104 protein-coding genes and 2 pseudogenes are annotated in these 112,567 nt (G+C 72.7%); 53 read left to right on the top strand and 53 right to left on the bottom strand.

Annotated elements, in window-relative coordinates; translation table 11 throughout:
- Positions 1–417 precede the first annotated feature (417 nt).
- The 9 genes and pseudogenes from ABZY12_RS19025 to ABZY12_RS18985 all read left to right on the top strand — a co-directional run bounded on the left by ABZY12_RS19025 (position 418) and on the right by ABZY12_RS18985 (position 8,655).
- Positions 418–1,482: a hypothetical protein gene (locus tag ABZY12_RS19025; RefSeq protein WP_356891685.1), complete on the top strand. Its 1,065-nt coding sequence runs from the start codon at positions 418–420 to the stop codon at positions 1,480–1,482.
- Between the two features lie 304 nt (positions 1,483–1,786).
- A complete protein-coding gene (locus ABZY12_RS19020) occupies positions 1,787–2,233 on the top strand; it encodes a subtilase-type protease inhibitor (RefSeq protein WP_356891683.1) in 447 nt (148 codons plus the stop codon).
- Between the two features lie 264 nt (positions 2,234–2,497).
- The gene (locus tag ABZY12_RS19015) at positions 2,498–4,381 is read left to right on the top strand and encodes a protein kinase (RefSeq protein ID WP_356891681.1); all 1,884 of its coding nucleotides are present in this window, start codon (positions 2,498–2,500) and stop codon (positions 4,379–4,381) included.
- Between the two features lie 2 nt (positions 4,382–4,383).
- A pseudogene (locus tag ABZY12_RS19010) lies at positions 4,384–4,557 on the top strand (MarR family transcriptional regulator); the annotation flags it as partial.
- A 201-nt stretch (positions 4,558–4,758) separates the two neighbouring features.
- The gene (locus ABZY12_RS19005) at positions 4,759–5,610 is read left to right on the top strand and encodes an MBL fold metallo-hydrolase (RefSeq protein ID WP_356891679.1); all 852 of its coding nucleotides are present in this window, start codon (positions 4,759–4,761) and stop codon (positions 5,608–5,610) included.
- Between the two features lie 162 nt (positions 5,611–5,772).
- Complete coding sequence (locus ABZY12_RS19000; RefSeq protein ID WP_356891677.1) at positions 5,773–6,342, top strand: DinB family protein; 570 nt, start codon at positions 5,773–5,775, stop codon at positions 6,340–6,342.
- Positions 6,343–6,611: 269 nt separating this feature from the next.
- Positions 6,612–7,193, top strand: coding sequence for a DUF5753 domain-containing protein (locus ABZY12_RS18995; protein WP_356891675.1), 582 nt, complete (start codon positions 6,612–6,614; stop codon positions 7,191–7,193).
- Positions 7,190–7,387 carry a DUF397 domain-containing protein gene (locus tag ABZY12_RS18990; protein ID WP_356891673.1) on the top strand — a complete coding sequence of 66 codons (198 nt, stop codon included), beginning with the start codon at positions 7,190–7,192 and terminating at the stop codon, positions 7,385–7,387. The genes ABZY12_RS18995 and ABZY12_RS18990 overlap by 4 nt, the downstream gene beginning before the upstream one ends.
- A gap of 71 nt (positions 7,388–7,458) precedes the next feature.
- The gene (locus ABZY12_RS18985) at positions 7,459–8,655 is read left to right on the top strand and encodes a hypothetical protein (RefSeq protein ID WP_356891671.1); all 1,197 of its coding nucleotides are present in this window, start codon (positions 7,459–7,461) and stop codon (positions 8,653–8,655) included.
- Here ABZY12_RS18985 and ABZY12_RS18980 read toward each other — a convergent pair.
- The 3 genes from ABZY12_RS18980 to ABZY12_RS18970 form a co-directional block, all read right to left on the bottom strand.
- A complete protein-coding gene (locus ABZY12_RS18980; protein WP_356891669.1) occupies positions 8,652–9,566 on the bottom strand; it encodes a N,N-dimethylformamidase beta subunit family domain-containing protein in 915 nt (304 codons plus the stop codon). The genes ABZY12_RS18985 and ABZY12_RS18980 overlap by 4 nt on opposite strands.
- A 76-nt stretch (positions 9,567–9,642) precedes the next feature.
- Complete coding sequence (locus tag ABZY12_RS18975) at positions 9,643–10,521, bottom strand: alpha/beta hydrolase (RefSeq protein ID WP_356891667.1); 879 nt, start codon at positions 10,519–10,521, stop codon at positions 9,643–9,645.
- Between the two features lie 501 nt (positions 10,522–11,022).
- Positions 11,023–11,715 (bottom strand): metal-dependent transcriptional regulator, encoded by a 693-nt coding sequence (locus ABZY12_RS18970; RefSeq protein WP_356891665.1) that lies wholly within the window; start codon positions 11,713–11,715, stop codon positions 11,023–11,025.
- Positions 11,716–11,864: 149 nt separating this feature from the next.
- Here ABZY12_RS18970 and ABZY12_RS18965 point away from each other — a divergent pair, with 149 nt between their 5' ends.
- On the top strand, positions 11,865–12,632 hold the full coding sequence (locus ABZY12_RS18965) for an SIS domain-containing protein (RefSeq protein ID WP_356891663.1): 768 nt from the start codon (positions 11,865–11,867) through the stop codon (positions 12,630–12,632).
- Positions 12,633–12,648: 16 nt separating this feature from the next.
- Here ABZY12_RS18965 and ABZY12_RS18960 read toward each other — a convergent pair whose 3' ends face one another.
- Together ABZY12_RS18960 and ABZY12_RS18955 are read right to left on the bottom strand one after the other, a co-directional pair.
- Positions 12,649–13,833, bottom strand: a complete 1,185-nt coding sequence (locus ABZY12_RS18960) for an ATP-binding protein (RefSeq protein WP_356891719.1) — start codon at positions 13,831–13,833, stop codon at positions 12,649–12,651.
- A gap of 5 nt (positions 13,834–13,838) precedes the next feature.
- Complete coding sequence (locus ABZY12_RS18955) at positions 13,839–14,498, bottom strand: response regulator transcription factor (RefSeq protein WP_356891661.1); 660 nt, start codon at positions 14,496–14,498, stop codon at positions 13,839–13,841.
- 87 nt (positions 14,499–14,585) lie between these two features.
- On the opposite strand from ABZY12_RS18955, the gene ABZY12_RS18950 reads away from it, so the two are divergent.
- The 4 genes from ABZY12_RS18950 (at position 14,586) to ABZY12_RS18935 (ending at position 18,089) form a co-directional block, all read left to right on the top strand.
- Positions 14,586–15,074 (top strand): hypothetical protein, encoded by a 489-nt coding sequence (locus tag ABZY12_RS18950; RefSeq protein WP_356891659.1) that lies wholly within the window; start codon positions 14,586–14,588, stop codon positions 15,072–15,074.
- Positions 15,071–16,138, top strand: coding sequence for a peptidoglycan-binding protein (locus ABZY12_RS18945; RefSeq protein ID WP_356891657.1), 1,068 nt, complete (start codon positions 15,071–15,073; stop codon positions 16,136–16,138). The genes ABZY12_RS18950 and ABZY12_RS18945 overlap by 4 nt, the downstream gene beginning before the upstream one ends.
- On the top strand, positions 16,135–16,824 hold the full coding sequence (locus tag ABZY12_RS18940) for an ABC transporter ATP-binding protein (RefSeq protein ID WP_356891655.1): 690 nt from the start codon (positions 16,135–16,137) through the stop codon (positions 16,822–16,824). The genes ABZY12_RS18945 and ABZY12_RS18940 overlap by 4 nt, the downstream gene beginning before the upstream one ends.
- Positions 16,825–16,907: 83 nt before the next feature.
- Complete coding sequence (locus tag ABZY12_RS18935) at positions 16,908–18,089, top strand: ABC transporter permease (protein ID WP_356891653.1); 1,182 nt, start codon at positions 16,908–16,910, stop codon at positions 18,087–18,089.
- An 80-nt stretch (positions 18,090–18,169) separates the two neighbouring features.
- Here the strand turns inward: ABZY12_RS18935 and ABZY12_RS18930 are convergent, their stop codons facing one another.
- The 3 genes from ABZY12_RS18930 to pdxH form a co-directional block, all read right to left on the bottom strand.
- A complete protein-coding gene (locus tag ABZY12_RS18930) occupies positions 18,170–22,066 on the bottom strand; it encodes a hypothetical protein (protein ID WP_356891651.1) in 3,897 nt (1,298 codons plus the stop codon).
- 167 nt (positions 22,067–22,233) lie between these two features.
- The gene (locus ABZY12_RS18925) at positions 22,234–23,583 is read right to left on the bottom strand and encodes a PAS domain-containing protein (RefSeq protein WP_356891649.1); all 1,350 of its coding nucleotides are present in this window, start codon (positions 23,581–23,583) and stop codon (positions 22,234–22,236) included.
- A 404-nt stretch (positions 23,584–23,987) separates the two neighbouring features.
- Positions 23,988–24,614, bottom strand: a complete 627-nt coding sequence (gene pdxH, locus ABZY12_RS18920; RefSeq protein ID WP_356891717.1) for a pyridoxamine 5'-phosphate oxidase — start codon at positions 24,612–24,614, stop codon at positions 23,988–23,990.
- A 222-nt stretch (positions 24,615–24,836) separates the two neighbouring features.
- Here pdxH and ABZY12_RS18915 point away from each other — a divergent pair, with 222 nt between their 5' ends.
- On the top strand, positions 24,837–25,937 hold the full coding sequence (locus ABZY12_RS18915; protein ID WP_356891647.1) for a citrate synthase 2: 1,101 nt from the start codon (positions 24,837–24,839) through the stop codon (positions 25,935–25,937).
- On the opposite strand, the gene ABZY12_RS18910 is transcribed toward ABZY12_RS18915, so the two are convergent.
- The 10 genes from ABZY12_RS18910 to ABZY12_RS18865 all read right to left on the bottom strand — a co-directional run bounded on the left by ABZY12_RS18910 (position 25,916) and on the right by ABZY12_RS18865 (position 38,457).
- Positions 25,916–26,956, bottom strand: a complete 1,041-nt coding sequence (locus ABZY12_RS18910) for a 2-oxoglutarate and iron-dependent oxygenase domain-containing protein (RefSeq protein WP_356891645.1) — start codon at positions 26,954–26,956, stop codon at positions 25,916–25,918. The genes ABZY12_RS18915 and ABZY12_RS18910 overlap by 22 nt on opposite strands.
- A gap of 212 nt (positions 26,957–27,168) precedes the next feature.
- Positions 27,169–27,747 carry a TetR/AcrR family transcriptional regulator gene (locus tag ABZY12_RS18905; RefSeq protein WP_356891643.1) on the bottom strand — a complete coding sequence of 193 codons (579 nt, stop codon included), beginning with the start codon at positions 27,745–27,747 and terminating at the stop codon, positions 27,169–27,171.
- Positions 27,735–28,457: an enoyl-CoA hydratase family protein gene (locus ABZY12_RS18900; protein WP_356891640.1), complete on the bottom strand. Its 723-nt coding sequence runs from the start codon at positions 28,455–28,457 to the stop codon at positions 27,735–27,737. Before ABZY12_RS18900 ends, ABZY12_RS18905 begins: the two co-directional genes overlap by 13 nt.
- Positions 28,454–30,031: a 4-coumarate--CoA ligase family protein gene (locus ABZY12_RS18895; RefSeq protein ID WP_356891638.1), complete on the bottom strand. Its 1,578-nt coding sequence runs from the start codon at positions 30,029–30,031 to the stop codon at positions 28,454–28,456. Before ABZY12_RS18895 ends, ABZY12_RS18900 begins: the two co-directional genes overlap by 4 nt.
- 46 nt (positions 30,032–30,077) lie before the next feature.
- On the bottom strand, positions 30,078–31,211 hold the full coding sequence (locus ABZY12_RS18890; protein ID WP_356891636.1) for an acyl-CoA dehydrogenase: 1,134 nt from the start codon (positions 31,209–31,211) through the stop codon (positions 30,078–30,080).
- A complete protein-coding gene (locus ABZY12_RS18885) occupies positions 31,208–33,175 on the bottom strand; it encodes a biotin carboxylase N-terminal domain-containing protein (RefSeq protein WP_356891634.1) in 1,968 nt (655 codons plus the stop codon). Before ABZY12_RS18885 ends, ABZY12_RS18890 begins: the two co-directional genes overlap by 4 nt.
- A 10-nt stretch (positions 33,176–33,185) precedes the next feature.
- Positions 33,186–34,787 (bottom strand): carboxyl transferase domain-containing protein, encoded by a 1,602-nt coding sequence (locus tag ABZY12_RS18880; RefSeq protein ID WP_356891632.1) that lies wholly within the window; start codon positions 34,785–34,787, stop codon positions 33,186–33,188.
- Positions 34,784–36,463, bottom strand: coding sequence for an acyclic terpene utilization AtuA family protein (locus ABZY12_RS18875; protein ID WP_356891630.1), 1,680 nt, complete (start codon positions 36,461–36,463; stop codon positions 34,784–34,786). The genes ABZY12_RS18880 and ABZY12_RS18875 overlap by 4 nt, the downstream gene beginning before the upstream one ends.
- Positions 36,463–37,335, bottom strand: a complete 873-nt coding sequence (locus tag ABZY12_RS18870; protein WP_356891628.1) for a TIGR03084 family metal-binding protein — start codon at positions 37,333–37,335, stop codon at positions 36,463–36,465. Before ABZY12_RS18870 ends, ABZY12_RS18875 begins: the two co-directional genes overlap by 1 nt.
- A 174-nt stretch (positions 37,336–37,509) precedes the next feature.
- Positions 37,510–38,457 carry an EamA family transporter gene (locus ABZY12_RS18865; protein WP_356891715.1) on the bottom strand — a complete coding sequence of 316 codons (948 nt, stop codon included), beginning with the start codon at positions 38,455–38,457 and terminating at the stop codon, positions 37,510–37,512.
- 166 nt (positions 38,458–38,623) lie between these two features.
- Here ABZY12_RS18865 and ABZY12_RS18860 point away from each other — a divergent pair, with 166 nt between their 5' ends.
- Positions 38,624–39,505, top strand: a complete 882-nt coding sequence (locus tag ABZY12_RS18860) for a LysR family transcriptional regulator (RefSeq protein WP_356891626.1) — start codon at positions 38,624–38,626, stop codon at positions 39,503–39,505.
- A 204-nt stretch (positions 39,506–39,709) separates the two neighbouring features.
- Here ABZY12_RS18860 and ABZY12_RS18855 read toward each other — a convergent pair whose 3' ends face one another.
- The gene (locus ABZY12_RS18855) at positions 39,710–42,523 is read right to left on the bottom strand and encodes an FAD-binding and (Fe-S)-binding domain-containing protein (RefSeq protein WP_356891624.1); all 2,814 of its coding nucleotides are present in this window, start codon (positions 42,521–42,523) and stop codon (positions 39,710–39,712) included.
- A 50-nt stretch (positions 42,524–42,573) separates the two neighbouring features.
- On the opposite strand from ABZY12_RS18855, the gene serC reads away from it, so the two are divergent.
- The gene (gene serC, locus ABZY12_RS18850) at positions 42,574–43,692 is read left to right on the top strand and encodes a phosphoserine transaminase (protein ID WP_356891622.1); all 1,119 of its coding nucleotides are present in this window, start codon (positions 42,574–42,576) and stop codon (positions 43,690–43,692) included.
- A gap of 95 nt (positions 43,693–43,787) precedes the next feature.
- On the opposite strand, the gene ABZY12_RS18845 is transcribed toward serC, so the two are convergent.
- Complete coding sequence (locus ABZY12_RS18845; RefSeq protein ID WP_356891620.1) at positions 43,788–44,153, bottom strand: hypothetical protein; 366 nt, start codon at positions 44,151–44,153, stop codon at positions 43,788–43,790.
- Positions 44,154–44,384: 231 nt separating this feature from the next.
- A complete protein-coding gene (locus ABZY12_RS18840) occupies positions 44,385–45,368 on the bottom strand; it encodes a WD40 repeat domain-containing protein (protein ID WP_356891618.1) in 984 nt (327 codons plus the stop codon).
- Between the two features lie 159 nt (positions 45,369–45,527).
- Here ABZY12_RS18840 and ABZY12_RS18835 point away from each other — a divergent pair, with 159 nt between their 5' ends.
- A complete protein-coding gene (locus ABZY12_RS18835) occupies positions 45,528–46,226 on the top strand; it encodes a GDSL-type esterase/lipase family protein (RefSeq protein WP_356891616.1) in 699 nt (232 codons plus the stop codon).
- Between the two features lie 73 nt (positions 46,227–46,299).
- Here the strand turns inward: ABZY12_RS18835 and ABZY12_RS18830 are convergent, their stop codons facing one another.
- The gene (locus ABZY12_RS18830; protein ID WP_356891614.1) at positions 46,300–46,800 is read right to left on the bottom strand and encodes a carboxymuconolactone decarboxylase; all 501 of its coding nucleotides are present in this window, start codon (positions 46,798–46,800) and stop codon (positions 46,300–46,302) included.
- On the opposite strand from ABZY12_RS18830, the gene ABZY12_RS18825 reads away from it, so the two are divergent.
- Positions 46,799–47,308, top strand: coding sequence for a MarR family winged helix-turn-helix transcriptional regulator (locus tag ABZY12_RS18825; protein WP_356891612.1), 510 nt, complete (start codon positions 46,799–46,801; stop codon positions 47,306–47,308). The two genes, ABZY12_RS18830 and ABZY12_RS18825, sit on opposite strands and share 2 nt — an antisense overlap.
- A gap of 38 nt (positions 47,309–47,346) precedes the next feature.
- On the opposite strand, the gene ABZY12_RS18820 is transcribed toward ABZY12_RS18825, so the two are convergent.
- On the bottom strand, positions 47,347–48,399 hold the full coding sequence (locus ABZY12_RS18820; RefSeq protein WP_356891610.1) for an SGNH/GDSL hydrolase family protein: 1,053 nt from the start codon (positions 48,397–48,399) through the stop codon (positions 47,347–47,349).
- Between the two features lie 124 nt (positions 48,400–48,523).
- On the opposite strand from ABZY12_RS18820, the gene ABZY12_RS18815 reads away from it, so the two are divergent.
- On the top strand, positions 48,524–49,516 hold the full coding sequence (locus tag ABZY12_RS18815; protein ID WP_356891608.1) for an aldo/keto reductase: 993 nt from the start codon (positions 48,524–48,526) through the stop codon (positions 49,514–49,516).
- A gap of 114 nt (positions 49,517–49,630) precedes the next feature.
- On the opposite strand, the gene thpR is transcribed toward ABZY12_RS18815, so the two are convergent.
- Complete coding sequence (gene thpR / locus ABZY12_RS18810) at positions 49,631–50,200, bottom strand: RNA 2',3'-cyclic phosphodiesterase (protein ID WP_356891606.1); 570 nt, start codon at positions 50,198–50,200, stop codon at positions 49,631–49,633.
- Between the two features lie 33 nt (positions 50,201–50,233).
- On the opposite strand from thpR, the gene ABZY12_RS18805 reads away from it, so the two are divergent.
- Entirely contained in the window at positions 50,234–50,776 is a 543-nt protein-coding gene (locus tag ABZY12_RS18805) for a GNAT family N-acetyltransferase (protein ID WP_356891604.1), read from the top strand.
- Positions 50,777–50,993: 217 nt separating this feature from the next.
- Here the strand turns inward: ABZY12_RS18805 and ABZY12_RS18800 are convergent, their stop codons facing one another.
- Entirely contained in the window at positions 50,994–52,340 is a 1,347-nt protein-coding gene (locus tag ABZY12_RS18800; RefSeq protein WP_356891602.1) for an MFS transporter, read from the bottom strand.
- A 29-nt stretch (positions 52,341–52,369) separates the two neighbouring features.
- Entirely contained in the window at positions 52,370–52,813 is a 444-nt protein-coding gene (locus tag ABZY12_RS18795) for a MarR family transcriptional regulator (protein WP_356891600.1), read from the bottom strand.
- A 130-nt stretch (positions 52,814–52,943) separates the two neighbouring features.
- Between ABZY12_RS18795 and ABZY12_RS18790 the strand changes: the two genes are divergently transcribed.
- Positions 52,944–53,135, top strand: coding sequence for a ribbon-helix-helix protein, CopG family (locus ABZY12_RS18790; RefSeq protein ID WP_356891598.1), 192 nt, complete (start codon positions 52,944–52,946; stop codon positions 53,133–53,135).
- Here ABZY12_RS18790 and ABZY12_RS18785 read toward each other — a convergent pair.
- Positions 53,128–54,579, bottom strand: coding sequence for an NCS2 family permease (locus ABZY12_RS18785; protein WP_356891596.1), 1,452 nt, complete (start codon positions 54,577–54,579; stop codon positions 53,128–53,130). The two genes, ABZY12_RS18790 and ABZY12_RS18785, sit on opposite strands and share 8 nt — an antisense overlap.
- A gap of 146 nt (positions 54,580–54,725) precedes the next feature.
- Here ABZY12_RS18785 and ABZY12_RS18780 point away from each other — a divergent pair, with 146 nt between their 5' ends.
- The gene (locus ABZY12_RS18780) at positions 54,726–55,001 is read left to right on the top strand and encodes a DUF2530 domain-containing protein (protein WP_356891594.1); all 276 of its coding nucleotides are present in this window, start codon (positions 54,726–54,728) and stop codon (positions 54,999–55,001) included.
- Between the two features lie 173 nt (positions 55,002–55,174).
- Positions 55,175–57,589, top strand: a complete 2,415-nt coding sequence (locus ABZY12_RS18775; protein ID WP_356891592.1) for an HAD-IC family P-type ATPase — start codon at positions 55,175–55,177, stop codon at positions 57,587–57,589.
- A gap of 81 nt (positions 57,590–57,670) precedes the next feature.
- Here ABZY12_RS18775 and ABZY12_RS18770 read toward each other — a convergent pair whose 3' ends face one another.
- Entirely contained in the window at positions 57,671–60,877 is a 3,207-nt protein-coding gene (locus ABZY12_RS18770; protein ID WP_356891590.1) for a molecular chaperone Hsp90, read from the bottom strand.
- A gap of 267 nt (positions 60,878–61,144) precedes the next feature.
- Positions 61,145–62,056, bottom strand: a complete 912-nt coding sequence (locus ABZY12_RS18765) for a DUF3027 domain-containing protein (RefSeq protein WP_356891588.1) — start codon at positions 62,054–62,056, stop codon at positions 61,145–61,147.
- A gap of 356 nt (positions 62,057–62,412) precedes the next feature.
- On the opposite strand from ABZY12_RS18765, the gene ABZY12_RS18760 reads away from it, so the two are divergent.
- The 4 genes from ABZY12_RS18760 (at position 62,413) to ABZY12_RS18745 (ending at position 66,656) form a co-directional block, all read left to right on the top strand.
- Positions 62,413–63,777, top strand: coding sequence for an MFS transporter (locus ABZY12_RS18760; protein WP_356891586.1), 1,365 nt, complete (start codon positions 62,413–62,415; stop codon positions 63,775–63,777).
- A 122-nt stretch (positions 63,778–63,899) separates the two neighbouring features.
- Positions 63,900–64,379, top strand: a complete 480-nt coding sequence (locus ABZY12_RS18755; protein WP_356891584.1) for a DUF2771 domain-containing protein — start codon at positions 63,900–63,902, stop codon at positions 64,377–64,379.
- Between the two features lie 685 nt (positions 64,380–65,064).
- On the top strand, positions 65,065–65,808 hold the full coding sequence (locus tag ABZY12_RS18750; RefSeq protein WP_356891713.1) for a futalosine hydrolase: 744 nt from the start codon (positions 65,065–65,067) through the stop codon (positions 65,806–65,808).
- Positions 65,805–66,656: a 1,4-dihydroxy-6-naphthoate synthase gene (locus tag ABZY12_RS18745; RefSeq protein ID WP_356891582.1), complete on the top strand. Its 852-nt coding sequence runs from the start codon at positions 65,805–65,807 to the stop codon at positions 66,654–66,656. Before ABZY12_RS18750 ends, ABZY12_RS18745 begins: the two co-directional genes overlap by 4 nt.
- 85 nt (positions 66,657–66,741) lie before the next feature.
- On the opposite strand, the gene ABZY12_RS18740 is transcribed toward ABZY12_RS18745, so the two are convergent.
- On the bottom strand, positions 66,742–67,125 hold the full coding sequence (locus tag ABZY12_RS18740; protein ID WP_356891580.1) for a cold-shock protein: 384 nt from the start codon (positions 67,123–67,125) through the stop codon (positions 66,742–66,744).
- A gap of 160 nt (positions 67,126–67,285) precedes the next feature.
- Here ABZY12_RS18740 and ABZY12_RS18735 point away from each other — a divergent pair, with 160 nt between their 5' ends.
- Complete coding sequence (locus tag ABZY12_RS18735) at positions 67,286–67,555, top strand: hypothetical protein (RefSeq protein WP_356891578.1); 270 nt, start codon at positions 67,286–67,288, stop codon at positions 67,553–67,555.
- On the opposite strand, the gene ABZY12_RS18730 is transcribed toward ABZY12_RS18735, so the two are convergent.
- Entirely contained in the window at positions 67,543–68,187 is a 645-nt protein-coding gene (locus ABZY12_RS18730) for a haloacid dehalogenase-like hydrolase (RefSeq protein ID WP_356891576.1), read from the bottom strand. The genes ABZY12_RS18735 and ABZY12_RS18730 overlap by 13 nt on opposite strands.
- A 94-nt stretch (positions 68,188–68,281) precedes the next feature.
- Between ABZY12_RS18730 and ABZY12_RS18725 the strand changes: the two genes are divergently transcribed.
- The 3 genes from ABZY12_RS18725 to ABZY12_RS18715 are packed head-to-tail and all read left to right on the top strand — an operon-like array spanning position 68,282 to position 71,141.
- A complete protein-coding gene (locus ABZY12_RS18725; RefSeq protein WP_356891574.1) occupies positions 68,282–69,286 on the top strand; it encodes an iron ABC transporter permease in 1,005 nt (334 codons plus the stop codon).
- Positions 69,283–70,338, top strand: coding sequence for an iron chelate uptake ABC transporter family permease subunit (locus ABZY12_RS18720; protein WP_356891572.1), 1,056 nt, complete (start codon positions 69,283–69,285; stop codon positions 70,336–70,338). The genes ABZY12_RS18725 and ABZY12_RS18720 overlap by 4 nt, the downstream gene beginning before the upstream one ends.
- Positions 70,335–71,141: an ABC transporter ATP-binding protein gene (locus tag ABZY12_RS18715; RefSeq protein WP_356891570.1), complete on the top strand. Its 807-nt coding sequence runs from the start codon at positions 70,335–70,337 to the stop codon at positions 71,139–71,141. Before ABZY12_RS18720 ends, ABZY12_RS18715 begins: the two co-directional genes overlap by 4 nt.
- A gap of 232 nt (positions 71,142–71,373) precedes the next feature.
- Here ABZY12_RS18715 and ABZY12_RS18710 read toward each other — a convergent pair whose 3' ends face one another.
- Entirely contained in the window at positions 71,374–72,342 is a 969-nt protein-coding gene (locus ABZY12_RS18710; RefSeq protein ID WP_356891568.1) for a hypothetical protein, read from the bottom strand.
- A 63-nt stretch (positions 72,343–72,405) separates the two neighbouring features.
- Between ABZY12_RS18710 and ABZY12_RS18705 the strand changes: the two genes are divergently transcribed.
- Positions 72,406–75,012, top strand: a complete 2,607-nt coding sequence (locus ABZY12_RS18705; protein ID WP_356891566.1) for a helicase C-terminal domain-containing protein — start codon at positions 72,406–72,408, stop codon at positions 75,010–75,012.
- Positions 75,013–75,123: 111 nt separating this feature from the next.
- On the top strand, positions 75,124–76,779 hold the full coding sequence (locus ABZY12_RS18700) for a DNA repair helicase XPB (protein WP_356891564.1): 1,656 nt from the start codon (positions 75,124–75,126) through the stop codon (positions 76,777–76,779).
- Positions 76,780–76,794: 15 nt separating this feature from the next.
- On the opposite strand, the gene ABZY12_RS18695 is transcribed toward ABZY12_RS18700, so the two are convergent.
- Positions 76,795–77,115, bottom strand: a complete 321-nt coding sequence (locus tag ABZY12_RS18695; RefSeq protein ID WP_356891562.1) for a hypothetical protein — start codon at positions 77,113–77,115, stop codon at positions 76,795–76,797.
- A 47-nt stretch (positions 77,116–77,162) separates the two neighbouring features.
- Positions 77,163–77,348, bottom strand: a complete 186-nt coding sequence (locus ABZY12_RS18690; protein ID WP_356891560.1) for a hypothetical protein — start codon at positions 77,346–77,348, stop codon at positions 77,163–77,165.
- 245 nt (positions 77,349–77,593) lie between these two features.
- Between ABZY12_RS18690 and ABZY12_RS18685 the strand changes: the two genes are divergently transcribed.
- The 4 genes from ABZY12_RS18685 to ABZY12_RS18670 all read left to right on the top strand — a co-directional run bounded on the left by ABZY12_RS18685 (position 77,594) and on the right by ABZY12_RS18670 (position 81,911).
- Complete coding sequence (locus tag ABZY12_RS18685) at positions 77,594–79,627, top strand: UvrD-helicase domain-containing protein (RefSeq protein ID WP_356891558.1); 2,034 nt, start codon at positions 77,594–77,596, stop codon at positions 79,625–79,627.
- A gap of 102 nt (positions 79,628–79,729) precedes the next feature.
- The gene (locus ABZY12_RS18680; RefSeq protein ID WP_356891556.1) at positions 79,730–80,206 is read left to right on the top strand and encodes a hypothetical protein; all 477 of its coding nucleotides are present in this window, start codon (positions 79,730–79,732) and stop codon (positions 80,204–80,206) included.
- Between the two features lie 2 nt (positions 80,207–80,208).
- On the top strand, positions 80,209–80,952 hold the full coding sequence (locus ABZY12_RS18675; protein WP_356891554.1) for a hypothetical protein: 744 nt from the start codon (positions 80,209–80,211) through the stop codon (positions 80,950–80,952).
- 44 nt (positions 80,953–80,996) lie between these two features.
- On the top strand, positions 80,997–81,911 hold the full coding sequence (locus tag ABZY12_RS18670; RefSeq protein WP_356891552.1) for a transporter substrate-binding domain-containing protein: 915 nt from the start codon (positions 80,997–80,999) through the stop codon (positions 81,909–81,911).
- 35 nt (positions 81,912–81,946) lie between these two features.
- On the opposite strand, the gene ABZY12_RS18665 is transcribed toward ABZY12_RS18670, so the two are convergent.
- Positions 81,947–82,843, bottom strand: a complete 897-nt coding sequence (locus ABZY12_RS18665; RefSeq protein ID WP_356891550.1) for an aminoglycoside phosphotransferase family protein — start codon at positions 82,841–82,843, stop codon at positions 81,947–81,949.
- An 82-nt stretch (positions 82,844–82,925) separates the two neighbouring features.
- Here ABZY12_RS18665 and ABZY12_RS18660 point away from each other — a divergent pair, with 82 nt between their 5' ends.
- Positions 82,926–83,681 (top strand): SDR family oxidoreductase, encoded by a 756-nt coding sequence (locus ABZY12_RS18660; protein ID WP_356891548.1) that lies wholly within the window; start codon positions 82,926–82,928, stop codon positions 83,679–83,681.
- 61 nt (positions 83,682–83,742) lie between these two features.
- Here ABZY12_RS18660 and ABZY12_RS18655 read toward each other — a convergent pair whose 3' ends face one another.
- Positions 83,743–84,441, bottom strand: coding sequence for a copper homeostasis protein CutC (locus tag ABZY12_RS18655; RefSeq protein WP_356891546.1), 699 nt, complete (start codon positions 84,439–84,441; stop codon positions 83,743–83,745).
- Between the two features lie 51 nt (positions 84,442–84,492).
- Positions 84,493–85,461 carry a hypothetical protein gene (locus ABZY12_RS18650; protein ID WP_356891544.1) on the bottom strand — a complete coding sequence of 323 codons (969 nt, stop codon included), beginning with the start codon at positions 85,459–85,461 and terminating at the stop codon, positions 84,493–84,495.
- A 182-nt stretch (positions 85,462–85,643) separates the two neighbouring features.
- Here ABZY12_RS18650 and ABZY12_RS18645 point away from each other — a divergent pair, with 182 nt between their 5' ends.
- The 3 genes from ABZY12_RS18645 (at position 85,644) to ABZY12_RS18635 (ending at position 88,789) form a co-directional block, all read left to right on the top strand.
- A complete protein-coding gene (locus ABZY12_RS18645; RefSeq protein WP_356891542.1) occupies positions 85,644–85,934 on the top strand; it encodes a cation transporter in 291 nt (96 codons plus the stop codon).
- Positions 85,935–86,176: 242 nt separating this feature from the next.
- Positions 86,177–88,447: a heavy metal translocating P-type ATPase gene (locus ABZY12_RS18640; protein ID WP_356891540.1), complete on the top strand. Its 2,271-nt coding sequence runs from the start codon at positions 86,177–86,179 to the stop codon at positions 88,445–88,447.
- 60 nt (positions 88,448–88,507) lie between these two features.
- Positions 88,508–88,789, top strand: coding sequence for a metal-sensitive transcriptional regulator (locus ABZY12_RS18635; protein WP_356891538.1), 282 nt, complete (start codon positions 88,508–88,510; stop codon positions 88,787–88,789).
- A 21-nt stretch (positions 88,790–88,810) separates the two neighbouring features.
- On the opposite strand, the gene ABZY12_RS18630 is transcribed toward ABZY12_RS18635, so the two are convergent.
- Complete coding sequence (locus ABZY12_RS18630; protein WP_356891536.1) at positions 88,811–88,966, bottom strand: hypothetical protein; 156 nt, start codon at positions 88,964–88,966, stop codon at positions 88,811–88,813.
- 82 nt (positions 88,967–89,048) lie between these two features.
- On the opposite strand from ABZY12_RS18630, the gene ABZY12_RS18625 reads away from it, so the two are divergent.
- The 7 genes from ABZY12_RS18625 to ABZY12_RS18595 all read left to right on the top strand — a co-directional run bounded on the left by ABZY12_RS18625 (position 89,049) and on the right by ABZY12_RS18595 (position 95,135).
- Complete coding sequence (locus tag ABZY12_RS18625; RefSeq protein WP_356891711.1) at positions 89,049–89,429, top strand: BlaI/MecI/CopY family transcriptional regulator; 381 nt, start codon at positions 89,049–89,051, stop codon at positions 89,427–89,429.
- Entirely contained in the window at positions 89,426–90,337 is a 912-nt protein-coding gene (locus ABZY12_RS18620) for a M56 family metallopeptidase (RefSeq protein ID WP_356891534.1), read from the top strand. Before ABZY12_RS18625 ends, ABZY12_RS18620 begins: the two co-directional genes overlap by 4 nt.
- A 125-nt stretch (positions 90,338–90,462) precedes the next feature.
- A complete protein-coding gene (locus tag ABZY12_RS18615; protein ID WP_356891532.1) occupies positions 90,463–90,942 on the top strand; it encodes a GNAT family N-acetyltransferase in 480 nt (159 codons plus the stop codon).
- 317 nt (positions 90,943–91,259) lie between these two features.
- On the top strand, positions 91,260–92,156 hold the full coding sequence (locus tag ABZY12_RS18610) for a class I SAM-dependent methyltransferase (RefSeq protein WP_356891530.1): 897 nt from the start codon (positions 91,260–91,262) through the stop codon (positions 92,154–92,156).
- Positions 92,157–92,328: 172 nt separating this feature from the next.
- Positions 92,329–92,760 (top strand): transcriptional repressor, encoded by a 432-nt coding sequence (locus tag ABZY12_RS18605; RefSeq protein WP_356891528.1) that lies wholly within the window; start codon positions 92,329–92,331, stop codon positions 92,758–92,760.
- A gap of 175 nt (positions 92,761–92,935) precedes the next feature.
- Entirely contained in the window at positions 92,936–93,970 is a 1,035-nt protein-coding gene (locus ABZY12_RS18600; protein ID WP_356891526.1) for a helix-turn-helix domain-containing protein, read from the top strand.
- A gap of 112 nt (positions 93,971–94,082) precedes the next feature.
- Entirely contained in the window at positions 94,083–95,135 is a 1,053-nt protein-coding gene (locus ABZY12_RS18595) for a LuxR C-terminal-related transcriptional regulator (protein ID WP_356891524.1), read from the top strand.
- Positions 95,136–95,252: 117 nt separating this feature from the next.
- On the opposite strand, the gene ABZY12_RS18590 is transcribed toward ABZY12_RS18595, so the two are convergent.
- The 6 genes from ABZY12_RS18590 to asnB form a co-directional block, all read right to left on the bottom strand.
- Positions 95,253–95,453 (bottom strand): hypothetical protein, encoded by a 201-nt coding sequence (locus ABZY12_RS18590; protein WP_356891522.1) that lies wholly within the window; start codon positions 95,451–95,453, stop codon positions 95,253–95,255.
- Between the two features lie 227 nt (positions 95,454–95,680).
- A complete protein-coding gene (mshA, locus tag ABZY12_RS18585; RefSeq protein WP_356891709.1) occupies positions 95,681–96,967 on the bottom strand; it encodes a D-inositol-3-phosphate glycosyltransferase in 1,287 nt (428 codons plus the stop codon).
- Between the two features lie 132 nt (positions 96,968–97,099).
- Positions 97,100–98,665, bottom strand: coding sequence for a class I tRNA ligase family protein (locus ABZY12_RS18580; protein ID WP_356891520.1), 1,566 nt, complete (start codon positions 98,663–98,665; stop codon positions 97,100–97,102).
- Between the two features lie 16 nt (positions 98,666–98,681).
- Positions 98,682–99,428: an SDR family oxidoreductase gene (locus tag ABZY12_RS18575; RefSeq protein ID WP_356891518.1), complete on the bottom strand. Its 747-nt coding sequence runs from the start codon at positions 99,426–99,428 to the stop codon at positions 98,682–98,684.
- A 93-nt stretch (positions 99,429–99,521) separates the two neighbouring features.
- A complete protein-coding gene (locus ABZY12_RS18570) occupies positions 99,522–100,487 on the bottom strand; it encodes a PrpF domain-containing protein (protein ID WP_356891516.1) in 966 nt (321 codons plus the stop codon).
- Entirely contained in the window at positions 100,477–102,291 is a 1,815-nt protein-coding gene (gene asnB / locus ABZY12_RS18565) for an asparagine synthase (glutamine-hydrolyzing) (protein WP_356891514.1), read from the bottom strand. Before asnB ends, ABZY12_RS18570 begins: the two co-directional genes overlap by 11 nt.
- Before the next feature lie 173 nt (positions 102,292–102,464).
- Here asnB and ABZY12_RS18560 point away from each other — a divergent pair, with 173 nt between their 5' ends.
- Positions 102,465–103,205, top strand: a complete 741-nt coding sequence (locus tag ABZY12_RS18560; protein ID WP_356891512.1) for a PIG-L deacetylase family protein — start codon at positions 102,465–102,467, stop codon at positions 103,203–103,205.
- An 81-nt stretch (positions 103,206–103,286) separates the two neighbouring features.
- The gene (locus tag ABZY12_RS18555) at positions 103,287–103,943 is read left to right on the top strand and encodes a GNAT family N-acetyltransferase (RefSeq protein WP_356891510.1); all 657 of its coding nucleotides are present in this window, start codon (positions 103,287–103,289) and stop codon (positions 103,941–103,943) included.
- Positions 103,944–103,984: 41 nt separating this feature from the next.
- On the opposite strand, the gene ABZY12_RS18550 is transcribed toward ABZY12_RS18555, so the two are convergent.
- Both ABZY12_RS18550 and ABZY12_RS18545 read right to left on the bottom strand, forming a co-directional pair.
- Positions 103,985–104,383 carry an ATP-binding protein gene (locus ABZY12_RS18550; protein WP_356891508.1) on the bottom strand — a complete coding sequence of 133 codons (399 nt, stop codon included), beginning with the start codon at positions 104,381–104,383 and terminating at the stop codon, positions 103,985–103,987.
- A complete protein-coding gene (locus ABZY12_RS18545; protein ID WP_356891506.1) occupies positions 104,380–104,589 on the bottom strand; it encodes a hypothetical protein in 210 nt (69 codons plus the stop codon). Before ABZY12_RS18545 ends, ABZY12_RS18550 begins: the two co-directional genes overlap by 4 nt.
- Before the next feature lie 68 nt (positions 104,590–104,657).
- On the opposite strand from ABZY12_RS18545, the pseudogene ABZY12_RS18540 reads away from it, so the two are divergent.
- Positions 104,658–104,750: pseudogene (locus ABZY12_RS18540) on the top strand (DUF397 domain-containing protein); the annotation flags it as partial.
- Positions 104,751–104,913: 163 nt separating this feature from the next.
- Here ABZY12_RS18540 and ABZY12_RS18535 read toward each other — a convergent pair.
- The 4 genes from ABZY12_RS18535 to ABZY12_RS18520 form a co-directional block, all read right to left on the bottom strand.
- Entirely contained in the window at positions 104,914–105,537 is a 624-nt protein-coding gene (locus tag ABZY12_RS18535; protein WP_356891504.1) for a LysE family transporter, read from the bottom strand.
- Positions 105,534–105,845 carry a DUF2087 domain-containing protein gene (locus tag ABZY12_RS18530; RefSeq protein ID WP_356891502.1) on the bottom strand — a complete coding sequence of 104 codons (312 nt, stop codon included), beginning with the start codon at positions 105,843–105,845 and terminating at the stop codon, positions 105,534–105,536. The genes ABZY12_RS18535 and ABZY12_RS18530 overlap by 4 nt, the downstream gene beginning before the upstream one ends.
- Positions 105,846–105,949: 104 nt before the next feature.
- Positions 105,950–106,225: a hypothetical protein gene (locus tag ABZY12_RS18525; RefSeq protein WP_356891500.1), complete on the bottom strand. Its 276-nt coding sequence runs from the start codon at positions 106,223–106,225 to the stop codon at positions 105,950–105,952.
- Positions 106,226–106,607: 382 nt separating this feature from the next.
- Positions 106,608–106,763, bottom strand: coding sequence for a hypothetical protein (locus tag ABZY12_RS18520; protein ID WP_356891498.1), 156 nt, complete (start codon positions 106,761–106,763; stop codon positions 106,608–106,610).
- 457 nt (positions 106,764–107,220) lie between these two features.
- On the opposite strand from ABZY12_RS18520, the gene ABZY12_RS18515 reads away from it, so the two are divergent.
- Positions 107,221–107,853: a vanadium-dependent haloperoxidase gene (locus tag ABZY12_RS18515; protein WP_356891496.1), complete on the top strand. Its 633-nt coding sequence runs from the start codon at positions 107,221–107,223 to the stop codon at positions 107,851–107,853.
- Here the strand turns inward: ABZY12_RS18515 and ABZY12_RS18510 are convergent.
- From ABZY12_RS18510 to ABZY12_RS18500, 3 genes are all read right to left on the bottom strand, one after another.
- The gene (locus ABZY12_RS18510) at positions 107,850–111,548 is read right to left on the bottom strand and encodes an amino acid adenylation domain-containing protein (protein WP_356891494.1); all 3,699 of its coding nucleotides are present in this window, start codon (positions 111,546–111,548) and stop codon (positions 107,850–107,852) included. The genes ABZY12_RS18515 and ABZY12_RS18510 overlap by 4 nt on opposite strands.
- A 264-nt stretch (positions 111,549–111,812) precedes the next feature.
- Positions 111,813–112,475, bottom strand: coding sequence for a maleylpyruvate isomerase family mycothiol-dependent enzyme (locus tag ABZY12_RS18505; RefSeq protein ID WP_356891492.1), 663 nt, complete (start codon positions 112,473–112,475; stop codon positions 111,813–111,815).
- Positions 112,475–112,567, bottom strand: a 93-nt coding sequence (locus tag ABZY12_RS18500) for an adenosylhomocysteinase (protein ID WP_350978958.1), incomplete at its 5' end; no start/stop codon positions are given. The genes ABZY12_RS18505 and ABZY12_RS18500, both read right to left, overlap by 1 nt.

Genomic DNA, 112,567 nt, shown 5'->3' with positions numbered 1-112,567 from the left:
CGCCCGGTGGGTGCTGTAGGTGCCGTAGTAGACCCACGTGTTGGCGATCGCGCGACGGCCGTCGTGCCGGTTCCGGAGGGCGCGGGTGCCGCCTGCGCGGTGGCGACGGTACCGCCGGTCAGCAGGGCGGCCCCCATCGCGGCACTGGCGAGCACGAGTCGAGTACGCATGATTCCCCTTCAGGTCGAAGCGTTGCTCTCGGCTCGACCGATCCTGGGTCAGGAGGGGGCGGAGGGGAACGGCGATCGGGTGTCCCGGACGTCCGGGACGAGCCCGGGACACGTCCAGGACGGGCCAGGACGGGCCCGGAACGAAGCACGACCCGTGGGATCGAGCCGTCGCCCGTTCTCCGCGGGCATCGTTATTGGCGGGGATCGCCGTAGTCCACCCCCGGTGTCGGCCGTGAGGATCAATCCCATGGAGACTCAAGGGAGTTGGGTGCCGGGCGAAGCCGATGACCTACCCGCGTTCATGGAGTTGCCGCGTCGGCTGAAGAGGGAGTCGGGGCTCTCGTACCGGCAACTGGAGGAGAGCGCGGCGATCGTGGGGGACGTCCTGCCGCGCAGCACCGCCTCCGGCATGCTGAGCCGGGACGTCGTCCCCCGGCCCGATCAACTCGCCGCCTTCGTCACGGCCTGCGGGGAGGGCGAGCGGGTGGCGGAGTGGCTGGAGGCGCGGGGCAGAATCGCCGGCCGGCAGCCGGCCGGCGCCTGGACGGACCCGGGGCCCGACTCCGGGCCGGACGCGGCGGCCCGCCCCGGGACCGACGCGACGGCCCGGGAGCGGTCGCGGGGCACGGCCGCCCCGAAGCCAGACCCGGAGCCAAACCCGGAGCCAAACCCGGCACCGGCCCCTGAACCGGCCCGGGAAAGCCCGCTCTTCGGACCGCCGCGCCGAAGCGCGGTGCTCGCCGTGACGGTGGCGGCTCCCCTGCTGGCCGCCGTCGGCGTCTGGATGCTGGCGACCGCCGGCGAACCGGAGGGCACCCGGGGACCCGGGGCGGCGACCACCTCCTCCGCCGTGGTGCCGGAACCACCGACCGGCTGGATCCGCATCCGGCCGGCCACCGCTCCCGATCTGTGCGTGACCGACGGCAGGGTCCGGGACCGCCGCTACACCCCGCTGGTGGCGGTACAGCGGCCGTGCACCGACGTGGCGCCGCAGGGCACCCGGCTGGAGCCGATGGGCGGGGACACGTACCGGATCCAGTGGCACCACCCCGACTACGGCAAGGGCTGCCTCAAGGCCCTCGCCGAGGGCGAGGGCGCACAGCTGCTGGAGCCGTACGACGACTGCGCGCAGGGCAGCCGGTTCCACCTGGAGCCGTCCGGTTCGTACACGGCCGGCAGGTACGTCCTGCGCGCGGACGGCCAGGGATGCGTGGGCATCAAGGGCTCGGACACGTCCGAAGGCGCGGAAGCCGTGATGGAACGATGCGTCGGCAAGGGCGGTCAGGTGTTCGTCATCGAGCCCGCTCCCTGACCGCGACACGCCGTCGGGAGCGGAGTCTTCCGGTCGACCAGACGTCGCCGTGACTACTCCAAGACAGAACCATTTTCACGAACCCGCAGGTCAGGCGGTTGTTTCAGGTTGAACCGCCGACGGCTCACCTCGTGCCGGGCACAGTTCAGGGAGGGTGCACATACGCCCCGAACTGCCCGAACGACCGATCGGTCAGTGGTTTATACGTGTATGCGGCCGGAAACCGGCGACGGATGTGCGATCACGGTGCGCGCCGACAAAACTCCATTCCGCAATCGCACCTCCATCCGAAAAGGAGTCATTCGTGCGTTACCTCCGCAAGACCCTCGGCGCCATCGCCGTCGCCACCGGCCTCGCCTGCGTCGGCACGGCCACCTCGGGCATCGCGTACGCCGGGGCCGCGCAGCCGGCCTCCCTCTACCCGCCGTCGGCCCTCGTGCTCACGCTCGGCAAGGGTGAGGCCGCCGCGACGGCCACCGTCCAGCGAGCGGTGACCCTCGACTGCGCCCCCGTCCCCGGAGGCAGCCACCCGTCCCCCGCCGCCGCCTGCGAGGAACTGACCGCGGCCAACGGCGACCTGGGCCGGCTGACGGCCTTACCGGGCAACCGCCCCTGCACCCGCGAGTGGGACCCGGTCACGGTCACCGGACACGGCGTGTGGCAGGGCAAGCGCGTCAGCTGGTCGGCCACGTACGCCAACACGTGCGAGATGCGCACGCGGGTGGCCGAGAGCGCCGTCCTCTCGTTCTGAGCCTCCCTCCGTGCGGCGGGACCACACTCCCGGCGCGTCGGCACCAGGCCCCCACCCTCGGGTGGGGGCCTGCGCGCTGCGCGGACGTTGGACCGGAGCACACGGGTGTTGGCCCTGGGCGCACGGGTGTTGGCCCTGGGCGCACGGGTGTTGGCCCTGGGCGGCTTGAACGGGCCGGTTCTTCGATACGCTCTCGCTCGACTCCGGGGCGTCGGCAGGGTGTCGGCAGCGCCCGGATCGCCGCTAGCGGGGGGAAGATTCCAGATGAGCAATATGCCTTCGGCCGACCTTTTCCAGCCTCTCCAGGAGGACGACCCGGCCGTTGTGGGCGGTTACCGCCTCGTGGCCGTGCTCGGCACCGGCGGCATGGGCAAGGTGTACCTCTCGTACACGCCGGGCGGCCGGCCCATCGCCATCAAGGTGATCCGTCCCGAGTTCAGCGGCGACCCCGAATTCCGGCGGCGCTTCCAGCAGGAGGTGCGGGCCGCGGAGCGGGTACAGGGCCTGTACACGGCGCCCGTCATCGACTCGGACACCGACGGCTCGCAGCCCTGGCTGGCCACGGCCTACGTGCCGGGTCCGTCCCTCGCGCTCGCCGTGGCCCAGCACGGCGGACTGCCGCTGCGGAGCGTGCTGCTGCTGACCGTCGGTGTCGCGGAGGCCCTCCACGTCATCCACGGCGCCGGCATCGTCCACCGCGACCTGAAGCCCGCCAACGTCCTGCTGGCCTCCGACGGCCCTCGCGTGATCGACTTCGGCATCGCCCGCGCGGCCGACACCACCTCCCTGACCAGCACCGGCGTCAGCGTCGGCACGCCCGCGTTCATGGCGCCCGAACAGGCGTCGGCCGGTACGGTCACGGCGGCCACGGACATCTTCGCCCTCGGTCAGATCGCGGCCTACGCGGCGATCGGCGCCCCCGCCTTCGGTGACGGCCCCTCACACGCCGTGCTCTACCGCATCGTGCACGAGGACCCCGACCTCAGCAGGCTCCCCGAGGAGCTGCGGCCGCTCGTGACGCGGTGCCTCGGCCGGGACCCGGCCGATCGCCCGGCCCTGAGCGAGGTCATCGAGTTGTGCAACGCCGTCTCGCCCGTCCCGCTGCGCCAGGGCGAGAACTGGCTGCCCCAGGCGATCGCCGGTTCGATCACCGAGCGGCTGGTCCTGCCCGAGCCGGCGAAGACCCCGCCGCCGACGGCGCCCGTCACGCAGCCGTCGGCCCCGACACCGCCGCCGACCGCGACGCCGACCGAGCGCTCCCCGCAGGCTCCGACGCCCCCGGGGGCCGCCCACCCGTACGCGCCCACCAGTGCCGGTGTGTCCCACGCGCCGACGCAGGCCGCTCCGGGAGTCCCCGGCGGGATGCCGCCCGGCGGGTACCCGGGCGCCCCCGGCATGATGCCGCCCCGAGCCCCCGGCGCTCCCGGCGCTCCCGGCTCGATGCCTCCCGGTTACCGCACCCCGGCACCCGGCTACATGCCGCCGGGCTACAACACGCCGCCCCCGTTCCACCCCGGCGGCTTCGCGCCCGCCCCGCCGAAGCCCAAGCGGACGGGGCTGATCGTCGCCGGTGCCATCGCGGCGGGGGTGGTCGGCCTCGGGATCATCGGAGCGCTGCTGCCCGACGACCCCAAGGGCAGGAATTCCGCGTCGTCCAGCGGCAGTACGAGCGCGGGCGCTTCGAGCGGTTCCACCGGCTCCTCGGACAAGGCACAGCCGAGGACCGACCCGAAACCGGTCTCGTACAAGAACATCGACGTGACCGGGAACTACTTCCTCATGCTCGCCGACAACCCGCCGCGCCCGGCCGAGGACACCGAGAGCGGCGTCGCCTACGGCCACGGGGACCTGTACTACTACCACGACTCCATGTTCGGGGACGACAAGTTCGGCACGGCCAACGGGAAGCTGGTCCTGCTGAACAACACGCAGAAGGGCTCCTTGGAGACCTGCCGCAACGAGACGCGCTTCACCGAGAAGATCGGCCTCGACCAGCTGACGAACGGCTCGCAGGTCTGCGTCCTCAGCGACGCGGGCCACATCGCCGTCGCGACCTACCGTGGCAAGTCCGGCGCGAAGGACCCGAGCAAGTACATCACCGTCGACCTCACGATCTGGCGCAACGCCGAGGATCCGAAGGAGAGCTAGCGTTGACCCCCCTCGCGGGCGGGCAGCGCGAGATCCCCCGGGTCATCGACCAGTTGCTTCATCGCGGCCGGGCACGGTTCGGCACCGAGCAGAACCTGCACCTCACCGATGCGGGCGAGGCTGCCAGAGGCCGGCTGCGGGGGCTGGTCACGGAGCTACGCGCGGAGGTCCACAAGTGGTCGACGACCCGGTGCGTGGCCCGCCGGGCCAGGACGCCGTGCTGACGATGCCCTCGCCGAGACCTGCCGGCACCGACCGCACACCCGTCGTCGCTCACCGAAGCCGACCGTCGCGAGTTCTGCGTTTGACGACAGCCCGGCACGGGGCTGCACTGGATTCATGGACGTTGCGGCGACTCCGTCTTAGGGAGAGCAGCGATGACGACCATGGAAAGTTTCGACCTTCTACAGCCGTACAAGATCGCCGAGGAGACATTCGTCATCCCCTGGGCCCTCGAGGCCCCACCGGTCGGCCACTTCCCGATGAATTCGATGGTGATCCGGGGAGCCGAACCGGTCCTCGTGGACACCGGGGCGCCCGCCGTGCGCTCCCAGTGGCTGGAGGCGGCCTGGTCCGTCGTGGATCCCCTGGACGTACGGTGGATCTTCCTCACCCACGACGACCGCGACCACGCCGGCAACCTCCTGGCGGCCCTCGCCGCGTGCCCGAACGCGACCCTGCTGACGACATGGTTCTCCATCGGCCGCATGGCCGAGGAGTGGGAGACCCCCGTCAACCGGTGCCGCTTCATGACCGACGGCGACACGATCGACGCGGGCGACCGCACCCTGGTCGCCAAACGACCACCCCTGTACGACAACCCCACGACCCGCGCCCTCTTCGACCCGAAGACCGAGGTCCTGTGGGCCGTCGACACCTTCGCCACGAACGTGCCGACCCCCATGCCCGAGGTGGCGGCGCTGTCGGCGGACGAATTCCGTGACGGCCAGCTTTTCGGCGGACGCCTGGTCTCCCCCTGGGTCGCCCTGCTGGACGCCCAGAAGTTCGGGACGGTCGTCACCGACTTCCAGCATCTGAACGCCGAGGTCATCGCCGGCTGCCACTGCCCGGTCCTGCGCGGCCCCCAGATCCCCGAGGCCTACGACCTCCTCCGCCGGCTCCCCGAAATCCCACCGTGGGCAGAGTTCACCCAGTCCGACCTGGACCAGTGGATGGCGGTTGCCGAGAGCTCGGTTCCGCCGGAGCAGCCGCGGCCGTCGGGGACGTGAGCGGCGCCGCCGCGCGGCGTCGGGATGTGCTGCACTCCGGGCACCAGAGCGAGTGCTGGTGTACGGCTCTGTAGCCGCAGCTCATGTTCCGTGACGGTTGGCCGCTGCTCGGACGACGAGCCGCGCTAAAGCCGTTGCGGGCCCGGACGCCCACGAACGACCATGGCGCGCATGAGCGACCACCCCACGCGATGGACCCAGGCCACCGTCTACCCCGATATGTGGGCCGACCCGGACGACGACCCCCGTAACAGAGAGGGAAACAGTCCGGACGGCGAGCTCGCGACGCTGCTGGACTTCCTGACGGACTACCGCACGACCCTGCTGATGAAGTGCGAGGGCCTGGACGCGGAGCAACTGGCCCGCCGCTCGGTCCCGCCGTCGACGATGTCGCTGCTCGGTCTGATTCGGCACCTCGCCGAGGTGGAACGGGACTGGCGCAACTGGATCAGCGACGGCGATCCGCTGCCGACGCTGTACGGCGAGGACGACGGGGACTTCGACGGAGCCGTCGCCGAACAGTCCGTGGTCGACGAGGCGTACTCCGCGCTGGCGCGCGAGCAGGCCGAGGTCGACGCCGTGCTGGCCGAGCACCCGGACCTCGGCGAGCGACTGGGGAAGGAGCAGGTCGCGGTCCGGGAGCTGATGGTGCACCGGATCGAGGAGTACGCCCGTCACTGCGGGCACGCCGACCTGCTGCGCGAGTGCGTCGACGGACGGGTCGGCCAGTGACGAGGGCCCAGGGGTAGCCCTCACAGCCCGGCCACGAGGGCGCGCCAGGAGGGCCGGGCGGTACCCGGCTGGGGCTCGGGTGTCCGGGGCCGCGCGGATTCGGTACGGCAACGGCGGCAGCGGGTCTCGCCCGCGACCGGGCGGAACACGTGGTCGTCACCGGGCCCGTCGCAGATGACCAGCGCTCCCGGGGCGGGAGCTTCGGCCGTGGCCTCCGGGGCGGCTTGCGTGGGCGGTGGCACCGCCGCGGGGAGCTTCACGGTCAGGCGGTGGCGCAGGAAGCCCACCGCCGAGCGGACGCCCTCGCGCGGCAGGGCATGCGTCAGGGCGTGCCGCAGGTCGGCCGCGGAGACCCCGCGCCGGAGCCACTCCGCCGCCGCCTCGGTGAGTCCGCGCGCCTCGCGGGCCCCGAGGAGACCCTGGACGACGACGAGATAGAGACGGGTGTCGCGGCACGGCTGAAGCGGCAGCAGGTGTACTTCCGGAAGCCCGCACCGCTGGTCACCTTCGTCCTTGAGAAGGCCGCGTTCACCAGGCCCATCGGCGGGCCGGACGTCCTGCGGAAGAACCTTCTGTACGTGCGCGAGTGCGCCGACCTGCGCAACGTCACCATCCAGGTGATGCCGGAGAACAGGACGACCCATGCCGGGCTCGACGGGTCCTTCACCTTGTTGGAGACCGAGGAGCGCCGCAGCCAAATCGTCTATGTCGAGGGCCAGGGCGGCAGGTACTTTCTGAGCGAACAACCGGATGTGGGGGACGTCTTCGCCCGCTACAGCACGCTGCGGGCGCAGGCCCTCACCCCGGAAGACTCAGCGGAACTCATCGAACAGGTGGCACGAGAGCTATGAGCACCGACCTCAACTGGTTCAAGAGCAGCTACAGCGGCCCCCAGGGCGGCGACTGCGTCGAGGTCGCCGTCGCCGTCACGAGTGTCGCGTCGGACCGCCCCCACACCGTCCACGTCCGCGACTCCAAGGACACCACCCGGCCCCCCTTCGCCGTCTCCCCCACCGCCTGGTCCGCGTTCGTCGCGGCGATGTGAGCTCCCCGAGGCAGGTCAGGAGGCCGGGCCCGTAGGCTCGGCCTTTCCTGCCCTCCTTGAGGAGTCGTCACTTGATCAAGCTCGCCTCGACCTTCAATCCGGTGCTGCTGTCCGGAACCAGCCTGGCGTACACGGGCAGCTTCGCGCAGTCCCTGTTCTGGGAATCCGTGGACCAGCTCTGGTACGTGTGCCAGAGAAGACCCACGACGGGCGGCGACATGGACCGGATCCTGATCTCGCGGCTCACGGCCGACGGGGTCCTGGTGGACAGCATGACGATCGGCCGCGCGGGGCACGGTGCGAACATCGGCGTCGAGCGGACCGACGGGAAGATATTCCTGTGGACCGACGCCATGCCGTTCGAGAACTGGGCCAGGTCCGTCGCCCGGATCCCCTACACGCCCGGCGGCACCGCCGATGCGAGCGACCCGGCGACCGTCGCCATCCACCACCCCCGGACGGACGTCTACCGGGTGTCGGCGACGATCGACCCGATCCGGCGCCACCTGATCTACCGCTGGCAGTCGAACAACAGCTCCGCTCCCGGCGCCGTCGGCGGCTTCGACCGTTACGCTCTGGACGCCGCCGCGCAAGGCACCTTCACCCGGCTGGAGTCGGTGGCGTACAGCGCCACGAACCAGAGCCTCCAGGGGTACGCGAGCCTCGGCGAGCACCTCTACCAGCTCCACGGCTCGTTCGACGCCGACAACATGCGGCTGACGTGCACGCACTGGACCACCGGCAAGATCCTCCAGTCGGAGCCCCTCAGCACCTTCGGCTCCCTGCCCAGGCGGGAGCCCGAGGGCCTGTGCGTCTTCGAGAGCAGCCCTGGGGACGCCCACCCCACTCTCGCCTTCGGGGTGGCCAACGAGCTCACCGACGGCACCACGCGGCTCAACGTCGCCCGCCTCCCGCACCCGGGGACGAACCCGTGGGTCGACGTCCCCTACGACACCGCCGTCTACACGCCGAACAGCGCCAACTACGTCCCGCAGTTCCGGTTGGCCGGCGACCAGGTCCATCTGCACTTCTCGATGTCCAGGAACGACGGGAATCCGTGGGCCAACGGTGAGGCGCTGTTCCAGCTTCCGCTGCGGGCACGGCCGAACCGGACCCAGCGGCTCCTCGGCGTGGTGGGCGGCGGCGGCGTCGACGCCGACACCATGGCCGTCCGCTTCGAGGTGACGACGGACGGCCATGTCCTCGTGTACGACGAGCGTCCGCTGACCAGTTGGATCGGCGCAGACGTCAGCTTCTGGCGCTGCTAGCGAACGCGCGGCTCCAGTACCCGGGTGAGGACGTCCGTCGCGGCGCGGCGGGCGTCCTCGTCGATGTGTCCGGGCTCGTGGAGCGCGAGCGGTCGGTGCAGGCGTGCCAGCCGGGTGCCGGCCCCCGTCGCCCGCCCCACCGCGGCGCGGGTCTTCCGGGACCAGCGGGCGTCCCGGTCGGCTCCGGGGAGGACGACGGCCGTGTAGCGGGCAGGGTCGACGTGCCCCTCGTGCAGGTCCTCCTCGGTCGCGTACGTCACGTCGTACCCCTCCTCCTCCAGCCACCGGGCCGTGCTGCAGTCGGTGTCGAAGTCCTCGGGCAGACCGATTCCGGGGTACGGGCGGTCGGGCGTCTTCGCGAAGGGCAGGACGAGGAGGAGGTCGGAGCGGCGGGCGGGTTCGCGGACGACGAAGGGCGTGAAGGCACGGTGGCCGTCGGCGGAGGTGAAGACCGCCATGAAGACACCGCTCACCCAGTCCTGAGGCACGGTCGGCTTCCAGGCCGCCTTCCCGCCGGTCCTCGGGCCGACGGCCAGGTCACCACTGGTGAGCAGGTGCCGAGCCTGGACGCCGGCGTAGTGCCCGGTGCGGTAGACCGCCACGGTGCAGCTCTGCGCGACGCTGGACGCGATGTGGAAGCCGATGAGTTCTCCGTGGCCGACGGAGTTCCTCGACGCGTAACCCTGGATCTGGGGCCGGGCGAGGTCCACCCCGCAGGTGTCGTCGCAGCCGACGGCCCAGCGTCCTGAGCCGGGCGCGCCGTTCTCCCGCACCACGGGGTTGTCGCCGGTCCGGGGCGCCGGGAAGTCCGTGTGCGCGGCGGCCGTCCCGGCCCACCACTGGGTGCCTGCGACGGCGACGGCCCCGACTCCGGCACTGCGCAGAACCGTTCTACGGGAGAGCTCCGACACAGACCGACCTCCGGGACCGCTTGTCATTGGAGCGATCATCGTACGGGCGCCACGACCGTGAACGGCCGTCAGGAGGTCAGGAGGTCAGGACACCGTTCAGGAACGGCTCGATGGCCTCGCGCCAGGCTTCCGGGTGGTCGTAGTGGAGGAGGTGGCCGGCGTCCGGGATCTCGGCGTAGGCGCCGTGGGGGAGGACGCGGACCATCTCCTGGGCCTCCGCCCGGCCCAGTTCGCCGTCCAGGCCGCGGACGACGAGGGTCGGGCAGCGGACCTGGGCGAGCGACTCCCAGTGGGCGTCGTGGACCCAGGTCTCGCGGGAGGTCAGCATCTGGGCCGGGTCGAAGACCGGGTACCAGCCGTCGGGGCGTTCGGTCATCACCTCGGCGAAGAACTCGCCGCGGGCGGGGTTGGGCCGCTCGACCCAGGGATCGTCCTGGCCGAACCACGCGCGTACGTCGGCGAGCGAGGCGAAGGGAACCGGCCAGCGGCGGAACCAGTCCTGCCACTCGCGCTGGGTGGCCGCTCCGAGGGCCGAGGCCCGCATGTCGCAGATGACCAGGGCGTGGACGAGATCGGGGCGTTCGGCGGCGAGCTGCCAGGCGGTGAGGGCGCCCATGGAGTGGCCGATGAGCGTGACGGGCCCGAGGCCGAGCTGTTCGACGGCGGCGGCCGCGTCGGCGACGTACGCCTCACGCGTGAAGGGACCGGCCGGGGGCTTGTCGCTGAGGCCGTGGCCGCGCTGGTCGAGGGCGACCGTGCGGTGGCGCTCCGCGAGCCAGCGGGCGGTCGGGGCCCAGTGGGAGGCGCGTCCCATGAGGCCGTGGAGCAGTAATACCCCGGGCTCGGCGGCGTGCGGCGCCTGTGCGCGCCGCTCCCCCCGCGCCCGCTCATTCGTGAACTCCCAGGCAGCCAGGCGTACGCCGGCGGCTCCGGTGACGTCCAGACGTCGCACCATGTTCCTGGCACCCCCTCTTTCCCATCGAGCGTGTCGAGCCCCGTCAGACTATCGAACCCGTATTCGAAAATAGGGTTCTGCCGCGTAACACCCCTCGTTCGAGTGACTGACTTCAAGGGTTGACGCGCGCTGCCGGGGGGAGATCTTCAGCGGGAGGCGGACCGCTCGGGGAAATCGGTCCGAGGGGAATGACCCTGGGAGCTCGGGGCTCCGGGTCAGCACAGGGGAGGACAGGCCCCGGCGCCCATGGGCGCCGGGGCCCTCTGTCTTCTGTCGCACCGCCCCCGACGCCCGCATCGCACACCCCTCCCGGCCTCGCACGGCTGACCCCAGCGTGGCACGGCGCGGGTCCGGCCGTGGTGATTCCGACGTAAATCGGGCCGACGGGTTCCGGGGGGTGGTGGGGATGACGGCGACGGCTCCGTCGGGCGGCCGCTCGGTGGGCGCTCCCGGGGCGTGCGTGGGTGCTGTGCGGCGGTGCCCGGTGGTGGCGGGGGTCCTTCAGCGCTTGGCGACGAAGACGTGCGCCGCGACGTCCGCGTCCAGCTCGGCCGCCTCACCGCTGCTGCCGACCAGGACACCGCCCGCCGACTCCGTCACGCTCACCACGGAGCCGGGCTGCACCCCCGCCCGCCGCAGTGTGTACATCAGCTGGGCGTCCGTCTGGATCGGCTCGCCGATCCGGCGGACGATCACCGTCTTGCCCTCCTGGCCCGCGTCCAGGTCGGCCAGCGAGACCATGGAGTCGTCCAGGAAGGACTCCGCCTCGGCCTTCTCGCCCAGCTCCTCCAGACCCGGGATCGGGTTGCCGTACGGCGACTCCGTCGGGTGGCGCAGCAGCTCCAGGACGCGCCGCTCCACCGCCTCGCTCATGACGTGCTCCCAGCGGCACGCCTCCGCGTGGACCTGCTCCCACTCCAGGCCGATCACGTCGACGAGCAGACACTCGGCCAGGCGGTGCTTGCGCATGACGCGGGTGGCCAGACGGCGACCCTCGTCCGTGAGCTCCAGATGGCGGTCGCTCGCCACGGCCACCAGGCCGTCGCGCTCCATACGGGCCACCGTCTGGCTCACCGTCGGGCCGCTCTGGTCGAGCCGCTCGGCGATCCGGGCGCGCATAGGGACCACACCTTCCTCCTCAAGCTCGAGGATGGTGCGGAGATACATCTCCGTTGTGTCGATCAGTCCGGACATACGTGCCCCTCGATGAGTCGTGCGCTGGCCCTGCCCCAATTCTGACGCATCCCACCGACAACCGTGTCGTGGCGGGGAAAGGCGGTATTGACAGGGCAATGGTCCAGACCGCAACGTGATCCGCGACACGACGACAAGGAGCTTCGGGAATGGGCGACAGCGCGCGCGAGAGCAAGCTGGCCGGGCAGTTCTTCGACGCCGCGATCGGCCTGCTGCAGCGGGTCCGCGACGAGGACGCCGAGGACATCGCGGCGGCCGGCACCGCCATCGCCGAGGCCGTCGCCGCGGGCGGCCGCCTCTTCGCCTTCGGCGCCGGCCACTCCTCGCTGGCCGCCCAGGACGTCGTCTACCGGGCGGGCGGTCTGGCTCTGATGAACTTGCTCGCGGTGCCCGGGGTCGTCGGCGTCGACGTCATGCCGGCCACGCTCGGCTCGGCCCTGGAACGGGTCGACGGCCTGGCGGGCGCGGTCCTCGACTCCTCCCCCGCCAAGGCGGGCGACGTCCTGATCGTCATCTCCCTCTCCGGGCGCAACGCCCTGCCCGTCGAGATGGCGATGAACGCGCGGGCGCTCGGCCTCACGGTGATCGGCGTGACGTCGGTGGCGTACGCGACGGAGACGAAGTCCCGGCACGTCTCGGGCACGTATCTGAAGGACCACTGCGACATCGTCCTCGACTCCAAGATCGCCGTCGGCGACGCCGAACTGACCCACGAGTCCATCGAGGCGCCCTTCGCCCCGGCCTCGACGGTCGTCACGAGCGCCCTCATGCAGGCCACGATGGCCGCCGCGGCCGAGGAACTGGTCCGCCTCGGCATCGAGCCGCCGCTGCTGCGCTCGGGGAACGTGGACGGCGGGCACGAGTGGAACGGGCGCGTGATGACGGAGTACAAGGACAGGATCTTCTTCCGGCACTGAGCCCGTACGCCCCGCCTCAGGAGGCGAAGCGGACCCTGATCGTCAGGCCGCCGCCCTCCGCGTTGGGGGACGCGGTGGTCGTGGCGCCGTGGGCGCGGGCGACGGACTCGACGATCGACAGGCCCAGGCCGACGCCCTCCCCCGGCGCGTGGGTGCGCTCGGTGAGACGGCGGAAGGGTTCGAAGAGCAGCGGGACGGTGGCCGCCGGGACCACCGGGCCGGTGTTCGCCACCTCGACACCGCCGGGCCCCGTACGGACCTCCACGCGGCCGCCCGGAACGTTGTGCCGTACCGCGTTCGCGAGCAGGTTGTGGACCAGACGGTCCAGGAGCACCGCGTCACCGGAGACCGTCAGGGGCCGGTCCCGGACCGAGACAGTCACCCCGCGCTCCGCGGCCTCGTCCGCCAGCGCCTCCACCGCCCGCCGGGCGACCTCGTGGACCGCCACGGGCCGCCGCTCCCGCAGGCCCTGATCGGAGGCGGCGAGCACCAGCAGCCCCTCGATGATCCGGTCGCTCCCGTCGGCGACCTCGATCAGCTTCGACCGGATCCGGGCGACCCGTTCCGGGCCCGGCTCCCCCGCGAGCCCGATCTCCGCCGCGGCCCGCTGCACGGCGACCGGGGTCCGCAGCTCGTGCGCCGCGTTCGCGGCGAACCGCTGCTGCGCCGTGACCAGTTGTTCCATGCGCCCGAGCATCGCGTCGAAGGTGTCCGCGAGCCGCTTCAGCTCCCCGGGCGGCCCGTCCAGGGCAATCCGCTCATGCAGGTTCTCCCCGGACAGCCGGCGGGCCGTCTCGGTGATCACGGCGACCGGGCGAAGCACGCGGCCCGCCATCCACCAGGCGAGGACGACGGAGAGGGCCGCGTACACGGCGAGGACGATCACGGAGACCGTCAGGAGCCGCTCCAGGGCGGCGCTCTCGGCCGCGTCGCTCACCTGGCGGGTGATCGCGAGCCCCCGGAACGCCCCGGGCGGGAGCGCGCCGGGACTCGCCGTCGCGGCCGGCGACCAGCTGGGGACGGGGGTGGGCGACGGCAGGTCGTCCATCCGCCTGGCGGGGACGGCGCTGGTGACCGCGAGGCTGATCGACGAGTACAGGCCCTCCTTGACCAGCAGGTACACCACTCCCGTGAGCAGTCCGCCCGCCAGGACCAGAAGGCCGCCGTACAGCGCCGTCAGCCGGGCCCGTTCGCTGTTCACGACGTTCACGACGCGATCCGGTAGCCCGCGCCCGGCACCGTCTCCACCACCGGCGGGTCGCCCAGCTTCGCGCGGAGCTTGCTGAGTGTCACCCGTACCGCGTTCGTGCGATAGCTGGTGTGCTCCTCCCACACCTGCTCGATGAGGTCCTCGCCGCTGACGACCGCACCCTCCGCCCGCAGCAGGGCCTCCAGGACAGCGAACTCCTTCCTGGACAGGTGCAGGTGCCGCCCGTCGCGGTCGGCCTGGCGGCGGGCGGTGTCGAGGACGATGCCGGCCCGTTCCAGGACGGGAGGGAGCGCGGGCCGGGCGCGCCGCCCGAGGGCGAGGACGCGGGCGAGCAGCTCGTCGTAGGCGAAGGGCTTGGTCAGATAGTCGTCGGCGCCCAGGCCCAGACCGTCGACCCGGTCCCGTACGGTTCCCGCCGCCGTCAGCATGAGGACCCGGGTCAGCAGCCGCTGTTCCACGACCCGGCGGCACACGTCGTCGCCGTGCATCCCCGGCAGGTCGCGGTCCAGGACCATGACGTCGTACTCCCCGAACTGAAGCTTCCGCAGGGCCTCCAGGCCGTCGCCGGCGACGTCCACGGCGAGCGCGTCACGGCGCAGGCCCTCGGCGATCATCTCGGCGAGAAACGCCTCGTCCTCCACCACCAGTACACGCATGGGCCCTGTGTACCGGAAGGCAGCTTTCGTCTCTGTTAACCGATGCGCTGAGAGAGACGAAACACCCGCTCCCGGCACGCTCCCGCCATGACGACTCGACGCAAGTTCGAACTGGCCGCCGCGACCGGTCTGGCCGCCCTCTCCCTCCTCCTCACCACCGCCTGCTCCGGCGAGAAGCCCGAGGCCACGGGCGTCAGCGGCGAGGGCAAGAAGGCCGACCAGGCCCTTGAGCACCGCAAGTGTCTGCGCGAGCAGGGCCTCGACGTGCCCGAGCCCAAGCCGGGCGAGGAGGGCGTCGGACTCACCATCGGCGGCGACGGCATGTCCAAGGAGAAGATGGAGAAGGCGTTCAAGGCCTGCCGCGACAAGGGCGGCGCCGGCATGGGCAAGGAGCTGACCCAGGCCGACAAGGACAAGATGGTCGAGTACGCGCGGTGCATGCGCGAGAACGGCGTCGACATGCCCGACCCGAAGTTCGAGGGCGGCGGCGTGACGGCGGCGCGGCCGATGCCGCAGGGCGCGGAGAGGGAGAAGTTCGAAAAGGCCAACAAGGCCTGCGAGAGCGTGTCGCGATGAGCCGGCGCAGGCTGGTGTTCGCCCTGGCGGCGATCGTCGCCGTCGCCGGCGCGGGCGCGGCCGTCACCTCCGTGACCGCCGTGACCGGCCCCGAGAAGAAGCGGATCGTGGCGGATCCGGGGCTGCCGCCCGCCACCACCCCCCTCACGCGCGGTGATCTCAGCGACAGCTTCCAGCAGGAGGGCACCCTCGGCCACCTCGGCGAGCGGAAGATCAACGCGGGCACGGCCGGCACCCTCAACTGGATCGCTCCGACCGGCTCCACCGTCGAGCGGAACGAGCGGCTGTACGAGGTCGACGGCCGGCCCGTCCGTCTGATGTACGGCGCGGAGCCCATGTACCGGACGCTGAAGACCGGCGACGAGGGCAGGGACGTACGGCAGGTGGAGGAGAACCTCGCCGCACTCGGGTACACCGGCTTCACCGTCGACGAGGAGTACACGGAGAAGACCGCCGCCGCCGTGAAGCGCTGGCAGAAGTCGCACGACCTGAAGCGGACCGGCACCATCGGCCCGGACGCGATCGCCTTCGCGGGCGGCGCGCTCCGGGTGAAGGAGGCGGGCGCCGCGACCGGCGACCAGGTGGGCCCGGGGCGTCCGGTGCTCACCGTCACGGGCTCGGAGCGGGTCGTACGGTTCAAGCTCCCGGTCGCGGACGCCGGTACGGCGAAGGTCGGCACCCGGGTCTCCGTACAGCTTCCGGACGGGACCCGGGCGGCGGGGAAGGTCTCGTCGGTCGGAAAGACGGCGTCGGCGGGCAGCGATCCGCAGGACCTCACACCGAAGATCGACATCACGGTCTCCTTCGACGCCCCGGAGAAGGTCAAGGGCGTCGACCAGTCCCCGGTCACCGTCGACCTCACCGGCGAGACGCGCAGGAACGTTCTCTCCGTACCCGTCAACGCGCTGCTCGCCCTGCCCGGCGGCGGCTTCGGCATCCAGGTCGTCGAGAACGGCGGAGCAAGGGACGTCGAGGTCGAACTCGGCATGTTCGGCCAGGGCCGCGTCGAGGTCACCGGCGACGGGCTGCGCGAGGGCATGAAGGTCGGGGTGCCGTCCGCATGACCACGGTCGTACGACTCTCCGGGGTCGCCAAGGAGTACGCGGGCGGCGTCCGGGCGCTCGACGGGGTCGACCTCCTCGTCCGCGAGGGAGAACTCCTCGGCATCGTCGGCCCGTCCGGCTCCGGCAAGTCCACCCTGCTGCACATCATCGGCACGCTGGACCGGCCCAGCGCCGGGACGGTGGAGATCGCCGGGCACGACGTGGCCTCGCTGACGGACCGCCGGCTGTCCGCACTGCGCGCCCGTCACATCGGCTTCGTCTTCCAGGCGTTCCATCTGGTGCCGGGGGTCGGCGCGCTGGAGAACGTCGCCGAAGGGCTGCTGTACTCCGGGCTCCCCCGGGCCCGGCGGCGGTCGATGGCCGCCGACGCGCTCGCCCGGGTCGGGCTCGCCGACCGGATGAAGCACCGGCCGCACGAACTGTCCGGCGGGCAGAAGCAGCGCGTCGCCATCGCGCGCGCGGTGGTCGGCGAACCGGACCTGCTGCTCGCCGACGAGCCGACCGGCGCGCTGGACTCGGCGTCCGGAGAGGCCGTGATGGACCTGCTGCGCGAACTCAACGCGCAGGGCGCGACGATCGCGGTCATCACGCACGACGCGGAGATCGCGGGACGGCTGCCGCGGCAGGTCCGCATCCGCGACGGCCGGGTGGTGGCGGACACGGCGCTCGGAAAGGTCGCCGCCTGATGCCGCCGCGTACAGGGAGAACACCGAACAGGGCATCTGACACGGGGCCGGACAGCGCGTCGAGCAGGTCGTCCGGCAGGGCGTTGAAGGCGGCGCGGCTCGGGCCGCGTGACGTCGTCCATGTCGGTTCGGCGGGGTTGCGCAGCCGTCCCGTACGGGTCGTGCTGTCGGCGCTCGGGATCGCCATCGGGATCGCCACGATGATCGCGGTCGTGGGCATCTCGGCCTCCAGCCAGGCGCAGTTGATCCGGCAGCTCGACGCGCTCGGCACGAACATGCTGGTCGCCAAGCCCGGCGAGGGGATGTTCAGCGGCCGGCAGGTGAAGCTGCCCAAGGACGCGGTGGGGATGGTCGGCCGGATCGACGGCGTCGAGGACGTCGGCGCGACCGGGGACCTCAAGCGTTCGGTCCGGCGCTCGGAGAAGATCCCCGAGGGCGAGACGGGCGGCATCGCGGTGAAGGCGGCCACCGAGGGCATGCTCGACGTCCTGCGCGGCGGCATGGCCACCGGCACCTGGCTCAACCGGGCCAACGGCCGCTATCCGTCCGTCGTCCTCGGCCACGTGGCGGCCGAGCGGCTCGGCATCAGCGAACCGGGCCGGCAGGTCTGGATCGACGACCGGTACTTCACCGTCGTCGGCATCCTGGAGCCGCTGCCGCTCGCGCCGGAGATCGAACGCTCGGCGCTGGTGGGGTGGGAGGGGGCGCGGAAGCTGCTGCGCTTCGACGGGCATCCGACGGCGGTGTACGAGAGGTCCACGGACGCGTCCATACGCACCGTGCAGAAGCTGCTCGCCTCGACGATCGACCCGCGGAACCCGCAGAACGTGGCCGTCGGCGACCCCTCCTCGGCCCTCCAGGCCAAGGCGGCGACCGAGGGGGCGTTCTCGTCGCTGCTGCTCGGCCTCGGCGGGATCGCGCTCCTGGTGGGCGGCGTCGGCGTCGCCAACACCATGATCATCTCGGTTCTGGAGCGCCGCCACGAGATCGGCCTGCGCCGCTCCCTCGGCGCGACCAGGGGCCAGATCAGGATCCAGTTCGTCACGGAGTCCCTGATGCTGTCCGGCCTCGGCGGCCTGGCGGGCGTGGCACTCGGGGGAGCGGCGACGGCGGTGTACGCGTACGCGGGCGGGCTGCCATGGGTGGTCCCGCCGTGGGCGGTGGCCGGCGGCTTCGGCGCGACGCTGGTGATAGGCACGCTGGCCGGCCTGTACCCGGCGGTCCGAGCGTCGCGCCTGTCCCCGACGCTGGCGCTGCAGGCGTAGGGAGGCGGGGGCCGGGGGCCGAAAAACGCCGAGGGCCGGGTCGCGTGTCACGCGCCCCGGCCCTCGGTCGGTTCGGCCGCTTACGAGGTGTAGTAGCCGGCCACGTCGGCGAGCAGGTCCACCGAACCGGACTTGTTGTAGAAGCTGACCTTGCCGTTCACGACCGGCACGACCACCAGGTTGGGGATCGTCTGCCCGGCGGTGAAGTTCAGATTCGACGCACTCGTCCGGGCCGTACCGTCCGGATAGACGGACACGAAGCTGCCCGAGGTCGCGTTCGTCGCCGTCACGTTCAGGACCACGGCCGTGACCCCGCTCACCGGAATCCCGGAGACGCCCGCCACCTGGAGGGTGGCGACCCCGCCGGGACCGACCTTCGCCTGCGGCACGCCCTGGCCGGCCCGTGTGTCCATGAGACGCGTCGGAGTGATCGGCTTGTACAGGGAGCCGGTGCCGTCGGTCGTGAAGTACCCGGACACGTCGGCGAGGAGGTCGACCGTACCGGCCTTGTTGTAGAAGCTGACCTTGCCGTTCACGACCGGCACGACCACCAGGTTGGGGATCGTCTGCCCGGCGGTGAAGTTCAGGTTCGACGCACTCGTCCGGGCCGTACCGTCCGGATAGACGGACACGAAGCTGCCCGAGGTCGCGTTCGTCGCCGTCACGTTCAGGACCACGGCCGTGACCCCGCTCACCGGAATCCCGGAGACGCCCGCCACCTGGAGGGTGGCGACCCCGCCGGGACCGACCTTCGCCTGCGCCACACCCAACCCCGCACGCGTGTCCATCAGACGCGTCGGAGTGATCGGCTTGAACGTGGAGCCCGCCATGTCGCTGGTGTAGTAGCCGGACACGTCGGCGAGGAGGTCGACCGTACCGGCCTTGTTGTAGAAGCTGACCTTCCCGTTCACGACCGGCACGACCACCAGGTTGGGGATCGTCTGCCCGGCGGTGAAGTTCAGGTTCGACGCACTCGTCCGGGCCGTACCGTCCGGATAGACGGACACGAAGCTCCCCGCCGTCGCGTTCGTCGCCGTCACGTTCAGGACCACGGCCGTGACCCCGCTCACCGGAATCCCGGCCTTCCCCGTCGCCTGAAGAGTGACCGTGCCACCCGGCCCGATCTTCGCCTTCGGCACACCGAGCCCGGACCGCGTGTCCATCAGACGCGTCGGAGTGATCGGCTTGAACGTGCCGACACCGGCGGCGGGCGGGGTCACCGTCAGCGTGCCGCGCGCGTACTGCATGCCGCCGGCAGTGACGTAGACCTGCCAGGTGCCCGTGGGGGCGCTGCGAAGGTCCACCGTCGCCGTCAGCGTGCGGGCGTCCTCGGAGACCCCGACGGTGGTGGCCGTCAGCGAAGCGGGGCCGCCGAGCAGCTGCACCTTGTCCTTCGGGCTGAGCGCCGTGCCCTGCACCGTGAGTGTGGCGATCTTGCCGCTCTGGGCGGAACTCGGGGAGACCGACGCCACGGACACGGTTTCGGTGCCGCAGAGGGACGACCAGCAGTCGAGTTCCGCGCTGTAATCCGCCTTTGACGCCTTCTCGGGAAGGCCCAGAAGGAAGGTGCTGGGCGACGGGTCCGCAAAGCCCGGCTCGCTCAGGTAGCACTGGTAGCCGGTCGCGGAGACCAGCATGCAGTTGTTGTCGAGACTGGCGTCGTACAGCGCGGGCACGGCGATGTCCGTGGCGCCCGCGGTGTCGCTGATCTTCACGTCGAAGCGGTCCCTGGCCGCGGTGGGCAGCACCCGACAGACGGCGGTGTGCTGCTCGTCGAGCGTGCCGGTGATCGGGCCGTAGCCGTGACTGATGTTCGGAACCTTCGCGCACTCCGGGGCCGGGCCGGACGGCGTGGCGATCCGCAAGGCGTCGAAGCGGTAGGAATCGGCAGCCTTCAGGTGCGGCGGCACGGTGACGAGGACCTGATAGTGCGTCGACCCCGTCACCGCGCAGGACCTGTTCCGGTAGCCGCAGGTGGGGGCGCTACCGTCGGCGCGGTACGCGAGGATGTTCGCCGTGCCCAGCGGGTCACGGACGTTGAGGTGCAGGACGTCGCCTGCAGCGCCGGTGGTGACCTGATGGCAGAGCAGCGACCCCGGCACGCCAGGCTTGCCGCCCGTGGAGGCTCCGCCCACCGCGGTCGCGGGGGTCTCTGCGCAGCCCTTGGCCGTCGCGGTGACATCACGGCGCGCCAGGGTGTACTCGGCCGGGGTGTTCCGGCCGGTGACGAGGACGGTGTGCGCGGCGCCCGGCGTGAGCTGACAGGTGGTCCAGCTGCTCAGGGAGGGCCAGAGCTGACAGACCTGCTTGCCGGTGACGTCGAGGACCGAGACCTGCGCGGTGGTCACCGTGCCCGGTGCCGCCTGCAGCTGGAGGTTCTCGGTCGTGGAGCGTCCGTCGGCCGGGATCGACAGGCAGTGCGAGAAGACCCCGTCCCCAGTCCTGAACCGGGCGGTGGGGCTCGTCGCGGTGAAGTCGCCCGACGGGACGGCGGGACAGGTGCTCACCACGTCGGTGCGGTGCAGGAGGGCCCGGTACGCACCGGTCGGCCGGAGAGTGTCGTCAGTGGAGATCAGCGCGCGGTAAGGGGCGGGGCCTGTCAGGACACAGGTGCCCTGCAGGAGCCGGTCGTCACCGCACCTCGTGGTGCCGGCCGCGTCGACGACGACGACGTCCGGACGGGGCTCGGGGCCGCCGAGGGGAGTCAGGATCGCGATCGTGGCGTCCTGGGGCACCGGCAGGCTCACGCAGTCGATCTCACCGGCTGCCGCGAAGGAGCCGTCGAGGACGCCGAGAGCGGCGGGCTGCTCGCAACCGGCGGCGGAGGCCCGGTGGAGGATCAGGGTGGGCCGGTCGGTCAACAGGGTGTACGCGACACCCGCCGTGAGCTCACAGAGCGACCAGGTCTCGCAGACCGTCCGGCCCTGGGGGTCGTACACCTTGAGGCGGGTGCGTTCGCCCTGGCCCGCCGCTACGCCGTACACATCGTACGTGCCGTCCGCGGGGGCGGTGAAAGTCCTGCAGCCGGTGGGCGAAGTCGCCTCCGTCGGCGAGGAGCCGTACGCGTTGACGGGCGCGACAGCGCAGCCCTGCGGGTCGGACAGGCGGCGGATCTTCAGCGTGTACTCGGCGGGGAATCCGTCCTCCACATCACGGACGTGGCCGAGAACCCGGTAGGGGCCGTCGCTGGGGAGCACGCAGCCGTCGCTGCCGTCCTCGTCGCGCACGCAGATGTGCCTGCCGGTCTCATCCGTGATCCAGGCGATCTCGTCGCCGTACTTGGTGGTCGCGAAGTCGACCGTGATCCGCTCACCCGCCTTGCCCGTGAACGGCTGGCAGATGATCGCGAACTGGCTGGGGGTCTTCGCCTTCAGGGGCTCCAGGTCCCAGGAGGTACCGGTCTCCGGCAGACAACCGGCCGTGGTGGCGAGCGGGATGACGGCGACCAGTGCCTCGTCCGGGTCCACAGTCCCGTTGGAGAGCTTCAGCGTGTACGCGCCGGCCCGCGGCAGGGTGCACCAGCCCTCGCGCCAGTCGTAGTCGTAACAGTCCAGCTCGGTCTCGCCGTCGTAGACCCGGGCCAGGGTGTTGTTGTGCTGATCGTCCAGCAGCAGACGGTGGAGGCCGGGCTGCTCGGCGGTGAAGGTGAAGCAGGCGGTGCCGTTGCCCTCGAGGGCGGCCTTTCCGACGGCGTCGCCGGGGTCACCGAGCGGTGCGAGCGGGAGGACGGGGCAGTCCTCGGCAGCAGGCGCGTCGTCGGCCGGGGCGTCCTCGGCCGGGGCTTGGGCGGCCGCCGGGGCCTTGGCCTCCGGAGCCTGGGCGGCCGAAGCGACGGTCGCCTGAGCCGTGGGCGTCGCCGCCCAGGCGACGCCGGCCGGGAGCAGTAGCGACAGCAGAACCGACAGCACGAGCAGCAGTGCGGTGTACGGGGTGGTGTACGGCGCGGGTCTCGCGTCCGTACACGGGTAGTGAGGCAATTCCGTTCCCCCCGGAGCGGTGAATGGGGCGTGTTCTGCCACGCGATCGGTGAACCCCGGGCGCGAGCGGCACGCGTGAAGTGCCGTGATGATCGCACAGGGGACCGACACGGTGAGAAGGAGATTCCGGACCGTCCGCCCCGGGACGACGCCCCCCGGGCGTGGCCTCAGTGCGCGCCCGTGCCCGCCCCGCTCGCCAGGTCCAGGGACGCCGCCACCCGGACCGACACCGTCTCCGCGTACACCGCGTCCGGGCGCTCGAACGGGGGGCGGGAGGCCGAGCGGAGGAAGGTCGCCACGCCCACCGTCCGGCCCCGGCTGCGCAGGGGCGTGCACAGGGCGTGGACGGCGTCGCGGGGCCAGTGGCGTTCGGCGGCCCACTCCTCCGGGGGCTGCTGGGACGCCGTCGCCGAGGCGCGGACCGGGCCCGTACGGGAGACGGCCTGGAGGGCGGGGTGGCCGGACGGGTAGCGGAGCGGGATGCCGCCGCCCGCGACTACGGCGACCGGGCCCGGGGCGCCCTCCGGGGTCGCCGCCGCGCGGACCAGACGCCGCTCACCCGCCGCCACGTCGATCAGCGCGTGGTCGGCGAAACCGGCCAGGGCGAAGTCCAGCAGCACGGTCGCCGCCTCCATCGGATCCTCGCACTCCGCCGCCGCCGCGCCCGCACGGTGCAACTGGCTGTACCGGAAGCGCAACCGGTCCGCCTCCTGCTCCGCCAGCCGCTCCTCCGTCACATCGTGGAACAGCCACCCCACGCCCAGCGGCACGGGCTCCTCCGCCAGCGGCGATGCCAACCGTACGAACCCGCTGCGCCAGCACCTCCGCTCGCCCGCCGCCGTCCGCAGCGTCACCCACACATCGGCCGCCGACCGCGGCGCCCCCTCCGCCAGCACATGCTGGAGCGCGCCCTCCAACTCCTCCACGCCCTGGCCGACCAGCTCGCCGAGCGGCCGGCCGAGCGGGGCCCTGGGGCCGACGCCCATCGCCCGCGCCGCGTGCGCGTTGACGACGGCCGGCCGCAGATCGACGTCGACGAGGACGACACCCCAGGACGCGTCGTCGAACAGCGCCTCGCTCAGCGCGATCGACCGCTCCAGGTCGATCTGCGCGTGCACCTCGCTGAACGCGCAGTACACCCCGGCCGGCGCGCCGTCCGACCCGCGTACGCCCGCCGACTGTGTCCGTACGAGCACCCTGCCGCCGTCCTTGCGCAGCAGCGCGAACTCGTGCACCTGCCGTCCCGGCGCCTCCATCGCCCCCATCAGCCGCCCGAGCGCCTCCGCCGCGTCCGCGCTCCGGGCCGCCCATCCCTCGAACCCGCGCCGCCCGACGGCCTCCTCGGCCGACCAGCCGAGGATCCGCTCGGCCTCACGGTTCCAGTGCGTGACGGTGCCGTCGGCGTCGAAGGCGCAGAGCGCCGCGTCCATCCCGTCGAGCAGCGCGGCCAGCAGATCCGACCCGGGCCCGTGCCCGTCGGCCGCCCGTTCCGCGGTCTCGCTCGTGGAAGCACTCATCCCGGACCCCCTGGCAGGACGGTGTACGCGCGTGCACCCGCACGCCCCGGCCCAATTCAACTGGAACGTGACGCAGGACACACCCCCTTCAATGAAATCGTTGCGTCCCGGAAAAACACTTGAGCGCGCGCGACGGGGTTCCTAGGGTGTGGGTACACGCGAAAGGAGGTGATCCGAAAAAATGGTTTCTTTTCGGACTCGTGAGGTGACTGCGGGCTGACGCCTGCCGTCGCACTCTGTGCCTCGGCAGGTCAGCTGCCGAAACCCAAGCAGTCACCCGACCCGTGGGCCGCCGGTAAGTCCGGCCGGCTCTCGTCCGAACTCGAGCGGACGGGACCAAGGCCCACGGGTCGCCTGCGTTCTCCGGGCCCGACGGCGCCCGCGGCCCCAGAGGGACAGGCGCCTCAGGGGGACAGGCGCTCCACCCGCCAGCCCTCGCCGGTCCGGACGTACCGCAGCCGGTCGTGCAGGCGGTTCTCGTGGCCCTGCCAGAACTCGACCGTCTCCGGGACCACCCGGAAGCCGCCCCACTCCGGCGGCACCGGGACCTGCTCGTGCTCCGGGTAGCGCGCGGCCAACTCCGCGTACCGCGCGAGGAGTTCCTCGCGCGACTCGATCACCGACGACTGGTGGCTGGCCCACGCCCCGAGCTGCGAGCCGTGCGGGCGGGTGCGGAAGTACGCCACCGTCTCGTCGCGGCCCGTGCGGGCCGCCCGGCCGGTGACGATGACCTGGCGGGCCAGCGGGTGCCAGGGGAAGAGCAGGGCGACGTTCGGGTTGGCCGCCAGCTCGCCGCCCTTGCGGGAGCCGTAGTTGGTGTAGAAGACGAATCCGGCCTCGTCGAAGTGCTTGAGCAGCACGGTCCGCGCGGACGGGCGGCCGTCGGGGGTGGCGGTCGAGACGACCATCGCGTTCGGCTCGTGGATCGCCGGGTTGGTGGCGGTCTCCTTGAACCAGCGCGCGAACTGTTCGATCGGTTCGGGTGCGAGGTCGGTCACGGACAGCCGCGGCGTCCGGTACTGCTCGCGCATGTCGGCGGGATCGAGAGCGTCGGTCACGGGTTCATCCTGCCGTAGCGGCGTAGTGTGCCCGGCACCGCGTGCCGTTAATCCTTCCTCGCCGAATCGGCGCAGTGTGCCGGATGTCACGCTTCCCCGCATCATCGGAACCGTACAGACTCTTCGGCTGGATGACTGTTACTTCCCGCCATGCCGTCCCACTGGATGATTGATCATCGATAGAGGAGCCGCCTGATGTCCGACTTCGTACCCGGACTCGAGGGAGTCGTCGCGTTCGAAACGGAGATCGCCGAACCCGACAAGGAGGGCGGCGCTCTTCGGTACCGCGGCGTCGACATCGAGGATCTGGTCGGTCACGTCTCGTTCGGCAACGTCTGGGGTCTGCTGGTCGACGGGGCGTTCAACCCCGGTCTGCCGCCGGCCGAGCCGTTCCCGATCCCCGTGCACTCCGGTGACATCCGCGTGGACGTCCAGTCCGCGCTCGCCATGCTCGCGCCGGTGTGGGGCCTCAAACCGCTCCTCGACATCGATGCCGAGCAGGCCCGCGACGACCTCGCCCGGGCCGCCGTCATGGCGCTGTCGTACGTCGCCCAGTCCGCGCGCGGGCAGGGCCTGCCGATGGTGCCGCAGAGCGAGATCGACAAGGCGCAGTCGGTCGTCGAGCGGTTCATGATCCGCTGGCGCGGCGAACCGGACCCGAAGCACGTCAAGGCCGTCGACGCCTACTGGACGTCGGCCGCCGAGCACGGCATGAACGCCTCCACCTTCACCGCGCGCGTGATCGCCTCGACGGGCGCGGACGTGGCCGCGGCGCTGTCGGGTGCGGTGGGTGCCATGTCCGGGCCGCTGCACGGCGGCGCCCCGTCCCGCGTCCTCGGCATGATCGAGGAGATCGAGAAGACCGGCGACGCCACCGCGTACGTCAAGCAGGCCCTGGACAAGGGCGAGCGGCTGATGGGCTTCGGCCACCGCGTCTACCGCGCCGAGGACCCGCGCGCCCGCGTCCTGCGCCGCACGGCCAAGGAGCTGGCCGCGCCGCGCTTCGAGGTCGCGGAGGCGTTGGAGAAGGCCGCCCTGGAAGAGCTGCACAACCGGCGCCCGGACCGTGTCCTGGCGACGAACGTGGAGTTCTGGGCGGCGATCGTCCTCGACTTCGCCGAGGTCCCGGCGCACATGTTCACCTCGATGTTCACCTGTGCCCGTACGGCGGGCTGGTCGGCGCACATCCTGGAGCAGAAGCGCACGGGCCGCCTGGTGCGCCCGTCGGCGCGCTACACCGGGCCGGGGCAGCGCGACCCGCGGGAGATCGAGGGTTACGCCGACATCGTGGGCTGAGCCCGCCGGCTCTCGTCGCGCAGCAGGTCCGCGTGGTGGCGGGCAGCCGCCAGGGGATGGGCGCGCAGCTTTCCCTTGAGCTCGTTGCGGCCGTACTCGGCGAACAGGGGGTTCGCCGGGTCGGCCGTCACGCCTGGCGCGTACGGCGCGTACGGGAAGGGCAGCGGGGCGATCCGGGCGTCGAGCCGCGGGTTGTAGAAGAACGGGACGGAGAAGCGTTCCGTCGTGCCGGGCGGGGAGACGACCCGGTGGTGGGTGGCGCGGAGGTAGCCGTTCGTGGCCACTTCGAGGAGTTCGCCGAGGTTGACGACGAACGCGCCGGGCAGCGGCGGTACGTCGTGGAAGACGCCGTCCTCGCGCTCCACCTGGAGCCCGCCGACGTGGTCCTGCAGGAGCAGGGTGAGGAAGCCGTAGTCCTTGTGGGCGCCGACGCCCTGGTCGTCGCCGTCGCCGCTGCTTCCCGGATACCGCACCAGCTTGAGGTGCGGGTGGGCGCGGGGGCCGAAGATGTCGTCGTAGAAGTCGGCGGGGGCGCCGATGGAGGCGAGCAGCTCGTGCAGCAGCCGCTCCGCGACGCCGCTGAGCCGCTCGACCCAGTTGAGGGCGGCGAGGCGGAGTTCGGGGAGCGCGGCGGGCCACTGGTTGGGCCCCTGGAGCCACCAGTAGGGAGCCTCCCCGGGGCCGGGGACGTGCGCGGGGCGCTCGGCTCCGATGTCGAGCTGATCGCGCCAGTCACGGGCGCCGCCGGTGCGTTCGTCGCCGATGCGGGTGTAGCCGCGGAAGTGCGGCGAGAGCGTGGTGTCGATGGCGAGCCGGTCGGCCTCCGGCAGCGCGAAGAAGGCCCGCATGGCGGAGGTGAGCGCCTGGGTGTCGGCGTCGGTGACGCCGTGCCCGACGAGCTGGAAGAAGCCGACGTCGTGGGCGGCGGAGTGCAGCTGGGCGTGGAGCAGCCGCCGGGCCTGGGGGCCGCGGTGGGCGGCGGCGAGGTCGACGATGGGGAGCTGGGAGTAGTACGACATGGGTGCGTCCGCGGGGTGGTGTACGGGGCCCGGGCGGGCGGGGTCGCCGCCGTCACCGGGAGGGGGGCGTCGGGGTCAGAACGCGGGCCGACAGCCCATGCCGGCGACACGGAGGAGGTCCACGTGGCGGCGGCGTACGAGCGCGAGCATGTCCCCAGCGTACTGCGGGGCGGCCGGGACGGATGTGTCGCCGGTCACCACGCGCGGAGGCGTCAGCCCAGGGCCTCGTCCACCAGCTCCGCCCACTGCGCCACCACCCGTTCCCGCCTCGCCCGGTCGTCCGTCAGGAGGGTCGCGAGGCCCAGGCCGCGGGCCATGTCGAGGAGGCCCTGGACCGTTTCGCGGGCGCCCGGGACGGACTCGTCGGCGCCCAGCAGCTCCACGGCGATGCGGTGGGACTCGCGGCCGACGCGGGCCTCCAGGTCCGTGACGCGGGCGCGCAGCTGGTCCTCGTCGGAGGCCGCCACCCACAGGTGGAGCGCGGCGCGGAACAGCGGGCCGGTGTACAGGTCGACGAGCGCGGCGACGACCTCACGGCGGTCATGGGCCGCGAGCGTGCGCAGTGCCTGGGAGCGTTCCTCGGCGACGTACTCGACGGCCGCCGTGAAGAGGTCCTCCCGGGTCGGGAAGTGGTGCTGGGCCGCGCCGCGCGAGACCCCCGCGCGTTCGGCCACGACGGAGACGGTGGAGCCCGCCCAGCCGTGTTCGGCCAGGCAGGACACCGCCGCCTCCAGGAGCCGCTGCCGGGTGGCCCGGCTGCGGTCCTGCTTGGGAGGGGTCACAACGCCCATTCGGGTTCCCGTCGTTCGAGAAAGGCCGTCATCCCTTCGCGCGCCTCGGCGGAGGCGAACAGCGACGCCGAGCGCTGCACCAGCTCCTCCGCGTGCTGTTCGAAGGTCTCCAGGACTTTAGCCGTGACCAGGCGCTTGGACTCCGCCAGGCCCTGCGGCGAGCCCCTGCGGAGACCGTCCAGGATCGGCTCCAGCTGCTCCTCCCCCGCTGTGACGAGACCGATCCGTACCGCCTCCTCCGTGCCGAAACGCTCGCCCGTCAGGTAGTACCGCGCCGCCGCCCGCGACTCCAGCTTCGGCAGCAGCGTCAGCGAGATCACGGCCGGGGCCACCCCGATCCGTACCTCCGTCAGGGCGAAGTCCGCCTCCGGGGAGGCCACCACCACGTCGCAGGCGCCCAGCAGGCCCAGACCTCCCGCCCGCACATGGCCGCGCACGGCACCCACCACCGGTTTCGGCAGGTCGACGATCTGCCGCAGCAGCGCCACGAAGGTGTACGGGTTGGGCGGCGCCTTCAGGTCCGCGCCCGCGCTGAACGTGGAGCCGGTGTGGGTCAGCACCACCGCCCGTACGCCCGGATCCTTTCCGCACGCCGTCAGCGCTTCGGCCAGCTCGGCGACCAGGGTCGCCGAGAGCGCGTTGCGATTCCCCGGAGAGTCCAGGGTCAGGGTGGTGATGCCGCGTTCCTCGGCGACGGAGACCAGGGTCATGAGCCTTCTCGCTCCCTCAACTCGCGGCGCAGGATCTTCCCCGACGCGGCCCTCGGCACCCCGTCGACGAACTCCACCCGCCGGATCTTCTTGTACGGGGCTACCTGCCCGGCCACGAAGGCGATGATGTCCCCGGCGGACAGACCGCTCGCGTGCGGCTGCCGGACGACGTACGCCTTGGGCACCTCGTTGCCGTCCTCGTCGTACACGCCGATCACCGCCGCGTCCGCCACTCCTTCGTGGGTGAGCAGCAGCGCCTCCAGCTCGGCCGGGGCGACCTGGAAGCCCTTGTACTTGATGAGTTCCTTGACCCGGTCCACGACGAACAGCCAGCCGTTCTCGTCGACCCGGCCGATGTCGCCGGTGCGCAGCCACCCGTCGGCGTCGATCATGGCGGCGGTGGCGTCGGGGCGGCCCAGGTACCCCTTCATGACCTGCGGCCCCCGGATGGCGACCTCGCCGTCCGTGCCCGGTGCGGCGTCCTTCTCCGGGTCGTCGAGGGACAGGATCCGCATCTCGGTGCTCGGGAGGAGCTTGCCGACCGCGCCGGGCGGCGGGTTCACGGCGTCGAGGGGGACGACGTGCGTGCCCGGGGACAGCTCGGTCATGCCGTACGCCTGCCGGACCGGCGGCAGCTCGAGCCGCGCCGAGCACGCCTCGGCGAGGGAGGCGTCGAGCGGGGCGGCGGCGCTGACGATGTACTCCAGGGAGGACAGGTCGTGGTCGGAGACCGCCGGGTGCTTGGCGAGGGCGAGGACGATCGGCGGCGCCACGTACAGGCCGTTGATGCGGTGCTTCTCGATCGCGGCGAGGAACTGGTCGAGCTCGAAGCGGGGCAGCACGACGACGGTGGCGCCCTGCCGCAGCGGGGCGTTCATCAGGGCGGTGAGGCCGTAGATGTGGAAGAACGGCAGCACGGCGAGGATGCGGTCGCCGGGGCCCATCGGGACGAACGGTTCCAGCTGGGCGAGATTGGTGGCGATGGACGTGTGGGTGAGCATCACGCCCTTGGGGACGCCGGTCGTGCCGGAGGAGTACGGCAGAGCGGCGATGTCCTCGTCCGGGTCGATGGCGGGGGCCGGCTCGGGGGCGGTGGTGGCGAGCATCGACTGGAGCGAGCGGTGGCCCTCGGCCGCCTGGTCGCAGACGAAGATCTCCTCGACGCCGCCCGCGAGTTCGGCGGCCCGGCGCGCCGCCGCGAGCAGCGGGGAGACGGTGACGATCCAGCGGGCGGAGGAGTCGCGGAGCTGTTTGGCGAACTCCTCCGGAGTGGCGAGCGGGTGGACGGTGGTGACGGACGCCCCGGCCCGGGTGGCGGCGTAGAACGCGATCGGGAACAGGACGGTGTTGGGGCTGTGCAGGGCGAGGACGTCGCCCTTGCGGACGCCGGCCTCGGCGAGCCCGGCGGCGACCCGCCGATGGAACGCGTCGACCTGCGCGTACGTGAGGGTGAGCTCGCCGGCCCCGTCGATCAGGGCCGGGGTGTCGCCGCGCTCGGCGGCCCTGCCGAGGACGGCGTCGTGGATGGGGAGGGAGACGGCCTGAACATCCGCGTACTCGCTGTGAAAGACCATGCGTGCCCCCTGGAGAGGTGGAAGGTGGTCGCCAGAATCCCCCGGGTCAGTACGACTTGGGGAGACCCAGGGACTGGTGGGACACGTAGTTCAGGATCATTTCCCGGCTGACGGGCGCGATCCGGGCGACGCGGGAGGCCGTGATGAGCCGGGCGAGGCCGAACTCGCGGGTGAGGCCGTTGCCGCCGAGGGTGTGGACGGACTGGTCGACTGCCTTCACACAGGCCTCGCCGGCCGCGTACTTGGCCATGTTGGCCGCCTCGCCGGCGCCGATGTCGTCGCCGGCGTCGTAGAGGTGGGCGGCCTTCAGCATCATCAGCTTCGCCAGTTCGAGCTCGATGTGGGCCTGCGCGAGGGGGTGGGCTATGGCCTGGTGGGCGCCGATCGGGCTCTTCCAGACCTGGCGCTCCTTGGCATAGGCCACCGCCTGGGCGAGGGCGTAGCGGCCCATGCCGATCGCGAACGCGGCCGTCATGATCCGCTCGGGGTTGAGACCGGCGAAGAGCTGGAGGAGCCCGGCGTCCTCGTCGCCGACCAGGGCGTCCCCCGGGAGGCGGACCTCGTCGAGGGTCAGCTCGAACTGCTTCTCCTGAGCGGCGAGTTCCATGTCGATGGCCCGGCGTCCGAAGCCGGGGGCGTCGCGCGGGACGATGAAGAGGCACGGCTTGAGGTTTCCGGTGCGGGCATCCGAGGTGCGGCCGACGATGAGGGTGGCGTCGGCGATGTCGACGCCGGAGACGAAGACCTTGCGGCCGTTGAGGACCCAGCCGTCCCCGGTCTTCGTGGCGGTGGTGGTGATGCGGTGGGAGTTGGACCCCGCGTCGGGCTCGGTGATGCCGAAGGCCATGGTGCGGGTGCCGTCGGCGAGGCCGGGCAGCCACTCCCGCTTCTGCTCCTCGGTGCCGAACCGGGCGATGACGGTGCCGCAGATCGCCGGCGAGACGATCATCATCAGCAGGGGCGCGCCGGCCGCGCCCGCCTCCTCCAGGACGATGGAGAGTTCGGCGATGCCGCCGCCCCCGCCGCCGTACTCCTCGGGCAGGTTCACCCCGAGGTAGCCGAGCTTCCCGGCTTCGGCCCAGAGGGCGGCCCGGTCGAAGCCACGGCCGTGGCGGTGGCCGAGGGCGGAGACGGCGGCACGCAGGGCGGTGTGTTCCGGAGACTCGATGAGGGTGCTCATACGGACTGTTCCTCCTGTGCGTCGGTGGGTACGGCGCTCTGTGCGTCGGTGCGTGCGTCGGCCGGTGTGTCGGTGGGTGCGTCGGCCGCTGTGTCAGCCGGTGTGTCGGTCTGTACGACGGCGAGCAGGGCGCCGACCTCGACCTGGCGGCCGGGGGCGGCGTGGAGCGCGGTGAGCCTGCCGGAGGCGGGAGCGGTGACGCGGTGCTCCATCTTCATGGCCTCCAGCCAGAGGAGCGGCTGCCCGGCGGTGACGGGGTCGCCGACCGCCAGGCCGTCCGCGACCCGGACGACGGTGCCGGGCATCGGCGCGAGCAGCGAGCCGGGGGCGGCCTGGTCGCGGGGGTCGGGGAAGCGGGGGCGCGCGGTGAGCCGGTGTGCGCCGACGTGGACGGTGTCGCCGTACCTGGCGACGTCGAAGTCCCGTACGACCCCCTCGACTTCGAGCCGTACACGGTGCGGGGTGGCGCCGACGGCACGGACGCCTTCGGGAGCCGTGACGGTGTAGTCGCCGTCCCGGGTGGGCCGGTAGCGCACCTCGTGCTCGCCGTAGGCCCGGAACTGGTCCTGCGAGCGCACATTGCGCCACCCGCCGCCGAAGCGGCTCGTCCGCGCGGCCGCCTCGGCGAGCGCGGCGGCGACGGCGGCGTACGCCTCCCCGGGCGCGGGGAGGGCCAGATCGGCCAGGTTCCGCTCGTAGAAGCCGGTGTCGAGCCGGGTCTCGTCCCGGAACTCCGGGTGCCGCAGCGAGGCGACGAGCAGGTCCCGGTTGGTGACGGGCCCGTGGACCCGGGCCCGGGCGAGGGTGTGCGCGAGCCTGCGCACGGCCTCGGCGCGGGTGGGCGCGTGGACGACGACCTTGGCGATCATCGGGTCGTAGTGGACGCCGACGGTGTCACCGGAGACGTACCCGGTGTCGACGCGGAGGTGCGGCCCGCCGTCCGGGAACTCCAGCACGTGCAGGCGGCCCGTCTGAGGGGTCCATCCCCGGGACGGGTCCTCCGCGTAGAGGCGGGCCTCGATCGCGTGGCCGTGGGCGGCGGGGGGCTCGGCGGGCAACGGCGTGCCTTCCGCCACCGCCAGCTGGAGGGCGACCAGGTCGACGCCGAAGACCGCCTCGGTCACCGGGTGCTCGACCTGGAGGCGGGTGTTCATCTCCAGGAAGTGCGCCCGGCCGTCCGCGACCAGGAACTCGACCGTGCCCGCCCCCGCATAGCCGACGGCCCTCGCCGCCGCCACGGACCGCTCGTACAGGGAGTCGACGAGGCCGGACGGCAGGTCCGGTGCCGGGGCCTCCTCGATCACCTTCTGGTGGCGGCGCTGGAGCGAGCAGTCGCGCGTCCCCAGCGCCCACACCGTCCCGTGCGCGTCGGCCAGGATCTGGACCTCGACGTGGCGGCCGTTCTCGACGTACGGCTCGACGAACACCTCACCGTCGCCGAACGCGCTCGCCGCCTCCGCCGAGGCCGCCGCCAGCTCCGCGGGGAGCGCGGCCAGGTCGCGGACGATCCGCATGCCGCGGCCGCCACCACCCGCCGCCGCCTTCACCAGGACCGGCAGGTCCGCCTCCGTGACCTCCCCCAGCGGGGCGACCCCCATCAGCTCCTTCGCCCGCGTCTTCGACGCCATCGCCTCGATCGCGGCCGGAGGCGGCCCGATCCACACCAGGCCCGCGTCGAGCACGGCCCGCGCGAACTCCGCGTTCTCCGAGAGGAAGCCGTACCCGGGGTGGACCGCGTCCGCCCCGGCCGCCAGCGCGGCCTTCACCACCAGGTCACCGCGCAGATACGTCTCGGCGGGCGCGGCGCCCGGCAGCCGTACCGCCGCGTCGGCCTCCCGTACGTGCAGCGCGTCGGCGTCCGCGTCCGAGTACACCGCGACCGTCCCGATGCCGAGCTCCCGGCACGTTCGGAACACCCGGCAGGCGATCTCGCCCCGGTTCGCGACCAGCACAGTCGAAATCATCGAAGTGGCCTCACATTCGGAAGACGCCGAAGCCGCCGCGCGCGCCCTCGACCGGTGCCGTGTGGATGGCGGACAGACACAGCCCGAGGACCGTGCGGGTGTCGCGGGGGTCGATGACGCCGTCGTCGTACAGCCGCCCCGACAGGAACATCGGCAGCGATTCCGACTCGATCTGCGCCTCGACCATCGCGCGCAGCCCGGCGTCCGCCTCGTCGTCGTACGGCTGCCCCTTCGCGGTGGCCGAGGCGCGCGCCACGATCGACAGGACGCCCGCCAACTGCTGCGGGCCCATGACGGCCGACTTGGCGCTCGGCCAGGCGAAGAGGAAGCGCGGGTCGTAGGCCCGACCGCACATGCCGTAGTGCCCGGCGCCGTACGAGGCGCCCATCAGCACGCTCAGATGCGGCACCCGCGAGTTCGACACCGCGTTGATCATCATGGCGCCGTGCTTGATGATGCCGCCCTGCTCGTACTCCTTGCCCACCATGTAACCGGTGGTGTTGTGCAAGAAGATCAGCGGGATGTCCCGCTGGTTGGCGAGCTGGATGAACTGCGCCGCCTTCTGCGACTCGGCGGAGAACAGCACCCCTTGCGCGTTGGCGAGGATGCCCACCGGATAGCCGTGCAGCGCGGCCCAGCCGGTCACCAGACTCGGCCCGTACAGCGGCTTGAACTCGTCGAAGTCCGAGCCGTCCACGACCCGGGCGATCACCTCGCGCGGGTCGAACGGCGTCTTCAGGTCGCCCGGCACGATCCCGAGCAGCTCGTCCTCGTCGTACTTCGGCGGTTCCGCGAGACCGACCGGATCCGGGTGCGCCTTGCGGTGGTTGAGCCGGGCCACGATCCGCCGCGCCTGGCGCAGCGCGTCCGCCTCGTCGACGGCGTAGTGGTCGGCGAGCCCGGAGGTACGGGCGTGCATCTCGGCGCCGCCGAGCGACTCGTCGTCGCTCTCCTCCCCCGTCGCCATCTTCACCAGCGGCGGACCGCCGAGGAAGACCTTCGACCGCTCCTTGATCATCACGGTGTGGTCGGACATGCCGGGGACGTACGCGCCGCCGGCCGTCGAGTTGCCGAAGACGACCGCGATCGTGGGGATCCCGGCGGCGGACAGCCGCGTGATGTCGCGGAACAGCGCCCCGCCCGGGATGAAGATCTCCTTCTGGGAGGGCAGGTCGGCGCCGCCGGACTCGACGAGCGCGATGCACGGCAACCGGTTGGCGTACGCGATCTCGTTGGCGCGCAGGGCCTTCTTCAGCGTCCACGGATTGGAGGCCCCGCCGCGCACGGTCGGGTCGTTGGCGGTGATCAGGCACTCGACGCCCTCGACCACGCCGATGCCGGTGACGATCGACGCGCCCACCGGGTAGTCGCTGCCCCAGGCGGCGAGCGGCGACAGTTCGAGGAAGGGGGTGTCGGGGTCGACCAGCAGCTCGATCCGCTCGCGGGCGAGCATCTTGCCGCGCCGGCGGTGCCGTGCGACGTACTTCTCCCCGCCGCCCGCGAGCGCCTTGGCGTGCTCGGCGTCGAGGGCGGCCAGCTTGTCGAGCATGGCGGCGCGGTGGGCGGCGTAGTCCGGGCCGCCCGTGTCGAGGGCGGAGGCGAGGACGGTCACAGCAGTTCCTCCGGGATGTCCAGGTGCCGGGAGCGGAGCCATTCGCCGAGGGCTTTGGCCTGGGGGTCGAAGCGGGCCTGGGAGGCGACGCCCTCGCCGAGGAGTCCGGTGACGACGAAGTTCACCGCCCGCAGTCCGGGCAGGTCATGCCGTACGACGGGCAGGCCGGCGGTCTCCGGCAGGAGCTGCCGGAACCGCTCCTCCGTGAGGGTGTGGGCGAGCCAGCGCCAGGCCGCGTCGGTACGGACCCACAGGCCGACGTTCGCGTCGCCGCCCTTGTCGCCGCTGCGGGCCCCGGCGACGAGCCCGAGCGGGGCTTTCCTGACAGCTCCGTGCGGCAGTGGCTCGGGCAGCGGCGGCTGCGGAACCGGCTCCGGCTCCCGGGTCTGCGCGGGTACGGGGACGGGGAGCCGGGTCCCGTCGGGCAGCACGGCCGTGTGCGGGACTTCGGTGGCCGGGACGTACGCGGCCTCGAAGACGCCGTAGGGCGCGCCCTTGCCCGGTGGCGCGGTGACGTGGAAGCCGGGATAACTGGCGAGGGCCAGTTCGATGGCGGCGCCGGTGAGGGCGCGGCCGACCGGCTCCGGGGCGGGGTCGCGTACGACGAGCCGGAGCAGCGCGCTCGCGGTCTCCTCGGTGTCGGCGTCGGCGCGGTCGGTGCGTGCCGACTCCCAACGGAGTTCGGCGGGCCGCGACTTCGCGCGGTCGAGGGCGTCCTCGATCTGGTCCCGTACGAGCTGGGCCTTGGCGTCGATGTCGAGGCCGGTGAGGACGAAGACGACCTCGTTGCGGAAGCCGCCGAGTCTGGTGAGCCCGGCCTTGAGGGTGGGCGGCGGGGCCTCGCCGCGTACGCCGTCGATCCTGACCCGGTCCGGGCCCTGCGGGGTGAGCCGTACGGTGTCGAGCCGGGCGGTCACGTCGGGCCCGGCGTAGCGGGCGCCGGCCGTCTCGTAGAGGAGCTGGGAGGTGACGGTGCCGACGTCGACGACGCCGCCGGTGCCGGAGTGTTTGGTGATGACGCAGGTGCCGTCGGGGTGGATCTCGGCGAGCGGGAAGCCGGGGCGGCGTACGTCGTGGCCGGTGAAGAAGGCGTAGTTGCCGCCGGTGGCCTGGGTGCCGCACTCCAGAACGTGTCCGGCGACGACCGCCCCCGCCAGCTCGTCGTACTGCTCCGGTCCCCAGCCGAACCGCCACTGCGCGGGACCGGTGACGAGGGCGGCGTCGGTGACGCGGCCGGTGACGACGACGTCGGCTCCAGCGTCCAGGCAGGCGGCGATCCCCGCGCCGCCGAGGTAGGCGTTCGCGGTGAGGACCCCCTCGGGGGCGGGGAGTCGGTCCCCTTCGACATGGGCGATCCGGGCGGGGATGCCGAGCCGTTCGGCGAGGGCGCGCAGGGCGTCGGCGAGCCCCGCGGGGTTGAGGCCGCCCGCGTTGGTCACGACGCGGACCCCGCGCTCGTGGGCGAGGCCGAGACCCTCTTCCATCTGGCGCAGGAAGGTCTTGGCGTATCCGGCGGCCGGGTCCTTGAGGCGGTCGCGGCCGAGGATGAGCATGGTCAGTTCGGCGAGGTAGTCGCCGGTGAGGACGTCGAGTTCGCCGCCGGTGAGCATCTCGCGGACGGCGTCGAAGCGGTCGCCGTAGAAGCCGGAGGCGTTGCCGATACGGAGGACCTCCATCAGGCGCCCCGGGGCGGGCGGCCGGTTCCGGCGGATTCGCGGTCGGTCTCCGCGCGTGCGCGGCCGGTCTGGCCGGATTCGCGGCCGGTCTCCGCGCGTGCGCGGCCGGTTCCCGCCGGCCCGGCGAAGGCCTGGGCGATGCCGAGCCACCGCTCGGCGTCCTCGCCCACGGCGGTGAGCGCGGTGTCGTCGCGGTGGACGCGCTGGGTGACGAGGAGACAGAAGTCGAGCGCGGGCCCGGTGATCTTCTGCGCGGCGTCCGGCGGACCGTAGACCCACTCCTCGCCGTCGGGGGCGGTCAGTTCGACCCGGAACGGCTCGGGCGGCGCCTCGATGCCCCGTACGAGATAGGCGTAGTCGCGGGCCCGGACGCCGATCCAGGCCACGTGCCGCAGCCGGGCGGTCGGCTCGCGCACGACGCCGAGGGTGTCGGCGATGTCCTGCCCGTGCGCCCAGGTCTCCATGAGCCGGGCGGTCCCCATGGAGGCCGCGCTCATGGGCGGCCCGTACCAGGGGAAGCGGGAGCCGGGCGGGGCCTCGCGCAGGGCCCGCTCGAGCCGCTCGCGCCCGTCACGCCAGCGGTCGAGGAGCACCGCGGGCGCGAGCGCGGCGCCCTCCGCCGCGCCTTCGTCGACGAAGCGGTCGGGAGCGGCGAGGGCCTTCTCGGCCTCGGCGGCGAAGGCGCCCGGGTCGGTGACGGCAAGCAGCGCGGCCCGGTCGGTCCAGGCGAGGTGGGCGATCTGGTGGGCGACGGTCCAGCCCTCGGCGGGGGTGGGAGCGGCCCACCGCTCGTCACTCAACTCCCTGACGAGCCGGTCGACTTCTTCGCTCTCGCTGCGCAGATCGTCGAGGACGACGACGGGGTCGGACACGGTGCGCTCCCCTCGGGGGACGGGCGGGCCACGGGCGTGTGCCGAGGAGCATGGCAGTGCTCGCCAAAACAATCAAGCATGCTTGCTTGAAATTTGGGGGCGGAGGGCATCGGAGGGCTTTCGTCGCCGCCCCCGGGCACCTCTTCCCCGTCCCGGCCGGGACGGGGCTGCCCCCTAGACCTGGGCCGGGGCTTCGGCGCGCTTCATCTGGGTGCGGACCGCGCCCATGCTGGCCGCGATGACGAGCGCGATGGCCAGTGCGTCCGTCACGGCGAGGGCCTGGCTCAGCAGCAGGAAGCCGGCCGTCGCGGCGATCGCCGGCTCCAGGCTCATGAGGATCGCGAAGGTCGGGGCGGGCAGACGGCGCAGGGCGAGGAGTTCCAGGGTGTAGGGCAGCACGGAGGACATCAGCGCGACGGCGAGGCCCAGGCCGATCGTCGACGGTACGAAGAGCTTGTCGCCGGCCTCCGCCAGACCGAGCGGCAGACTGAGGACGGCGCCGAAGGCCATCGCGAGCGCCAGGCCGTCCGCCTGGGGGAAGCGTCGGCCGGTACGGGCGCTGAAGACGATGTACGTCGCCCACATCGCGCCCGCGGCGAGCGCGAACGCGGCGCCCACCGGGTCGAGCCGGTCGAAGCCGCCGCCGCTGAGCAGGACGACACCACCGAGGGCGAGTCCGGCCCACAGGAGATTGACCAGGCGGCGGGAGGCGACCACGGAGAGGGCCAGGGGGCCGAGGACCTCCAGGGTCACGGCGGCGCCGAGCGGGATCCGGTCGGCCGCCTGGTAGAAGAGGATGTTCATGCCCGCCATCGCGGTACCGAAGGCGACGACGGTGCCCCAGTCGGCGCGGCCGTAGCCGCGGACCTTGGGGCGGCAGACGATCAGCAGGACGGCGGCGGCGAGTACCAGCCGCAGGGTCACGACACCGAGGGCGCCCGCCCGTGGCATCAGCAGGACGGCGAGGGCCGACCCGAACTGGACGGACAGGCCACCGGCGACGACGAGCGCGACGGGTCCGAGACGGTGGGCACGCGCCGGGCCACCGGGGGCGCCTGCGGCTTCGGGTACGGAGACCGCTTCGGGGGCCGCGACGGCTTCGGGTACCGAGACGGCGGCGATGTCCTTGACCGGGCTGTCCACCGGCTCACTCCTGCCTTGCATGGTTCAACACACTGGACTGTCAGTCCAGCATAGTGCACTCTCGTCGCGGAGGCTCGGATTTAACGCTACGAGCCCGTGCGCGGCTCCGGAAATGCCGATTGGGCTGCGGTTATGCTCCGAACGCATGGGCATCGAGCTACGCCACCTCCGCGCCTTCCTCGCCATCGCCGAGGAGGGCAACGTGACCAGGGCCGCCGCCCGGCTCCACCTCACCCAGCCCGCCGTCTCCCGTACGCTCGCCGCCCTGGAGAAGCACCTCGGCGTCCGGCTCGTCGACCGCTCCACCCACCAGCTCGCCCTCACCGCCGAGGGCCGCGCCTTCCACGACCGGGCGGCCGCCGCCGTCGCCGCCTTCGACGCGGCACTGGACCCCGCACTGCTGCGCCACCGGCCCCTGCGGCTCGGCCACGCCTGGTCCGCGTTCGGCCCGTACACCACTCCGCTGCTCCGGCGCTGGCAGCGCGAACACCCCGACACCCCGCTCGAACTCCTTCGCGTCGACGACCGCACGGCCGGGCTCGTACGGGGCGAGGTGGACGCGGCGCTGCTGCGCGGGCCGGTGGACGCGCCGGGGCTGGCGACGGAGGAGTTGACCACGGAGACCCGGGTCGCCGCCGTCCCGGCGGACAGCCCGCTGGCCGGGCGTCCGGCCGTGCTCCTCGCCGACCTCGCCGGCGAGACGGTCGTCCTCAACACCGTCTCCGGCACGACGACCCTCGACCTCTGGCCACCCGCGCACCGGCCGGCCGGCACGCTGACCGTCGGCAACACCGACGACTGGCTCACCGCGATCGCCGCGGGCCGGGGCGTCGGCGTCTCGGCCGCGTCCACGGCGGACATGCACCCGCACCCGGGGGTGACCTACCGCCCCCTGACGGACGCGCCGCCCGTCCACGTCGTCCTGGCCTGGCGCGACGCGGCCCCGCACCCGGCGATCGGGGCACTGGCGGCCCTGGCGCACGAGGTCACGCGGGGGGCGGGGCTTTCCGGTACGTCCGGTATGTGAAGGGAGCCCGCGGGGGCCCCGTCAGGTGCGGCGTACGTACCTGCGGCCTGCCCTGGCGCCCATGGGTGGCCGAAGGCCATCGCGCAGCGACGCGTCGAGGAACGAGGAGCGCCCTTGAGGGGACGGCGCAGGGCGCCACACTCGGAGAGAGGGCGGCCACGCGCCCGAAACTCACCGGCAACGCTCACCCCGGCACACCCCGCGTCACGAACGGCCACCCCCACCACGAGACGGCCCACCCCCCAGCCCTTCCGCGAGGACCTCCGCCAGGTGCCGCCCCCGCCGGTTCGTCAGGTGGCCGATCTGCGTACGGCAGGAGAAGCCGTCGGCGAGCACGACGGCTTCCTCGCCCGACCCCCGGAGCGCCGGGAGGAGCTGGTCCTCGGCGCAGGCCACCGACACCTCGTAGTGACCCGGCTCGAAGCCGAAGTTGCCCGCGAGGCCGCAGCAGCCGCCGCTCAGCTCCCCCGTCAACCCCGCCCGTCCCCGCAGGCGCCGCTCGGCCGCGTCGCCCAGGACCGCGTGCTGGTGGCAGTGGGTCTGGCCGACCACCTCTCGGTCCAGGCGCGGCGGGGCCCACTCCGGCGCGAACTCCTCCACTGCCTGGGCGAAGGTGCGTACGGAAGAGGCCAGCCGGGCCGCGCGCGGGTCGTCGGCGAGCAGCTCCGGCAGATCGGTCCGCAGCGCCGCCGCGCAGGACGGCTCCAGGACGACCAGCGGCCGCCCCAGCACCGGCTCCATCACGTCCAGGGTCCGGCGCATCGCCTTCCGGGCGCGGTCGAGCTGGCCCGTCGAGACGTACGTCAGGCCGCAGCACACCCGCCCCGGCGGCAGGCTCAGGCTCACCCCCACCGCGCCCAGGACCCGGACGGCCGCCTTGCCCACCTCCGGCGCCAGGTGGTTGGTGAACGTGTCCGGCCACAGCACCACGTCCGACGCCGCCCCGAGCCTCGCCCCGAACCACGAGACGAACGTGCGGGCCGCCACGCGCGGCAGCTCCCGCTCGGGAGTCACCCCCGCCAGGCGGGCGGCGAAGGGCAGCGCCCGGCCGATGTTCAGCGCCGGCCCGAACCACCGCAGCCACTGCGGCAGCCTGCCCATCGACACATGTGCCCACGGCCTCCGCCTGCCTCCACCCCTGCCCCCGCCCTTGCCCGTGCCTCCCTCCCCGTCCGCGCCGCCGCCCCCGTAGTAGCGGTCCAGGAACTCCGCCTTGTACGCGGCCATGTCGACGCCCACCGGGCAGTCGCTCCGGCACCCCTTGCACGACAGGCACAGGTCCAGCGCCTCCTTGACCTCCTCCGACCCCCAGCCGTCGGTGATGACCTCGCCGAGCGCCATCTCGTGCAGCAGCCGCGCCCGGCCCCGCGTCGAGTGCCGCTCCTCGCCCGTCGCGCGGTACGACGGGCACATCACGCCCGGTCCCGAACTCGGCCCGTCCACCCGGCACTTGGCGACCCCCACGCACCGCGCCACCGCCGGCACCATGGGAAGGCCGGTGAACCTCAGGTTCTCGTCCAGCCGGGCCGGCCGCACCAGCGTCCCCGGGTTCAGGCCGCCGTCCGGGTCCCACAGGTCCTTGACCTCCCCGAAGAGACCGACCAGCTCGGGGCCGTACATCCTCGGCAGCAGCTCGGCGCGCGCCTGCCCGTCCCCGTGCTCCCCCGACAGCGAGCCGCCGTGCGCGACGACCAGATCCGCGACCGCCTCCGAGAACGCCCGGAAGCGCCCGACCCCGGCGCCCGTCCACAGGTCGAAGTCGATACGGACATGGATGCAGCCGTCGCCGAAGTGCCCGTACGGCGTCCCGCGCAGCCCGTGCTCGGCGAGCAGCGCCCGGAAATCCCGCAGGTACGCCCCGAGGCGGGCGGGCGGCACCGCGCAGTCCTCCCACCCGGGCCAGGCCGCGCTCCCGTCCGGCATCCTGGTCGCCGTCCCGGCGGCGTCCTCACGGATCCGCCACAGCATCCGCTGCCCGGCCGGGTCGGTCACCACCGCCGCGTCCAGCGCGTCCGCCGCCCGGACCAGGGCCCGCGCCGCCGCCTCCCCGTCCGTCTCGACGAAGAGCCACGCCCCGCCCCGTGGCAGCCCCACCGCGTCCCGCACCAGGTCGGCCGCCATGCCCTCCACCGTCAGCGGCCCGTGCGCCAGCAGCCCCGCCGCCGCGTCGGCCGCCGCGCTCTCGTCCGCGTACCCGAGCACGGCCAGGACGGGCGAGGACGGCGCCGCCACGAGGCGTACGGTCGCCTCGGTCAGGATCCCCAGCGTGCCCTCGCTCCCGCAGAACGACCGGGCCACGTCCGCGCCCCGCTCCGGCAGCAGCGCGTCGAGGGCGTAGCCGGAGATGCGGCGCGGCAGGCCCGCCGGGTAGCCGGTCCGCAGCGCCGCGAGGTTCGCTCCGACCAGCTCGCGCAGCCCGTCCGGCGCCCCCGCCCAGTCCCGGCCGAGGCGCAGCGTCTCGCCGCCGTACGTGAGGACGTCGAGGCCCAGCACGTTGTCGGCGGTCGTCCCCCACGCCACCGAGTGGGCTCCGCACGCGTTGTTGCCGATCATGCCGCCGAGGGTGCAGCGGCTGTGGGTGGACGGATCGGGCCCGAAGGTGAGTCCGTGCGGGCGCGCCGCCTCGCGCAGCCGGTCCAGGACCACCCCCGGCTGGACGACGGCCGTCCGCGCCTCGGGGTCGACGGAGACGATCGCGCGCATGTGACGGGTGAAGTCGAGCACGACGCCCGTGCCGGTCGCCTGCCCGGCGATCGACGTGCCGCCGCCGCGCGCGACGACCGGCACCTCGAAGTCCCGGCAGACGGCCAGCGCGGCGGCCACCTCCGCCGCGTCGCGCGGGGCGACCACGCCGAGCGGCACGCGCCGGTAGTTGGACGCGTCCATCGTCATCAGGGCGCGTGCCGTGGCGCCGAAGTCGACGTCCCCCAATCCCGCCGCGCGCAGCGCCGCCTCCAGTCCCTCGTCCACTCCCTCGTCTTTTCCCACCAGGCCAGGATGTCTCACTCGTCGTCTCATCCGGCGGACATCGTCTGCCGCGACCGTTCCGACCGGATACGCTCCGCCTCGTGGCTGAGATCCAGATTCCCGCTGACATCAAGCCCGCCGACGGCCGTTTCGGCGCGGGCCCCTCCAAGGTGCGTACGGAGGCGCTGGACGCCCTGGCCGCCACCGGCACCTCTCTCCTCGGCACGTCCCACCGCCAGGCCCCGGTCAAGAACCTGGTCGGCGAGGTACGTGCCGGAGTGCGTGACCTCTTCTCGCTGCCCGAGGGCTACGAGGTGATCCTGGGCAACGGCGGCTCGACCGCCTTCTGGGACATCGCGACCCACGGGCTGATCGAGTCGAAGTCCCAGCACCTCAACTTCGGCGAGTTCTCCTCCAAGTTCGCGAAGGCCGCGAAGCTGGCCCCCTGGCTGGCCGAGCCGACCGTGATCTCCTCCGACCCGGGCACGCACCCGGAGCCGCGGGCCGAGGCGGGCGTCGACGTCTACGCGTTCACCCACAACGAGACCTCCACCGGTGTCGCGGCCCCGGTCAAGCGGGTCGCGGGCGCCGACGACGGCGCGCTGGTCCTGGTCGACGCGACCTCCGGCGCGGGCGGCCTCCCGGTCGACATCACCGAGTCGGACGTCTACTACTTCGCCCCGCAGAAGTCCTTCGCCGCCGACGGCGGTCTGTGGCTGGCGGCGTTCTCGCCGGCCGCGCTGGAGCGGGCGAAGAAGATCCACGAGTCCGGCCGGCACATCCCGGAGTTCTTCTCCCTGCCGACGGCGATCGACAACTCGCTGAAGAACCAGACGTACAACACCCCGGCCCTCGCGACCCTCTTCCTGCTGAACGAGCAGCTGAAGTGGATCAACGGCCAGGGCGGTCTGGACTGGGCCGTGGCCCGTACGAAGGAGTCCTCGCGGAACCTGTACGGCTGGGCCGAGGAGTCCAAGTACGCGACGCCGTTCGTGACGGACCCGGCGAAGCGCTCGCAGGTCATCGGCACGATCGACTTCTCGGAGGAGATCGACGCGGCGGCGGTCGCCAAGGCGCTGCGCGCCAACGGCATCGTGGACACCGAGCCGTACCGCAAGCTGGGCCGCAACCAGCTGCGGGTCGCGATGTTCCCGGCGATCGACCCGGCGGACGTGCAGGCGCTGACGGCCTGCATCGACTACGTGATCGAGAAGCTGTAGCCGAGCTGTAACCGCGTTCTCACGAGGGCCCGACGTCGGACATGACCGATGCCGGGCCCTTCGCGTGGCTCAGCCGCCCTGTGCCTTCACATGGCTCAGCCGGCCTGTGCCTTCACGTGGTCGATCACCGCCGTGAACTCCGCGGTCGGGGAGAACTCCACGAGGTCGACGTCCTCCAGCGCCTCGGGAGCGTGACCGGGTCCCCAGTAGTAGGCCTGTCCGGCCTCGTAGAACTCGTCGCCCGAAGCGGTCCGCATCCGGAGCCTGCCTTTCAGCACGTACCCCCAGTGAGGGCACTGGCACATGTCTCCTTCCAGGCCCTTGAGCGCCGGCGCCATGTCGGTGCCCTGGGGAAGGTGCATGAAGGAGACGGTCAGATCGCCTCCGGCCTCCTGCATACGGAAGTCCAGGCCGCCGCCCTCCATGGCGACAGGGGTGTCCTCGCGAGTGAATCCCGTCATGACTCCTCCACTCATCCGGTCTCCTTCCAGTCTCGACCCGGCGGGGCGCCCGGTCGACGCGGGAGGATCAGCGGCTGATCATCGGCCGATCACCTGCCGAAGGACCTGCCGAAGGACCTGCCGAGCGTCTGGGACCCGCGCACGGGGAGCGGAAGGAACACCGCCGTGAGCTCCTCGACGGCTGCGAGAGGCGTCCGACGAGGGCTGCCAGAGGCGTCCGAGGTGACCCGGTCAGCCGCGCCGCAGGAGGCGCTTGCCGCCGATGACGAGGGCGGTGGCGAGGCCGAGGACGACCACGCCGAGCGTGAAGTTCCCCTCCTCGCCCTGCCCCTTGCCCGGCGGGGCGGTCGCCGCTCCGGACGCCGACGGAGCCGGTCCACTGCTCTCCGGGGACGGGGTCTCCACCCCCACCCGTACCACCCGGCTCTCCTTCCCCTCCGAGCCGAACATCAGCGCCGAGCCGTCCTTCGTGTACGTCACCGACTCCGCCTGCCCCTGGAAGGGCGCGCCCACGGACTCTCCCTCGCCGCCCGCGAGACGCCCGTCTTTCCAGCCGTAGGACTTGGCGGTGAAGTAGCCGCGTAGAACGAGGGTCCCGCCGTCCGGGGAGAAGGCCCCGTCCGTCACCCACGGCACCTCCCCGATCCGCCGGAAGACGTTCGTCCCGGCCGACGAGAGCCGCTCGGGGCCCGCGTACAGGCCGCCGCCGTCCTCGTTCTTGCTGGCGATGTAGACCCGGCCGGTCTTCGGATGGACCATCAGCGCCTCGGCGTTGCGGGGCCCGTCGGCGTACTTCACGTCGTACTGCTTCGCCTGGACGGTCTGGTCCTTCAGCCGCTTCGGCTCGGGGAAGCGGTAGATCCACACGTGGTTCCACGAGCCGTCGAGGTTGTCGCCGATGTCGCCGACGTAGATGTTCCCGTCCGGGCCGACAGAGATGGCCTCCATGTCGCGGGGGGTGCCGACGCCCTTCATGGTGAGCGTCGCGACCGTTTCGCCTGTACGGGAGTCGATGCCGTAGATCAGTGCGGCGTCCTGGTCGTTGTGCGTCCAGTAGACGCCGGGGTGGGCGTGGCTGGCGGCGAGACCGCTGGACTCGGTGATCCGGGGGTCCTTGACCGTGAAGTCCTGGTCCGCCTCGGCCGCTCCGGCCGGGGCGGCCGCCATGAGCAGGACGAGGGCCGCGGCACCGGAGGCGTACAGGAACGAGCGCATGGGCCCAAGCCTGCCACGGGTGCCGGGTGAACCGGCCCCGCAGGGCGCGGGGTTCGGCCTCGGCGCGGGAGGCCCGGCGGCCCCGTCCGGGGCGCCTTCCCGGCGCCGTGTCGGGGATCACGTCGCAGGCCGCGGCGACTGTCGGTGATGATGGTCGCCATGCGTTTCATGTTCGTCGGTGACAGTTGCACGATCGGCAGCGCCGGCGACTGCACGTGGCGCTACCGGATGTGGCAGCACCTGGAGTCCGGCTTCGACGGCCCGTACGACATCGTCGGCCCGCGCACCGAGCTGTACGACAAGGAGACCGGCGCGGCCGGCTCCGACGCGTACGCGGACCCTGCCTTCCCCGTGGCCGCCCGGCGCCATCTGGCCGGCTGGGGCGAGGGCTGGCTGCACATGGCACCGCTGATCGGCGAGGCGGTGACCGCGACGAAGGCGGACGTCCTGCTGGTCTTCCTCGGCCTGATCGACCTGGGCTTCTACACGAACAGCGATCAGACTGCCGCCAACGTCCGCGCCTTCGTGGCCGCGGCCCGGGCGGCGAACCCGCGCATCCGGGCCGTGATGATGCCGGTCATCCCCAACGTCCGCGCGGAGTCCGACGCCCCCTTCGCCGCCGAGTGCGACCGCTTCAACGAGCTGCTCGCGAAGACGATCGCCGACCTGGACACGGCGTCGTCCCCGCTGCTGCTCGCGACGACCCCGGAGACGTACGACATCCACACGGACACCTACGACGGCACCCACCCCGCCCCCTCGGGCGAACACAAACTGGCGGCCGCCTTCGCGGACGCGATGCACCAGGCGTGGGGACTGGGGTCCCCGTACGAGGGCGTCGCGGCCGCCGCCCCGTGAGGTAGCGCCCACCGCCGGGGTCGGCACCCCGACAGCCGCCCGCGCCGGGGCCGGCCCGGCCCCAACCGCTGCCTCACGCCGAGCGCGTGAGGCGGTTCGCCAGGGTGGACAGGGTGTACGCGCCGATGCCCAGGACGACCTCCAGGGCGTTCTGGCGGTCGTAGCCGTGCTGGAAGAAGCGGGCCAGTTCGGCGTCGCTCACCGCGCCCGACGAGGCGAGGACCTGGTGGGTGAACCGCCGGATGGCCTCCAGTCGTTCGGGGTTCTCCGGCGGGCCGAGTCCGGCCAGTTTCGTCTCGTGCAGCGTGACGCACAGATGGCACTGGTTGCGGGTGGCGACCGTCAGGATGACCGTTTCGCGGGAGTGCGGGTCCAGGGTCGTGGACTCGAACAGCGCGCTCATCTTCAGGAAGCCGTCCAGGGTGTGCGGGGACGTCGCCATGCGGGCGACGGCCTGCGGGAGGTGGCCCCAGGCGGCGTTCACGGTCTCCATCGCGGGGCGGGCGGCGGCGGGGGCGGTCTCTACGGTGTGGTCGGTGAACAAGGCGGCTCCCGGCGGTAGAATCGACAACATGGTTGACCATGAGGAGAAGGAAAACGTAAACCAGGTTGTCGATGAGGGCAAGGGGTTCGAGCTGCCGCTCCTCCTCTTCGCCGGCTTCCGCACCCTCATCGACCGCCTCCACGCCGAACTCGCCCGACAGGGTCACCCCGACCTCCGGCCCGCCCACGGCTTCGCCATGCAGGCCATCGGCGCCGACGGCGCCACCGCCAGCGAGATCGGGCGACGGCTCGGCGTCTCCAAGCAGGCCGCCGGCAAGACCGTCGACCGCCTCCTCGCCCTCGGCTACGCCGAACGCACCGACGACCCCGCCGACGCCCGCCGCAAACTCGTCCGCCTCACCCCGCGCGGATTCGACGCCCTCGCCCGCTCGGCCACGGTCTTCGACCGGCTCCGCGCGGAGTGGGCGGACACTCTCGGCCCCGAGCGCGTACGGGAGATGGAGGCGGCACTGCGCGTCGTCGTACCCGCGGAGACGGCGTACCGGCTCGACGCGACGAGCTGGCTCGGCGGGGCGTGACGCCTTCCGCCGCCCCGCCGCTCACCCCGCCCCGCCGCTCACGCCGGTCCCCGCCCGCACATCGCCGCGATCGACTGCGCCACCGTGTCCCCGTTCCCGTCCCGGCCCGTCTCGTTCGCCCGGAGGAACCACGGGAAGGTCTGATGGTGCAACGTCACCCCCGAAGGCTCGAGCAGTCCTCCCACAGCGCGGTCCGTGCCGTCGCACGCCGTCGCGGCGCCCGTCGTCGCGTAGAGGTCCACGAAGCGGGCCCCGTGACGCTTCGCCTTCGCCGCCGTCAGGGTGTTCAGCCGCACCTGGACCTTGTCGTCGAGCACCGGCCACGCCGCCTCCGGCACGTCCCCCAAGGGCCGCCCGGCGCCTCCCGGGAGTTCCGTACGGCAGCGCTTCCGGTCCTTCGGAACCAGCCGCGGATAGCCCATCAGGACGACATCCGCCGAAGGGGACTCGCTGTCGATCTCCGAGAACAGCTTGTCCAGGTCCTTGCCCGTCTCCTCGAACCGCGCCTCCAACCACGCCGCGCCCGCGCCCTTCGTGAAGTACGCGGCGCACTCCCCCGCCGGGGAGTTCGCGTCCACCGGAGCGTCCGGCAGCAGCGCCCCTTCCGTACCGCGCAGCCGCACCGAGCACTGCTTGAGCACCCGGCCGATCCCCACCGTCTCCGCGCCCAGACCCACCACCACCAGCCGGGTGTCCTTCGTCAGGGCGCGCTTCTGAGGGGCGGCCGTCAGACCGCCGCCGAGGTCCTGCCCCTCCCAGACGTGGTTGAGCCGGGCGCCCGCGCAGGAGACGTCCGCCGTGATGTCGAGCAGGATCGCCTGGTCGGCGAGCTGGTCCTCAATCACGTCCGGCAGGTTCTCCGCAGCCCGTACGCACAGCAGCGCGCCACCGTCGACGGGGGCGATGCCGTAGCTTCCGACCGACGCGTCACCGAGGAAGACCGTCGGCACCTTCCCGGCCACCGCCGAAACACCCGCCCTGGCTGCCCCCTCCGCCCCCTCCACCGGAACACCCGCCCCGGCCGCCCCCATCGTCCCCACCGTCGCCACCAGCGACGCCGCCGCCATCCACGCCCTGCCCCTGAGCCCCATGCCCGCATTGAAGCGCTCCGACCGGCCCGGCTCACCGCGCCCGGCACAAGCTCACCCGCGTGAGCGATGTGACCGGATCCAAACCCTTGCTTCGAGCGCGCTCCAACGCCTTGGCTGTACAACCATGAAGTACACGCAGCTCGGACGCACCGGACTCAAGGTCAGCCGACTCGTCCTCGGCACTATGAACTTCGGACCCCAGACCGACGAGGCCGACAGCCACGCGATCATGGACGCCGCGCTCGGCGCGGGGATCAACTTCTTCGACACCGCCAACGTGTACGGCTGGGGTGAGAACAAGGGCCGCACCGAGGAGATCATCGGTAGCTGGTTCGACCAGGGCGGCGGCCGCCGTGAGAAGACCGTGCTCGCCACCAAGGTGTACGGCAACATGTCCGCCGACGCCGACCATGTCTGGCCCAACCACGACCGGCTCTCCGCCCTCAACATCCGCCGCGCCGTCGAGGCGAGCCTCAAGCGGCTGCGGACGGACTACATCGACGTCTATCAGTTCCACCACATCGACCGCCGGACCCCCTTCGAGGAGATCTGGCAGGCGATCGACGTCCTGATCCAGCAGGGCAAGATCCTCTACGCCGGCTCATCGAACTTCCCCGGCTACAAGATCGCCCAGGCCAACGAGGCCGCCGCCCGGCGCGGGATGGTCGGGCTCGTCAGTGAGCAGTGCCTCTACAACCTCGCCGAGCGGCGCGCCGAGATGGAGGTCATCCCGGCCGCCCAGGAGTACGGCCTCGGAGTCATCCCCTGGTCGCCGCTGCACGGCGGACTGCTCGGCGGAGTCCTGAAGAAGGAGAGCGAGGGCAAACGACGGGCGGCCGGGCGGTCGGCGGACTCGCTGTCCAACACCTCCGTACGCGCGCAGGTGCAGGCGTACGAGGATCTCCTCGACAAGCACGGGCTCGAGCCCGGCGAGGCGGCGCTGGCCTGGCTGCTCACCCGGCCCGGGGTGACCGGTCCGATCGTCGGCCCGCGCACGGCCGAGCAGCTGGAGAGCGCCCTGCGGGCCGTCGAGCTGGAGCTGCCGGAGGAGGTACTGGCCGGGCTCGACGAGGTCTTCCCGGGGCCGGGGCCGTCGCCGGAGGCGTTCGCCTGGTAGACGGCGGTCTCAGGTCCGCTAACCGACCACGGAGGCCGCCGCGATGATCACGAACATCAGTACAAGCACGCCGGCCATGATCCGGTTACGGGTTTTCGGGTCCACCCTTCGAGGTTAACCCGCCCCGCCGAGCGGCCAGGCGCCGACCGTCTCGTACCGCGGCTGCTCTCCCGGCACACCGCTCGCCGGGAGGCGGCTGCGGACGAGGGCCAGCTCCGGCACCTGCCAGCGGGCGCCCTCGAAGGGCGCGAGCGCGTCGACGAACGGGCGCAGGTCCGTGTCCACACGGGCCCGGGCGATGGTCAGGTGGGCCTGGTAGCGGCGGTGCTCGTCCATCGCCACGCCCGACCGCCGGGCGGCGGCGTCGGCGCGCTCGGCGAGCAGCCGCAGCTCGTCCAGGCCGCCCGCGGCCCCCACCCACAGCGCGCGCCGGCCGAAGTGGCCGCCGCCGTGGAGGCGGAGGGGGAACGCCTCGGTGCGGTGGGCGGCGCGGGCGAGGCGCTCGTGGAGCTCGGGAAGCAGTTCCTCGCCGACCTCGCCCATGAAGGCGAGGGTGAAGTGCCAGGCGGGCCGGGAGGTCCAGCGCAGCTGGTCGGCGCCGGGGACGCGGGCCAGCCGGTCGACCACGCGGGCGAGCTCGTCGGCCTGGGCGCGGGGCAGCGGGACGGCAGCGAAAAGCCTCATGGGGAAAGTCTGGCAGCCCCTATCCTCGGCCGGATGGAGATCACGATCCGGAAGGGCGGGACGGACGACATCCCCGCGATACTCGCCATGCTCGACAGCGCCGTCGTCTGGCTCAACGGCAAGGGCATCACCGGCCAGTGGGGCACCCAACCGTGGTCCTCGCGGCCGCGAGCGGTGCGCCAGGTCGAGGAGACGGTGGCCGAGGGCAGCCCGTGGATCGCCGAGATCGACGGCGTCCCGGCGGGCACCCTCACCCTGACCCCGCACCCCGGCCCGCACGTGCCGCCGGTGGACGAGCCGGAACTGTACGTCCGGCTGCTGGTGACGGACGCGCGGTTTCACGGACGGGGCGTGGGTGCGGCGCTCCTGGCGCACTCGGTGGAGGAGACGCGGCGGCAGGGTCTCTCGCTGCTGCGGGTGGACTGCTTCGCGGGGAGCGGGGGGCGGCTCGTGGCCTACTACGAGCGCCAGGGCTTCACGCGGACGGAGCCCTTCAGCGTGGGCGACTGGCCGGGCCAGGTCCTGGAGCGCCGAGTCGGATCGCGGCCCGGAACGCCAGCTCCGACCGCCGCCTGAGGGGGCGGGTCCTACCCCGGCCCGGAGCGCCGAGTCCGGCCGCGGCCGGCCAGAGGGGCGGGTCTGCCCGTGGCCCGGAGCACCGGCTCTGACCGCCGCCGGAGGGAGGCAAGGCTGGCCCCCGTACGGAGCGCCCAAGGCCGGCTCCGGCCCGGAACGCCAGGTCCGACCGCCGCATGAGGGGGGCGGGCGCGCGTCCCGACCCCGCGCGGTGGCGTTACGCCGCCGTCGCCAGGCGTTCGCGGGCCACGAAGCGGACCTGCGGGTGGCCGTGGTGCCAGGTGAAGGACATCTTCAGGCCGCCGACCCGCGCGAGGATCAGGCCGACGACGCCGGCCGCCGTCAGGGAGAGCAGGCCGCCCGTGGCGAAGCCGACGCGCGCGCCGTAGGTGTCGGTGATCCAGCCGAGGAGCGGCGCGCCGATCGGGGTGCCGCCGGCGAAGACCATCATGTAGAGGCTCATGACGCGGCCGCGCATGACCGGGTCCGTGGCCAGCTGGACGGCCGAGTTGGCGGTGATGTTGACGGTCAGGCCGAACATGCCGATCGGGACGAGCAGCAGCGCGAAGAGCCAGAACGACGGCGAGAAGGCGGCCGCGATCTCCAGGAGGCCGAAGACCACCGCCGCGCCCACCAGCATCCGCAGGCGGGAGCTGCCGCGCCGGGCCGCGAGCAGGGCGCCCGCGAGCGAGCCGGCCGCCATGAGGGTGTTGAGGAAGCCGTACGTCCCGGCGCCCACGTGGAACACGTCTTGGGCGAAGGCGGTCAGCCAGATCGGGAAGTTGAACCCGAAGGTGCCGACGAAGCCCACGAGGACGATCGGCCAGACCAGGTCCGGCCGCCCCGCCACGTACCGCAGTCCCTCGCGCAGCTGGCCCTTGCCGCGCGGCGCGCGCTCCACCTTGTGGAACTCGGCGGGGCGCATCAGCAGCAGGCCGGTGAGCGGGGCGAGGAAGAACAGGCCGTTGAGGAGGAACGACCAGCCGCTGCCGACGGTGGCGATCAGCAGGCCGGCGACGGCCGGGCCGACCAGCCGGGCGGACTGGAAGTTGGCGGAGTTCAGCGAGACGGCGTTGCGCAGCTGGTCCGGGCCGACCATCTCGGAGACGAAGGACTGCCGGGTCGGGTTGTCGACGACGGTGACCATGCCGAGCAGGAAGGCGACGAGATAGACGTGCCAGACCTGGACGTGGCCGGAGAGGGTCAGGGCGGCGAGCGCGAGTCCGCAGAGGCCGAGGGCGGCCTGGCTGATCAGGAGGATGCGCCGCTTCGGGTAGCGGTCGGCGATGACACCGCCGTACAGGCCGAAGAGCAGCATCGGCAGGAACTGCAGCGCCGTGGTGATGCCGACGGCGGCGGCGGAGCCGGTGAGGCTGAGCACCAGCCAGTCCTGGGTGATCCGGGCCATCCAGGTGCCGGTGTTGGAGACGATGGCGCCGGTGAAGAAGAGCCGGTAGTTCCGGATCCTGAGGGAGGAGAACGTTCCGCCGTTCTCGGTCCCCCGGGGGGTGTCGGTGTCGGGTTTGTGGACGGGTGCGGAGTCTGCTCCGGGTCCCGTACTCAAAGTGCGTCGCCTCCTCGGCGTCGGGATGTCTACAGGTGTGCGAGCTTCTCCATCACGGGGGCGGCGGCGCGCAGCTTGGCCCACTCGTCCTCGTCCAGGCCTTCGGCGAGGGTGGCCAGCCAGGCGTTCCGCTTGCGGCGGGACTCTTCGAGCATGGCCTCGGCCCGCTCGGTCTGGCTGACGACCTTCTGCCGGCGGTCGTCGGGATGCGGCTCCAGCCTGACCAGGCCCTTGGCTTCGAGCAGCGCGACGATGCGGGTCATCGACGGCGGCTGGACGTGCTCCTTGCGGGCCAGCTCGCCGGGGGTGGCGGAGCCGCAGAGAGACAGCGTGCCGAGCACCGACATCTCGGTCGGGCTCAGCGATTCGTCGACGCGCTGGTGCTTGAGGCGTCGGCTCAGCCGCATGACGGAGGAGCGGAGCGCGTTCACGGCCGCGATGTCGTCTGCGGTGCCGTGGGACAGGTCAGGCATGTTCTTTAGCGTAACTCATTACCCTAACTAAGTACCACTCGGAAGGGTGGCGCCCGCTTGTGTCACCCGAACGAGTGAGATGCATCCGGAAAGTGACGCAGCGGGCGTCCGGGCGGCAACCCTGACGTGCATGGGATCGACAGTGCTCAGCCTGCGCATCGACGGTGAGCTGCTCGACCGGCTCAAGGGACATGCCGCCAAACGCGGAATGAGCGTCCAGGACTATGTCGTCCGGACGCTCATTCGCGATGACTTCGACGAGCGGTTCCAGACCGCCGTCGACGAGACGGAGAAGTTCTACGGGGTGACGCGGCCTACGTGAGGCCGAGCGCCGGCATCGCGTAGTAGAAGACGAACACCGCCGACACGACGTACATCGCCACAGGGACCTCGCGGCCCCGGCCCGCGGCGAGCCGCAGGACGCTGAAGGCGATGAAGCCGATGCCGATGCCGTTCGTGATCGAGTACGTGAACGGCATCATCACCATCGCCAGGAACGCCGGCACCGCGATGGTGAAGTCGCTCCAGTCGATGTCCTTGACCGATCCGGCCAGGATCAGGAAGCCCACCGCGAGCAGCGCGGGCGTGGCCGCCTGGGACGGGACCATCGTCGCCAGCGGCGTGAGGAACAGCGCGACCGAGAACAGGCCGCCGGTCACCACGGAGGCGAGACCGGTGCGCGCGCCCTCGCCGACGCCCGCCGTGGACTCCACGAAGCAGGTGGTGGCGGAGGAGGAGGTCGCGCCGCCGGAGGCGACCGCCAGGCCGTCCACCAGCAGGACCTTGTTGATGCCGGGGAAGTTGCCGTCCTTGTCCGTCAGCTTGGCCTCGTCGCCGACGCCCAGGATCGTACCCATGGCGTCGAAGAAGCAGGACAGCAGCACGGTGAAGACGAAGAGGCAGCCGGTCAGCACGCCGACCTTCTCGAAGCCGCCGAACAGGCTCACCTCGCCGACCAGACCGAAGTCGGGCGAGGCGACCGGGTTGCCGGGCCAGGTGGGGGTGGTCAGGCCCCAGGAGGGGACGGTGGCCACGGCGTTGATCACCATCGCGACGATCGTCATCACCACGATGGAGATGAGGATCGCGCCCGGCACCTTGCGGATGATCAGGGCGAGGGTCAGCAGGGCGCCCAGGACGAAGACCAGGACCGGCCAGCCGGTGAGGTGGCCGTCGCCGCCGAGCTGGAGCGGGACGGTGGTGTGCGCGGCGTCGGGGATACGGGAGACGAAGCCCGAGTCGACGAGGCCGATGAGCATGATGAACAGGCCGATGCCGATCGCGATGCCCTTGCGCAGGCCCACCGGCACCGCGTTCATCACGCGCTCGCGCAGACCCGTCGCCACCAGCAGCATCACGACGATGCCGGCGAGGACGACCATGCCCATGGCGTCGGGCCAGGACATCTTGGGCGCGAGCTGGAGGGCCACGACCGTGTTGACGCCGAGGCCGGCCGCGAGGGCGATCGGAACGTTGCCGATCACACCCATGAGGAGCGTCGAGAAGGCCGCCGTCAGGACGGTCGCGGTGACGAGCTGGCCGCCGTCGAGCTGGTGCCCGTACATGTCCTTGGCGCTGCCGAGGATGATCGGGTTCAGCACGATGATGTAGGCCATCGCGAAGAAGGTGGCGAAACCGCCACGGACCTCGCGGGCGACGGTCGAGCCGCGCTCGGAGATCTTGAAGAAGCGGTCGAGGCCCGACACCGGCCCGTGGGGCGTGCCTGGCTCGGGGACGGTGGCCTTGGCGGCGGCCGTGGTGCTCATGGTGGGGGGTTCCTCTTCGAGGGTGCTATTTGGCGGTTCATACAAGGGAAACCCGCCAGAGGCAAACCGTTTCAGTATGAACACATGAACGAACGGGCGTCCATCTCCGCGCGTAGACCCTGCGAGCGGACACCTACACTGACGGCATGGCGAAGTGGACCCCCAAGCACGAGGCACCGGAACCCCTGGAGGGGCCCGTCGTCGGCACCATCACCGGCGGCACGATCCTGTGGTTCGTGCTCTTCCTCGTCCAGGTCCCCTTCTACAGCTGGTTCGACGACCGCGATCTGACCTGGTGGATCTGGACCTGCCTGGCCGGCGCGGGGCTCGGCCTGATCGGGATCTGGTACGTACGCAAGCGCGACGCGGCCATCAAGCGCGCCGAGGCCGGGCGCGCCGCCGAGGCGACCCCGGCCCCGTAGGACGCCGAAGGCCCGGCAGGCGCCGGGGCGACCTCCGGCCCCGTAGGCGACCCCGGCCCCGTAAGTGACACCGGCGGGCCCGTAGTACCCCGGGACCATTCCCGTCCTCCCCCGGTCGGATCTTCCGGCCTCTCGGCGGGTGAACGGCCCATTCCGGTCGTACCGTCGGAACCATGACTCAGCGGGCGAAGATCGATACCGGCGCGGGCGGCGGAGAGAGCGCGTCGACAGCGCCTCCCGTCGTGCACCGCGCCGCCGGACTGACCTCCGCCGAGGTCGCCGAACGCGTCGCCCGCGGCGAGGTCAACGACGTACCCGTCCGCTCCAGCCGCTCCACCACGGACATCATCCGCGGCAACGTCTTCACCCGCTTCAACGCGATCATCGGCGTGCTCTGGGTGATCATGCTCTTCGTCGCACCGATCCAGGACAGCCTCTTCGGCTTCGTGATCATCGCCAACACCGCCATCGGCATCATCCAGGAGCTCCGCGCCAAGAAGACCCTCGACGGACTCGCCGTCATCGGCGAGGCGAAACCCACCGTCCGGCGCGACGGAGTCACCGCCGCCGTCTCCACGTCCGAGATCGTCCTCGGCGACCTGATCGAACTCGGCCCCGGCGACAAGGTCGTCGTCGACGGCGAGGTGGCGGAGGCCGACAGCCTGGAGATCGACGAGTCCCTGCTCACGGGCGAGGCCGACCCAGTCGTGAAGAAGCCCGGCGACCCCATGATGTCGGGCTCGTTCGTGGTCGCGGGCGGCGGCGCCTTCACCGCCACCAAGGTCGGACGCGAGGCGTACGCCGCCCAGCTCGCCGAGGAGGCCTCCCGCTTCACGCTCGTCCACTCCGAGCTGCGCTCCGGCATCTCCACCATCCTCAAGTACGTGACCTGGATGATGGTCCCGACCGCGATCGGCCTCATCATCAGCCAGCTCGTCGTCAAGGACACCAACTTCAAGGACTCCGTCGCCCGGACCGTCGGCGGCATCGTCCCGATGATCCCCGAGGGGCTCGTCCTGCTCACCTCCGTCGCCTTCGCGATCGGAGTGATCCGGCTCGGCCGCAAGCAGTGCCTCGTGCAGGAACTGCCCGCCATCGAGGGCCTCGCCCGCGTCGACGTCGTCTGCCTCGACAAGACGGGCACGCTCACCGAGGGCGGCATGGACGTCACGGAGCTGCGCCCGCTGAACGGCGCGGACGAGGAGTACGTACGCAAGGTCCTCGGCGCCCTCGGCGAGTCCGACCCCCGCCCCAACGCCTCCCTCCAGGCCATCATCGACGCCTACCCGGACGCCGAGGAGTGGCGCTGCACCGAGGCGCTGCCCTTCTCCTCCGCCCGCAAGTACAGCGGCGCCGCCTTCAGCGAGGGCAACGGCGAGAGCTCCTCCTGGCTGCTCGGCGCGCCCGACGTGCTCCTGCCCGTGGGAGACCCGGCCCTCGCCGAGATCGACCACCTCAACGAACAGGGGCTCCGCGTCCTGCTCCTCGCCCGGACGACCCGCGAGCTCGACGCCCCCGACGTCGCCCACGAGGCGCGGCCCACCGCCCTCGTCGTGCTCGAACAGCGGTTGCGGCCGGACGCGGCCGACACCCTCGCCTACTTCGCCGACCAGAACGTGGCCGCCAAGGTCATCTCCGGCGACAACGCGGTCTCCGTCGGCGCGGTCGCCGGAAAGCTCGGCCTGTCCGGCGCGGCGAACACCGTCGACGCACGGCAGCTGCCCGCCGAGCGGGAGGAGATGGCCAAGGCGCTCGACGAGGGCGCGGTCTTCGGCCGGGTCACCCCCCAGCAGAAGCGGGACATGGTCGGCGCCCTCCAGTCCCACGGACACACCGTCGCCATGACCGGCGACGGCGTGAACGACGTCCTCGCGCTCAAGGACGCCGACATCGGCGTCTCCATGGGCTCGGGCTCCGAGGCGACCCGGGCCGTCGCCCAGATCGTCCTCCTGAACAACTCCTTCGCCACGCTGCCGTCGGTGGTGGCCGAGGGCCGCCGGGTGATCGGCAACATCACGCGCGTGGCGACCCTGTTCCTGACGAAGACCGTCTACTCGGTGCTCCTCGCCATCCTGGTGGTCTGCTCCCAGGTCGAGTACCCGTTCCTGCCGAGGCATCTGACCCTGCTGTCGACGCTCACCATCGGCGTCCCGGCCTTCTTCCTCGCGCTCGCCCCCAACAAGGAGCGGGCGAGGCCCCACTTCGTGAAGCGGGTGATGCGGTACGCGATCCCGGCCGGCGTCGTCGCGGCGGCGGCCACCTTCACCACGTACCTGCTCGCCCGCTCCCACTACACCGGCCCCGGCGCCCTCGACGCCGAGACGAGCGCGGCGACCCTGACCCTCTTCCTGGTCTCCATGTGGGTCCTCGCGATCATCGCCCGCCCCTACACGTGGTGGCGCCTGTGCCTGGTCGCCACGATGGGCGGTGGCTTCCTGCTTGTCCTCGTGGTGCCCTGGCTGCAGGACTTCTTCGCGCTGAAGCTGGTGGGCGTGACGATGCCGTGGACGGCGGTGGCGGTCGCGGCGGCCGGAGCGGGGGTGCTGGAGTTCGCGTGGCGCTGGGTGGACCGCAAGTTCCCGGCGTGAGGCGCACCGCGGCCCCGCATCCCTGACGTGGGTGCGAGGCCGCAGTCGTGCCGCTGGTGGATGCGGACAGGCGGACAGGCCCTAGTCGAACCAGCGGTCCCGCGCCAGTTCCGCCGTGCGGGACGGGTCCTCCAGGAGCGCCGCCACCTCGAAGCGGCGGGGCCACTGGCCCGCGGCCCAGGCGAGGCCGGCCGCCACGCCCTCCAGCGTCGCCGCGTGGATGGTGCCGTCCGGGGTCCGGCGCCAGTCCAGTTCGACGCCGCCGGCGTGGAGTTCCTCGTGCTCGATGTACGAGTCCGGGGTCGCCGGGCCCAGCAGGGCGTGGACCGAGAGCGGGACGTCGTGCTCCTCGCCGACCGTGGTGACCTCCGCGTCGACGGCCTCGCTCAGGCGACGGACCTGGAACAGCTCCGCCAGGTCGGCCGCGCGGGACGGGGAGACCGGCAGCAGAGGCAGGCCCCCGGTCAGCGGCAACAGGTCGGGGGCGTCGGCGACCAGGGCCTCCGAGGCGTCCACGACCACCAGCTCGCCGTCCACGACCGCGCGCAGCTCGTCGGGGAGGGTGACCTGGTCGGGGTCCAGGTCGGCGAGCGCGGTGTAGAGGGCGTGCAGCTGGGCGCCGCTCACCTCGCGCTCCGGGTCCGCGAGGCGGGCCAGGAGCTCGGCCGCGCCGCCCGGCTCGTCGAGGAGCGCGGCGACCGAGGTGCGTACCCCCAGGGCGCGCAGGACCTGCTCGTCCTCGAAGCCGGTCGCGTCGGCGGAGTCGTACAGGCCGAGGAGCAGCGGGTCCGTGCCCGCGGCCCGCAGGCCCGCCGGGCGGCGGCCGTCCAGGACGGGGTGGTCGCGCAGCCACCACGCGGTGTACGGCCGGACGGTCTCGGTCGTCCCGTCCGGCATCAGCACCCGTACGGGCTGGGTGAGCGCGTCCCGCAGCGGCGGCCGGGCGAGCAGGGCCAGCGCCTGCGGCCAGGCGTCGTCGTCGACCAGGTCCAGGTCCCGTACGGCGACGATCTCGGTCGCCACCGGGGGCACCGGGGAGTCGGGGAGCCGGTCGAGGACGTCCTCGCACCACACGTCCACCGCGTCGAGCAGTCCGGCGTCGTCGGGCTCGGCGAAGTCGCCTTCGCGGGGCTCCAGTTCGTCCGGGTCGAGGACCAGATCGGTGGCCCGGACCAGGGTGAAGTTCGCGAGCACCCCGCAGGCGGCCAGCGGCTGCTCGCCCCAGCGTTCGGCCAGTTCGGCGTCACAGAGGGCGAGTTCCCCCTCGCGCATCACGGATGCGAAGGGGCTGCCGGGCAGCACCAGTTCGCCGGCGGGTGCCATCTCCCCGTCCTCGTCGGGCAGGGCCAGCGCGCCGAGCCACGGCTCGTCGCCCGGCTCCAGCTCCGCGTCCCGTACGAGTGCGAGGACGGTCTCGGCCAGCTCGTCGGCGTCGAGGGTGTCGGCGTCCTCGTCCCAGATCTCCCCCGCGTCGAGTGACGCGGCGACCGCGGCCCTTACCTGCGGCGTCGTCAGCACCGCGCGGGGCGTGGCGGGCAGGGCGCCGAGCTTCTCCAGGAGGGGATGGGCGGCCTCGGGGTGGGCGACCTTGAGACCGAGGCGGGTGAGGTCGGCGGGGGTGCGGTCCTGGGGCAGCAGGACGTGCCGGGGCCCGATGGTGGTACGGACGCGGGCGGCGGGGGCGGCCGGCGCCTCCGGGTCGGTGTCGTACGCCTCCGGGCTCGGGGTGCCGGCCGCGGTCGTGCCCGCCAGCGGCACGGGCAGGCCGGTCAGCCGGTCCGGGTCCACGCCCGCGAGGGAGTCGTACAGCCGCCACCACCACGACGGCGCCCGGTCCACCCCGGCGAGCCGGTCGATCGCCTCCGTCAGCGGCACCCGCCCCACGCCCAGGTTGCGCAGCTCGGGCCGCCGCTCCAGGCCGGCCGGCAGCAGCGTGGGGAAGACCTCCGAGAGGACGGCGACGGTGTCGGCGCCCGCGCCCTCCACCACCTCGGCCTCCACGGGCCGCAGCGCGGGCAGCTCCTCGGAGGGGGCCGCGGGCGCCAGGAACGCCACCCGCGGCAACCGCCGCAGGATCGCGGCCCGCAGCTCGCCGTCCAGGGCTCCCTTGCCGAGCGGGCCCGGCACCAGGTCGATCGTGGCGACCGTCACCGGCTGCCAGTCGGCGAGGAGTTCGGCGTAGGCGTCGGCCGCGCGCTCGACCAGGAAGTCGGTGAGCGGGCCGGGCGCCGGGTGACGCCGGGCGGTGTCCAGGGGCAGCGAGGCGATCAGCAGGGCGGGCAGGCCGAGCGGCTCGTCGGTGGGGGTCGGCGCGTGGACGACGGACGCGGTACGGGGGAACTGCGGGGCGCCTTCGCGGTCCACGGGGACGGCCCAGGTCACCGTCCAGTGCGGGCGCAGCCGTTCCTCGACGGGGCGGTCCTTGAGGAGGGCGGGGTCGAGCGGGCCGCCGTGGCTGACGGTCCGCCAGCGGTGGACACCGGCCGGGGAGGCGGTGTCCTCGATGCGGACGTACCCCTCGTCCTCGGAGCGCTTGAGGACCCGAACGCCGTCGCCGGTGTCCACGACGATCTCGGCGAGGCCGGGCAGGGTGAGGAGCAGGGCGTCGTCGATGGAGTCGAGGAGCCGCTCGGCGAGGTCGACGGCGGCGGCGTCGCGCAGCGGGAGGACGACGACGGTGTCGTATCCGTCGGGGGCGGTGCCCTCGGCGGGCAGCGGAAGGCGCAGCAGGGGCACGTGGCCGTCGCGGCGGCGCAGCTCGTCGCCGAGGCCGGGGCTGTGGCGGGCGGCGTCGGCGGCCAGTTCGCGGGCCTCGGCGAGGGACCAGCGGACACCGCCGTGACGGCCGAGGACGGCGGGTTCGTCGCTGACGGCGAGGACGGCGGCGAAGCCGACGCCGAAGCGGCCGACGGCGGTGGTGTCGTGCTCGCGCTTGGCGGAGGCACGCAGGGTGGACAGCGACTCGACACCGGTCGCGTCCAGCGGCGCACCGGTGTTGGCGGCCGCGAGGACGGCGGGGGCGTCGGGGCCCGCCGGGTGGAGGGTGAGGCGGAGACGGCCGGTGACGCCCGCGCGGCGGGCGGCGTCGGCGGCGTTCTGGGCGAGTTCGACGACGAGACGGTCGCGGTAACCGCCGAGGGCGAGATCCTCCTCGGCGTTGGCGTCCTCCCGGAACCGGGCGGGCCCGGCCCCCCAGGCATCGAGCACGCCCCGCCGCAGCCGCGCGGTACCGAAGGGGTCGGCTCCGTCGGTCGACGTCCTGACGCTGACGCTCACGTCTGACTCCACTCTGCGGAACGGTATGGGGCAGGGGCCCGAAGGTACCGCGACCAGCACCGGTCCGGCGCCGAGGGCCACGACGGCCGCCACGCGGGCGCTCCCCGTGTGGGCAATCGTCCCGCATGGCTGGGGCCCCGGACGGAGTCCGGAGGAGGGCGGCACACGGGACGGCACCCTTGCGGGCGCGTCCGCTCCGGCCGGCCCGCGCCACGAGGCGCGTCCAGCACCTGGACCCCCGGTCAGCGCGGGCTCCTGGGAGCGGGCCCCGGCTCCCGGCTACGAGTGGCCCAGGTCCTCCGGGGTGCCGTCCGGTTCCGTGACCGAGCCGGAGTCCTTGGCCGGGCGGAGCGGGAACTCGTCCGCCGCCATCGAGTCGTGCACCGGCGGCGCCGGGCGCGGGGGCTTCGGCATGACCGCCGCCTCGGAGTGCCCGCCGCAGCCGTACGAGAGGGACACGACCCGCCCGTCCGCCGGGGAGAACTCGTTGGCGCACACGCCGAACGCCTGCTTCAGGGAGCCGGCCAGCGGCACCAGGAACCCGCAGGACTCGCAGGACGCCGGTGCGGCCTGCGCCATCGGCGTCTTCGCGCCGAACGACTCGTCCCAGCGGTCCGCCGCCACGTGCAGCCCGTACCTGGACAGCACCCGCGCCCGCCGCATGCCGAGCTCCTCGGCGAGGGCGGCGATCGCACCCCGCGACGGCGTACGGGAGACGATCTCGGCGTCCTCGGCGTCGAGATGGTCCGCCATCTCCTCCGAGACGGCGGAGTTCGGCGGCGGGGCGTCCTCACCGGTGTAGCCGGGCTCCAGGCGCAGGTCGTCCTGTTCCGTGGGCAGCAGGTCGCCCGGTCCCATGTCGCCGGGCCGCAGGCGCTCGCTCCACGGCACCCACTCGGGCGCGAGGAGCGCGTCGGAGCCGGGCAACAGGACGGTCTCGTCGAGGGTGACGTTCTTGGCCCGGGAGGCCCGGGTGACCGTCACCGCCCAGCGCCAGCCGCGGTAGCCGGGCTCCTCGCACTCGAAGAAGTGCGTGACGACCCGGTCGCCCTCGGCGACGACCTCGACATGCTCTCCCACGATGCCGGGGGCGGCGGCCTCCTCGGCGGCCTCCCTCGCGAGGTCTACCGCCTCGGCGCACAGGCGGTCGGGGGTACGCGGGGTACGGCTTCGCGTCGTCGCAGCACTCACAGGTCTCGCTTCTCTCCTACGCCGTCTCACGGGTGCGCCGGCCGAGGAGCGGGAGCGATATCACCGGGCGGCGGGCGGAGCGGACCAGGGGGCCGCATCGACGTCCGCACCCGACATGTCTCGCGTGTCTCGGGCACACCTATCGTCATCCATTCTGCGGGATGCCGAAGAGGCGCGCGGCCGAGAACTTCCGCCGGTGGCGCGCTACGCACGCTACCCCCTCTGCCGCCCGCCGCCCACCTGCCCGTCCCAAGTGGCCCGTATCGCGGACGCCGGGACGGGGCCGGAGAGGACCGAAGAGGGCCGCCGGGCCGCGCTTCGGTTCGTACGGGAGGGGCGTGGGGCACTATGACGGAGTGGCAGCCGCACGGTCGACCGCACGATCCCACGATCATGCCGGGCCGCTCCGGAGAGCGGGCCGGTCGGTCGGGCGCGCCCTGCACCTGCCCTTCACCGGCACGGCGAAGGGGATCAGGAAGGCGACCCACGCGCACGGCGCGGGCGAGTCCGGCCTCGGCAAGCTGATCGAGCTGCACGCGGTGAACGGCGCCGGCGATGTGATGATCACCGTGGCGCTGGCGTCGACGGTCTTCTTCTCCGTACCCACGGACGAGGCACGCGGCCGGGTCGCGCTCTACCTGGCGATCACGATGGCGCCCTTCACCCTGCTCGCCCCCGTCGTCGGCCCCCTCCTGGACCGCATCCCGCACGGCCGGCGGGCGGCGATGGCGGGGGCGATGCTGACCCGGGCGGTCCTCGCCGTCACCATGTCCGCGGCGGTGGCCACGGGCGGCATCGAGCTGTATCCGGCGGCGCTGGGCGTCCTCGTGGCCTCCAAGGCGTACGGGGTGGTCCGCAGCGCGGTCGTGCCACGCCTGCTGCCGCACGGCTTCTCGCTGGTCAGAGCCAACTCACGGGTGACGCTCGCGGGGCTCCTCGCCACCGGGATCGCCGCGCCGGCGGGCGCGGGGCTGCAGCAGATCGGGCCCGCGTGGCCGCTGTACGGGGCGTGCGCGCTGTTTCTGCTGGGCGCGTTCTGGGCGTTCCGCATGCCGCACAAGGTCGACTCGGCGAAGGGTGAGCGCCGGGCGCACCTGCTGACGCACGGGGAGAAGAAGCCGAGCCTGCGGACGGTCGGCCCGTCCGTGCTGCACGGCCTCCAGGCCAACGCGGCCCAGCGGATGCTCGCCGGGTTCCTGATCTTCTTCCTGGCCTTCCTGCTGCGCGAGCATCCGCTCGGGAACCAGAGCGCGGCGGTGTCGCTTGCGGTGGTGGCCGTCGCGGCGGGCGTCGGGAACGCGTGCGGCACGGCGGTCGGCTCGCTGCTGCGCGAACGCGGCCACGGCCCGGAAGTGATCATCGCCACGATGATCACGCTCGTGCTCGGCGCGGCGATCTGTACGGCGGTGTTCTTCGGCGGGGTGATGGTGGCGGTCCTGGGCGCGGTGGCGGGCCTCACGCAGGCGCTGTCGAAGCTGTCGCTGGACGCGCTGATCCAGCGGGACGTGCCGGAGGTGGTGCGCACGTCGGCGTTCGCCCGCTCGGAGACGCTGCTCCAGATGGCGTGGGTGGTGGGCGGCGCGATCGGCATCGCCCTGCCGCTGAACGGCACCGTGGGCATGTCGGTGGCGGCGGGCATCCTGGCCCTGGGCGCCCTTCTCGCGGTCCGCGGCCTCCTCGGGGCGGCCCGCAAGCCGCTCCCGCTCCGGCGCCCCGCGTAGGGCCGCCCGTCCTGCCTCGGGGGCCGGGCGGTGGAGGCGGGCGGTGAGGCCGCGGGGACGGAAAACGCGGCGCGCCGCACCCCCGCGTGGCGCAGCTCGACACGCCCGATAGCCTTCGGGCCATGACCGTTGCGTTCTTCACCGGCTCGCGCCGCCGGGCCGCCGTCGCCCTCGGGGCCGTCTCCGCCGGGCTCCTCGTACTCTCCGCCTGCGACAAGCCGACTCCGCTCGCGACCCTGACGGTCGGGACCGACTCCGTCCACTCCGAGGCCGCCTGCTACAACGACGGCGCCGCCATCAAGGAGTCGCAGATCCAGCAGTGCCTCAACAAGAAGGCCGAGAAGACCCTCACGGTCTCCATGGACGACAAGATCCGGTTCGGCGTCGACCCGGAGATCGCCGAGAAGGGCTGGACCATCTTCCTCGGTGGCCAGGCGGCCGAGCAGGAGCCGTACAAGAAGACGTACCGGACCATTCCGGCCAGCGCCTTCTTCTCCAGCCAGACCGGCGAGGTGCCCAACGAGACCCAGGTCACCCTCGTCGAGACCGACGGCAAGAAGCTGACCGGCATCTGGCACTTCGCGCTGAAGAAGGACTCCTGATCCTCCGGTGTTCTACCGGATCCTGATCGTGACGGCCGTGGCGGCGGAGGCGGACTCCGTCGCCCGCGGCCTCGCCTTCGGCGGGCCGGGCTCGGGCGAGCACCCGCTCCCGGGCGGCTTCGTCCTGCACCGCCACGCGGACACGGCCCCGAGACCGGGCGCGCCCGACAGCCCTGCCGCCGGGCCGCTCCCGGCGCGAGGCGCCTGGCCGCGTACCCCGGGCGCGGGGCCGGTTGCCCCGTCCCGTGCGCCGGACGCGGGGCCGATCCCAGCGGCCGACGCCGCGTCGCATACCTCTGCCGCCGAGCCGATCCCGGCACCGGACGTCGCGTCGCGTACCGCGGGCGCGGGGCCGATCCCGGCACCGGACGTCGCGTCGCATACCCCGGACGCGGGGCCGATCCCAGCGGCCGACGCCGCGTCGCATACCTCTGCCGCCGGGCCGATCCCGGTGCCCGGCACGGGCACCTCTCCCGTGTCCCCGCCCGATCCGGGGCTCGGTGGCGCCCCCTTCGGAACGCCCCCGCACGCCCCGCTCCGCCCCGTCGTCGACGTCCTCGTCGCCGGCGTCGGCCCGGCGGCGGCCGCGGCCGCCACCGCGACCGCCCTCGCCTGGGCATCCCGCGAGGACGCCCGGCCGGACGGCCTCGGTGGCACGGCCCAGCGGGCCGCGGCGCCCGCGCCGATCGCCGGCCCGGCGGACCCCACGCCCGCGCCCGGCGCCGCCCCGGCGGGAGACCCGGCAGCCGCACCGGCGCCTGCGGACCCCGGCCCCCACACGTCGGCCCACGCCCAGGGCCCCGGTACGCACTCGGCGGTGGCCGGCGCCCAGGCACCGGCGTCCCCGGACCACGGCCCCCACACGTCGGCCCTCGCCCCGACCCCCAGTACCCACGCACCCGCGCCCCCTCCCCCCGGGCCGTACGACCTCGTCGTCTCCGCCGGGATCGGTGGGGGGTTTCAGCCGCTCGCGGCCCTCGGGTCCGTCGTCGTCTCCGACGCGATCGTCGGTGCCGACCTCGGGGCCCAGACGCCCGACGGGTACCTGGCCGTCGAGGAGCTCGGCTTCGGGCGGTCCGTGCACCAGGTGCCGGAGTGGCTAACCGCGCGGATCTCCGCGGCGCTCACCGACGGCGCGCAACGCCACACCGTCGGGCCCGTCCTCACCGTCTCCACCGTCACCGGCACCGCCGAGCGCGCCGCCGAGCTGGCGAGGCGTCACCCCGGCGCCGCCGCCGAGGCGATGGAGGGCTTCGGGGTGGCCGAGGCGGCCGCCGCCCACGGCGTGCCCGTCGTCGAGATCCGGGCCGTCTCCAACGCCGTCGGTCCGCGCGACCGGGCCGCCTGGCGGATCGGTCAGGCCATGGACTCGCTGCGGTACACCTTCCAGCTGCTCAGCCACTCCGTCTTCGTGGAGCCCGCCCCATGACGCCCAAGCTCAAGATCGCGTACTCGCCCTGCCCGAACGACACCTTCGTCTTCGACGCCTGGGCCCACGGCCGCGTCCCGGGCGCGCCCCGGCTCGACGTGACCTTCGCCGACATCGACCTCACCAACGGGTGGGCGGAGAGCGGCTCGTCCGCGTACGACGTGCTGAAGGTCTCGTACGCCGTGCTGCCCTGGGTCCTCGACGAGTACGCGCTGCTGCCCTGCGGCGGGGCCCTGGGCCGTGGCTGCGGCCCGCTGGTCCTCACCCGTGAGCCGGGGGTCGACCTGACCGGGAAGACGGTGGCGGTGCCGAGCGAGCGCTCGACCGCCTATCTGCTCTTCCGGCTGTGGGCCGCCGACGTGGTCCCCGAGGGCGTCGGCGAGATCGTGGTCCTGCCGTTCCACGAGATCATGCCGGCGGTACGGGACGGCAAGGTCGACGCGGGCCTGGTCATCCACGAGGCCCGGTTCACCTACCAGAACTACGACCTCCACGCGCTCGCCGACATGGGCGCGCACTGGGAGGAGACCACCGGCCTGCCGATCCCGCTCGGCGCGATCATCGCCAAGCGCGCGCTGGGCGCGGACATGCTGCGGCGCCTCGCGGACGCGGCCCGCACGTCGGTACGGATGGCCTGGGACGACCCGGCCGTCTCCCGCCCGTACGTCCTGGAGCACGCGCAGGAGATGGACCCGGCGGTGGCCGACCAGCACATCGGGCTGTACGTCAACGAGTTCACCGCCGACCTCGGCGAGGACGGCTACGCGGCGGTCCGCGGTCTGCTCACGCGCGCCGCGGCCGAGGGGCTCGTACCGCCCCTCGGCCCGGACGCGCTGGCGTTCCCGTAGGCCCTCGGCCCACGGGAACGACCGGGACCCTCACGCCGACCGGGGACCTCACTCGACGAGCGGGGTCCTCGCGTCGACCGGGACCTCACACGTCGAGCTGGTCGGCCACCGCTCGCAGCAGGCCCGCGATCTTCTTGCCCTGCACCTTCTCGGGGTACCGGCCGCGCTCCAGCATCGGCGTGATGTTCTCCAGGAGCGTCGTCAGGTCCTGGACGATGGACGCCAGTTCGTCGGGCTTACGGCGCTGCGCCGCGGCGACGGACGGGGTCGGGTCGAGAACGGTGACGGAGAGCGCCTGGTCGCCGCGCTGCCCGGCCACGACCCCGAACTCCACGCGCTGCCCCGGCTTCAGGGCGTCGACTCCGGCAGGGAGCACCGACGAGTGGACGAAGACGTCGCCGCCGTCGTCGCGGGAGAGAAAGCCGAAGCCCTTCTCGCTGTTGAACCACTTGACCTTGCCGGTAGGCACGTCTGTCCTCGTCCTCGTACTCGATGGGTGCGCCGGGAATCCGGCTCTGGAGAGCGATACAGCGGGTCACCCGACCCGCCGGCACCAAGGCTAATGGGCTTCCGGCTGGTGACAAGACGTCGCCGGTTTGTTCCTTCGGCCTGGGAACTACCCTGGCCGAATGCGTAGTGAAACCCTTTCGGCCCCGGCGGGCGGCACCGCTCCGGGTGACGGACTCGTCCGCGCCGGTGCGATCGTCTTCATCATCGGCGCGGTGGCCACGCTGGTCACCGTCGCCCCGCTGTTCCTGGGGACCGATCCGTTCCCGCCCGTCGCGTACGCCGTGTGCATGCTGATGGGCGTCGGTTTCCTCATCGCGGGCGCCGGTGTGCTGCGCTCGATCGCGGCCCAGCGCCGTCAGGCGAGGACCGTGTCCGCTCAGGGCCGGTAGGACGCTTCCCGGGCCCGGTACCCCGCCAGCCAGCCACGGAACTCCGTCAGGTCGGGCAGCACGACGTCCGCGCCGGCGGCCCGCAGCTCCGCCTCGTCGCACGGGCCGGTGGCCACCGCCACCGACACGGCGCCCGCGTGCGCGGCGCCGCGCACGTCGCCGGTGTGGTCGCCGACGTACACGCCCGCGCCGTGCTCGCGCAGCGCCTCCGCCTTGCCCTCGGCCCACAGGCCGCCGATGACGGCGTCCGGGTCGATGCCGAGGTGGGTGAGGTGGAGCCTGGCGTGCGGCTCGTTCTTGGCGGTGACGACGATCGCGCGGCCGCCCGCCTCGCGAACGGCTTGAATCGCATCCCGGGCGCCGGGCATCGCGAGCGTCGGCGTGATCGCGTACGTGGGGTAGAGCGCCCGGTACTGCACGACCCTCTCGTCGATCTCCTCGGCCGGGAACCAGTGCGCCAGCTCGTGCTGGAGCGGCGGCCCGAGCCGGGAGACGGCCAGATCGGCGTCGATCGTGACGCCCGTCTCGGCGGAGAACGCCTGGTAGGCGGCCTTGATGCCGGGGCGGGAGTCGATCAGCGTCATGTCGAGGTCGAAGCCGACGGTGAGCGCGGTCATGGGGGCGGAAGTCATGCGGGCCATTGTGCCCGGATGTTCGAATCGGGCCGCTGCTTAGACTGAGCCAAGCCTTACCTACGTACGCCGCACGTCCTTCCGATAGGTCTCGATGACAGCCGCTTTCCGTTCCCGACGCGTTCTCGCGACCGCCGCCGCCGTCATCGCCCTTCTCCTCGCGATCCTGCTGAGCCTCGCCGTCGGCGCCCGCGCCGTCGCGCCCTCCACCGTTCTCGACGCGCTGCTGCACGGCGGTGCGAGCGACGACGCCCAGGTCGTACGCGAGCTGCGGGTGCCCCGGACACTGATCGGGCTGATGGTCGGCGCCGCGCTGGCCCTGGCCGGCACGGCGCTGCAGGGCATCACCCGCAACCCGATCGCCGACCCCGGCATCCTCGGCATCAGCCAGGGCGCCTCGGTCGGCGTGGTCATGGCCATGGCCTTCGCCGGGGTGCACACGCTGACCGGCTACGTGTGGTTCGCGTTCGCGGGGGCGGCGATCGCCTCGGTGGCGGTGTACGCGATCGCCTCCAGCGGCCGGGGCGGCGCGACACCGGTGAAGCTCGCGCTCGGCGGCGCCGCGATCAACGCGCTGCTGCTCTCGGTGACCACCGGGATCCTGACGACCAGGGCGTCGGCGCTGGACGAGTTCCGGTTCTGGCAGATCGGCTCGATCGACGGCCGGAACACCGAGGTGGTGGGCCAGATCTGGCCGTTCCTGCTGGTCGGCGCGGTGCTCGTGGTGTCGGTGGCCCGGGGCCTCGATGCCCTCGCGCTCGGCGAGGACGTGGCGAAGGGCCTGGGCCAGCGGGTCGCGACCGTACGGATCGTGGGCGGCGTGGGGGCGACCGTGCTCACCGGGGTGGGCGTGGCGGCGGCCGGACCGATCGCGTTCGTGGGCCTCGCCGTCCCGCACATCGCGCGGGCGATCGTGGGCGGCGACCACCGCTGGGTGCTGCCGATGGCGGCGCTCGCGGGGCCGGTGATGCTGCTGGTGTCGGACGTGATCGGCCGGGTGCTGTTCCCGCCGGGCGAGGTCCCGGCGGGGGTGATGACGGCGCTGATCGGGGTGCCGTTCCTGGTGACGCTGGTGCGCCGTAAGGCGGTGCCGGCATGACGGCGACGACTTCCGTGCGTCCCGCCGGGTACGGGATCGTCCGCGCCGGAGGCGGATCGTTCCTGCTGCACCGGCGCTCGGCTCTGGTGGCCGCCGGTCTGTCGGTCCTGCTGGCCGCGGTCTCCGTCGCGTACCTCTGTGTCGGCGAGAGGTTCGTCGCGCCGTCCGAGGTGCTGCGAGTGGTCTTCGGACAGCCCTCCCCGTCCGCGTTCGTCGTCGGGGACCTGCGCATGCCGCGCCTCGCGGTCGGTCTGATGGTCGGCGCCGCGTTCGGGGTGGCGGGAGCGCTCGTCCAGACCGTCGCCCGCAACCCGCTCGCGAGCCCGGACATCATCGGCATCAGCCAGGGCGCGGGAGCGCTGACGGTCGGCGCGATGACCTTCGGTCTCGCGTCGTACACCGTCCTGCCGTACCTGTCGATCGTCGGCGGGATCGCCGCGGCCGCGCTCGTGTACGTGTTCGCCTGGCGCGGCGGGCTGCACGCGACCCGGTTCGTCCTCATCGGCATCGGCTTCGCGATCGCGCTGCGTTCGCTGATGACCCTATTCATGACCAAGGGCGACTATCTGGTCGCCCAGCAGGCCCAGATCTGGATGACGGGCTCGCTCAACGGGCGCGGCTGGGACGAGGCGCTGCCGCTGCGCTGGACGCTGCTCGTGCTCCTGCCGGCCGTCCTGTGGGCGGCCCGCGCGCAGCGGACGGTGTCCCTGGACGACGACACGGCGACGGCGCTCGGCGTGCGGCTGGGCCGGGTCCGGCTGGGGCTCGTCCTCATCGGCGTCGTCCTGGCGTCCGTGGCCACGGGGGTGGCCGGGCCGGTCGACTTCGTGGCGCTGCTCGCCCCGCAGATCGCCCGCCGGATGACGCGTACCGCGCAGATCCCGCTGCTCTGCTCGGCCCTGATGGGCGCGTTCATCGTCGTCGCGGCCGATCTGCTGGGGAGGCGGCTGTTCTCACCGACCGAGCTGCCGGTGGGCGTACTGACGGCGGCGGTCGGCGCCCCGTATCTGATCTGGCTGATCGTGCGCAGTCGCACAGGAGGAAAAGCATGAGCAGGCTGACCGCGCGCGAGCTGACCCTCGCCTACGAGGACCGCACGGTCGTCCATGAGCTGGACCTCGCCGTCCCGGACGGGAAGGTGACGGTGATCGTCGGTCCGAACGCGTGCGGGAAGTCGACGACGCTGCGGGCGCTCGGGCGGCTGCTGAAGCCGGCGGGCGGGGCGGTCCTGCTCGACGGCGAGTCGCTGGCGAAGATCCCGACGAAGCGGATCGCGCAGGCGATCGGGCTGCTGCCGCAGACCCCGGTCGCACCGGAGGCGATCACCGTCGCCGACCTGGTGTCACGCGGGCGTCAGCCGCACCAGGCGTGGTGGAAGCAGTGGTCGGAGGCCGACGAGCGGGCGGTCCTCGACGCGATGGAGCGTACGGACGTGGCGGCGCTGGCCGACCGGTCGGTGGACGAGCTGTCGGGCGGGCAGCGGCAGCGGGTCTGGATCGCGATGGCGCTGGCGCAGGAGACGGATCTGCTGCTGCTGGACGAGCCGACGACGTATCTGGACATCTCGCACCAGGTGGAGGTCCTGGACCTGGTGCGCCAGCTGAACCACGGGCGCGGCCGGACGGTCGTCCTGGTCCTCCACGACCTGAACCAGGCGGCGCGGTACGCGGACCACCTGGTGGCGATGAAGGCGGGCCGGGTGGTGGCGGAGGGGCACCCGAGCGAGGTGGTGACGGCGGAGCTCGTGCGGGAGGTCTTCGGCCTGGACTCGGTGGTGGTCCCCGACCCGGTGACGGGCTCACCGCTGGTGGTCCCGGGAGCCCCGTGGCGCGCGGGCGCGGAGGCGAACGCCTGAGGCGGGCCGCGGGCGCGGAGGCGGACGCGACGCCTGAGGCGGCGCCGCAGGCGCGCGGGCGCGGAGGCCAGACCCGGACGCTGAGGCGGCGCCGCAGGCGCGCGGGCGCGGAGGCCAGACCCGGACGCTGAGGCGGCGCCGCAGGCGCGCGGAGGCGGACGCGGACGTCCGAGGCGGGCGGCCCCACGGGCGCGGAGGCGGAGGCGAACGCTTGAGGCCGACTTCGCGGGGCTCAGGCGTGGCGGCGGGAGCGCCAGAGGAGGAAGACCGCCGAGGTGATCGCCGCCGCGCGCAGCACCCACGGCCACGTCTCCGACAGCGCCGCGCCCATCGCGTCGCCGCCCGGAGCGATCGGCGCGCCCCAACGGCCCTCGACCCGGCCCCAGAGCCAGACCGCGCCCGCCGTGAGCACGAGGCCCGGCAGGATGACGACCGCCCACCGGGCTTCGGCGCGGGAGAGCCGGCGCGAGGCGTAGGCGAGGAGCCAGCCCACCGCGAGGGCGATGAGCGAGCCGAAGGCGGCGCCTCCGAGCAGCAGCAGCGCGGCCAGCACGAGGACCGGGCTGCCGAGACGGAAGCGGCGGCCCGCGGTGTCGGCTTCGGGGACCGGCTCGAGCGTCGGTTCGACGGCCGGTTCGAGGGCCTCGCGTCGCCGGAACCGTACGAGGCGGGTGAAGCGGCGCCGTGGCGTCGCGTCCTCCTCCTCCGCCTCGTCCCCCTCTCCGTCCTCGTCCTCGTCGTCGTCGCCCACGAGGGGCGGCTTCAGCAGCTCCGGGATCTCCACCCCGCCCCTGAACCCCGGCACCAGCTCGTCTCCGGGCCGCGGCCGGGGTACCTCGGTGCTCCACCAGTCCGGTTCGGTGTCGGCGGCCCCGACCTCGTCCGTTCCCGCCAGATGCGGCGGCGTCGGCCACCCCTCCTCCGTACGGGGCTGCGGCACCACAGGCGGCTCCGGCGCCGTGCTCACCGGCGTGCTCCCCGCCGCCCGGTCCACCACCTCGTCGGGCGTGCCCAGCTCCCGGAGGATGCCGCGAACCGTCCCCGGGGTCTCCTCGCCGGACGTGACGCGCCGACGGTCGATCTCGTTCCGAAGAGACGACACCAGCCGCATTCGCGCCCCCGACGGAAGCTGCCGCTGCTGAGCCAGATCGCCGACCCGGCTCAGATAGTCGAAGACAAGCTGGTCGCTCTCGATCCCCACAATGCCCCTCCACGGCCCGTACGCCCCGACGTTAGCGCCTGCGCAGGGGCTAACGTGGGGCGGATGGGGATCGGTGAGCTCGATCGGGAGGCGCACGTGCCCGCAGAATCCAGTGCCGCCGCTGCGCCGCGCACGCTCGCGGAGGCGCTGCGCGCCCGAGGCGACGAGGGGCTGGCCGCGCTGCTGCGCGCCCGGCCGGACCTCCTCTCCCCGGTGCCGAACGACCTGACGCAGCTCGCCACCCGGGCCGGTACCCGCGCCTCCGTGGTCCGCGCCCTGGAGCGGCTCGACCGGTTCACGCTCCAGACCGCCGAGGCCCTCGCCGTGGCCCCGGACCCCGCCCCGTACTCCGTACTCCTCGCCCTGCTCACCGGCGACGACGGCGACCCCGAGATCGAGGCGGCACTGCCGCGCGCGGTGGAGGCGCTGCGCGAGCAGGCGCTGGTCTGGGGCGAGGACGACCGGCTGCGGCTGGTGCGGACCGCGCGCGAACTCCTCGCGCCGTCGCCGCAGCACCCGTCGCCCACGGGCCTCGGGCCCACGGTCGCCGAAGCGACGTCCGGGATGTCGCCGGGCCGGATCCAGGAGATCCTCGCGGCGGCCGGGCTGCCGGCGACCCACGACCCCGTCTCGGCGGTGGCGTCGCTGACGCGGCTGTTCACCGACCGGGAGCGGATGGGCGCCCTGCTCGACACGGCGCCCTCGGAGGCGCTGGCCGTCCTGGACCGGCTGGTGTGGGGCCCGCCGTACGGCGAGGTGACGGCGAACCCGGCACCGCCCGTGCGCTGGCTGCGCGACCGTGGCCTGCTGCTGCCCGCCTCGCCGCGCACCGTCGTGCTGCCCCGGGAGGCGGCGCTGCACCTGCGCGGCGGCCGGGCGCACCGGATGCCGGAACCGCATCCTCCGGCGCTGTCGGTGCTGCGCGAGTACCGTCCACAGGTGGTGGACAGCGCGGCGGCCGGCCAGGCGTACACCGCGCTCGCGACGGTCGAGGAGCTGCTGAAGAGCTGGAACCAGGGCGGACCCGCCGTCCTGCGGGCGGGCGGCCTCTCGGTACGGGACCTCAAGCGGACGTCCGCCGCGCTGGACGTGACGGAGCAGGTCGCGGCGTTCTGGCTGGAGCTCTGTTACGGGGCGGGGCTGCTCGCCTCGGACGGCGAGGCGGACGAGCGGTACGCGCCGACGCCCGCGTACGACGACTGGCTGGACCTTCCCGCGGCGGAGCGCTGGGCCCGGCTCGTCTCGGTCTGGCTCACCGCGACCCGTACGGCGGGGCTGGTCGGCGCCCAGGACGCCAGGGGCCGCACGCTGTCCGCGCTCGGCCCGGACCTCGACCGCGCCGCGGCCCCGGAGGTGCGCCGCCGGGTCCTCACCCTGCAGGCCACCTTGCCGCCGGGTTCGGCGGCGGACCCGGAGACGCTGCTGGCCAGACTGCGCTGGGAGCGCCCGCTGCGGACGTCGCCGAACGTGACGGGGGCGGGCGGTGCGGGAGCCGGGGGTACGGGGTCCGCAGCCGGCTCCGGTGCCGGCACCGGCGACCGGCGCGCCGCCCACTCCCCCGACCTCCGGTCCCGGATCGCCCTGTGGACCCTCGATGAGGCCGAGATGCTCGGGATCACCGGCCGCGGCGCCCTCTCCTCGCCCGCGCGGGCCCTGCTCAACCTGCCCCTCGCCGAGGCGGCGCCCGAGTCGGTGACCGGCGGCGGGGTCGAGCTGTCCCTCGCCGCGTCCCGGGCGGCGACCCTGCTCGCGCCCCTGCTGCCCGAGGCCGTCGACCACGTCCTGCTCCAGGCGGACCTGACGGCCGTCGCGCCCGGCCCGCTCCAGCGGCCGCTCGCCGACATGCTCGCCGTCCTGGCGGACGTGGAATCGAAGGGTGGCGCGACGGTCTTCCGGTTCACCCCGGGCTCGGTGCGGCGCGCGCTCGACGCCGGGCGCAGCGCGTCGGACCTCCACGCGTTCCTGACGGCGCACTCCCGTACGCCGGTGCCGCAGCCTCTCGCGTACCTCATCGACGACGTGGCGCGGAAGCACGGCCATCTGCGGATCGGGGCCGCCTCGGCGTACGTGCGCTGCGACGACGACGCGCTCCTCGGCGAGATCATGGCCGACAAGCGGTCCGCGTCCCTGCGGCTGCGCCGGCTCGCGCCGACCGTCCTGGCCGCCCAGACGGACCCTGCGACGCTGCTCGACGGGCTGCGGTCGATGGGGTACGCCCCGGCCGCCGAGTCGGCGGAGGGGGACGTCCTGATCACCCGGGCCGACGCCCACCGCACGCCCGCCCGCACCGCGCCCGCGCCCGTCCCGGAGGGGCCGCCCGTGCCCGACCCGACCCTGCTGGGCGCGGCGGTCCGCGCGATCCGGGCCGGGGACCACGCCTCGACGGCGGTACGGAAGGAACGCCCCGAGGCCGCGTCGCTCGCCGGCGGCGAACTGCCCCGCACGTCCCCGGCGGAGACCCTGGCCACCGTCCAGGCCGCTGCCATGACCGGCTCGGCGGTGTGGATCGGCTACGTCAACGCGGAGGGCGCCGCCAGCCAGCGGGTCATCGCCCCGGTCCGGGTGGAGGGCGGCTTCGTCACGGGCTACGACCACACGGCGGACGAGGTCCGCACGTACCCCCTGCACCGGATCACGGGCGTGGCGGAACTGGCGGAGGACCAGGTCTAGGAGTGGAACAGGTCGCCTTCAGTGTGGCAGCCCCAGCCGACAACGGCCGGGCGTCAGGCACACTGGACGTTTGGCCGTCACCGGAACGGCACGGGAAGGACCTGATCAAGCGTGAACGGACCTCTCATCGTCCAGAGCGACAAGACGCTGCTCCTGGAGGTCGACCACGAGCAGGCGGACGCCTGCCGTCGTGCCATCGCGCCCTTCGCCGAGCTGGAGCGGGCGCCCGAGCACATCCACACCTACCGGGTGACCCCGCTCGGGCTGTGGAACGCGCGGGCGGCCGGTCATGACGCCGAGCAGGTCGTCGACGCGCTGGTGGAGTTCTCCCGCTACCCCGTGCCGCACGCGTTGCTCGTGGACGTCGCCGAGACCATGGCCCGCTACGGCCGGCTCACCCTGTCCAAGCACCCCACCCACGGGCTCGTGCTCACCACCACCGACCGGCCCGTCCTGGAGGAGATCCTCCGGTCGAAGAAGGTGCAGCCGCTGGTCGGCGCCCGGATCGACGCCGACGCGGTCGTCGTGCACCCCTCCGAGCGCGGGCAGATCAAGCAGACGCTGCTGAAGCTGGGCTGGCCCGCCGAGGACCTCGCCGGGTACGTCGACGGGGAGGCGCACCAGATCGACCTGGCCGAGGACGGCTGGGCCCTGCGCCCGTACCAGAAGCAGGCCGTCGAGGGGTTCTGGCACGGCGGCTCCGGTGTCGTCGTGCTCCCCTGCGGGGCGGGAAAGACGCTGGTCGGGGCCGGTGCGATGGCGCAGGCGAAGGCGACGACGCTCATTCTCGTGACGAACACCGTGTCCGCCCGGCAGTGGAAGCACGAGCTGGTGAAGCGGACCTCGCTGACCGAGGACGAGATCGGCGAGTACAGCGGCACGCGCAAGGAGATCCGGCCGGTCACCATCGCCACGTACCAGGTGCTCACGACGAAGCGGAAGGGTGTCTATCCGCACCTGGAGCTCTTCGACTCGCGGGACTGGGGCCTGATCGTCTACGACGAGGTGCACCTGCTGCCCGCGCCGGTCTTCAAGTTCACGGCCGATCTGCAGGCCCGGCGGCGGCTGGGTCTGACCGCGACCCTGGTCCGGGAGGACGGGCGCGAGTCGGACGTGTTCTCGCTGATCGGCCCGAAGCGGTTCGACGCGCCGTGGAAGGAGATCGAGGCGCAGGGGTACATCGCGCCCGCCGACTGCGTCGAGGTGCGGGTCAATCTGACCGAGTCGGAGCGGCTCGCGTACGCGACGGCCGAGACGGAGGAGAAGTACCGCTTCTGCGCGACGACGGCGACGAAGCGGAAGGTGACGGAGGCGCTGGTGCGGCGGTTCGCCGGGCAGCAGATCCTCGTCATCGGGCAGTACATCGACCAGCTGGACGAGCTCGGGGAGCACCTGGACGCGCCGGTCATCAAGGGCGAGACGTCCAACGCGCAGCGCGAGAAGCTCTTCGACGCGTTCCGTCAGGGCGAGATCAGCGTCCTGGTCGTGTCCAAGGTCGCGAACTTCTCGATCGACCTGCCGGAGGCGACGGTCGCGATCCAGGTGTCGGGCACGTTCGGTTCGCGGCAGGAGGAGGCGCAGCGCCTGGGCCGGGTGCTGCGGCCGAAGGCCGACGGGCACCAGGCGCACTTCTACTCGGTGGTCGCCCGGGACACGATCGACCAGGACTTCGCGGCGCACCGGCAGCGGTTCCTGGCGGAGCAGGGGTACGCCTACCGGATCGTGGACGCGGACGAGCTGCTGGCGGGCGACGAGCAGGCCGGCTGACCGGTCGGGGCGCCGTCAGTCCATCAGGGCGAACAGCGGGGCGATCACGGCCAGCGTGTACTGGAGGAGGACGGCGCCCTTGCGCACGCCGTGCGCGAGCGCCGCGCGCGGCGGCACCGCCGCCACGAGCCCGAGGACGGCGCCGAGCCCCAGGGCCCAGAACGCCGCGCCGACGGCCGGGCCGCCTCGGCCGTCGCCCGCGATGGCGTCTTCGAGCACGACGATCGTGGTGAGGACGAGGGAGGCGAAGAGGGCCAGGAAGCCTCCGAGCGCCACGAAGCGCAGGGCGCGGGCGGAGGACGGGGCGGATGCGGTGGGTTCGGTGGATGGCGTCACGGACCGATCACATCAGCCGGGCGCGGTGGGGGCACCCGTCGGCGTACTCAGTCGGGGCCTCCCCGGTACTCAGGCCGGGGGTTCCTGACCCCCGCCTCCTCCGGGTACGCGCCGAGGACGACGACGCCGACGGCCGCGCCGCCGAAGGCGCGTATCACCCTGAGGGCGGTGGAGAGCGGGCGGGTGTGGGGGCGGGCGACGGTGCGGGCCGGGGTGAAGGTCGCTGCGGTCATGGCTCCATCATGGATTTCGGACATTCCGAACACATCGGCCTGGGGGTGGAGCCCGGATCCCCCTCGCGTCGGACCCCGTCCCCTACGGGTCGTACGCGGTGGGGAGGCGGCGGAAAACCATTCGCCTCGGTCCGTCCCTCGGGTCTACAATCGCCGACTTCCCCGCCTCCCTGAGTGGAGAGCCGCCGTCCGGTCGGAAACCGGCGGCCGCCCCGTCATGTCCCCCTTCTCCCGGAGGCACCGCCATGTCCGCTTCGGACGACCCGCTCGCGCGCGAGCGCGCCCATCTGACCGCGTCCCGCGCCGCGTTGCGCGCGATGCGCGAGGACGTGCAGGCGCTCGACATCAAGGACGTCACCGCGAACTGGGTCAACGCCGTGGTCCTGGAGGCGCAGATCGAGGAGCGGATCAAGGCGCTCGCCGACCTCTCCCACACCCCGCTCTTCTTCGGCCGGCTCGACTATCTGCACACCACGCAGGAGGGGCAGCGCTTCTACATCGGCCGCCGCCACGTCCACGACGCCGACGGCGACCCGATGGTGATCGACTGGCGGGCGCCGGTCTCGCAGCCGTTCTACCGCGCGTCGAAGAAGGACCCGCAGGACGTGGGGCTGCGGCGCCGGTTCGGTTACACGGGCGGCGAGCTCACCGCGTACGAGGACGAGCGCCTCTCCGACCCCGGGGAGCTGGAGCGGACGAGCAAGCTGCTCCAGGCCGAGATCGAGCGCCCCCGCGTGGGTCCGATGCGGGACATCGTCGCCACCATCCAGCCCGAGCAGGACGAGATCGTACGGTCGGGCCTGTCCGGCACGGTCTGCGTGCAGGGCGGCCCGGGCACCGGAAAGACGGCCGTGGGCCTGCACCGGGTCGCGTACCTCCTCTACGCGCACCGCGAGCGGCTCGCCCGCACCGGCACCCTGGTCATCGGACCGAACCGGTCCTTCCTCCACTACATCGAGCAGGTCCTGCCCGCGCTCGGCGAGTTGGAGGTCAAGCAGGCGACGGTCGACGACCTCGTCGGTCATGTCGAGGTCCGCGGCACGGACGAGGCGGCGACGGCGGTCGTCAAGGGCGACGCACGGATGGCGGAGGTGCTGCGCCGCGCGGTCCGCTCGCACATCACCCTGCCCACCGAACCGCTGATGGTCGTCCGCGGCTCGCGCCGCTGGCGGGTCCCTGCGTACGAACTGGAGGAGATCGTCCAGGAGTTGCGGGACCGCGACATCCGGTACGGCGCGGCCCGTGACGCGCTTCCGCAGCGCATCGCGCACGCGGTCCTGGTGCGGATGGAGCAGGCGGGCGAGGCGCCGGACGACCGGGTGCAGGACGCGGTGGCGCGCAACGCGGCGGTGAAGGCGGTCGTGAAGACGGTCTGGCCGGCGGTCGACCCGGCCAAGCTGGTCCTGCGGCTGCTGAGCGACGCCGAGTTCCTCGCCGAGCACGCGGAGGGGGTGCTGAGCGCCGACGAGCAGAAGCTGCTGCTCTGGGCGAAGCCCGCCCGGTCGGTGAAGTCGGCGAAGTGGTCGGCGGCGGACGCGGTCCTCATCGACGAGGCGAAGGACCTGGTGGAGCGGACGCACTCGCTCGGCCATGTGGTCCTGGACGAGGCGCAGGACCTGTCGCCGATGCAGTACCGGGCGGTGGGCCGGCGCTGTACGACGGGTTCGGCGACGATCCTGGGCGACCTGGCGCAGGGCACCACGCCGTGGGCGACGGAGAGCTGGGCGCAGGCGTTGGGGCATCTCGGGAAGCCGGAGGCCGTGGTGGAGGAGCTGACGGCCGGTTTCCGTGTGCCGCGCGAGGTCATCGCGTACGCCTCCCGGCTGCTGCCGCACATGTCACCGGGGCTGGCGGCCGTCGAGTCCGTCCGTGAGAACCCCGGCTCGCTGACCGTCCGTCACGCCGAGGACCTCGACGCGGAGGTGGTCGCGGCCTGTGTCGCGTCGCTCGCGCACGAGGGCTCGATCGGGCTGATCGCCGCCGACGCGCGGATCGCGCCGCTGGCGGAGGCGCTGACCGCGGCCGGTCTGACGTACCTCTCCCCGGGCGAGGAGACCACGGCCGAGTCCCGGCTGACCCTGGTCCCGGCCTCGCTGGCGAAGGGCCTGGAGTACGACTACGTGGTCCTGGACGACCCGGCGGCCGTCGTCGACGGCGAACCGGACGAGCGGACGGGTCTGCGGCGGCTGTACGTGGCGCTCACCCGTGCCGTGTCCGGTCTCACCGTGCTGCACTCCTCACCGCTGCCGTCGCAGCTCGTGGAGCATCGACTCTCCTGACATCGGGACCGATTGTCGCCTGCGCCGGACCCGCGCACTCGCTTACCATCACAGTGTTCACAGAGCTATCAGCACGCGCGGCCGGCACTCACTGGGGGACCCGTGTCCGAACTGCTCCACATCTCCGCTGAACTCGCTCCTTACTTCGCCACCGCGGCCGGCGCCTTCGGGACGGCGCTGGCGACGACCGCCGCGCAGCGCATCACCGACGAGTCGGTGACCCGCGGCTCGGGGTTCTTCCGCAGGATCTTCCGGCGGGACGACGGTTCCGTGCCCCCGCTCGACCTGGCCGAGGGCCTGGAGGAGTCGCGGGCCGACGAGCTGCTGAACGCTCTGGGCACGACGGAGCGGGAGCAGCTGGCCCGTGCGCTGACCACGTGGCTGAGGGAGCGGGACAGCGGTCTCGATCCGGAGCGCCTCCTGGAGCTCATACGGAACGCCGCCCCCACCACGACGCATACGACGACGTACAACGTCACGTCGCGCGGTGCGGGGTCCCTGGCGGTCGGCACGGTCGGTGAGGGTGCCACCTTCAACCTCGGCGGCGGTGGCGGCGACCGGTCGCGCGGAGAGTCCTGAGCGTGTCCGAGGAGGAGTGGCCGCCACCACCGCACGTCACCAACGTCCAGGCGAGCGGCGGGAATTCCGTCTCCGCCGGCCAGGTCGGCCCGCATGCCACGTTCAACTTCGGCACCCTGGCGAAGCCGACGGGGTGGAACCGGTCAGTGGTCCTCGCGCTCTGCGCGTCGGTGGCCGTGGCGGGTCTGGTCGTCTACGCCGCCGTCACGTGGCCCGGCGGGCCGTGGAGCCAGTTCCTGGTGTTCTACGCCTTCGTCGTGGCGGCCTCCGCCGCCGCGCTGGTCGCGTGGGGCTTCGCACGGTCGCTGCGGACCACGCTCGCCCTCGCTTCCGTCCTCTGCTGCGTCCTGGGTCTGGTCGCCCTCGAACACGTCGACCGCAACGGCGAGATACCGGTCGAGATCGATGTGCGGGGCGTCCAGCCGGTGGTGGGCTCCCGGGGCGGCACCCTCACGCTGGTGATGGCCCAGCCGGCGCCGGAGGACGTACGCGAGCGGCTGCGCATCGCGCTGACGGTGGCCGACGACGATCCGAGCACACCGACCTGTGTCCACAAGACGACCGCGACGCTGACGGCGATCACCCCGGGCATCACCCCGGGCACGCTCAGGGTGCCCGCCGATGACGTCGTCGAATTCGATCTCCACGGGCACCGCGGAGAGGTCCTCATCGGCTTCACCGTGGAGACGGAGCCCAACTGTGCGATGCGGCTGGCGAAGGTGAGCGGAACGCTCCACAGCCGTTGAAGCGGACGGATCCGCTGAATCCGTTGACGACGAGGGGGAATCACGTGAGGGGAAGCGGAGGGGCACGGCGGCGGGTCGGGGCGCGAATCGTCGCCGTCCTCGCTCTGTCGGCGGTCGTGGCGGCCGGTTGCGGGTCGCCGCCCGAGTCGATGTTCGGCGAGGGGAAGCAGGTCCGCGTCGGCACGAAGGGCGACCAGCCCGGCACCAGCTTCACGCGGCACGCCGGGGTGTACGACGGCTTCGACATCGCCGTGGCGAAGGAGGTCCTGGGCGAGGTCGGCGTGGACGAGCCCCTCTTCACCGGGGTGCTGTCCAAGAACCGTGCCATCGACCTGCGGAAGGGGGCCGTCGGCCTCGTCGTCGGGACGTACTCGATCACGAGGAAACGCATGGCCCCGACGTCGGAGCCCAACGGCGAGGGCCTGGACTTCGTGGGCCCCTACGCGTCCACTCCGCAGGGTGTCCTCGTACGGGCGGAGGATCGGGACCGCTACCACGCGCTCGACGACCTCGACGGCAGGCTGGTCTGCGTATGGAAGGGCACGACGTCCGCGCAGGAGCTGAGCAAGCCCGCCTACCGGCAGATCCGGCTGCTCGAGGAGGAGGACGCGGCCTACTGCGTCAAGGCGCTGAGGGAGAAGAGGGTCGACGCCGTCTCCACCGACCAGATGATCCTCTACGGATTCATGGAGGCCGAGCCCACCCTCACGGTCGTGCCGGGCATCGCCTTCGGCGCCACCAACGACTACGGCATCGCCATGGTCAAGGGCCATCGGGAGGACTGCGAGCGGCTCCGCGACGCCCTGAAGAAGTACGTGGCGGGCAACGACTGGGACCGGGACTTCCAGAACAACCTGCCCGGAGTGCCGGTGGCCGAGCGCAACGAGGCCAAGCCCACGACGTCCGAGATCGACGCCGTGTCCTGCCGGGACGAACCGGCCAACGCGAGCATCGACTGAACCCGGGCCCGGGCCGGCCCCTTCGAGCGGGTCGCTCAGAACTCGGTGAGGGCCTCGGAGAGGGTGCGACGGGCGATGGCGGCGAGGACGGGGTTGGTGACGCGGTAGTAGTGCTCCGTGACCACGCCCCAGCACAGCGCCCACCCCCGGCCGCGCGCCCAGGTCGCGTCGTCGACCTCGGCGGCCTCCCGGAACAGGGGCCGGGTCTCGGCGGTCAGGAGCGTCCAGGCGGCCATCATGTCGCAGGCGGGGTCGCCGACCCCGACACCGCCGAAGTCGATGACCGCGCTGAGCCGGCCGTCACGGGCGAGCAGGTTGCCGGGCAGCAGATCGCCGTGGACCCAGACGGCAGGGCCGTCCCATTGCGGGAGCCGGAGGACGGACTCCCAGGCCCCGGTCACGAACGCGGCGTCGATCGTGCCGTCGGCGCCGAGGTCGCGGACGGCGCCCGCCATGTGCTCGCCGCCCCACTCGGTGACGTGTCCGCCACGGAAGGAGGCGGGGCCACCGGTCGCGTCCACGCGCCGCAGCGCCGCGCCGAATCGGCCCAACACCGTGGCGGCGTGGGCCAGATCGGCGATCGGCTCGTCGAAGGCGTCGGCGCCGTCGAGCCAGCCGTAGACGGACCAGGGCATGGCGAAGCCCTCCGCCGGTACGCCCTTGCCCAGCGGTACCGGCACGGGCAGCGGGAGGTGGGGGGCGAGGTGCGGCAGCCAGCGCTGTTCCTTCTCGACCTGGCGGGCGGCGCCGGGGATGCGGGGCAGCCGGACCGCCTTGTCGTCCCCGAGGCGGTACATGGCGTTGTCGGTACCGGCGGAACGGACGGGGGTGACGGGCAGGCCGGCCCACCGGGGGAACTGCTCGGCGACCAGCCGGGCGACGAGCGCGCTGTCGATGTCGACCTCGTCCGCGTGCATCTTGGGAGCTGCCATGCGCGCGAGCGTAGGGGGGCGGGTGCGCGCGGGGCGAACGGATTTCGGATCATGGGGGCGGCGCGACGAGAAGGGTGCACGGATGACCAGCACAGCAAGCCGGCCGGTGACGGTCGTCACCGGCGGCAGCCGAGGGATCGGGGCCGCGACCTGCGTCCGGCTCGCCACCGAGGGACACGACCTCGCCCTCGGGTACGTGAGCGACGCCGACGCGGCCGAGCGGACGGCGCGGGCGGTACGGGCGGCGGGGGCGCACTGTGTCGTCGTACGGGCCGACACGGCCGTCGAGGAGGACGTGGAGCGGCTCTTCGACACGGCGGAGGCGGAGTTGGGCGCGGTGACGGGCCTGGTCAACAACGCGGGTGTGACCGGGCCGCTGGGACGGCTCACGGACGCCACGACGGAGAACCTGCGCCGGGTGGTGGAGGTCAACCTCCTCGGCTATCTGCTGTGCTGCCGCCGGGTGGCCCGGGACCTGACCGCGCGGGGCGGCGGGGGCGCGATCGTGAACATCTCGTCCGCCGCGGCGACGCTGGGCAGCCCCGGCGAGTACGTCCACTACGCGGCGACGAAGGCGGCGACGGACGCGCTGACGGTGGGTCTGGCCAAGGAGCTGGGCCCGCAGGGCATCCGCGTCAACGCGGTCGCGCCGGGCACGATCGAGACGGACATGCACGCGACGATGGGCGACCGCGACCGCCCGGCGAAGGCCGCCCTGGTCACCCCCCTGGGCCGCCCGGGGCAACCCGCCGAGATCGCGGCGGCGGTGGCGTGGCTGCTCTCCCCGGACGCCTCGTACACGACGGGCACGGTCCTCCGGGTGGCGGGCGGGCGCTGAGCGGGGGGGCGGCGGCCGCTGACTCCTGCCCGCCCCCGGCGGGCGGGAGTCCCGTTCCGCTCTACGCGTCCAGCGCCTCGCGCCAGGTGCGGACCGCCGCCGCGGTGACCGGGGACGTCCAGCCGTGGGGGCGGGCCGCGCCGCCGATGTGGAAGGCGGTGAGGCCGGCCGCCCGCAGTTCCGGCAGGTGGTCGAGGCGCAGGCCGCCGCCGACCAGGATCTGGGGTTCGTAGCCCGGCTCCCCCGCCCTCGCGGCCTCCGCCTTGAGGACGGCGAGGCCGTCGTCGACGCCGGTCGCCGCGCCCGCCGTGAGATAGGTGTCCAGGCCCGGCAGGTCCGCGAGCTGCTTGCGCAGGGCGTCGCGGTCGGCCGCCCGGTCGATGGCCCGGTGGAAGGTCCAGCGGCAGCCGTCCAGGACGGCGATCAGCCGCTCGACGGCCACCAGGTCCGGATCCCCGTGCGGTGTCAGGAAGCCGAGCACGAACTCGTCCGCGCCCGCCTCCCGCAGCTCCGACGCCCGTGCCACCAGCGCGTCGAGCTTCCCGGAATCGCCTGCCCCGAAGCCGTCGTGGAGTCGGAGCATCACCCGCAGCGGGATGTCCACAGCGGCGCGGATCGCCGCGAAGCCGGTCAGGGACGGGGTGAGCCCGTCCGCCGCCATGTCGGTGACCAGTTCGAGCCGATCCGCCCCACCGGCCTGGGCGGCGACCGCGTCCCGCTCGTCGAGGGCGATCACCTCAAGGACTGCACGGTTGCTCATCGAGCCCATTCCTCCATGAATGACGGCTACAGGTCTAGTCCAATGACCAGACTAGCCGTGCGAGTGGCCTCCCGCATCGTGCGTGTCACCGCCGGTCGCCGCCGGAGCGGTGCCCTGCTGCGCGTGACCCGGCCCGGCGTGGACCGTGAAGGCCGCCGTCCGCACCTTCCCGCCGTGCTGGAAGTCGAGGAACAGACGGTACGTTCCCGGGCTCGGCGCCGTCGCCGTGAAGGAGACGTCCGGGCCGGGGCCGCCCTCGTTGGGGTGGACGTGCAGATAGGCCAGGTCACCGTCGCGCAGGGCGACGAGGTGACCGTACGCCCCGAGGTAGGGCTCCAGGTCCGTGACCGGCTTGCCGTCCTTGCTGACCGTCAGCTTCAGCTCGCCGGCCTTGCCCGGGGCGAGGGTGCCGCCCAGCGCGACCTGGTAGCCGTCGACCGTCGCGGTCGGCGCGGCGGCCGGCAGCGGCCGCGGCGCGTACGCACCGGGCACGGACAGGTCCACGCCCAGGGTGATCCCCTTCGCGCCCGCGGCCGCCGGCTTGAAGTCGGCGAACGCCTTGTAGCCGCCCGCGGCGGGCAGGTCGACCGGCGTCGACCAGGTCCCGTCGGCCGCCCGCACCGGGTGCAGGTGGCGATAGACCGTCAGGTCGCGCGAGGCCACGATGAAGTGGAGCTCCTTGCCGTGCTCGGTCTTGTACGCGGTGACCTTCCGGCCGCTCCCGTCCTTGATCGAGAACTTCAGGACGCTCTTGCCGACGGCCGGCCTCGGCGTCTCGAGGGCCAGCGTGTAGCCGCCGTCCGAGACCTGGAGGCCCCCGGCCGCGGGGGCGTCGGCGGCACCGGCCTCGTGACCGGCGTGGCCGTCTCCCGCCCCTCCCGGCTCGGCGGCCGCGTGCTCGCCGTGGTCGGCCTTCTTCGGCTCCTCCACGGGTCCGACGCCCCTACCGACCCCGTACGCGGTCCCGAAGGTCGCCGCGAGTGCGGCGGCAAAGGCGGTGATCTTCACTCCGGTGTTCATGGCAGCTCTCCCGTACGTGGGTGACCGTTCCGTTCGATGCATTTCACAATACCCCCAGGGGGTATCAAGTCAAGTCGGGCAGCCACTTGCACCGGATACCACCCGGGGGTATACATTGGTCCTAGCCCGATACCCCCCGAGGGTATGACGGGACACTGTCTCCACCGATCGAGGAGGAACCCATGTCTTCCTGCTGTACTCCTGACGGCAGCTGCTCGACCAACGCCGGCGAGGCCACCACCGCCACCGCCGTCGCGGACAGCACCACCACCGTCTACGCCGTGACCGGCATGACCTGCGGCCACTGCAAGACCGCCATCACCACCTCCGTCAGCGCGCTCGACGCCGTCATCTCCGTGGACGTCGACGTCGCCGGCGGCCTGGTGACCGTCACCACCGGCGGAGAGCCCGACGACGCCGCGATCGCCGCCGCGATCGACGACGCCGGCTACGAGCTCACCGGCCGCGCCTGACCGCCGCGCGCGAGCGCACCCCGGCCGCCGGGGCCCGACCACCACACCCCCGGGCCCCGGCCCCCGACGTCCAGTGATCAGGGCCGGCCGCCACGAAAAGGCGAGTGAGCCGAAGGGGGCGCGGGCGTCGAAAGGAAGAACGCGCACAGGCGGCGAGGAACGAGCCGCCGAGCACGATCGTCCGTCGACGCACGCACCAAGCGCCCCGGAGGAGAACCGAGCCTCAAAAAGAGAGGTGTCTCATGACTACGACGACCCCCGGCGCCGCCCAGGTCGAGCTCGCCATCGGCGGCATGACCTGCGCCTCGTGCGCGGCCCGTATCGAGAAGAAGCTCAACCGCATGGACGGGGTCGAGGCCACCGTCAACTACGCCACCGAGAAGGCGAAGGTCACCTTCGACGCGGACGCCGACATCTCGGTCGCCGACCTGATCGCGACCGTCGAGGCGACCGGTTACACCGCCGCCGAGCCGCAGCCCGAGCGCACCGCCGCCACGGGCGAGGAGGGGCCTTCGGACGAGGAGAGGGCCGATGAGGAGCTGCGGCCGCTGAAGCAGCGGCTGATCACCGCCGTCTCGCTCGCCGTCCCCGTCATCGCGATGGCGATGATCCCGGCGCTGCAGATCGAGTACTGGCAGTGGCTGAGCCTCACGTTCGCCGCCCCGGTCGTCGGCTACGCCGCCTGGCCCTTCCACCGGGCCGCCTGGACCAACGCCAGGCACGGCGCGGCCACCATGGACACGCTGATCTCGGTCGGCACCCTCGCCGCGTTCCTGTGGTCGCTGTGGGCGCTGTTCTTCGGCACCGCCGGCACCCCCGGCATGACGCACCCCTTCGAGTTCACGATCGCCCGTACCGACGGCGCGGGGAACATCTACCTGGAGGCCGCGGCCGGCGTCACGGCGTTCCTGCTGGCCGGCCGGTACTTCGAGGCCCGCTCCAAGCGCAAGGCGGGCGCCGCGCTCAAGGCGCTGATGCAGCTGGGCGCGAAGGAGGTCACCGTCCTGCGTGGGGGCCAGGAGGTCACCGTACCGACGGCCGACCTGCAGGCCGGGGACCGTTTCCTGGTCCGGCCCGGCGAGAAGATCGCCACCGACGGCACGGTGGTCGAGGGCTCGTCCGCCGTCGACGCCTCCATGCTGACCGGCGAGTCCGTGCCGGTCGAGGTCGGTGTCGGCGACTCGGTCACCGGCGCCACCCTGAACGCCGGCGGCCGTCTGGTCGTCGAGGCCACCCGCGTCGGCTCCGACACGCAGCTGGCCCGCATGGCCAAGCTGGTCGAGGACGCGCAGAACGGCAAGGCCGCCGCTCAGCGCCTCGCCGACAAGATCTCCGCCGTCTTCGTACCCGTGGTGATCGCGCTGGCGCTGGGCACGCTCGGCTTCTGGCTCGGTACCGGCTCCGGTCTGACCGCCGCGTTCACGGCCGCCGTCGCCGTCCTGATCATCGCCTGCCCGTGCGCCCTGGGGCTGGCCACCCCCACCGCCCTCATGGTCGGCACCGGCCGCGGCGCGCAGCTCGGCATCCTGATCAAGGGCCCGGAGGTCCTGGAGACGACCCGTAAGGTCGACACCATCGTCCTGGACAAGACCGGCACCGTCACCACCGGCCGGATGACCCTGATCAAGGTCCACACCGCCGAGGGCACGGACGAGACCGACGTGCTGCGCCTCGCCGGCGCCCTGGAGCACTCCTCCGAGCACCCGATCGCCCAGGCCGTCGCCACCGGCGCCGCCGCCAGGGTCGGCACGCTGCCCACGCCCGAGGACTTCGCCAACATTCCCGGCCTCGGCGTCCAGGGTGTCGTCGAGGGCCACGCCGTCCTCGTCGGCCGCGAGAAGCTGCTGACCGAGTGGGCCATGGAGCTGCCGCCGTCGCTGAAGTCGGCGAAGGACGAGGCGGAGAGGGCCGGCAAGACCGCGATCGCGGTGGCCTGGGACGGCCGGGCCCGCGCGGTCCTGGAGGTCGCCGACGCCATCAAGGAGACCAGCGCCGAGGCCATCGAGCGGCTGCGCGCGCTCGGCCTGACGCCGATCCTGCTGACGGGTGACAACAAGGCGGTCGCCGAGTCGGTCGCCGCCGAGGTCGGCATCGACGAGGTCATCGCGGAGGTCATGCCGCAGGACAAGGTCGACGTCGTCAAGCGCCTTCAGGACGAGGGGCGTTCGGTCGCCATGGTCGGTGACGGCGTCAACGACGCCGCCGCGCTCGCCCAGGCCGACCTGGGTCTGGCGATGGGCACGGGCACGGACGCCGCCATCGAGGCCGGTGACCTCACCCTCGTACGAGGGGACCTGCGGGCCGCCGCCGACGCCATCCGGCTCTCCCGCAGGACGCTCGGCACCATCCGATCCAACCTGTTCTGGGCCTTCGCCTACAACGTCGCCGCCCTGCCGCTCGCCGCGGCCGGACTGCTCAACCCGATGATCGCGGGTGCCGCCATGGCCTTCTCCTCGGTCTTCGTGGTCGGCAACAGCCTGCGCCTGCGCGGCTTCCAGGCCGCCGACAAGTGAGTACCCGCGCGGCCTCTCCCCCCGCGCCATCGCCTGTAACTGTCTGACGAGGAGGCCGCCGTGGCCGGTTACGTACAGCACAAGGAAGACGTCATCAGGCGCCTGAGGCGCATCGAGGGCCAGGTCAGGGGGGTGCAGCGGATGGTCGACGAGGACGTCTACTGCATCGACGTCCTGACCCAGGTCTCCGCGATCAACGCGGCCCTCCAGTCCTGCGCCGTGGCCCTCCTGGACGAACACCTCAGCTGCTGTGTCACGGAGGCGATCGCCCAGGGCGGGGACCAGGCGAAGGTGAAGGTGGGCGAGGCGTCGAAGGCCATCGCCCGACTGATCAGGACGTAGGGGCCGGTCGTACGGAGCGCGTCAACCGCCCTTGCGCGAAGGGCAGTCCGCGGACAGCTCGAGGCTCAGCCGGAGACAGAGCCCGAGCACCTGCCGGAGGAGCACCAGCTCCGCCGAGCCGGGCGGTCCGGGGCCGCAGACCTTCGCGCAGGGGCGGTTCTTCATGAGGGTCGACATCTCGCCATCGTACCCCCAGGGGGTATATCGACACGGGGACGGCGGACCGTACGATGAGCCGCCCGAGGGGGAGGGGATGCGCGTGCGCCGGCTGGGAGAGCTGGAGGCCGAGATCATGGACCGGCTGTGGGCCTGGCAACGGCCCGCCACGGTCCGTGACATCGTCGACGACATAAATCTGGGCCGCCGGGTCGCCTACACGACGGTGATGACGGTGGCGGACATCCTCCACCGCAAGGGCTGGCTCCGCCGCGAGAAGGCCGGGCGGGCCTGGCTGTACGAACCGTTGCGCACCCGCGAGGAGTACACCGCGGCCCTGATGCAGGACGCCCTCGGCGACAGCGCGGACCGGCCGGCGGCGTTGCTGCGTTTCGTGGAGACCATCTCCGACGAGGACGTGGAGGCGCTGGACGCGGCCCTCCGCGCGGCGCGCGGCACGCGCCCGGACGGGGGTGCCGCGTGAACCATCACGCCCTGCCCCCGCTCGGGCTCGCGCTGTCCTCCGGCCTCCTGGTCCCCTGGCTCCTGGTGCGGGCCCGCTGGGCCCAGCAGGTGCCCCGGCTCGCCCTCGCGGTCTGGGCCGTGAGCGGCGCGGTGTTCGCCGGCTCGGCCGCCCTGCTCCCCGCCCAGCTCGTCCTCTCCGGCGAGAGCAGCCACCGGCTGAGCGACAGGGTCCTCGGCCTGCGGCCGCCCTCCCCCGCCCACCTCCTCGACCTGACCGGCCGCGAGTACGTGGCCCTCTCCCTGGCCCTCGCCGTCCTGGCGCTGCCCGCCGCCGGTTTCGTACGGGAGCTGCTGCGGGCCCGGCGGGCACGGCTGCGGCACGCGGGCGTCCTGCGCCTGGTCGGGCGTTACGACCCGGCGCTGCGGGCGACGGTGCTCGACCACGCGCGGCCCGCCGTGTACTGCCTCCCGGGGCGCTCGCGACGGGTCGTCGTCTCCTCCGGTGCCGTGGACACGCTCACCGCGCCCCAGTTGGCGGCCGCGCTGGCGCACGAGCGGGCGCACATCGCCGGGCGGCACCATCTGCTGGTGGCGGCGGCGGAGTCGTTCGCGGCGGTGTTCCCGCGCCTGCCACTCGCGCGGCACGGAGGTACGGCCGTACCGCTGCTGCTCGAAATGACGGCGGACGACCGGGCGTTGCGGCGCTGTACGCGGGACGCGTTGGCCACCGCGCTGTACGCGCTCGCCTCGGGGCAGGCGCCGCGCGAGGCGTTCGCGGCGGGCGGCCCGTCGGCTGCGCTGCGGATGCGGCGCATCCTCACTCCGTACAGCGCGGGACATCCGGTCCTGCGGGGGCTGGCGACGATCGCGGCGGCCGCTCTCGCGGTGGCACCGTTGATCGTCGCGTGTTGTTCCTTCCCCAGCTAATTGACGCGGCCACTACGCAATTACTAAGTGAATTCGTAGATTTCGCATCGGTCACACCGCTCCGAATTCACGGCTATCTTGGGTATGTTGGCGTTCAGGCTCGGCACGTCGAAGGGTACGAACCAATGCAGCTGGCTGACGTGCGGACGGCTGCGGCCGCCGACGCGACGACGATATCCAGGCTGCTGGCGGACGTCATTCGGAGCAGCTACGCCGGAATACTCGGGGAAATCCCCGCGCGCCGGCTGGTCTCCACGCAATGCGCACTTCCCCGTATCCGTGCGGAAATTGAAATTCCGGGTGGTGCGCCGGGCTGGCTCGGCTGGCTGGTGGCCACCGACACGGACGGCACGATCGTGGGCGCGGCCGCGGGCGGGGTCCCGATGCCGGGCGAGGGCGAGCTGTACGCGCTGGGCGTGGCGGAGGGATCGCGGCGGCGCGGAGTCGGGACGGCGCTGCTCGCGGCGGCGACGGACCGGATGCGGGGGTTCGGGGCGCGGGAGATGCGGGTGACGCTGCCGGCGGAGGAGGACCCGGCCCTGCCGTTCTACGAGAGCCAGGGCTTCGGCCCCCTGACCCCGACGCGCTGGAGCCGTGCGCTCTGACGGGGCCTCCGGCTCAAGGCCCTCCGGCTGAAAGACCCGCCGGCTCAAGGCCCTCCGGCTGAAGGCCCTCCGGCTCGAGCGCCCTCCGGCTCAAGGCCCCTCAGGCTCAAGCTCCTCCAGCTCAAGGCCCCTCAGGCTCAAGCTCCTCCTCACCGGCCGACGCCCCTCGTGGCCGATGTACGCCATCGCGTGTTCACGCCGTCCGATCCGCTGGATCACCCACCCCCGGCCCCGTCAGGATTGACGCAGCGGCGCGGGCCCGGCGGCACGGGTGCCTCGCCCGGACGGCATGGACCGAGCGAGCCCCTGGAGGAGCGATGCACACACCGAGCGGCACTTCCCTGCCCGTCGTGCCCGCAGCGCTCGCATCGGTCCTGCCGTCCCGATACGACAGCGCGCCCGGCGCCCCCGCCCCCGGATCCGGGGTCCGCGTCGCCTCCGACCACCTCCCCGGCCTGGAGTCCGTGGCCCCCGGCGACGAGGACTCGGTCTGGCTGTACGACGCCCTCCTCGGCCCGCACAGCGCCGACATCGTCCGCTATCTCAGCCTGGCGCGGGCCACCGGCGGCCCCGTCCTCGACCTCGGTTCCGGCGCCGGCCGGCTCGCCGTCCCGTTCGCCCGGCACGGCTTCGCCGTCGAGGCCGTCGACCGGGACCCCTGCGCGCTGGAGCGGATCGAGAGCTGGGCCCGGCGCATCGGCCCGCAGGTCGCCGAGCTGATCGTGACCACCCGGGCGGATCTCGCCGACCTCCGGCTGCACGGCAGTTACCGCCTCGCCCTTCTCGCCGGGGCCATGGTGTCCGCCGTCCCCCCGAGGGCCCGCCCCGGTCTGCTGCGCGAGATCGCCGCGCACCTGGACACCGGCGGAGCCCTCGCCCTGGACTACACCTCCCACCTCCTGCCCGGACTGATCGCCGAGCCGCAGCGCACGTGGGCCTTCCAGGTGCCCCGGTTCGACGGCATCGACGAGTGGGTGGTGGCCCGGCAGGTCTTCGACCTGGGGGCGATGAGCGAGCGGATCACCTACTACGCGGCCCGTACCGGCAAGCTCTCCACCGAGCGGGCCGTCCTCACCACCGACAAATGGCTCGTCGACCCCGAACGCCTGGCGGCCGAACTCCACTCCGCGGGCCTGCACATCGAGGGCCGGCGACGGCACCGCATCGACGAACGCACCGAGAGCGTGCTCCTGGTCTGCCGCGCGGACGACTGACCCGCCCGCCGGACGCGGGCGCGTGATCGCCGGCGCCCGACGCGGATGGCAGGCGCGACGGCTGACGCGGGCGTCTGCCGCCGGCGCCCTGACGGCGCGGTCGGCCAAGAGGTACGATGCCTACAAAAGTTTGAGCCGACCAGGCGGCGGGCGGGCGGAGAAGATGGCAGGCGTGGACGAGCTGACAGGACGCGAGGCGGTGATCCAGCGCCTGCGTGACGTCGGCCTGCGGGTCACGGGCCCGCGCCTGGAGGTGCTCACGGTGCTCGCGTCGGGCGGCCATCTGGACGTCGAGGCGATCACCGCGACGGCCCGCGAGCGGCTGGGCACGCTCACCAGCCAGGCGGTGTACGAGATGCTCCGCCACTTCCAGGAGACGGGCCTGGTCGGCAAGTTCGACCGGCCCGGCCTGCCGGCCGTCTTCGAGATCGCCGGGCCTCCGCACCAGCACGCCCTGTGCGTGCGGTGCGGACGGGTCGAGAACGTCGACACCGAGGCCCCGCGCCCGCCGCGCGGCACGCTGCGGGACTGGCGGATGAACGACGCCGAGATCGTCTTCAAGGGGCTGTGCCCCGACTGCGCCCGGTCCGCCGCCGGGCACTGAGGCACCGCCGCCCGGGCACCGGCCGGGACAGAGCCCGTATCGCCGAGGCCGAGCCCGTACCGGCCGGGACGGACCGGGGCCGGATGAACACCGTGCGTCGCGTTCGATTTTGTGGCAGGGTCTAGCGGGGCGCTTCAACGGGATCCGCGAGGATCCGAGGGGAGTCTGCGGCGCTGTGTCCAAATACGCCACCGGGACGCGTACGGGAAGCGATCACGCCCTCGCCGTCTACCTGGAGCTCCGTGCCCGCCCTTCCGCCGCCTTCGACGAGGTCGCGGACGGACTCGAACTCTCCGCCGAGGAGCGGGAGCGATGTCGCGGTGAACTCGTCACCCTCGGTCTGATCGAACCGAACGGGCCGGCCGAGACCCCGGTGCCCACGGTCGTCGACCCCGACATCGCGCTGGTCCGCCTCCTTCAGTGCGAGCGTGACCGGCTGGAGAACCGGCTCGCCGAGACCAGCCGGGCCCACACCAGCCTGGAGACCCTGGCCGGGCCCTTCCTCCGGGCCGGTACCGCCCCCCGCTCCGAGGTCGACGTCGAGATCGTCGCCGATCCGGAGACCGTCCGGCGCGAACTCGCCGGTCTGACCGATTCCGTACACGCCTCCCTGCACTCGATGCACACCGGTTCGGTCCGGCGCGAGGACATGGCCGACGAACTGGAGGGCGACCGGCGCAAGATCGAGCGCGGGGTCCGCGTCCGCGCCATGTACAGCCGCCGGGCCGGCGCGGTGCCCGAGATGGCGCAGCACCTCCGGGAGCGGGCCGCGCTCGGTGTGGAGCTCCGGTTCTCCGCCGTCGTCCCGATGAACATGGTGCTGGCCGACGAGAACTTCGCCCTGCTGCCCACCGATCCGCACGATCCCGACTCGTCCGCGATCCTGGCGCGCGGACCGGGTCTCGTCCGGTCCTACCTCGCGCTCTTCGAGTACTGCTGGCACGCCGCCACGCCGTACGGCGACGAGGACCAGGCCGAACGCGGCGGCGGCGACGGTCTCTCCGAACAGCAGCGGGTGGCCCTGCGGATGCTCGCCTCGGGCATCAAGGACGAGCAGATCGCGAAGAACCTCGGCGTGTCGCTGCGTACGGTCAGCCGGCTGCTCTCCGAGGTGATGCACGAACTCGGCGCGGCGAGCCGCTTCGAGGCGGGGGTGAAGGCGGCCCGGCTGGGCCTCCTGGACGGGGACGCACGCGACCCGGGCGTGTGAGACGGAAAGTTGTATCGGCGGGACGAAGCGAAGATCGGTACGAGGACATCCGCCGCACCCTGTGACAGGGTGAGACGGGGAGACGCGGATCAACGAGGGGGGTCACTTCGCCATGGCCACGACGGGCGACGGCACCGGCGAACACGGGGCCGACGTGTTGCTGACCCTCTATCAGGAGCTGCGCGGACGAGGGGTGTCGAGCTTCCACGAGGCCTGTGCGGAGCTGCGGATCGCGCCGGAGGAGTACGAGCGATGTCGGGCCGAACTGACCTCGCTCGGGCTCGTCGTGCCGACGACCAGCACTCATGCCACGATCAACGACGTACGGGACGCCAACTGGCGGCCCGATACGGACACGGTGGCCACGGTCGACCCCGAGATCGCGCTCCTGCGTCTGCTCGACCGCGAACGTGAGCGGCTGCGCGAGCACCTGGCCGAGGCCGACAAGGCGTACAGCACCCTGGAGACACTGGCGGGAACCTTTCTCCGGGCCGGCTCGCTGACCCGCTCCGAGATCGCCGTCGAGGCCATCACCGACTACCGCCGGATCCAGCAGGCGCTCGAGGACATCATCGACGTCATGCAGGAGAACTCGGCCTCCATGTATCCGAGCGGCCCCACCCGGCAGATCCCCGAGCGGATCCTGAACCGGGACCGCCGGCAGCTGGGCAACGGCGTGCGCGTCCGCGCCATTTACCACACGAAGGACGCCGGAAAGCCGGAGCTGGCCGACCTGTTGAGCCGGCGCGTGGCGCTCGGGGTGGAGGTGCGGCTCGCCCCCGTCATCCCGATGAACATGGTCATCGCCGACCAGCAGTACGCCATGGTGCCGATCCGGCCCGACGAGCCGCGCGAGGGCGCGATCCTTGCCCGCGGGCCGGTCCTCGTCCGCTCGTACCTGAGTCTGTACGAGCACTGCTGGCACACCGCCTCCCCCTACGGGGACGACGTGGCCCCCGAGCGGGGCGGCGACGGGCTGTCGGAGCAGCAGCGGGCGGCCCTGCGGATGCTCGCCACGGGAATGAAGGACGAGAAGATCGCCCGGAATCTCGGGGTGTCCCTGCGGACCGTGAGCCGCATGCTTTCCGAACTCATGCAGGAATTGGGGGCGTCGAGCCGGTTCGAGGCCGGGGTGCGCGCGGTGCGCCTCGGCTGGCTGGACTGAAGAACCCCGGCGGGCGGCGAAAAAGAAAGCCCCGCGATCACCGTGCGGTGATCGCGGGGCTTTTCCGTCTCCAGCCGATTGCCGCTGACTCCCCAGCTGAATTCGGCTCGTCTCGGGTCAGTTGGTCGGCGCGACCGGGGTGGGCGTGGCGTTCGGCCAGTCGACGTCCGCGCCGGACGCCTGCTGCGGGACGGAGGCCGAGGTGGTGTCGGGGGCGGCGACCAGGGCGGCGCCGCCCGCGACGGCCATACACGCCACCGCCGCGAGGGCGAACTGGCGGACGGTCTTGCGGATACCCGAGATACGCACAGCAGACATGATTCCTCCAGGAGTTGGAATGTGAATTCCGTCTTCTGGGGGCCCGTGCCGCCGGGCGTTCCCTGAAGACATCTCTATTCTGGCCCGCCCCCGGAAACCGATCCAGAGTTCGTCTCTGCGTGGACTCGCCATGGCGTGGATGCGTCAAGACGCCTCAATGTGCGTCGCGCACAACGGAATTACTTGATCCGGAGCTTCCCATATCTTTGGTCGAACCAAAAGTGGTGCTAGACTTGTGCGACGGCCTTCTCGTTCCTCCAGGAGAGAGAGGCCGCCGGGGCAGGGGCGTGCCGCCGCCCCTGCCCCACCCTGACGGCGTCCCGCCGCGCGGCCTCGTACACCTCGATCGTCCGCGCGGCGGAAGCACGCCAGCTCATCCCCCGGGCATGGCAGACCGCCGCCTCCCCCATCGTCGCCCGCGTCGCCGGATGCCCGGCCAGCCACAGCAGCCGGCGGGCGTACTCCACCGGGTCGTGACCGCGCACGAGCAGCCCCGTCACCCCGTCCCACACCGCCGTCGGCAGCCCACCGACCGCGGCCGCGAGCACCGGAGTCCCGCAGGCCTGCGCCTCCAGGGCCACCAGACCGAAGGACTCGCTGCGCGAGGGCACCACCAGCACGTCCGCAGCCCGGTACCAGTCCGCGAGCCGCTCCTGCGGTACGGGAGGACAGGGCCGCAGCACGTCGGCGACCCCCAGCTCGTGCGCCAGCCGCCAGACCGTGCCCTGACGGGTCGCCCCCGAATGGCCGCCGATCACCGGCACGACCAGCCGGCGACGCAGGTCGGGCGCCAGCCACAACAGCTCCGCGATCGCCCGGACGAGCACGTCGGGGCCCTTGAGCGGCTGGATGCGGCCCGCGTAGAGCGGGACGAAGGCATCGGCGGGCAGCCCGAGGCGGGCGCGCGCCGCCGCCCTGCCGTCGGCGGGACCGAAGGTCCGCAGGTCCACGCCCGGCCGGACGACCTCCGTGCGCGGTTCCTCCGCCCCGTACAGGGACCGCAGCGCCTCGGCCTCGTCGACGGTGTTGGCGATCAGCCGGTCCGCCGAGACCACCACCTGACGCTCGCCCCGGATGCGCAGCTCCGGCTCGGGGGTGTCGCCCTCCGCCAGGGCCGCGTTCTTGACCTTGGCGAGGGTGTGGGCGGTGTGCACCAGCGGTATCTCCCAGCCGACGGAGGCGATCCGGCCGGCCTGGCCGGAGAGCCAGTAGTGGGAGTGGACCAGGTCGTAGCGGCGCCGCTCCTTGAGCAGGGCCAGCGAGAACGGCACGACCAGGTCGGGCATGGCCTCCTTGGGGAGGGCCTGGCGGGGACCCGCGTGCAGATGGCGGACCCGGACGCCCGGCGCGAGATCGACCCGCTCGGGGCGGCCCTCGCCCCGGCAGCGGGTGAACAGGTCGACCTCGGCGCCCTGTTCGGCCAGGGCGCGGGAGAGCTCGACCATATAGACGTTCATCCCGCCGGCATCCCCGGTACCGGGCTGGTGGAGCGGGGAGGTGTGGACGCTGAGCATGGCGACGCGCAGGGACACGGGGGGCTCCTGTGAGGGCGGGCCACGTGTCCCCGCGCGTCGCGCGCACGGCCACGCGGCAGGGATGGGGAGGTGCGACTACTGTGATACTTAGTTGCTTAGTAGTGCGGGTTCTCAGAAACCGAAGACCGGACCGGACGGCGGGGCGAGCCGGGTCCCCGGCAGCGGACCGGTCAGGGCGTGCCAGTCGACCGACCGCCCCGGCTCGACCTGGAGCGCGGCCGCGAGGCGGTCGGCGCCCTCCGGCATCACCGGCCGCGCCCAGGCCGACAGCGCCGACGCGAAGGCCAACTGAGCGGCCAGCGCGGGAAGGTGACGGCAGGCGGTGGTCGGCCGGCAGCGCTCGTGGGCGTTGACATGGCCGAAGTCGGCCACCGAACGGACCATCTCGTCGAGGACGGCGACCGCGCGGCGCGGGTCGAAGGCGTCCGGACCGTAGGCGTCCCGCAGATCGTCCACGGCCCGGTGCAGCCGCCGCTCCAGGATCTCCCAGCCGGTGCCGCCGGGCAGCGCCTGCGGGGCGAGGCCGGCGCACTCCTCGCGCACGGAGGCGAACAGCCGCGACAGCCAGCTGTTCCAGGACTCGTCCAGCTCGTGGCGGGCGGCGGCGAGCCGGTCGCGGGAGAAGACCGTACGGCGACCCGTCGGGCGGGCCTGGAGGACGTGCCGCCGCAGCGTGTCGGAGCCGTACTCCGTGAGCAGGTCCAGCGCCCAGACGTTGCCCTCCTGGACACCCTCCTCGATGACGTACGACTCGTTGACGCAGAACTCCTGCGGCAGCTTGACGTCCTGGGCGAGGAGCAGCACGGGCAGCAGCACGGCGTGGCAGAAGGCGTGTCCGAAGCCGCAGAAGTGGATGGCGCGGCGGGGCAGCGGACCCTTGGTGTCGTAGCCGAACAGATGCATCGCCGCCGCCTCGAAGCAGCCGTCGATGCGGTGGTCGGGGAAGCCCTCGACCGGCACCGCCAGACCCCACTCGGCCGGGTGCCCGACCGCGATGTCGGGCAGACCGTCCTCGACGAGCGACTCGCACAGCGCGGCGAGCCGCGGCGGGAGCCCGGCCGTCGCCCAGTAGTCGGCGAGCGTCTCGCGGAACGGCTCCAGCGGCACGTACAGCCGGCGGCAGCGCTTGGGCAGCGCCGGGGTGTCGCAGAGCGAACAGCGCGGCGCGATCAGATCGCCGCCGTCGTTGGGGCGGGCGCACTCGTGGCACATCCCGCCGTCGCTGGCCGCGCCGCAGTGCGGGCAGGTGCCGGTGACGTGAGCGCCGTACAGCCACCGCTCGCAGGGCTCGCAGTAGGGCAGCAGCCGGGTGCGCGGGGCGATGACGCCCTGCGCGTACATGCGGCTGAAGAGCTCCTGCACCCAGCGGCCGTAACCGCGGTCGCGGCGGGGCCGGACGATGTGGTCGAACTCCACGCCGGAGCGCAGCCAGTCGGCGGTGATCGCCGCGCGGTAACCCTCGGCGACCTCCTCGGGCTTGCGGTGGTGACGCAGGGCGCGGACCTCGACGGAGCTGGCGTGGTCGGCGGTGCCGGTGGTGAACCGTACGGCTTCGCCCTCGGCGCGCAGGAACCGGGTGAGGACGTCGGCGGCGACGTACGGCCCCGCGAGATGACCGATGTGCAGTTCGCCGTGGGTGGCGGGAGGGGTCGCGGTGATCCAGACGGGCGTGCTCATGGGGACCTCCTGAGCGTCAGCGAGGTTCGAAGTGGAAGCTGCGGATGAAGCAGTCACGCGGCTGTTCGACGGCATAGACGATGCATTCGAAGAGCGCCTGCGTGGTGAGCTTCTCGTCGGGTGCTATTCCGTCCGGGTTCGCTCCGTCCCATTCGGCGAAGCGTGGATCGGAGATGGAGAAATCCGGCGGGTAGAGGGAGAAGACGCGGACTCCGGAGGGGCGAAGCCGCCGGGAGAGAATGTCGGCGAAACCGGCCTGCGCGCTCTTCGCCGCCCAGAACGCCTCGTGTGCGGCGCCCGCGGTGGCGGCGGAGGCGCCCTCGGCGTCCCGTACCGCGACCATGTTGACGATGTCCGGCCGCAGTGAGCCGCGCAGCAGCGGCAGGAAGTGCTTGACCATCAGGACGGTGCCGCCGGCGGTCGACTCGATCGTCTCCACGATCTGGTCGTCGCTGGCCGCCTCCAGATCCATGCCGTCGAGCCACCGGGCACCGTTGTTGACCAGCAGGTCGACCCGGTCGGTGCGCTCGCCGACCTTGGCGGCGAACTCCCGGATCTCGGCCGGCCGGCTCAGGTCGCAGCCGAAGGCGTGGATACGGTCACGGGCGGAGCCCATGACGTCGGTACGGGTGCGCTCGGCGGCCTCGACGGTGCGGGCCGACACATAGACCTCGGCGCCCAGATGCGCGAATCCGACGGCGAGCGCGCGGCCGAAATAGCGGGACGCTCCGGTCACGACGACACGCAGATTCTCGAATTTCATGCTCGTCTGCTCTCCCCTGCCCAGCGGGCGAATGCGGTCGAATTCAGCGTGGCAGAGGAAACGGCGTCGGAGACCGGTGAGAGCGGTGCGCGTTCACGCCGTTGCGTGGATACGCCAAGGCAGTTCGAGACGTTCGAGCACGGCCGCGCGCTTGTGGTGGACGGCGACGTGGTGGGTGCCGGAGGAGACGGTGACGGGGCCGCCGGGGGTGGCCACGGGACCGTCGAGGCGCGGCACGACGGTGCCTTCGGCGTACGCGGCGGCGGCGAGGGCGGCGGCCCCGGTGAGCGCGAGCCGGGGGTGCCAGCCGCCGACGGTGAGGGCGCGGACGGCCGTGCGGCCTCCGTCCACGGTGAACATGGCGATCTTCGGCAGCGCGGAGTGCGGCGGGTGCCCGAGCCGGCGTGCGGCGTGCGCCCGCAGCGCGAGGAGCCGGCGGAGGATCCCGTCACCGGTCCGGAACAGCGCGCCGGCGGTGTGGATCCCGAGGTGCGCGGCGTCGACGAACACGTACGGATTGCCGTATCGCACAAGGGACACGGGCAGGCCGCCGAGGACGTCGACGGGCTGCCCGGTGGGGAAGGTGCCGGGGGCGTCGGGGGGCCGCGGGAAGCGCAGGGTGTACGACGGGGAGCCCGGCCGCCGCGGCGCACCCTTCGGCGGGGGCTCCGGTCGGCACAGGACGTCGTCGCCCGTGGTGACCGCGTGCACGGCGAGGGGCCCGGGCCGCGCGGCGGACACCACGCAGGCGAGCAGCGAGTGGCCGCAGCCGGTACGGAAGTCGAAGCCGCCGTCAGGCAGGGCCTGTACGAAGCGGTAGTCGAGGTCGTGGCCGGGCCGGGCGGAGGGCCCGTACAGCGCGATCTTGCTCAGCTGTGCGTACGGCGTCCCCGCCAGGGCCCGCCGCAGGGCGACCAGCTCCCCGCGCAAGGCCAGGGCCCCACGGGGAAGTTGGTCCAGTTCCACGACGAGCGTGGGCCCGGGGGCGTCCTCGGCCCGTACGACGGTGGCGACGACCCCGCTCGCCCGGGCGCCACGCCCGTGGGCGTCACGCCGCACAGCCGACCGGGATCCGCATGCCCTGGACGACATCGGTCCACAGCTCGTGCACCGCGAGGCCCCACAGGGCCAGCGCGTCGCGCTGCGAAGGGTGTTCGAGCTGGCGGGCGAGGAGTTTGCGGACGCGGTCGGCCCGGACCTTGCCGCCGAGGACCAGGCGGGCCGGGGAGAGGAGTTCGCGGACCGTGTCGAGCAGCGGACTGCCCGGGGCCAGCATGGCCGCGATCGGCAGGGTGAACGGCTGCTTGGGCCGGTTCAGGACCGGTGCGGGCAGCAGGTCGCGGCCCGCCTCGTACAGCGCGCGCTTGCCTCGCCGCGCCTCAGGAGGCAGCGAGCGCGCGTACGTCACGACGCCCGGCTGGCAGAACGGCATCCGCGCCTCGACCCCCCACGCCATCGACAGATGGTCCACGCGCCGCAGGTGGTACGCGGGCAGCCGCCACCGCGTCTCGAACGCCGTCATCGCCGTCAGCCGGTCCGCCCCCACCGCCTCGGCCGATCGCAGCTCCTGCTCGATCCGGTCGGCGGCCGAGCCCTGCTCGGCGATGTACGCGCGGTACGCGGGCGTGTAGAGGTGCTCGCGCAGCATCCGGGGGGCCGCCGACAGCGCGTCCGCGTAGGCCCCCGCCCAGTCCGCGCCCTCCGGCGCGTCCAGTGCGGCGCGCATCCGGTCGTACCCGCCGAAGAGTTCGTCGGCGCCGTCGCCCGCCAGCGCGACCGTGAAGCCGTTCTCCCGTACGGCGCGGAACAGGGCGTAGGTGGAGAGGGCGATGGGGTCGGCGTTGGGCTGGCCGAGGTGGCGGACCGTACGGGTCAGGAGCGAGCCCAGCTCGTCGGGGTCGATCGCGACCTCGTGGTGCGTGGTCCGGGCCCGGCGCGCGACGGAACGGGCGTACGCGGCCTCGGAGTCGGGCCATGTGCCGCGGTAGGTGAGGTGGAAGGTGTGCAGCGGCGGCGCGTCCACCTCGCGCGCGTACTCGGCGGCGAGGGCGGTGACGAGCCCGGAGTCGAGGCCGCCGCTGGTGATCGCGCAGACGGGCACCTCGGCGCGGGCGAGCCGCCGCACCTCTCGCCGGAGCACGTCCTGCGCGTCGCCCACCGGGGTGGCCGGGTGCGGGGCCCGGCGCCGGACGACGGGTGCGCAGCCGGGCCGGACGACGGCGGTGGCACCGGGCGGCAGCACGTCGATGCCGTCGAGCGCGGTGCGGGCGGAGAACGACGTACGGGTGGCGAGGACGGTGTCCAGGGTGTCCTCGCGCGGGGAGATCCGTACGCCCTCGAAGGCGAGGAGCGCCGGGATCTCGGAGGCGAACCGGATCGAGCCGTCGTGCGGGTCGTGGTGGAGGTGGATCGGCTTCATGCCCATGTCGTCGACGGCGAGGGTCAGTCGAGGGCCGGCCGACGTCCCGGACCGCAGGTCGAGCACGGCGACGGCGAACATCCCGTCGAGGTGGTCCGCGAAGGCCGGCCCGTACTCGGCGTAGAGCGCGGGCAGCACGTTGCCGTCGCAGCGGTCGGGGAAGCGGTGACCGCGGGCGGCGAGGTGCCGGCGCAGCTCGGTGTGGTTGTAGATCTCGCCGTTGAGGACGGCGAGGATCCCGGGCAGGTGCGGCAGCCGGTAGGGCTGCTGCCCGCCGCAGGGGTCGGTGACGGCGAGCCGGTCGCACCCCAGCGACCAGCCGGCCCCGCTGAGCACTTCGTGCTCGTCGGGGCCGCCGTGGCGCTGGCGGGCGGAGACCGCCGCGAGCTCGGCCGGCTCGGGGCGGGCCGCCCCGGCGGCGAAGGAGCCGAAAATCCTGCACATTGCCGGTCGCCTCCGGTTCGTCCGCGGCCGCCGGTGACCCGGCCGGCCGCAAGTCTCATGTCGCACCCAATGATTTGAATCTACCAAGTTTTTGAATGGCGCGTAAGTGCCATGTCCAGTTCACGCCACGACATGGCCTTGCGACGCTCCCGCCGCCCCAACAGGCTGGCCCCATGGAGGACTTCGCGACCGATCAGACAGACCGCAGCGCCCCCGCATCCCTGCTGGTGGTGGCCGCGCACCCGGACGACATCGAGTTCTGCGTGAGCGGCACGGTCATGCAGTGGATCGAGCGCGGCACCCGTGTCACGTACTGCATCGTCACGGACGGCGGCGCCGGCGGTTACGACGAACGGCTCCCGCGTCAGGCGATGGCGGACCTGCGCCGCGCCGAACAGGTCCACTCCGCCAAGCTCAGCGGCGTCGCGGACGTCCGCTTCCTCGGCTACCCCGACAGCTTCGTCGAGCCCAGCGTGGAACTGCGTCGCGACCTGTGCCGTGTCATACGCGAGGTACGCCCGCAGCGGGCGATCATCCCCTCCCCCGAGATCAACTGGGCCCGCGTCGCCGACCTCCACCCCGACCACCGGGCGGTCGGCGACGCCTGCCTGCGCGCCGTCTACCCGGAGGCCCGCAACCCCTTCGCCCACCCGGAGCTGCTGAAGGAAGAGGGCCTGGAGCCGTGGATCGTCCACGAACTCTGGCTGATGACCGGCCCGACGCCCAATCAGTACGTCGACGTCACCGGCGTCTTCGACCGCAAGGTGCAGGCGCTGCGGATCCACACCTCCCAGACCGCACACTTCGACGACCTGGCGGGGCTGCTACGGGAGTGGCTCAGCGAACACGCGACGGCGGGGGGCCTGCCGGCGGGCCGGATGGCGGAGGCGTTCCAGATCGTGCACATCGACTGAGGCGGACGGGATGGCACGAGGGGCGCGCAGGACCGGGGGGCGGATGAAACCGCCCGGTCAACAACCGTCAGAATCAGGCACATGCAGTCACATACTCCTGCTTCCTCCGCCACCTCCGCTTCCTCCACCGCCCCCGCCCCCCGGGCGGCCGGTCCCGGCGACGCGCCGGCGGTCGGCCGGGCCATGGCCGCGGCGTTCGACGACGACCCGATGATGCGGTGGCTCTTCCCCGACGAGGCCGGTCGTACCGACGGCCTCGGCCGGTACTTCACGACGCTCTTCACCCGCCAGTACCAGCCCCACGGCTTCTGCGAGGTCACCGGGGACGGGGCCGCCGCCTCGTTCTGGGTCCCGCCGCAGGCGCGCGAGAAGGCGGTGCCCGATCAGGAGACCATCGGTGCCCTGATCGAGATCCTGGGCCCGCGGGCGGCCCGCCTGCGGGCGGGCGTCGAACTCGCCGCCGCGCACACGCCGGAGCGTCCGCACTGGTACCTCGCGCTGCTCGGCGCCGACCCCGCCGTCCGGGGCCGGGGCCGCGGGGCGGCCCTCCTGCGCTCCGGCCTCGCCCACGCCGACGCCGAAGGGGCCCCGGCCTACCTGGAGTCCTCCAAGGAGGCGAACCTCGCCTTCTACGCCCACTTCGGCTTCACGGAGATCGGCCGCCTCCAACTCCCGGACGGCGGCCCCACCCTCTGGCAGATGTGGCGCGAGCCGGCCACCGGCGGCTCGCGGGTCTGAGACTCCCAGGGCGGCCACCGAGACCGCGGCCGCCCCGGAACTCACGGGCACGCGCCCGCCGGCCGGGGGCTCGGCAGCTCACACCAGACCGTCTTGCCGCCGGGCCCCTGCCCCACCCCCCACCGCGTCGACACGGCCTCCAGCAGCGCGAGCCCCCGCCCCGACTCGCACGCGCCGGTCGCCTCCCGCAGGACCGGCCACACGCGCGGGTCGGGGTCGCTCACCTCGACACGGGTCCGGCCGTCGGCCGTGTCCGTCACATGGAGAGTGACCGGGGTGCCCTCCCCGACATGGGCGATGACGTTGGTCAGCAACTCCGAGACACAGAGCTGCAGATCGGGGCAGCCCTCGCCGCCGTACCGCTCCCGCAGGACGGCCCGCAGCTCCGGTACCGCCTTGGGCAGGGCCAGCAACTCCAGCCGCAGGGACGACCGGCTCACCCTTCGGCCGCCTGCCGCAGCACGCCCGCGAGTTGGCGGGCGGTCGCCACGTTGCAGTTGCCGAGCGCGACCAGCGGCGGGCGGACCGAACACCCGGTGAGGGTGACCACGTCGACGCCGAGCGACGGCAGAGTGATGCCGTGAGCTGCGAGGGCGGCGCGGAGGGCGTCGATGTCGGGGCGGATGTCGTACGCGTCGTCGTCCATGAGGAGCCGTACACCTCGAAGTCGCCGACGACGCTCCCGGCCTCGTCCCCGTCCGGGACTCCAAGCGTCCCCACGGCCCCGTCCTCGTGCTCACCGCCGCCGCCTGGAGCCCGTTCGTCGACGCGATCAAGGCGTCGGCGGCGCAGGGGCTCCGGCGTTGACGACGCCATGCTGGCCGCCTACGCCCGGCAGCGAGTCGGACGACCGTGCCAGGGCGTTGCGCTGGCTGCAGGAGAACGCCGAGGATTTTCTCGACTTCCAGGTTCTGGAGGAACGGGAAGAGACCGGGTCGTGACCACGTAGCCGACGCCTCCCCGTACACGGTCACGCCACCAGGTGCACCGCCAGCACCGTGATCAGCGTGCTCGATGCCAGGGCCGTCGTGAGGCGGGCGCGCGGGCCCGTCAGGGTGTGGCCGAGGAGGGTGCCGCCCGTGGCCAGGAGGAGTTGCCAGCTGGCGGAGGCGGCGAGGGCGGCCAGGACGAAGGCGGTCTGGTCGACGGCCGTCGTCGGGGCCGACGGGCCGGTGGCGAGGACGAGGGCCGCGAAATAGATCACGGTCATCGGGTTGAGGATCGTGATGCCGAGGAAGGTCAGATAGGCGCGCAGGGGCGTGGGGAGGCTGTCATCGTCTCTCCCCGCGAGCGTCCGCGCCCGGTACGCGCGCAGCGCCGTCCACGCCGAGCGGGCCGCCAGCGCCACCAGAACGAGCGCCGACGCCCAGCGCAGCGGGGTCATGACGGGGGTGAGCAACGGGACGAGGGCCGCGCCGCCGGCCACCGCGACCAGGGCGTAGACACCGTCCGCCGTGGCGACGCCGAGCGCCGCGGCCGCTCCCGTACGCCAGGTGGTGCGGGCCGTGACCGCCACCAGGTAGGCGCCGACCGCGCCGACCGGGATCGCGATGCCGTAGCCGGCCAGCAGGCCGGCCACCACCGCGGCGGTCACGCGACGGCGGGGATCGCGCCTCCGGGGGAGCCGGGCTGCTGCTGTCGGTGGTAGCGGGCGCCGTCCTTCGTACGGGAGAGCAGGCCACCGGTCACGAGATAGCGGCGCAGGGCCGGGAAGTCGTCGTGGACGGTCAGCAGCGCCTCGTTGACCTCGCGCTCGGTGTAGGCGCGGGCGGGCTCGAAGAGCGTCTCGGCCAGGTGGGCGAGGAGCTGCTCCCGGCGGGCCGGCCTGCGCGGGATCGCCTTCAGGCGTCCGGCGGGGGAGAAGAGGTCCGCCACGGGGCGGGAGTCGGAAGGGGAAGTCATACGCCGAAGAGTGGCGCCCGGGCCCGGCCCCCGGCAAAGGATTTTCCCGACCAGGAGGGTGCACGGGGGCGCCGGGGCGCGACCGCCCGGCCCGCAGCGCTTCCCTAGCGCGTCACCACGCGCGACGCCTCGTAGACCTTCGGGCGGGCCGCCGTCATTCCGGAGGACTCCAGGATCGGCAGCGCCTTCTCGGTGAAGGCGCGGAACGCGTCCGCCGACTCCCACAGGTCCACCACGATCCAGCCGTCGTCGGTCTTGCCCCCGGCGTGGGCGATGAAGCCCTCGGCCGGCCACCACGGCGCGCCGGTGAGCTTCTCGCTGTTCTCCTCGTACTGCTCCTGCGTGACGCCCGGCATCTCGATGACGACGATGACCGCCATGGTGGCACTCGCTCTCCGGTCGGGGGCTCGGTGCTCCTCAGTCGAACAGCCCGCCCGGGGCACCGCACCAGGGCCGCGCCCATCCGGACCACGGCCGGGCAGGCCCCAGTGCTCGGTGTGGGTGACGCTGCCGAGCCGCCGCACATGCGCGTGCTCGTCCCTGTCCGGTGCCCCCGGCATCCGACCGCCGAGCGGGTGGTGCGAACGCTCAGACGGTTGGTTCGGCCTCGGTCCGGCGTTGCTGTCTCCCACAGGGTGCATGTTTCTGGGGGGGGCATGCCGAGATGCTTGGACAGAAGGAACCCGCGATGCGCACCAGAGTGGTCAGCAGGGGTAGGGCGGCGACGGTCGCGACGTTGCTGCTGATGGGAACGTTGAGCAGTCAGCCCGCCGGGGCGGCGACCACCGCCCCGAAGCCGGAGACCGACTCGTCGGTGATCACGGAGTGGGCGGAAAGGGTGTCCGCGACCGTGGACCCGGAGGGGCTGCTGCGTGCTCCGGAGGAGGCGGTGTGGCACGCGTATGTGTCACTGGCCATGTACAACGCAGTGGTGGGCATCGAGGGTCGCTATGCCCCGTACCGGTGGCGAGCGCGTGCTCCGCACGGTGCGTCGGCCGAGGCGGCTGCCGCGACGGCGGCGTACCGGATGCTGCTGGCCGGGTTCCCGAAGGCCGGGCCCATGTTGGAGAACGCGTGGACGGCTTCACTGGCGAGAGTCCCGGACGGACCCGCGGAGCAGTCGGGAGTAGCGTTCGGGGAGCGGGCGGCGAAACACATCATGGCCCTGCGCGCGAACGATGGGCGAGGTGCTTCGGTGCCGTTCTCGCCCCTCTCGGTCCCCGGTGGGTGGCGGCCGGCGCCGCCTGACCACAGAGACTTCACCACGGCGTGGATCGGTCGGTTGCGCCCGTTCCTCATGGATGAGCCCAGCCAGTTTCGCCCTGGCCCGCCTCCCGAGCCGACCTCGGCCCGGTACGCGCGGGATCTGGCGGAAGTGAGGGCGTACGGCGCGAAGAGCGGTTCCCTCCGGAGTGCTTGGCAGACGGAGACGGCGCTGTTCGCGGCCCGTGTCGAGATCCCGAAGGCGCTGGGTGACCACGCCGCACGGCACGCCTTCGACATCTCCGAGACGGCTCGGCTGTACGCCGCCGCGAACACCGTCATGATGGACGCGATGATCGCCGCCTGGGACGCCAAGCTGCACTACGCCACGTGGCGGCCGATCACCGCTGTCCGTGAGGCGGACAATGACAACAATCCCGCCACCCGGGCGGATCCGACGTGGGAACCCCTTCTCACTACGCCCGCGCACCCCGACTACCTCAGTGGCCACGCCTCCACGGCGGGAGCCCTGATGCGGACCCTGGAGGAGATGTTCGGCACCTCCCGCGTCGACCTCGACATCCATTCGCCCAGCACCGGCACCACCCGGCACTACGAATACTCCGCGGACTACGTCCGCGACGTCGTCGACGCGCGCGTATGGTCCGGAATCCACACGAGGACAGCGGACACCGTCGCCAGCGCCACAGGGAAACGGGTCGCGGAGTGGATGCTGAAGCGATACTTCCTGAACACCCATGGGCCGGCCCCCAGTAGCAGGTCGGCGGGGCGAGACGCCCCCTAGTGGCCCAGGCGGTATCTGATCTTCTTCACCAACTCCTGAAGGTCCGGCTCCCGCAGCAGGCTGTAGTGGTCCGCGTCCAGTTCCACCACCGTCGGCGGGCGGGACGCCCACCCCCGCGTCGTCTCCAGGAAGGAGTAGTCGTCGCCCCGCGCCTTGAAGATCGTCACCGGGCAGTTCACCCGCCGTTCGGTCAATTCCCGGAAGGTGTACGTGAATTCGAAGGTCCGCTCCACGATGGCGACGATTCGCCGGATCAGCTCCGGGTCGAGCGCCGGGAAGCGCTCCGACACGTACGCCGTGAACGACTCGGCGTCCTTCACCGGCACCTCCTCCAGCGCGCCCGCGAAGACCGAGTGGAGGATGGCGACGAAGGCGGGATTCCCGTACGAGGCGCCCCCGGCCGCCGACTCCGACCGCACCTTCGGCGAACCCGGCGCGATCAGGAACAGGTGCTCCACCTGCTCCCCCGCCGCCTCCAGAAGGTGCGCCGACTCGAAGGCGACGCGGGCACCGAAGGAGTACCCCCACAGCGTGTACGGCCCCGCCGGCTGCCGGCGCCGGATCGCCTCCACGTCGGCCGCCGCCATCTCGCGGATCGTGTCGTACGGCGTCTCGCCGCGGTTGATGCCGTGGGCCTGCACGCCGTAGAAGGGGCGGTCGATTCCGATCTCCTCCGCCAGGAACCGCAGGTTCATGGTGTAGCCGCCGAGCCCGGGCCAGCAGTAGACGGGTGAGCGCTCGCCCGCCGCGTGCAGGCGGACGAGCCGGGAGGCCGGCGTGGCGGCCGCGCCGTCCACCCGGTGGGCGAGCTTCTCGATCGTCGGGCACTCGAAGAGGATCTGGAGCGGCAACCGGGCGCCGAACGCGCGATTGATCTTCATGATGAGCGCCACCGCGATCAGCGAGTTGCCGCCGGACTCGAAGAAGTCGTCCTGTACGGAGACGGCCCCGACCTCCTCGTACTTCAGCGCCGCCGCCCAGATCTCGGCGAGACGCGTCTCGGTCCTGGTGCGGGGCAGGACGTGCGGCCGGCCGTGGAGACCGGCGTTCACGACGGCGAGTTCACCGAGCGCCCTGGCGTCGACCTTGCCGTTGGCGGAGAGCGGCAGCCGGTCGAGGACCACCACCCGGTTGGGGATCATGTAGTCGGGCAGGTGGCGGGCGAGGTCGTCACGGATCATCTCGGCCGGGCCCTTCATGTGGACCGTGTCCTCGTACATCCCCTCGCTGAACCGCTGCTCCTCGCTGACCCGGCCGCCGACGAAGAAGTACGAGGGGCCGGTCGGGCGCCCGGCGGCGTCCAGGATGGCGTCCATGCGGCGGGCGGCCGGAAGGGCGTGGCCGGACATGGAGCTGTAGCCGGACGACATGAACCCGAGTCCGTGTTCGCCGAGTTGGAGGCGCTGGAGGGTGCGGCCGAGGTCGACGTAGGCGAGCGTGGCGTCGGCCGTGCGGCTGATGACGGTGATGCCCAGGCTCGCGCGTTCGTAGACGGCCTGGTTGATGGCGATCACGTGCTTCTTCTCGACGAGGTCGGCGGAGACCGGCCACAGCGCGCCGTCGCGGTACCGGTACTGACCCGCCGGGAGGTCCGCGATCCGGTCGGGGTGGGCCTGGACGTAGAGGTCGACCTCCGGCTCCGTCCTGGCCTCCTCGTCGTACGGGACAAGCTCGAAGCCCTCCCCCTCGGCCCGCGGCCGGATGTCGAGTCCGTAGCCGGGCAGGATCTCCTCGAACAGGCCGACCATGTGGCCGGTCTCGATCTCCAGGACCTCGCGGATGTTGTTCTTGTAGACCGGTTCGATGGCGGACTTCTCGCCGACGAAGCGGACGCGGAGGAAGGGCTCGCCCTCGGCGGCGAGGGGCTCGATCAGATACAGGCGGTGGTGGACCGGGTGGTAGTAGTACGCCCCCGGTTCCAGACCGGCGATCCCGCACACCTCCACGTACAGCTGGGTCGCGTACAGCGCGCCGGGCGAGGCGTAGCCGTACTTGGGCAGCAGCCGCTCCTCGCTGGTGAACTGGCCGAACCAGCGCAGGATGTCGCCGAGGTCGGCGGCGGTGAGGGTGCCGACGGCGCGGGAGCCGACGCCCTCGGGGCGGCGGTCGAGGGCGGCGAGGATGTCCGCCGCGGTCACCTGTCCGCCCTCGTAGAAGCGGTAGGTCTTGCGGGCGAAGACGGTGCGGCGCGTGCGCGCGGAGGGGGTGCGGCCGGGCAGCTCGACGACCGGGCGGCCGGCGAGGTCGGCGGCGTCGCGGGTGCCGGCGTTGGAGAGCTGGGCCTTGACCTGGAGCTTGCTCTCCTTGGACTGGTGGTGCGCGCCGTGGCTGCCCTGGTCCATGAGTGCGGCTTCCTTGGGCGAGAGCTCCACGCAGGCGACGAGGTTCTGGAAGCCGGTGCGGGGCTCGTCCTTGACGATGACGGCCGCGTTCTTGACCCAGTCGTGGTTCTCGATGGCGAGGGCGATCTCGTCGAGCTCGACGCGGAAGCCGCGGAGTTTGATCTGGTTGTCGGCGCGGCCCGCGAAGTGGACGGTGCCGTCGTGGTCGAGGTGGGCCAGGTCGCCGGTGCGGTAGAGGCGTTCGCCCGTCTCCAGGGTGATGAAACGTTCTGCCGTCAGCTCGGGACGGTCCAGGTACCCCCGCGCCACCTGGACACCGCCGACGCACAGCTCGCCGTCGCGTATGTGGAAGGCCGTGTCGTACGCCGGTCTGCCGATCGGTATCGCGGCGGGGCCGTCGGCGACGGTGGCCCGGTCGACGGTGTGGGACGAGGCGTTGATGGTGCACTCGGTGGGGCCGTAGAGGTTGACCAGCTCGGCCTCGGCCGGCAGCTCGGCGAGCAGTCGGACGGCGAGGTTGCGGGAGAGGATCTCGCCGCCGGAGTACACGCGGCGGAGGGTCGCGCAGGTGGCGAACCGCTCGGTGTCGAGCAGGGCCTGGAGCAGGGTCGGGACGCACTGGAGCATGGTGGCGCGGTGGGCGCGCACGGCGTCGATGATGCCCTCCGGGTCGCGGTAGACCCCGGGCGGGCCCATGGCGACGCGGGCGCCGACGGCGGGGGCGAGGATCTCCCACTGGGCGGCGTCGAAGCTCATGGGCGTCTTCTGCAGGACGACGGCGCCGGGCCCGAGGTGGTGTTCGGCGGCCATCCAGCGCATCTGGGCGACGATGGAGCGGTGCTCGATCATGACGCCTTTGGGCTTGCCGGTGGAGCCGGAGGTGTAGATGACGTACGCGAGCCGGCTCGCGCTCATGTCGCGCGTCGCGTTCTCGCCGCCAGGGGTGCGCCGGAGGAGCCGGCCGCCGTCCTCCACGGTGACGACGGCGGTGCCGGGGGGCGCGAGTTCGGTGACGCGGTCGCGGAAGCGCTCCTGGGTGAGGACGATACGGGCGCCGCTGTCCTCGATCATGTAGCGGAGCCGCTCTTCGGGATACTCCGGGGAGAGCGGGACGTAGGCGCCACCGGAGCAGACGACACCCCAGGTGCCGATCACCAGTTCGAGTGACGGTTCGACGTGGACGCCGACGCGGTCGTCGGGGGCGACGCCGAGGTCCTGGAGGTACGTGGCCAGGCCGGCGGCGCTTTCGTGGAGCTCACGGAAGGTGAGCGTCTCGTCGGCCTGGACGACGGCGGTGTCGTCGGGGCGTGCGTGCGCCTCGGCGGCGAGCAGCTGGTCGAGGGTCGTGAGCATGAAGGTGCCCTTCGTCTGCGGGGGCGGGGTTCCGGGGGCCCACGGCGCGGGCCCGGGGCGTGGGGCGCGGGCCCGGGGCGCTGGGGCGCGGGCCCGGGGCGCTGGGGCGCGGGCCCGTGGGGCTGGGGCCACGGAGCGGACTCGCCCGCAAGGGCGCCGTCCGTTGTGCCCACCCGCTCCGCCCCAGCGGAACGAATGCCCACAACGGGGGTAAGGGGAGGGGAGAAGGGCGGAGCGAGGGGGACGCACCCCGCCCTTTCCCGGTCAGCGGTAGATGAGCAGTTCCTGTTCGGTCGCGCCCCAGAGTTCGTACCGCGTACGCACCAGCGGGCGGCCCGAGTAGAGGCGGATCAAGGTCGCCGCGTCACCCGTGTAGCGGGCCGGCGGGCGGTCGGGGAGCTCGTTTCCGAGGACGACGGGGGACGGACGGTCCTCCAGCGCGGCCACCAGGCGCGGCGTCTCCCGTTCGCGGCTGGTCACCGACAGCAGCGGCAGCGCCAGTTCCAGGCTCGCCGCCCCGCAGTACGCGCCCGGTTCACCGAAGGCCTCCCGGACGTCGCCCGCGTGGACCCACTCCCCCAGTGCCACCGCGTCCAGCGTCCCGTCCGCCGTCTCCGCGATCACCGGGCCCGCCTCGGAGAAGCCCCGCTCCAGCTCGTCCAGGATCCGGCCCAGCGGCCATGACTCGCGCTCGGCGACGTCCGCCGCGTTCGCCTCCGGCAGGAAGACACCCTCCTCCAGGCGGCCCTCGACGATCCGGACGAGGGCGGCCCCGCAGTGGGCGAGCACCTGCCGGGCCGTCCAGCCCGGACAGGCTGTCCGCGACTGGAACGACGCCTCCGGTGTGCGCCGCAGCAGCGGCATCAGCGCGTCCCGTTCCGTACGCAACAACCGGTCCGGGAGCCAAGGATCACGTACGTACGACATCAGTAGCGGTAGTGGTCCGGCTTGTACGGGCCCTCGACCGGGACGCCGATGTAGGCGGCCTGCTCCGGGCGCAGGGTCGTGAGCTTCACGCC

The sequence above is a fragment of the Streptomyces sp. NPDC006551 genome (assembly GCF_040611675.1).
GTDB lineage: Bacteria > Actinomycetota > Actinomycetes > Streptomycetales > Streptomycetaceae > Streptomyces.
This window is presented reverse-complemented; position numbering and strand designations above follow the sequence as displayed.

Coding starts and splice junctions, on each gene's coding strand:
- mshA (WP_356891709.1), bottom strand. CDS start 96,967: ATGCTCAGCGTCCACACCTCCCCGCTCCACCAGCCCGGTACCGGGGAT.
- ABZY12_RS18730 (WP_356891576.1), bottom strand. CDS start 68,187: ATGACTTCCGCCCCCATGACCGCGCTCACCGTCGGCTTCGACCTCGAC.
- ABZY12_RS18615 (WP_356891532.1), top strand. CDS start 90,463: ATGCAGCTGGCTGACGTGCGGACGGCTGCGGCCGCCGACGCGACGACG.
- ABZY12_RS18660 (WP_356891548.1), top strand. CDS start 82,926: ATGACCAGCACAGCAAGCCGGCCGGTGACGGTCGTCACCGGCGGCAGC.
- ABZY12_RS18820 (WP_356891610.1), bottom strand. CDS start 48,399: ATGGGGCTCAGGGGCAGGGCGTGGATGGCGGCGGCGTCGCTGGTGGCG.
- ABZY12_RS18780 (WP_356891594.1), top strand. CDS start 54,726: ATGGCGAAGTGGACCCCCAAGCACGAGGCACCGGAACCCCTGGAGGGG.
- ABZY12_RS18900 (WP_356891640.1), bottom strand. CDS start 28,457: ATGACCCTGGTCTCCGTCGCCGAGGAACGCGGCATCACCACCCTGACC.
- ABZY12_RS18720 (WP_356891572.1), top strand. CDS start 69,283: ATGACGGCGACGACTTCCGTGCGTCCCGCCGGGTACGGGATCGTCCGC.
- ABZY12_RS18545 (WP_356891506.1), bottom strand. CDS start 104,589: ATGGACGACGACGCGTACGACATCCGCCCCGACATCGACGCCCTCCGC.
- ABZY12_RS18925 (WP_356891649.1), bottom strand. CDS start 23,583: ATGAGTGCTTCCACGAGCGAGACCGCGGAACGGGCGGCCGACGGGCAC.
- ABZY12_RS18835 (WP_356891616.1), top strand. CDS start 45,528: ATGCGTTTCATGTTCGTCGGTGACAGTTGCACGATCGGCAGCGCCGGC.
- ABZY12_RS18650 (WP_356891544.1), bottom strand. CDS start 85,461: ATGAACACCGGAGTGAAGATCACCGCCTTTGCCGCCGCACTCGCGGCG.
- ABZY12_RS18530 (WP_356891502.1), bottom strand. CDS start 105,845: ATGACTTCCCCTTCCGACTCCCGCCCCGTGGCGGACCTCTTCTCCCCC.
- ABZY12_RS18830 (WP_356891614.1), bottom strand. CDS start 46,800: ATGTTGTCGATTCTACCGCCGGGAGCCGCCTTGTTCACCGACCACACC.
- thpR (WP_356891606.1), bottom strand. CDS start 50,200: ATGAGGCTTTTCGCTGCCGTCCCGCTGCCCCGCGCCCAGGCCGACGAG.
- ABZY12_RS18520 (WP_356891498.1), bottom strand. CDS start 106,763: ATGGCCAGTGACACATACGCGTGCCACACCGCCTCCTCCGGAGCACGC.
- ABZY12_RS18790 (WP_356891598.1), top strand. CDS start 52,944: ATGGGATCGACAGTGCTCAGCCTGCGCATCGACGGTGAGCTGCTCGAC.
- ABZY12_RS18755 (WP_356891584.1), top strand. CDS start 63,900: ATGACCGTTGCGTTCTTCACCGGCTCGCGCCGCCGGGCCGCCGTCGCC.
- ABZY12_RS18560 (WP_356891512.1), top strand. CDS start 102,465: ATGGAGGACTTCGCGACCGATCAGACAGACCGCAGCGCCCCCGCATCC.
- ABZY12_RS18890 (WP_356891636.1), bottom strand. CDS start 31,211: ATGAGCACCCTCATCGAGTCTCCGGAACACACCGCCCTGCGTGCCGCC.
- ABZY12_RS19000 (WP_356891677.1), top strand. CDS start 5,773: ATGGCGCGCATGAGCGACCACCCCACGCGATGGACCCAGGCCACCGTC.
- ABZY12_RS18840 (WP_356891618.1), bottom strand. CDS start 45,368: ATGCGCTCGTTCCTGTACGCCTCCGGTGCCGCGGCCCTCGTCCTGCTC.
- ABZY12_RS18855 (WP_356891624.1), bottom strand. CDS start 42,523: ATGAGACGACGAGTGAGACATCCTGGCCTGGTGGGAAAAGACGAGGGA.
- ABZY12_RS18645 (WP_356891542.1), top strand. CDS start 85,644: ATGTCTTCCTGCTGTACTCCTGACGGCAGCTGCTCGACCAACGCCGGC.
- ABZY12_RS18505 (WP_356891492.1), bottom strand. CDS start 112,475: ATGTCGTACGTACGTGATCCTTGGCTCCCGGACCGGTTGTTGCGTACG.
- ABZY12_RS18990 (WP_356891673.1), top strand. CDS start 7,190: ATGAGCACCGACCTCAACTGGTTCAAGAGCAGCTACAGCGGCCCCCAG.
- ABZY12_RS18575 (WP_356891518.1), bottom strand. CDS start 99,428: ATGAAATTCGAGAATCTGCGTGTCGTCGTGACCGGAGCGTCCCGCTAT.
- ABZY12_RS18975 (WP_356891667.1), bottom strand. CDS start 10,521: ATGGTGCGACGTCTGGACGTCACCGGAGCCGCCGGCGTACGCCTGGCT.
- ABZY12_RS18905 (WP_356891643.1), bottom strand. CDS start 27,747: ATGGGCGTTGTGACCCCTCCCAAGCAGGACCGCAGCCGGGCCACCCGG.
- ABZY12_RS18970 (WP_356891665.1), bottom strand. CDS start 11,715: ATGTCCGGACTGATCGACACAACGGAGATGTATCTCCGCACCATCCTC.
- ABZY12_RS18895 (WP_356891638.1), bottom strand. CDS start 30,031: ATGGTCTTTCACAGCGAGTACGCGGATGTTCAGGCCGTCTCCCTCCCC.
- ABZY12_RS18590 (WP_356891522.1), bottom strand. CDS start 95,453: ATGTCTGCTGTGCGTATCTCGGGTATCCGCAAGACCGTCCGCCAGTTC.
- ABZY12_RS18555 (WP_356891510.1), top strand. CDS start 103,287: ATGCAGTCACATACTCCTGCTTCCTCCGCCACCTCCGCTTCCTCCACC.
- ABZY12_RS18885 (WP_356891634.1), bottom strand. CDS start 33,175: ATGATTTCGACTGTGCTGGTCGCGAACCGGGGCGAGATCGCCTGCCGG.
- ABZY12_RS18685 (WP_356891558.1), top strand. CDS start 77,594: ATGTCCGCTTCGGACGACCCGCTCGCGCGCGAGCGCGCCCATCTGACC.
- ABZY12_RS18805 (WP_356891604.1), top strand. CDS start 50,234: ATGGAGATCACGATCCGGAAGGGCGGGACGGACGACATCCCCGCGATA.
- ABZY12_RS18950 (WP_356891659.1), top strand. CDS start 14,586: ATGACGACTCGACGCAAGTTCGAACTGGCCGCCGCGACCGGTCTGGCC.
- ABZY12_RS18775 (WP_356891592.1), top strand. CDS start 55,175: ATGACTCAGCGGGCGAAGATCGATACCGGCGCGGGCGGCGGAGAGAGC.
- ABZY12_RS18915 (WP_356891647.1), top strand. CDS start 24,837: ATGTCCGACTTCGTACCCGGACTCGAGGGAGTCGTCGCGTTCGAAACG.
- ABZY12_RS18955 (WP_356891661.1), bottom strand. CDS start 14,498: ATGCGTGTACTGGTGGTGGAGGACGAGGCGTTTCTCGCCGAGATGATC.
- ABZY12_RS18715 (WP_356891570.1), top strand. CDS start 70,335: ATGAGCAGGCTGACCGCGCGCGAGCTGACCCTCGCCTACGAGGACCGC.
- ABZY12_RS18595 (WP_356891524.1), top strand. CDS start 94,083: ATGGCCACGACGGGCGACGGCACCGGCGAACACGGGGCCGACGTGTTG.
- ABZY12_RS18795 (WP_356891600.1), bottom strand. CDS start 52,813: ATGCCTGACCTGTCCCACGGCACCGCAGACGACATCGCGGCCGTGAAC.
- ABZY12_RS18525 (WP_356891500.1), bottom strand. CDS start 106,225: ATGGCGGTCATCGTCGTCATCGAGATGCCGGGCGTCACGCAGGAGCAG.
- ABZY12_RS18580 (WP_356891520.1), bottom strand. CDS start 98,665: ATGAGCACGCCCGTCTGGATCACCGCGACCCCTCCCGCCACCCACGGC.
- ABZY12_RS19025 (WP_356891685.1), top strand. CDS start 418: ATGGAGACTCAAGGGAGTTGGGTGCCGGGCGAAGCCGATGACCTACCC.
- ABZY12_RS18910 (WP_356891645.1), bottom strand. CDS start 26,956: ATGTCGTACTACTCCCAGCTCCCCATCGTCGACCTCGCCGCCGCCCAC.
- ABZY12_RS18940 (WP_356891655.1), top strand. CDS start 16,135: ATGACCACGGTCGTACGACTCTCCGGGGTCGCCAAGGAGTACGCGGGC.
- ABZY12_RS18860 (WP_356891626.1), top strand. CDS start 38,624: ATGGGCATCGAGCTACGCCACCTCCGCGCCTTCCTCGCCATCGCCGAG.
- asnB (WP_356891514.1), bottom strand. CDS start 102,291: ATGTGCAGGATTTTCGGCTCCTTCGCCGCCGGGGCGGCCCGCCCCGAG.
- ABZY12_RS18825 (WP_356891612.1), top strand. CDS start 46,799: ATGGTTGACCATGAGGAGAAGGAAAACGTAAACCAGGTTGTCGATGAG.
- ABZY12_RS18640 (WP_356891540.1), top strand. CDS start 86,177: ATGACTACGACGACCCCCGGCGCCGCCCAGGTCGAGCTCGCCATCGGC.
- ABZY12_RS18735 (WP_356891578.1), top strand. CDS start 67,286: ATGCGTAGTGAAACCCTTTCGGCCCCGGCGGGCGGCACCGCTCCGGGT.
- ABZY12_RS18665 (WP_356891550.1), bottom strand. CDS start 82,843: ATGGCAGCTCCCAAGATGCACGCGGACGAGGTCGACATCGACAGCGCG.
- ABZY12_RS18745 (WP_356891582.1), top strand. CDS start 65,805: ATGACGCCCAAGCTCAAGATCGCGTACTCGCCCTGCCCGAACGACACC.
- ABZY12_RS19005 (WP_356891679.1), top strand. CDS start 4,759: ATGACGACCATGGAAAGTTTCGACCTTCTACAGCCGTACAAGATCGCC.
- ABZY12_RS18705 (WP_356891566.1), top strand. CDS start 72,406: ATGGGGATCGGTGAGCTCGATCGGGAGGCGCACGTGCCCGCAGAATCC.
- ABZY12_RS18785 (WP_356891596.1), bottom strand. CDS start 54,579: ATGAGCACCACGGCCGCCGCCAAGGCCACCGTCCCCGAGCCAGGCACG.
- ABZY12_RS19015 (WP_356891681.1), top strand. CDS start 2,498: ATGAGCAATATGCCTTCGGCCGACCTTTTCCAGCCTCTCCAGGAGGAC.
- ABZY12_RS18945 (WP_356891657.1), top strand. CDS start 15,071: ATGAGCCGGCGCAGGCTGGTGTTCGCCCTGGCGGCGATCGTCGCCGTC.
- ABZY12_RS18510 (WP_356891494.1), bottom strand. CDS start 111,548: ATGCTCACGACCCTCGACCAGCTGCTCGCCGCCGAGGCGCACGCACGC.
- ABZY12_RS18690 (WP_356891560.1), bottom strand. CDS start 77,348: ATGACCGCAGCGACCTTCACCCCGGCCCGCACCGTCGCCCGCCCCCAC.
- ABZY12_RS18845 (WP_356891620.1), bottom strand. CDS start 44,153: ATGACGGGATTCACTCGCGAGGACACCCCTGTCGCCATGGAGGGCGGC.
- ABZY12_RS18610 (WP_356891530.1), top strand. CDS start 91,260: ATGCACACACCGAGCGGCACTTCCCTGCCCGTCGTGCCCGCAGCGCTC.
- ABZY12_RS18630 (WP_356891536.1), bottom strand. CDS start 88,966: ATGTCGACCCTCATGAAGAACCGCCCCTGCGCGAAGGTCTGCGGCCCC.
- ABZY12_RS18875 (WP_356891630.1), bottom strand. CDS start 36,463: ATGGAGGTCCTCCGTATCGGCAACGCCTCCGGCTTCTACGGCGACCGC.
- ABZY12_RS18725 (WP_356891574.1), top strand. CDS start 68,282: ATGACAGCCGCTTTCCGTTCCCGACGCGTTCTCGCGACCGCCGCCGCC.
- ABZY12_RS18655 (WP_356891546.1), bottom strand. CDS start 84,441: ATGAGCAACCGTGCAGTCCTTGAGGTGATCGCCCTCGACGAGCGGGAC.
- ABZY12_RS18965 (WP_356891663.1), top strand. CDS start 11,865: ATGGGCGACAGCGCGCGCGAGAGCAAGCTGGCCGGGCAGTTCTTCGAC.
- ABZY12_RS18815 (WP_356891608.1), top strand. CDS start 48,524: ATGAAGTACACGCAGCTCGGACGCACCGGACTCAAGGTCAGCCGACTC.
- pdxH (WP_356891717.1), bottom strand. CDS start 24,614: ATGCGCGAGCAGTACCGGACGCCGCGGCTGTCCGTGACCGACCTCGCA.